Genomic DNA, 113,516 nt, shown 5'->3' on the forward strand with positions numbered 1-113,516 from the left:
GCTCCTCGTAGAAGCTTTGCGGCGCCGGGCCGTAGAGTGCCGCCGTGCCGTCGAGCCGGTCGACCTTGACGAAGACGGTGCCGGCCTCCGCCGCGCCGCGCCGGCGCAGCACGGCATAGGCCCCCCCCACGGCGCAGCGCCGGAGGTAGGCGGAGACCCAGATGTCGGTGCGCAGGCGCATGGCGTCGGGCGGAGGATGGGGCGGGTCGAATCGTCCGGGGGCGGAACGGCGGAAGTCCATTCTCTGCCCCGAGCCGGGCCCTTCGCCAATGGTCCTTCGGCACCTCGCCAGGCCCCGCCGGCGGCGCGCTCCCCGCCGCCCCCTCCCCGGCGGGCCGCGGGGCGGCACAAGGCGAGGGCCGCCCCTTCGTCGCGCCTTCTACTCGATCGGCATGCCCGCGGCGGCCGAGAGGGCCTTCACGACGCGCGGGCCGAGTTCGCCGGTGACCGGCAGGCCCTTGTCCTTCTCGAAGCGCTCGATGGCGGTGCGGGTGGCCGCGCCCATCAGGCCGTCGGGCTTGACGCCGTAGCCGAGCTTGGCAAGCGCGCGCTGCGCCGCGAGCACCGGGCGCTGGGCCTCGGCCCGCGGCTCGCCGGTGCGGATGAGGTCGCCGATGGCGTCGCGGGCAAGCGGGCGCGGCGCAGTTCCCTGAGCCGACGGCTGGGTGGCGCGGGCCATCGCGTCGGCGAGGGCGGCCTGTTCCGTCGGCTGCGGGGCGAGCTCCGCCGGGCGGCTCGGCGGCAGGGCGGGGGCCATCTCCGTCTGCCGCGGCGGCAGGCGCGCGTCGCGGCGCAGCTCGCCCCTGTCCGCGCCGAAGAGCGGGGCCGGATGCTGGCTGCGCTGCAGCACCACGGCATTCACGACGATCGCGGCCGCGAAGCCGAGGAAGACCAGGGCGCCGAAGCTGCGCCCCGGGCGGCGGACGAGGAGGCCGAGAAGCCGGCGCGCGAGCCCCGCCTTGCGCGCGCCGCGCTTCGCCCCCGCCCGGCCCGCCGTGCGCGTCGGCGGACGGTCGTAGAGGACGAAGTCGTTGTCGGATCGGGCGAGGGCTTCACGCACGTTTCTTCACCGCATCTCGTTCGGTCGGGGCCGCCTGGCGCCGGGCGAGCGGCACCTCCGCGGCGAGGCTCGTCGCCGCCGCGGGCGCGACACGGCAATCCTGCGGCAGCGCCACCGTCACCGTCGTGCCCTCGCCCGGCGTGCTCGCGATCGTCATCGTGCCGTGGTGCAGCCCGACGAGGCCCCGCACCACCGACAGGCCGAGCCCCGTGCCCTCCTGCGGCCACCCGCGCGGCCGCTCCGGGGCGGAGCGCACCTGGAAGAAGGGATCTCCGAGGCGCGGCAGGTCGCGCTCGCCGATGCCGATGCCCGTGTCGGCGACAACGAGGACGAAGCGGTCGCTCGTGCGCCGGACGCTGACCGTCACGCGGCCGCCGGCAGGCGTGAACTTCAGGGCGTTCGACAGGAGGTTGATGAGGATCTGCTTGAGCGCCCGGCGATCGGCGACGATCTCGCCGCGGTCGGCGGCGATGTCGCGCTGAAGCACGATGCCGGCCTCGTCGGCCTTGAGCTGCATGAGGTCGCAGCAGCCGCGGGCGAGCTCCGCCGTGTCGAAGGCCTCGGGCGCGAGGTCGACGTGGCCCGCTTCGATGCGCGAGAGGTCGAGCAGCGTGTTGACGACGTCGAGCAGGTGGCGGCCCGAGTCGCGGATGATGCCGGCGTATTCGCGCCGGCGCGCCTCGTCCGCCGGGGCGAGCGTGCCGCTCGCCAGCATCTCGGAGAAGCCGATGACGGCATTGAGCGGCGTGCGCAGCTCGTGGCTGACGGTGGCGAGGAAGCGGCCCTTCTGCTCGCTCGCCCGCTCGGCCTCGGCGCGGGCCGCCTCGCGCTCGGCCTCGTGGCTCCTGCGCTCGGTGATGTCGCGGATCACGGCGACGACGGCATGCGTGTCGGCGTCGGCGCCAGCGGGCGCCGGCCCTGCCGGCTCCGGCCGCTGCGCGCGCATCTCCACCCAGGCGACCTCGGTCGGCGCGCGCCCGCCCTCCCCCGCGACGCTGCGATGCAGGCGGAACTCGACCGTCACGGCGACGCCGCGGTGCGCCGCATCGGCGAGCGCCTTGAGATAGAGCGGCCGGTCGGCCACATGCACGCGGTCGAACAGGCCGCGGCCGTGCAGGCTGCGGGCCGGCACGCCGACGAGGCGTTCGGCGGCGGCGCTGGCGAAGACCACGGCGCCGCCGCGCTCGTGCCAGGTGACAAGGTCCCCGATGGTTTCGAGCACGGCCCGGTCGCGCGCCTCGCGCCGGGCGCGGTCGCCGAGCCGCTCGGACTCGCGCCGGCAGGCGGCGAGGCCGAGGGCGGCGGCATAGGCGACGGCGGTGACGAGGAATGCGGGCATGGCGGCGGCCGGTGCCCCGCCCCCGGAGGCGGCGAGCCAGCCGGCGGCATCGGCGGCGGCGACGCCGACGGCCGCCGCGGCGGCGATCAGGCTCGCGGCGACGACGGCCCGGCGCGAGCCGGAGAGAAGCGCCTCGAGCGGCACGGCGACGAGCCAGGCGATCGCGGGCGATTCGGCCCCGCCCGTGGCGCAGGCGACGGCCGCGACGATGAGCGCGAAGGCGGCGGACGACAGGGCGTGCGCGAGATCGAGCCGCCCGGTGCGCGACAGCAGGGCGACGGCGGCGATGGGCAGGGCAAGGGCGGCGAGCGCCACCGTCTGCGCGCCGGAGGGCACGCCCCAGAGGGCGAGATAGGGCGGCACGGCGGCGAGCGCCACGAAGCCCGCGACGAGGCGGGTCAGGATGAACTGCTCGTGGCGCGCGCATGCCTCGGCATCCGCCGCGGCCGCCGGATGGACCAGCGCCGCAAGCCGTGCCCGGATCATCGATGCCGACGGGGACAACGCCACACTCACCGTCGCGCGCTTGAAGGGCGCGCGCTCCTCCACTCTGCTGCCGGCACCATCGCAGCCCCCGCTTAAGCGAACGCTAAAGCTGCGCCGCAGCAGGCCCGCCGCCGCGGCCGGAAAGCCCTGAAAACGCCTGGGCCCGCGGCGCCCGAGCCGAAACTTCCGCATAACGTAAACAACCGCTCAACGACTGCTGGAATCACCGCCCCAGCAGAACGCACGCGCCCTCAACGCCCCCTTCCCCCGCGCGCCGCAATTCGATTCAAATTCTACGCATCGCCTTGAGACGATCTTCGCAGGCCCTGCCCCACAGTCGCGACGAGACGGCGGAGGGCCGGCAGCTCCCACGGGCTGCGGGGCCGCGCCCCAACCGGTACGGGGAGGTTCGAGCCATGGCCTACATCCTGCGGAGCGCCTTCTTCATCGGCGCGATCTACATGATGTCGCCGGTCGAGACCGTTCCTCCGCCCGCCACGGCAACGGGCGGCCTCAGCGGCGCGACCGCGGCCATGGCGCGCCCCCTGCCGGCGCTCGGCGGCGCCGGGGTCAAGGACGCCATGACGCTCGCGGGCGAGGCGGCGCGGGTGTGGTCGGACCTCGATCCGCAGACGCGCGAACGGCTGCTCGACCTCCTCGCCGAGCGCCGTCCGGCCGCGGGCCGCGCCACACCGTCGGCCGATACCCTCTCCGGTCGCGACCGGGCCGTTCCGTGGCGCGGCGAGGCCGCCCGCGGCACCCAGGGCTGAGACGAGGCGCGACAAGTCGCGGCAATCGCGCGGCCGGGGGGCCGATGCGCCGCTCGCACTCTCGCGGTCGGGCGAAAAACCCCATATAGAGAACGAAGCGGGCGCGACCTGAGGCGCCCGCCAGCCTGCGGGACGACAGACACGCAATGCAGCCGCCGCTCGACGAGATCCTCGAGAACTTCGAGTTCCTCGACGATTGGGACGATCGCTATCGCTACCTGATCGAGCTCGGCCGGACGCTCGAGCCGCTGCCGGATGCCGCGCGCACGGACGCCAACAAGGTGCGCGGCTGCGCGAGCCAGGTGTGGCTCGAGACGATGGTCGACGGGGCCGGTGCCCCCGCGCCGGTGCTCACCTTCCGCGGCGACAGCGACGCCCACATCGTGCGCGGCCTCGTCGCCCTCGTCTTCGCGATCTATTCCGGGCAGCCGGCCCGCCACATCCTCGACACCGACGCGCTCGACGTCTTCCGCCATCTCGGCCTGTCCGAGCACCTGACGCCGCAGCGCTCGAACGGCCTGCGCTCCATGGTCGAGCGCATCAAGGGCGACGCCCGCAGAGCGCTCGCGGCGGCGGCCTGAGGCCGTCCTTGGGGCGAACGCCTCCCATCCCGGACGCCGCATCGGCCGCCGTCCGCCCGGCGGCAGCGGGCCCGCGTGCGGGAAGCGCCTTGCGCGCCGCCTCTCCCCGATGAAGGCACGACCTCTCACCTCTCCGGCGGGGAGCGCCCGTGAACCGCGCGCGTTCCGGTCCGCCGACGGCCGGAAAATGCGAACGGGGCCCTGCGGCCCCGTCCATCGGGCCTGTCGCCGGCGCCGTCAGCGCGCCGCCTCGTCGTACATCTTCTCGACGTATTCCCAGTTGACGAGGTTGTCGACGAAGGCCTTGAGGTAGTCCGGCCGGCGGTTGCGGTAGTCGATGTAGTAGGAATGCTCCCACACGTCGACGCCGAGGATGGGCCTTGCCCCGTGCACCAGCGGGTTCTCGCCGTTCGGCGTCTTCATGATCTCGAGCTTGCCGTTCCTCAGCGCCAGCCAGGCCCAGCCCGAGCCGAACTGCGCCACCCCCGCCTGGATGAAGTCCGCCTTGAACTTCTCCACCGAGCCGAGATCCTCGATGATCTTCTTCTCGAGCTTGCCCGGCAGCTTGGCGCTGCCGCCGTTCGGCTTCATCCACTGCCAGAAGTGGATGTGGTTGTAGTGCTGGCCGGCATTGTTGAACAGCGCCGCGTTCTTGCCGAAGGAGCCCTTCACCACCTCCTCCAGCGTCTTGCCGGCGAACTCCGTGCCCTCGAGCAGCTTGTTGCCGTTGTCGACATAGGCCTTGTGGTGCTTGTCGTGGTGGTACTCCAGCGTCTCCTTCGACATGTACGGCTGCAGCGCGTCGTAGGCGTAGGGCAGGTCAGGCAGCGTGAAGGACATCGCGGACTCCTTGGCTTCGACCGTCAAGGTCGGGATCGATGAGCTCACCATCGTGCCGCCGGCAAGCGCAAGGCCGGTCAGCAACATATCGCGGCGTCTGAGGGTCATGGCAGACTCGCTCGCTGAGCGACAGGGTGTCGCCACACCGGCTTACTTATGACCGCCGCCGGGCGCGGGCAAGCGCCCGCAGGGGCGCCCGTGCCATTCTGTTGGCAGCGGTCAACGATGTCTTTACTGTGCCGGGTCAAGGCATTGCCGAATGTCCTTCAAGGGTGTTGCGTCGCATGGTGCTAGGGCTGTTCGTGGTCGCCGGTCTGTTCTTCGTCGGCGGCATAGCGGCGATCGTGTCGGGCTCCGACATCATCGTCCTGGAGCGCGGCTGGTCGATGGTGATCGCCGGCAGCGTGGCGGCGACGGGCGGTGCCCTGCTCGCGGGCCTCGGCCTCGTATTGCGGGAGCTGAAGCGGCTCGCCGCGGAACTCGCGGCCGCGCCCCGGGCGGCGCCGGCGCCCCTCGCCGGTGCGGCCCCCGCCCTCGCAGCGGCCGGTGCGGCCGCGGCACTCGCGGCGGCGGGCAGCGCCGCGCAGGACGCGCAGGAAGACCAGCATTCCCTCGACCTGCGCCCGCCGGAGCCGGCAGCCCCGGAGGCGGAGGAGCGTCGCCCCGAGCCGTCCCGGCCGGCGGAGGCCGAGCGGCGCGAGCCTGTGGTGGCCGCCTGGGGCGACCGGTTCCGCTTCGACGAGATCGCCAGGCCGGCCGGACCCGCGGCCGAAGCCCCGGCCGAGAACCCTGCCGGAGCGCGCGCCGAGGAGCCGGCGCCGGAGGCGCGCGTCTTCCGCCCGGAACCGCCGTCCTGGCTGCGCAAGGAGACCGCGGCGCCCGCCGCGGCGGAAAAGAAGCCGCTGTTCCCCTGGCTGAAGACCGGTGCCGAGGAGCCGGCGGAGGCGGCGCCGCGCCCGTCACCCGCCGAGCCCGACCTGCCGGACGTTCCCGACCTCGCCGAGCCCGGGGAGCGCAGGGCCGAGCGCATGCCGCCCGAGCTGCCCTATCGCGAGGCCTCCTACGCCGAGCCGTCCTGGCCTGAGCTGCTGCCGGAGGAGGCTGCGGAGGCGCCGCGGCCGGCGGCCGCGGCGGGGCGCGCGGATCTGGCGCGTGCGGCGGAGGCGGCGGTCGCCGGGGCGCTCGCGGCCGAGCGTCGGCCGGGCGAGACCGCAGACGCGGCCGAGGAGAAGGCTGCGCCAGTGACCGAGGCGGAGCGCGGCGGGGCGAAGACGGGCGAGGAGGCCATTCCGACCGTCGTCGGCACCTACAGCGCCGGTGGCAATCTCTACGTGATGTTCTCGGACGGCTCGATCGAGGCCGAGACGACGCGCGGCGTCTTCCGCTTCACTTCGCTCGACGAGCTGAAGTCCTACATCGCCAAGGGCGAGATCGGGAAGGGCGAGACCGGGAAGGGCGCGCCGGAGGACGGCCCGGCGGCCGGGCGGACGAAGTCCTGACCGCCGGGCGTCGGGCGCCCGCCGCCCGACGCTCCTCCCCTGCCCCGCCTTCCTCCGTCCGCCCCGGACGCCGCGCGAGGGACTGTCACCCCCAACCGAGGACAGCCAGCGGGGCGGGGCGGCGACGGCGAGACGGCCGCCGCAGGCGGCCTCAGCCGAGGAGAAGCTTCGGCAGCCAGGTGGCGAGTGACGGAAAGAGGGCGACGAGGCCGAGCGTGACGAGCTGCATCGCCACGAAGGGCATGACGCCGCGAAACATGTGGCCGTAGGTGAGGTCCGCCGGCGCGATCGAGCGCAGGTAGAAGATCGAGGGGGCCATCGGCGGCGTCGGATACGAGGTCTGGATGGCGACGATGAAGAGCACGGCGAACCACAGCGGGGCGATGCCCGCCGCCTCCACGATCGGCGCGCCGATGAGCACGATGGAGATCCAGTCGAGCACGAAGCCGGCCGCGAAGACGATGGCGATCGCGCATAGAAGGGCCAGAGCAGCGGCGCCCAGGGGCTCACCTCCTCGACCTGGCCCAAGACATAGGCCGCCGAGGTCTTCATGAGGGCCACGCGGGTCATGAGCGCGAGCAGCGGCGTGAACAGGACGAGGAGGGCGAAGCCGATGATGCGCGCCTGCGCCGCCTCCGGCAGGCGGGAGGAGAGGAAGTCGATGCGCACGTGCGCGTCATGCTTCAGGGCGTAGGCCGAGCCGGAGGGAACAGGCCGGAAGGCCCCCCGCGGCCATTCCGGCAATCGCGCCGAATGCCCGGCGCCCCCCGCCGTCATCCGGGGCGCCACGGGGGCAGGCGCCCCCCGCGGCGCGGCCGCGCATCTCAATCGCCGCCGAGCGTCCCGTCCAGCACGGCGAGGGCGAAGGCGTAGTTGAAGGCCACTTCCTTGATGCGGTCGAAGCGGCCGGCGGCGCCGCCGTGGCCGGCGTCCATGTTGGTCTTGAGCAGGATCGGCCCGCCGCCCGTCATGGTGGCGCGCAGCTTCGCCACCCATTTCGCCGGCTCCCAGTAGGTGACGCGCGGGTCGGAGAGGCCACCGAGCGCGAGGATCGCCGGATAGCGCTGCGCCGCCACCCGGTCGTAGGGCGAATAGGCGCGGATCGCGGCAAAGGCCGCCGGGTCCTCGATGGGATTGCCCCATTCGGGCCATTCCGGCGGGGTGAGCGGCAGGTCCCCGTCGAGCATGGTGTTGAGCACATCGACGAAGGGCACGTCGGCGATGATGGCGGCGAAGAGATGCGGCGCCATGTTGGCGACGGCGCCCATCAGCATGCCGCCGGCGCTGCCGCCATGGGCGACGATGCGGCCCTTCGCCGTGTAGCCCGCCGCGATCAGGTGCTCGGCGCAGGCGATGAAGTCGGTGAAGGTATTGGGCTTCTTCTCGCGCTTGCCGTCCTTGTACCAGCGCCAGCCCTTCTCCGTGCCGCCGCGCACGTGGGCGATGGCATAGACGAGGCCGCGGTCGACGAGAGACAGCCGGCCCGTGCTGAAGGAGGCCGGCATGGCGCTGCCGTAGGCGCCGTAGCCGTAGAGGAGGCAGGGCGCCGTGCCGTCGAGCGGCGTGCCGCGGCGGTAGACGAGCGAGATCGGCACGCGCTCGCCGTCCGGCGCCGTGGCGAAGAGGCGCTCCGTCACGTAGTCCGCCGGGTCGTGGCCGGAGGGCACCTCCTGGCGCTTCATGAGGCGTCGCTCGCGCGTCGCCATGTCGTAGTCGTAGGTCTCCGCCGGCGTCGTCATGGACGCGTAGGTGAAGCGCACGACGTCCGTGTCGAACTCGAAGGAGCTCTCCAGCGAGAGGGAATAGGCCTCCTCGGGGAAGGCGACCGCATGGTCCTCCCCGCTGCCGAGGTCGCGCACGACGAGGCGCGGGCGCGCGTCCTCGCGCTCCAGCCAGACAAGGTGGCGGGCGAAGGGAACGTGCGAGAGCACCATGATGCCGGGCCGCGCCGGCACGAGATCCCGCCAGGCCTGCCGGCCTGGCGCGGCGAGGGGCGCGGTGACGAGCTTGAAGTCCTCCGCCCCGTCGGCGTTGGTGCGGATGATCAGGTCCTCGCCCCGGTGCTCCACCTCGTAGCGCACTTCCCTTTCGCGCGGGGCGACGAGGCGCGGCCGCGCGGCGGCGTCGGCGAGGTCGAGGAGGTGGGCCTCCGAGGTCTCGTGGTCGCCGACGGAGATGACGCAGAAGGCCCCCGACTGCGTCCTGTCGATATCGACGAACCAGCCCGGGTCGGGCTCCTCGTAGATGAGCTCGTCGGCCTCCGCCGGTGTGCCGAGGCGGTGGCGGCAGACGCGGCTCGGCCGGTGGTTCTCGTCGAGGCGCACGTAGTAGAAGGCGCGCCCGTCACTGGTCCATACGGCCTCGCCGCCGGTGTCGGGCACGCGGTCGGGCAGGTCCTCGCCGGTCGAAAGGTCGCGCACGCGCATGAGATGGAATTCGGAGCCCGTCTCGTCGGCGCTCCAGGCGAGGAACCGGTGGTCGGGCGAGTGGGCGGCCCCGCCCAGCTCGAAGAAGGCTTTGCCCGCGCCCAGCGCGTCGCCGTCGAGCAGCACCGCCTCGGCCCCGCCCTCGCGCGGGCGGCGGCAGACGAGCGGGTGCTGCCCGCCCTCGCGGTAGCGCGTGTAGTAGGCGAAGGCGCCGTCGGGCGCCGGCACCGTCGCGTCGTCCTCCTTGATGCGGGCGCGCATCTCGGCGGCCAGGGTCTCCCTGAGTGCCTCGGTGCCGGCCATCAGCGCCGCCGCATGGGCGTTCTCCGCCTCGAGATGGGCGCGGATGTCGGCCGGCAGGGCGGCCGGGTCCTTCAGCACCTCGCGCCAGTTCTCGGCCTTCAGCCAGGCGAAGTCGTCGCTCAGCGCCTCGCCGTGCACGACGGTCGTCACCGGCCGGCGCAGGGCCGCCGGCGCCGCGGCGGTCGGGGGGATCGGGTGGCGGTCGGGCATCGTCCGGTCACGCATCGTCGGTCGTCGCATCCTCGTCGGGGATCAGGGTCAGCGCCGTGCCGTTCACGCAGTAGCGCAGGCCCGTCGGCTTCGGCCCGTCGGCAAAGACATGGCCGAGATGGGCGGCGCAGGCGGCGCAGCGGATCTCGGTGCGCTCCATGCCGCGCGAGTCGTCGGCGTGCTCGGTCACCGCCTCGGCGCTCACGGGCGCGAAGAAGCTCGGCCAGCCCGAGCCCGAATCATATTTCGTGCCGGAGCGGAAGAGGGGCGCCCCGCAGCCGACGCATCGGTAGAGGCCGGCGCGCTTCTCGTCGAGATGGGGGCCCGTGAACGGACGCTCCGTGCCGCCCTGGCGGGTGACGTAATACTGCTCGGGCGTCAGTACCGCCCGCCATTCCTCGTCGCTCCTGCGGATCCGCGGCCATTCATCCCCGCCCGCCATGCCTCGCTCTCCCGTCTCGCGGACCGTCTCCTGCCCTTCCGGGGGGTACCGGCCCGGGCTCGCAAGACGATCGTTTCCAATGACTTGGCGCATGACCTCGCGCCTCCCGCCGGCGGCGGGTGGCGCCCCGCCCCGCGGCCCCGCGCTCTCCGCGGGGCTCGCAGGAATATGGCGGCGGCGGCCCGGCAGGCAAGGAGCCCCCTGCCCACCCCCTCCCGCGACCGAAAGCCGGACGTGGCAAGAGATTACCGCCGGCGAGAAGAGAAAGGTTGTCGCAGGAGGATGATGATGAGCTCACAACAACGCGTGAGTTCATCGACAGAAATGAAATTCTTGTCTTGCGGAGCGCACAACTTTGGCTTACTTGCTGGGAGCGAACCGAGCGGCGATTCCGCCGTAGTCACAGATGCGTCGACCGCCGCCTGGCGGGGAGAGCGTGGAAAATCCGCCTCGGGATCCTTCAAGTGCATGGCTGGCATTCGTCTTGCGCGGAGCGAGGCGGAGAAGAGAGGGACAATAGTCGACATGAACGACACAGCTCAGGCTTCGAACTACATCGAGCTCGCCGCCGATATCGTGTCTGCCTATGTGAGCAACAACACGGTTTCCGCCAACGAGCTGCCCGGCCTGATCAACGAGGTGCATGCTGCCCTGGTACGCGTGGTGGCGGGGGCCGCCGAGGCGCCGGCCGAAGCGCCGAAGCCGGCGGTTCCGATCAAGAAGTCCGTCACGCCGGACTACATCGTCTGCCTCGAAGACGGCAAGAAGTTCAAGTCGCTCAAGCGTCACCTGCGTACGCAGTACAACATGACGCCCGAGCAATACCGAGAGAAGTGGGGCCTGGCGGCGGACTATCCGATGGTCGCGCCGAACTATGCCAAGGCCCGCTCGCAGCTGGCCAAGGAAATGGGCCTCGGCCAGCAGCGCCGCAAGCGCCGCTCCTCGCGCGGCTGAGAGCCGCGCGGGTGGCCGGCCCCGCGCCCGGCGGACGGTTCCCGTTCGCCGGAAAGGGTGATTGCGGCATCCCGGATCTCGCCTTGACCATCGCTTGCCGGCAGGGCCTCGCCTGAGGCGCCCGTGGTGATCACGCCGGACCAGCATTGAGGATCGCGAAGGCCGCCGCTTCGGCGGCCTTTTGCGTGCCGGGCCGGGATATCCGCCTCGACCGGTCGCCCCCGCTCCCGTCCCCCCGGCCCCGGGACCAGGCCGGCGCCGGCCGCGCGGCGCCGCAGCGGCGGTTCGCCGGGCAGGGGAAGCCGGCCAGGGACATGGCCCGGCGGTGGCGACGGACAACACGGAGGGCGGGGAGGCTCACCCCTTGCCGACACGGGCCGCCGGCGGCTCTGCCACGCCGCCGTTCCCGGGCGGTGTGATGGGGCCGCCCGTACAGGTCGGCAGCGCCCCGAGCGGTGCAAGACCTGGTGCCGATCGCAACAGGTGTCGGTCCAGGCGTCGATCACTCCGGAGTCGGGCGCCGCGCCTCACCAGGATTGCAACGCTCGATCGGGAAGTGGCACGGTCGCGCATCGCGGGCTTGCAATCGCCGAAATAGGATATTAATCCTAGCGCAGCCGGGCACCCATTGGCCCGGATCGCATTGTCTTATGGAACATAACATGAACAAACATAACGAGCGAGCCGGTCGGCCCGCAATCGTCCCGGGTTATCTCGCGACAGCGGCCGCAGCCGCCCTCGCTCCCTCCCCCGCCGCGCGCGGGGACGCGTCCCCCTGGGCGCCGGCGGTGGCCGGAGCGTGGCGGACGGCGGGCGCTCCCTGCCCTGCCTCTCCCCTCTCCGCTGGCGGGAGGTCGGTATGAGGCGCAGGACGGGACACGAAGCGGGACGGGGGCTGGACGCCAAAGCCGGGCGGCTCCTGCGCCACCTCGCCGAGGACGGCGCCTTCGCCCGCCTCGCGGCCGACGGGGGCGACCGGCTCGACCTCTTCCGCCGCCGCGGGAACATGACGCTCGGAGCCGGCACGGCCCCGAGCGCCGCCGCCGCGGCACTCGTCGCCGCCGACTGCGCCCGCTGGCGGCACGATGCCGCGGGGCGCCGCTTCCTTGCCATCACGGAGGCGGGGCGGGCGCGGCTCGCGCGCCGGGATGCGCCGGTGCCCGACCTCGGCTTCCTGGCGCAGCACAGGCCGCTCGCCACGCGCCGCGTCGAGGTCGACGGCGCGGCGGGCACCGTCAGGGTGGACGAGGCGGAGAGCCCCCTCGCCTGGCTGCGGCGGCGCAGGGGCCGCAACGGCGAAGCCCTCGTCGACGCGGCGGAGTTCGCCGCCGGCGAGCGCCTGCGGGCGGACCTGACGCTCGCCGGCATGCTGCCGCGTGTCACGGCCGACTGGAGCGCGACGGCCGGCGCCCGGCGCGGCGCGGGACCGGCCGAGGCGACCGACGCCGTCATCGCCGCGCGCCAGCGGGCGCGGCAGGCGCTCGAAGCCGTCGGCAGCGACCTCTCCGGCCTGCTCGTCGATGTCTGCGGCTTTCTCAAGGGGCTGGAGCGGGTGGAGCGCGAGCGCGGCTGGCCCGCGCGCTCGGGCAAGGTCGTGCTGCGCCTCGCCCTGGCGCGGCTCGCGCGCCATTACGGCCTTGCGCCGGAGACGCGCGGCCCCCTGCGCTCGTCCGGCATCAGGCTCTGGGCCTCGCCGGACGCGCGCCCGCGCATCGACGGCCGCTAGCGACGGAGCCGCGCGCCGCCACCGCCAGCCGACCAGCCCGCAACGTTCCGATCGATTGCGGTTGAGAATATGGAATATTTGTTCCATTGTGGAGCGGACCGACGAACTGCTCCGGGGATTGCACGCGATGCCGGCCAACGAAGCCGCCGACGGCGCGCCGCGCGACTTCGACTCGCTGAAGGCCCTGCTCATCGAGCGTCGGGCGGAGCTGCCGCGCCGGCTGGCGCAGGTGGCGGAGTTCGCCATCGCGCACCCGGACGAGGTCGCCTTCGGCACGGTGGCGAGCGTGGCGACGCAGGCGCAGGTGCAGCCCTCCACGCTGATCCGCTTCGCGCAGGCGGTGGGCTATGCCGGCTTCAGCGACCTGCAGGAGATCTTTCGCCTGCGCCTGCGCGAGCGCTGGCCCGACTATCGCGAGCGCCTCGCCGTGCTGCGCGCGAGCGAGGAAGGGGACGGCATCGCCGAGCTCTTCGAGCGCTTCACCGAATCGGCGGCCCTGTCGCTCATGAAGCTGCGCGAGAGCGTGCGCCCGGAGGATCTCGAGGCCGCCGCCACGCTGCTGGCGCAGGCCGACACGATCTATCTCGTGGGCCTGCGCCGCGCCTTCCCCGTCAGCGCCTATCTCGCCTATGCCATGGGCAAGCTCGGCCTGCGCTCGGTGCTGGTCGACCACGTGGCGGCGCTCGCCGGCGAGCAGCTCGCGGGGGCGCGTTCAGGGGATGCGCTGATCGCCATCAGCTTCACGCCCTACACGCCCGCGACGGTGGACCTCGCCAACGCCTGCGCCGGGCGCGGCATCCCGGTCGTGGCCATCACCGACAGCCCCTTCTCGCCCCTGTCGGCGGCGGCGAAGGTGCGCTTCGAGGTGGTGGAGGCCGACGTCGGCGGTTTCCGCTCGCTCGCCGCCACCTTCTGCCTCGCCATGACGCTCGCCGTCGCCGTGGGCGAGCGCCGCAAGGGCGAGTGAGCCCGACGCCCTGCCTGCCTCCACGCGTGGCAGCGCCGCTCGACCGGCACTTCCGCCGAAGGGGCGGGCGGGAGCCTGGCCCGGCATCCCGGCGCAGCCCTCAGTCCTCGGCGATGACAGGATGGGGGGCCTTCCGCCGGGGCCGCCCCGCTCCGACCGCCGAGGCCTCCACGCCCGGGCTGCCGCGCCGGAGCATTCTCGCCGCAATGGCCGGCAGTTCGGCGAAGAGCCCACGGCCCGCATCGGCGACAATGCCCCGGCCGCATTGGCCGAAGCCTTTTCCGGCCCATCGGAACCGGAGACCGGCCTATTCGATATTCATGCTCACGGGAGCGTACATATAGCCGCCCCAGACGGTGCAGCGTCCCCGGTCACAACTCTGCGGGTCGGTGATGATCTGTCCCGAATTGTCGCGGGTCGTGGTCATTGTTCTGCCCGGCTTGTGCCCCACGTCCCGTCGTCCTGCTTGCGGTACCAGTGATAATCCCATCCCGCGGCGCAATCGGGCGTGGCGACGAGGGTCACCAGCCACCGCGGTTGCTCGATGGCACCGCAACAGCCCGATTGCAGCTTCGCGCCATCCGCCATCGCACAGTCACGAACTGCCTTGATTGTATATGCAAGCGTCTATCCGGCATATTCGCCCGGCATATGAAGCGTGTTCGTTCTCATATTGCACGCATAATCGTGGAAATTATTTCGCTCTTGCCAAGCATCTAATTCCAGAATACGTGATTATACATACAAATTTCGACAAAACAACTTCCGACTGCAACAGCAATGGCATTCTCAGGCCAGGCGTCACGCACGCCGGTGGCAAGCATGTCGCCCGCCGCCATGGGCGAGCGCCGCGCCCTTGCCTCGACCGGAATCGTCTCGGGCCCCGGACAGCCGCTCACGCGGCTTCCGGGGTGACAGGAAGAGGTTCGCCAATCTCCGGGGCGGCCCGGCTTGCCAGCGAGGCAACGGGCCGTGACAGTGCGAGGCCATCGCCGGAGGGGGGCGCGCCATGTCCCGCTGTACTGGGTCTACATGCTTGCCAGCGGGCAGCACGGAACGCTCTACGTCGGCGTGACGAACGACCTCGCGCGGCGCGCGCAGGAGCATCGCGAAGGCACCGCCACAGGCTTCACGGCGCGCTACGGCGTCCATCGCCTCGTCTGGTACGAGGACTATCCGCGGATCGACGAGGCCATCGGACGGGAGAAGCAGCTCAAGAAGTGGCGACGGGACTGGAAGCTGCGCCTGATCGAGGAGTTCAATCCCGACCGGCTCGATCTTTACCCGACACTCAATCGCTGAAGCCCGCGGCGGCGACCGGAACCGTTTCTGGGCTCCCGCCAAGGCGGCCCCTTCAGGTCGCACAGCCGCTGCGGCGGCTTCCGGGGTGACGGGAAGAGGTTCGTGCGGGAACCCTCCACCGTCTCCCGGGCCGAGCGCAGCGAGGAGCCCGGGATCCAGAACCGATGCGGGTGATCGAGACGGCGCGACGACCGCTGCGCGCTTGCCTCGACCGGAATCGTCTCCGGGCCCCGGACAGCCGCTCGCGCGGCTTCCGGGGTAACAGGAAGAGGTTCGTGCGGGAACCCTCCACCGTCATCCCGGGGCACGCCGCAGGCGTGAGCCCGGGACCCAGAACCGATGCGCGTGAACCGGGAAGGCACTCAAGCCGCAAGCCGCACGGGCTTGCCGGTCCTGGCGGATTCGGTCGCGGCGTCGGCGAGGATCTGGGCCTTCAGGCCGTCCTCGCCGGTCGGGGCGAGGGGGCGGCCGTCGAGCACGCCGGCGACGAAGGCATCGAGCTCGGCGCGGTAGGCTTCCGCATAGCGCTCCAGGAAGAAGGGCAGCGCCGGGTCGGTGGCGTAGCCGCGCGCGTCGGCGAAGATCACGGTCGTGGCGTGGCGGTTGCCGGCGGCGAGCAGGCCCTTCTCGCCATGCACCTCGATGCGCTGGTCATAGCCGTAGGTGGCGCGGCGGGAGTTCGAGATCTGCGCGATCCGGCCCGTCGCCGTCTTGAGGAGGACGGCGGCGGTATCCACGTCGCCCGCCTCGCCGATCGCCGGATCGACGAGGCAGGAGCCCACCGCGTGCACCTCCACCGGCTCCTCGCCAAGGAGGAAGCGCGCCATGTCGAGATCGTGGATCATCATGTCGCGGAAAAGCCCCCCCGAGCGCGCCACATAGCTCGCCGGCGGCGGCGCGGGATCGCGCGAGAGGATGGTGACGAGCTCGACCTTGCCGATCTCGCCGTCGGCGATGCGCCGCTCGACCGCAGCGAAGCTCGGGTCGAAGCGGCGGTTGAAGCCGATCATCAGCTTGCCCTTCGCCCGTTCGACGACTGCAAGGCAGGCGCGGATGCGCGCGGCGTCGAGATCCACCGGCTTCTCGCAGAACACCGCCTTGCCGGCGCTCACCGCGCGCTCGATCAGGTCGGCGTGGGTGTCGGTCGGCGTCGAGACGATGACGGCGTCGATGTCGGCGGCGGCGAGAATCGCCTCGACAGTATCGACGCGCGCGCCGGTCGCGGCGGCGAGGCTTCCGGCCGCCTCGGCGCTCGCGTCCGCCACCGCCACGAGCCGGGCGCGCGCATGGGCCGCGACGTTGCCACCATGGATGCGGCCGATGCGGCCGGCGCCGAGAAGACCTATACGCACGAAATCCCTCCCTCGCTCGTCGTCTCATGCCCGCCGGCCCGTCCCGCAACAGGCGCGAAGGCCCGGGAGACCAGGCTCCTCCGGCGGAGCTGGCGCGGCCCGAGCCCGGACGGTGCGCGGCGCCGGGTTCCCCGCGCCCGTTCCGCCCGCCCGGAAGGCCGGACCTCCCTATCACGAAAAAGAATATTTGATCCATATTGACCTATCAACGGAATTATCATTTCATTCTCGGAACGGCCGGACGCAACCGGCGATGACCGGCTATCCCGCCCTCCGGGGCGATTGTGGCCGGGTTTCCGACAGGGGTGGAGCGCGCCATGCCAGCCAGTGCAGCCGACGTGAACGACCGGCTCGGCGACTTCGAGGGCAAGATCGCCGTCGTCACCGGGGGCACGCAGGGCCTCGGCGAGACCGTCGCCCGGCTCTTCGCGGCGCGCGGGGCCGAAGGGCTCGTCATCGTCGGGCGCAACGGCGAGCGCGGCCGCGCCGTCGCCTACGAGCTGACCGTCGGCGGCTGCCGCACCGAGTTCGTCGCGGCCGATCTCGCCGTCATGAGCGATGTCGCGGCCATCGTGCCGGCGGCGGAGCGGGCCTTCGGGCGGGTCGACGTGCTCGTCAATGCTGCCGCCATCACCGACCGCGGCACGATCTTCGACACCTCGCCCGCGCTCTTCGACCGCATGTTCGCGGTGAACGTGCGGGCGCCCTTCTTCCTCATGCAGGACGCGGCCAAGCTCATGCGCGCCAGGGGCATCGAGGGCACGATGGTCAATGTGCTCTCCATGTCCGCCCATGGCGGCCAGCCCTTCATCGCCGCCTATTGCGGCTCCAAGGGCGCGCTCGCCACGCTCACGCGCAACGCCGCCTTCAGCCTCATGCCCTGGCGCATCCGCGTGAACGGCCTCAACCCCGGCTGGATGGCGACGCCGGGCGAGGACCGCACCATGCGCACCTACCACGGCGCCGAGGACGGCTGGCTCGAGAAGGCCGCCGCCGAGCAGCCCTTCGGCCGCCTCATCGACCCGCAGGAGGCGGCGCGCGCGATCGCCTTTCTGGCAAGTGCCGAATCGGGGCTCATGACGGGCGCGATCGTCGATTTCGACCAGTCGGTGCTCGGCTGCTACGAGACGGCGCCGCATCCCTCGAAGCCGGAGTGAGGCGGCGATGGCGATGCCCCGCTCCCGCCCGGCCGCCCCCGGCACCATGCGCCGCGCCCGCGTCGCCGGGCCGCGCCTCGACCTTGCTTCCTTTCTCCTCCTCCTTGCCCCCTTCCCCCTCCCCGCTCGCGGGACGGGGTGCCGCCCGCCGGCCAAGCGCTTCCTCCTCGAGGCCGGCGATCCGCGGCGGGCGGGAGCCCTGACCTCCCAGGCTCCCGCCCGGCATCGCACCGGGCTTCATCGCGATGCCACCCTCGTCCCGCGGGGCGTCAGCGCCAACACGTCCGCGTAAACTCATGGAGAGGCCGATGAGCGCTCCCGATCTCGACGTCATCACCATCGGCCGGTCGTCCGTCGATCTCTACGGCCAGCAGGTCGGCGGCCGGCTGGAGGACGTGGCGAGCTTCGCCAAGTCGGTCGGCGGCTGCCCGACCAACATCGCCATCGGCGCCGCGCGGCTCGGCCTGAAGTCGGCTGTGATCACCGGCGTCGGCGACGAGCACATGGGCCGCTTCATCCGCGAGCAACTGGCGCGCGAGGGCGTCGAGACCGGCGGAGTGAAGACGGATCCGGCGCGGCTCACCGCCCTCGTCATCCTCGGCGTGCGCGACGACCGGCAGTTCCCGCTCATCTTCTACCGCGAGAACTGCGCCGACATGGGCCTGACGGAAGACGACATCGACGAGGCCTTCATCGCCCGCGCCGGGGCGATCGTCGTCACGGGCACGCATTTCTCGACGCCCACCGTCGACGCCATGAGCCGCAAGGCCATGCGCGCGGCCAGGAACGCCGGCCGCAAGATCGTCCTCGACGTGGACTACCGACCGAACCTCTGGGGCCTCGCCGGCCACGGCGCCGGCGAGGCGCGCTACGTGCGCTCCGACAGCGTCACCGCGCATCTGCAGACGATCCTGCCCGACTGCGACGTCATCGTCGGCACGGAGGAGGAGCTGCACATCGCCGGCGGCGCGCAGGACACGCTCGCGGCCCTCAGGGCGATCCGCGCCGTGAGCCCCGCGACCATCGTGTGCAAGCGCGGCCCCATGGGCTGCGTCGTCTTTCCCGGCGCCATCCCCGACGACATCGAGGCGGGCATCCGCGGCCCGGGCTTTCCCGTCGAGGTCTACAACGTGCTCGGCGCGGGCGATGCCTTCATGGCCGGGCTCCTGCGCGGCTACCTGCGCGACGAGCCGTGGGAGAGGGCCTGCACCTACGCCAATGCCTGCGGCGCCTTCGCCGTGTCGCGGCTCCTGTGCTCGCCGGAATATCCGACGTGGGAGGAGCTCGAGACCTTCCTCGCCCGCGGCAGCGCCACGAAGGCCCTTCGCCACGACGCGGCGCTCAACCACGTGCACTGGGCGACGACGCGCCGCCCGGGTCCTGCCAGCTTGCGCGCGCTCGCCATCGACCACCGTGCCCAGTTCGAGGCGCTGGCCGACCGGCTCGGCGTGCCGCACGACCGCATCGCCCCCTTCAAGCGCCTCGCCGTCAGGGCGGCCGCCCAGGTGGCGCAGGGGCGCGAGGGCTTCGGCATGCTCATCGACGGCACGCACGGGCGCGAGGCGCTGTTCGACGCCGCGGGCGAGCCCTTCTGGATCGGCCGCCCCGTGGAGCTGCCCGGCTCGCGGCCGCTCTTCTTCGAGACGCCGGACCTCGGCTCGCATCTCGTCGAATGGCCGGTGATCCACACGGTGAAGTGCCTGTGCTTCTACCATCCGGACGATCCGCCGGAGCTGAAGGAGCGTCAGGAGGCGACCCTGCTCGCCCTGCACGATGCCTGCCGGACGGTGGGGCGCGAGCTGCTCGTCGAGATCATCGCCGGCAAGAACGGCTCCCTCACCGACACGACGGTGGCCGAGATCGTCGCCCGCCTCTACGGCCTCGGCATCAGGCCCGACTGGTGGAAGCTCGAGCCGCAGGCGAGCGCCGCCGCCTGGGACAACATCGCCGCCGCGGTCCGCGCCGGCGACGCGCACTGCCGCGGCGTCGTGCTCCTCGGCCTCGAGGCGTCGGAGGAGGAGCTGATCGCGGCCTTCGCCGTCGCGGCCCGCAACCCGGTGGTCAAGGGCTTCGCCATCGGCCGCACCATCTTCGCCGAGGCGGCGGAAGGCTGGCTCGCCGGCCGCATGACGGATGCCGAGGCCATCAACGACATGGCGACCCGCTTCCGCCGCCTGACCGAGGCCTGGGACCTCGCGGCGGCGAGACGGGCGGCGTAAAACAAGCCTCTCCCAACGCAATTCGGGCTTGCCCGATTGGCGCAGGGATCGCGGCATCCGCGCAGTCCGGGTGCCGCGGGAGAGGGAAATCTCGGCAGCGGTTGAGGGAGCGATCCCATGTCCACCATCCGGCTCACCATGGCGCAGGCGCTCGTGCGCTACCTCGCCGCGCAGAAGACCGAATACAACGGCGGCACCGTGCCGCTGTTCGGCGGCGTCTGGGCCATCTTCGGCCACGGCAACGTCGCCGGCGTGGGCGAGGCCCTGTGGCAGGTCAGGGACGACCTGCCGACCTTCCGCGCCCACAACGAGCAGGCCATGGCCCATGCGGCCATCGCCTATGCCAAGGCGAGCCGGCGGCGACGCATGATGGCCTGCACCACCTCCGTCGGCCCAGGGGCGACGAACATGGTGACGGCGGCGGCGCTCGCCCACGTCAACCGCCTGCCCGTGCTCTTCCTGCCCGGCGACGTCTTCGCCAACCGGCGCCCCGATCCCGTGCTGCAGCAGATCGAGGACTTTGCCGACGCAACCGTGTCGGCGAACGACTGCTTCCGCCCCGTGTCGCGCTTCTTCGACCGCATCACGCGGCCCGAGCAGATCCTCTCCGCCCTGCCCCGCGCGCTCGCCGTGCTGACCGACCCGGCCGCCTGCGGGCCGGTGACGCTCGCCCTGTGCCAGGACGTGCAGGCGGAAGCCTTCGACTACCCCGAGAGCTTCTTTTCCGAGCGCCTCTGGCGGGTGCGCCGGCCCCTGCCGGACGAGGCGGAGCTGAAGGAGGCGGTGGCGCTGCTGGCGGCGGCGGAGCGGCCGCTCGTCATCGCCGGCGGCGGCGTGCACTATGCCGACGCCGCCGACACGCTCGCCAGGTTCGCCGAGGCGCACGGCATCCCCGTCTGCGAGACGCAGGCCGGCAAGAGCGCCCTGCCGCACGACCATCCGCTCAACATGGGCGCCGTCGGCGTCACCGGCACGAGCGCGGCGAACGCGCTCGCCGAGCGGGCCGACGTGATCCTCGCCGTCGGCACCCGCCTGCAGGACTTCACCACCGGCTCCTGGGCCCTCTTCCGCAACCCCGCCCGGCGCATCATCGGCCTCAACGTGCAGCCCTTCGACGCGACGAAGCACCAGGCGCTGCCCCTCGTCGCCGACGCGCAGGTCGGGCTTTCGGTGATGTCGCTCGGGCTCGGCCGCAAGCGCGCGCCGGAAGCCTGGACGGCGCTTGCGGCCAGGGAGAAGGAACGCTGGCTCGCCGCGGCGGAAGCGGCGACCGAGCCCACCAATGTCGTGCTGCCGTCGGACGCGGAGGTCATCGGCGCCGTGCAGCGGGCGGGCGAGCCGCAGGACATCGTGGTCTGCGCCGCCGGCGGCCTGCCGGGCGAGCTGCACAAGCTGTGGAACGCCTCCGAGCCCGGCGGCTACCACCTCGAATACGGCTATTCCTGCATGGGCTACGAGATCGCCGGCGGGCTGGGCGTGAAGATGGCCCGGCCGGACCGGGAGGTCGTCGTCATGGTGGGCGACGGCTCCTATCTCATGATGAACTCGGAGATCGCCACCTCGGTGATGCTGGGCCTGAAGCTCACCATCGTGGTGCTCGACAACCGCGGCTACGGCTGCATCAACCGCCTGCAGCGGGCGACGGGCGGCGAGAGCTTCAACAACCTGCTCGAACATACCCGGCACGTGATCCTGCCGGACATCGACTTCCGCGCCCATGCGGCGAGCCTGGGAGCGCATGCGGAGAAGGTGACGAGCCTCGCCGAGCTCGAATCGGCCGTGCGCCGGGCGCGCTCGGCGGAGCGCACGAGCGTCATCGTCATCGACACCGACCCCATGCCGACGACCGAGGCCGGCGGCTTCTGGTGGGACGTGGCGGTGCCGGAGGTCTCCCCGCGGCAGGAGGTGCGCGCCGCCCGCGCAGCCTACGAAACGGCGCTCGCGGCGCAGCGGCTGGGGGATTGAGCGCGGCGGCATTCTCCCTCTCCCCGCATGGGGGAGAGGCGAAGACGGGACGAAGCAGAGGCTGAGGAGACACATATGGCCGTTCGCATCGGGGCGAACCCCATCGGCTGGTCGAACGACGACATGCGCGAGCTCGGCGGCGCGACGCCGCTCGAAACCTGCCTGAAGGAGGCGAAGGAGGCGGGCTTCGAGGGCATGGAGCTCGGCCACAAGTTCCCGCGCGAGCCCGAGGCGCTGAAGGCGGCGCTCGCCCCCTTCGGCCTCGACCTCGTGTCCGGCTGGTATTCGGCCGAGCTCCTGCGGCGCGCGCCCGAGGAGGAGATGGCGGCGCTGCGCCCGCATCTCGACCTGCTCAAGGCCATGGGCTGCAAGGTGCTCGTCTTCGCCGAGACGTCGAACGCCATCCACGGCGACCGCTCGAAGCCGCTCGCCGCGCGGCCGACGCTCGCCGCCGGCGACTGGGCCGAGTTCGGCCGGCGCGTGACCGCAGTGGGCGACGCCGTGCTCGCCGAGGGCCTGCGCCTCGTCTACCATCACCACATGGGCACGGTGGTCGAGACGGAGGCGGACATCGACGCCTTCATGGCGGCGACGGGGCCCTCGGTGCATCTCCTCCTCGACACCGGCCACGCCACCTTCGCCGGCGCGGACCCGGCGGTGCTCGCACGCCGCTACCGCACGCGCATCAGTCACTTCCACGCCAAGGACGTGCGCAAGGAGGTGATGGAGCGGGCAAGGCGCGAGCGCCTGTCCTTCCTCGATGCGGTGATCGCCGGCGTCTACACGGTGCCGGGCGACGGCTGCGTCGATTATGCCGCGGTGCTCGGGGAGCTGCCGGGCTATTCCGGCTGGGCCGTGGTGGAGGCGGAGCAGGACCCGGAGAAGGCGCATCCGCTCACCTACGCCAGGATGGGCTATGCCAATCTGCGGCGCTATCTCGCGGAGGCGGGGCTTCTGTGAGCGGCCAGGGCAGGACGACGGTGAGAGGAACGGGAGGCCGGCCATGTCGACACCCCTGAACAGGTCGACACCCCTGAACAAGTCGACACTCCTGAGGAAGCCCGCTGGCAGCCACGGGCGCGTGCAGCACGTGACGCCGGAGAACGCCGGCTGGACCTATGTCGGCTTCGATGTGCACAAGCTCGCCGCGGGCGAGACGGTCTCCGGCGAGACGGGCGGACGCGAGGTCTGCCTCGTGCTCGTCGCCGGCAGGGCAACGGTCGAGGCCGGGGGGCAGGACTTCGGCACGATCGGCGAGCGCATGTCGCCCTTCGCCGGCAAGCCCTGGTCGGTCTACGTGCCGGCCGGGCGGGCCTGGCGGGTGACAGCTGCGACCGATCTCGAGCTCGCCGTCTGCTCGGCGCCGGGCGGCGGCGCCTTCGAGCCGCGCCTCATCGCGCCCGGGGACGTGAAGGCCGAGACGCGCGGCAAGGGCACCAACATCCGTCACGTCGCCAATATCCTGCCCGAGGGGGAGCCGGCCCACAGCCTGCTCGTGGTCGAGGTGGTGACGCCCCCCGGCCACTGGTCGAGCTATCCGCCGCACAAGCACGACCGCGACGCGCTGCCGGAGGAATCGCTGCTGGAGGAGACCTACTACCACCGCCTCGATCCGGCGCAGGGCTATGCCCTGCAGCGCGTCTACACGGACGACCGCTCGCTCGACGAGACCATGGCGGTGGAGGACGGCGACGTGACCCTGGTGCCGCGCGGCTATCACCCGGTGGGCGCGCCGCACGGCTACACGCTCTACTACCTCAACGTCATGGCCGGCCCGCGGCGCACGTGGAAATTCCACAACGACCCGGCGCACGCCTGGATCCTGGAACAGGCGTGAGAAGAATCGCCCGTCGGTGGGCGGCCGTCTTCGCGCGGCTCACCAGCGCGGCGGCCCGTAGGGCGATCCGTCGGGCGGGAAGCCCAGCCGGCCGCCCGGGCGGCTGTTGCCGAGCCCGACACCGACGCCGATACCCGGATCGCCGCCGTTGCCGTCCCCCTGCACTCCCCCGCCGCGCGGGCGCCGGCTGAGGTCCATGTAGACATTGATGTCGGGGTTGATGCCGCCGGCCGAGCCCGGCAGGTCCGGGCACATGGTCTGCGGCACGGCGTAGACGGGCTTGTTGCCCGGCTTCTTGCGCTCGATCACCTGGCCGTAGGAGGTGACGTCGTCGCAGCCGTCGCCCGGATCGGTGCCGACCTGGGCGAAAGCCGGCACGGGGCCGGCGAGCGCGAGGACGAGCGCAGCCATTCCGGCGGGTTTCGGCAGGCGAGCGAGAGGCATCGGCGGCTCCATTGGCGGCGCGACGAGCATCGAACCCAGGCGAGCCTGGGTTCGACGCGGGCGCTTGCGGTAATCTGACCCCGCTCGCGCGGCGGGGCGAGCACTTTCGCCCGCCACGGCAAACGAAATGCGACCACGCCGCCGGCGGCGGCTCTCAGGCCGGTCCGATCGTGAGCGCGATCTCGCCCACGCCGGCAACGCCGGCGGTCACCCGGTCGCCGGGCTGAAGCGTGCCGACGCCGGCCGGCGTGCCGGTGAAGACGAGATCGCCCGGCTTCAGCTCCATGGAGCGGGAGATGGCGGCGATGACGTCGGCCACCGGCCAGATGAGCTCGGACAGGTCGCCGTCCTGCCGCACCGCGCCGTTGACGGCGAGCCAGATGCGCCCCGCGGCCGGGTGGCCGACCGCCGCAACCGGCCGGACGGGGCCGCAGGGGGCGGAGGCGTCGAAGCCCTTCGACCAGTCCCACGGGCGGCTCATCCTCTTCGCCTCCTCCTGCAGGTCGCGGCGGGTCAGGTCGATGCCCACCGCATAGCCGAAGACGAGATCGAGCGCCTTCTCCGCCGGCACGTCGCGCCCGCCGCGATGAAGGGCCGCGACGAGCTCGACCTCGTGATGCAGGTCGCGCGTCCCGGGCGGATAGGGCAGCGTGCCCTCGGCGGGGACGACGGCATCCGCCGGCTTCATGAAGAAGAAGGGCGGCTCGCGCGTCGGGTCCTTGCCCATCTCGCGGGCATGGGCGGCGTAGTTGCGGCCGACGCAGAAGACGCGGCGCACGGGAAAGCGCCGCGCCTCCCCCGCGACCGCGACGGAGGGCAGCGCGGGCGGGGCGAAGACATAGTCGGTCATGGGGGGCAATCCGGTAGGGGGCAATCCGCGCCAGGCGGGATCAGGCGCCCTTGGTGCCCTCTCTCGCGCCCGGACGCAAGCCGCCGGGGTTGAAGCGGCCGACAAGGCGGTGACGGTCCCCCGGATAGGTGAGGCGCACCCAGGTGATCGCCTCCCCCGCCTGCCAGGTGCGGCGCTCGACCACGAGGCAGGCTCCGCCGCGGGCCATGTCGAGGCGGGCCGCGGTCTGCGCGTTCGCCGACACGGCGCGGATCGCGTGTTCGGCATCCGTCCAGGCGATGCGATCGAGGAGCCAGGTGCCGGGCGGGGCCGCGGCGAAGGGCTCGGCCTTCGCCGCCGGCACGGTGGCGAGGTTGATCAGGCGCTCCTCCACGACGAAGGGCCGCTCGGCGGCGAAGTGCCGGACGGTGAGCGCCAGCACCTGCGTATCGGGGGCGACGCCGAGATGCTCGGCGTCCTCCGGCCCGGCGCGCCGCGCCTCGCGCGCCAGGATCTCGAAGCGGTAGGCCTTTCCCGTGCCGAGGATCTCCGCCTTGATGTCGTGGATCTCGAGCACGGTTTCCTGCGACTTCGGCGAGGCGACGAAGGAGCCGGAACGGCGCCTGCGCAGGATGAGGCCGGCATTGGCGAGGGCGGACAGCGCCTTGTTCACCGTCATGCGCGAGCAGCCGTAGAGCTCCACGAGCTCGTGCTCGGAGGGCACGCGGTGCCCCGGCGGCCAGGCGCCGGACATGATGCGCGCCTCGAGCTCGCGCTGGATCTCGACGTAGCGGGGCAGGATGTCGTCCGTCGTCGTCAATGCGATTGCTCCCTGCCGGCCGTCGCCTCTCGCCGGCTCACGCGGAGGCCAGCCGCTCGACCGTGCGTGCATAGCGCGCCGCGATCGAATCGCGGAAGCGGTGGCGCCCCCGCGTCACCACCTCCTCGCCGCCGACCAGGACGCGATCGACGACGCCGCGGCCGGCGACGAAGATGTAGGAATCGAGCCAGCGGTCGCCGTCCACCGACGCGAGGTCGACATGGGCGTGGTCGAGCACGACGAGGTCGGCCCGGTGGCCTGCGGCGAGCGCGCCGATGCGCCGGCCGAGCGCCTGCGCGCCGCCGGCGCAGGCCGTCTCGTAGAGCCGGCGGCCGGTCGATTCGCCCTCGCGCCCGGCGAGCACGTTGCGGGCGCGGTGCTTCAGGCGCTGGCTGTATTCGAGCTGCTTCAGTTCGCCCGGGGCGACGATCTCGATGTTGGAATCGGAGCCCACGCCGTAGCGGCCGCCGGCGGCGACGAAGGCGACGCCCTCGAAGATGCCGTCGCCGAGGCTCGCCTCCGTCAGCGGGCAGAGGCCGGCGACGGCCCCGCTCGCCGCGAGGCCGCGCGTCTCCTCCTGGGTCATGTGCGTGGCATGGATGAGGCACCAGCGGCGGTCGACCCCGGCATTGGCGAGCAGCCATTCGACCGGCCGCCTGCCCGACCAGCCGACGCAGTCCTCCACCTCCTTCACCTGCTCGGCGGCGTGGATGTGGACGGGGCCCTGGGGGACCGCCGCGACGACCGCGCCGAGCGTCTCGGGCGTCACCGCCCGCAAGGAATGCGGGGCGATGCCGACGACGGCATCCGGCAGATGCGCCACGGCCTTGCGCGCCCCCTCGACGAGCGCGAGGAAGCGGTCGGGATCATTGAGGAACCGGCGCTGGCCCTGGCTCGGCGCCGCACCGCCGAGGCCGCCGTAGGCATAGAAGGACGGCAGCAGGGTGAGGCCGATGCCCGTCTCGCCCGCCGCCGCGGCGATGCGGGCCGACAATTCGGCGAGATCGGCATAGGGCGTGCCGTCGCGATCGTGATGCAGGTAGTGGAACTCGGCGACGGCGGTGAAGCCGCCCTCCAGCATCTCGACGAAGGCCTGGGCGGCGATGGCCTCGACATCCTCGGGCGTGAGGGCGCCGAGGAAGCGGTACATGACCTGCCGCCACGTCCAGAAGCTGTCCCCCGCCGGGCCGCGCGTCTCGGCAAGTCCCGCCATGCCGCGCTGGAAGGTGTGGCTGTGCAGGTTCGGCAGGCCGGGCAGCGCGATGCCGGGAATGCGCTCCCGCCCCTCGCGGGAGGCGCCCGGCGCGACGGCGCGGATGACGCCCGCCTCCACGTCGAGCCCCACGTCCTGCGCCCAACCGCTCGCCAGAAGGGCATGATCGAAGAAGAGTTTGCGCATCCGTTCCCTCGGTTCCTCGCCTTGCGGGGCGTCGTCCTGTCGCGGCCGGGTGGCGCCGGCCGACCGCTTCGCCGGCGGAGTCCGTTTTCTCCCGGCTCCCACGGCGGAGTGGCGGGTGTACCGGCCCCCGCGATTTTGTCTAGACAATATCGTCGCGAGGCGATTATGTATAGACAATAAGAAAGGGACACGCACCGGAGCAAGGGGCATGCGCTTCGACACACTCTGGCTCAACGCGCGGCTCGCCACGCTCGCCGAAGGGGCTGCGGGCCTCGGTGTCGTCGAGGGCGGCGCCATCGGCGCGCGCGACGGGCGCATCGCCTTCGTCGGCGCGATGGGCGACCTGCCGGCCGGCGCCACGGCGCAGGAGCGGATCGATTGCGCGGGGCGCTGGATCACGCCCGGCCTCGTCGACTGCCACACCCATCTCGTCTTCGGCGGCGACCGGGCGCAGGAGTTCGAGCTGCGGCTCGCGGGCGCGAGCTACGAGGAGATCGCGCGCGCCGGCGGGGGCATCGTCTCGACGGTGAAGGCGACGCGCGCGGCGAGCGAGGACGCCCTCGTCGCAAGCGCACTCAGGCGCCTCGACCATCTCCTCGCCGAGGGCGTCACCACGGTCGAGGTGAAATCGGGCTACGGCCTCGATCTCGAAAGCGAGGCGCGTATGCTGCGCGCCGCCCGCCGCCTGGCCGCCGAGCGGCGGGTGTCGGTCGCGACCACCTTTCTCGGCGCCCACGCCCTGCCGCCGGAGGCGAAGGGCGACAAGGACGCCTATATCGAGAGCGTCTGCAACGAGATGCTGCCGGCGATCGCGGCGGAGGGCCTCGCCGACGCGGTCGACGCCTTCTGCGAGGGCATCGCCTTCTCGCCGGACGAGACGGCGCGCGTCTTCGCCGCCGCGGCAAAGCTGGGACTGCCCGTGAAGCTGCATGCCGACCAGCTTTCGAACCTCGGCGGCGCCGCGCTCGCGGCGCGGCACGGGGCGCTGTCGGCCGACCATCTCGAATATACGGACGAGGCGGGCGCCGCCGCCCTGGCAAAGGCCGGCACGGTGGCCGTGCTGCTCCCCGGCGCCTTCTACATGCTGCGCGAGACGCAGGTGCCGCCGGTCGCCGCCTTCCGCGCGCAAGGCACGCGCATGGCGATCGCCACCGACTGCAACCCCGGCACCTCGCCGATGACCTCCCTCCTCCTCGCCATGAACATGGCAGCGACGCTCTTCCGCCTGACGGTGGAGGAATGTCTCGCCGGCGTCACCCGCGAGGCGGCGCGCGCCCTCGGGCGCCTCGGCGAGACGGGCACGCTCGAAACCGGCAAGTGGTGCGACCTCGCCGTCTGGGACATCGAGCGCCCGGCCGAGCTCGTCTACCGCATCGGCTTCAATCCCCTCAACGCACGCGTGTGGAGGGGACGATGACGACCTCTCCCCGGTCCCCGCCATCCCGGGGCCTCGCGCGACGGGGAACCCGCCCCTCCGGGCCGGCCGGCGGCTTCGCCGCTTCCGGGATGACAGGGAGGGGGGCCGCGACGCCGACGCCGCGCCAGTTCAAGAGCTGCGAAGATCCCAGAGCTGCATGAGCCCCGCATGACCGAAGCAACCGTCACCCTCCATCCCGGCTCCGTCCCGCTCGCCGCGTGGCGCGCCGTCCATTTCGGCGCCGGCGCCCATCTCGACACGGCCTGCCGCCCGGCGGTCGAGGCCGGCGCCCGCACCATCGAGGCCATCATCGCCAGGGGCGATCCCGTCTACGGCGTCAACACCGGCTTCGGGAAACTGGCGAGCGTGCGCATCGGTGACGAGGACCTCGCCACGCTGCAGCGCAACATCGTGCTCTCGCACGCCGCCGGCGTCGGCGAGCCGCTGCCCGTGCCCGTGGCGCGCCTCGTCATGGCGCTCAAGCTCGCGAGCCTCGCCCAGGGCGCCTCCGGCGTGCGCTGGGAGACCGTCGAGCATCTCGACGCATGTCTCGCCCGCGGCCTCGTGCCCGTCATCCCGGGTCAGGGCTCCGTCGGCGCCTCGGGCGACCTCGCCCCCCTCGCCCACATGACGGCCGCCCTCATGGGCGTCGGCGAGTTCTTCGTCGAGGGGGCGCGCGTGCCGGCCGACAAGGCACTCGCCAGGGCAGGGCTTCACCCCCTCACCCTCGGCCCCAAGGAGGGGCTCGCGCTCCTCAACGGCACGCAGACATCGACGGCGCTGGCGCTCGCCGGCCTCTTCGAGGCCGAGCGCGTCTTCGCCTCGGCCCTCGTCACCGGGGCACTCGCGACGGACGCGGCGCGCGGCTCGGACGGGCCCTTCGACCGGCGCATCCAGGCGCTGCGCCGCCATCGCGGCCAGATCGAGGTGGCGGATGCCCTGCGCGAGCTGATGGCGGGCTCCGCCATCCGCGAATCGCACCGCGTGGGCGACCCGCGCGTGCAGGACCCCTATTGCCTGCGCTGCCAGCCGCAGGTGATGGGCGCCTGCCTCGACCTCCTGCGCCAGGCGGCCGGCACGCTCGCCACGGAAGCGAACGGCGTGTCGGACAACCCGCTCGTCTTCTCCGACGCGGGCGAGGTCATCTCCGGCGGCAATTTCCACGCCGAGCCCGTCGCCTTCGCCGCCGACATGATCGCCATGGCGCTGTGCGAGATCGGCTCGCTCGCCGAGCGGCGCATCGCCATGCTCGTCGACCCGGCCCTGTCCGGGCTGCCCGCCTTCCTGACGCCGAAGCCCGGGCTCAACTCCGGCTTCATGATCCCGCAGGTGACGGCGGCCGCCCTCGTCTCCGAGAACAAGCAGCGCGCCTATCCCGCGAGCGTCGATTCGATCCCGACCTCGGCCAACCAGGAGGACCACGTGTCCATGGCGGCGCACGGGGCGCGCCGGCTCCTGCCCATGGCCGGCAACGCGGCGAATGTCATCGGCATCGAATTGCTCGCCGCCGCCCAGGGCTGCGACTTCCACGCCCCCCTGCGCTCGAGCGCCCGTCTCGAGCGCGTGCGCGCCCTCTTGCGCGGGCGCGTGCCACAGCTCGACGACGACCGGCATTTCGCCCCGGACATGGAGAAGGCCACCGCCCTCGTCACCTCCGGCGCGCTCGCCGAGGCCGCCGGCCGGGACGTGCTGCCGGCCGTGGCGGAGGAGGCGGCGGTGGCAGGAGCATGAGCATGAGCATGAACACCACCGCCCTCCCCTCCTGGCTCACGGTGACACGCGGCGTGGCGCCGCTCGTCGTCAGCCTGCCGCACACGGGCACCGACATCCCGGCCGAGTACGAAGGCCGCCTCGTCTCCCCCTGGCTTGCCCGCAAGGACGCCGACTGGTGGATCGAGACGCTCTACGACTTCGCCGCCGGGCTCGGGGCGACCGTGGTGCGCACGGCGATCTCGCGCACGGTGATCGACGTCAACCGCGATCCCTCCGGCCAGTCGCTCTATCCGGGCCAGGCGACGACGGAACTCTGCCCGACGACGACCTTCGACGGCGAGCCGCTGTACAAGGCCGGCGAGGCACCCGATGCGCAGGAGATCGCGGCGCGGCGCGAGCGATTCTTCGATCCCTACCACGCGGCGCTCGCGGGCGAGGTGGCGCGGCTGCGGCAGGACCACGGCAAGGTCGTGCTCTACGACTGCCACTCGATCCGCTCGGTCATCCCCCGGCTCTTCGACGGCACGCTGCCGAACTTCAACATCGGCACGAATTCCGGCGCGAGCTGCGACCCGACGCTGACGGAGATGGTGACGGCCGTCTGTGCCGACACCCGGTTCAGCCACGTGATCAACGGCCGCTTCAAGGGCGGCTGGATCACGCGCCACAACGGGCGCCCGGCCGAGGGCGTCCATGCGATCCAGATGGAGCTCGCCTGCCGCGGCTACATGCACGAGCCCATGGGCCCGGTGAGCGAGGGCGACTGGCCGGCGCCCTACGACGAGGCCTATGCCGCCCCCATGCGCGCGGCCCTCACACGCATTCTCGAAGCCTGCATCGGCTTCGCCACCACCAAGGCCTGATCCGAGGACCAACGCCCATGACCGCTCCAACGACCACCCTCACGACCTCCCTTGCGGCCCCCCGCCCCGCGGCCACCCGCATCGACAACGCCCGCGTCATCCGCGCCGCGCACGGCACCGAGCTCTCCGCCAAGAGCTGGCTGACGGAGGCGCCGCTGCGCATGCTCATGAACAACCTCGACCCCGACGTCGCCGAGCGGCCGGGCGAGCTCGTCGTCTACGGCGGCATCGGCCGCGCCGCGCGCGACTGGGAGAGCTTCGACCGTATCGTGGCGGCGCTGAGAAAGCTCGAGGCGGACGAGACACTGCTCGTGCAGTCGGGCAAGCCGGTCGGCGTGTTCCGCACGCATCCGGACGCGCCGCGCGTGCTCATCGCCAATTCCAACCTCGTGCCGCACTGGGCGACCTGGGACCACTTCAACGAGCTCGATCGCAAGGGCCTCATGATGTACGGCCAGATGACGGCCGGCTCCTGGATCTACATCGGCTCCCAGGGCATCGTGCAGGGCACCTACGAGACCTTCGTGGAGGTCGGGCGACGGCACTACGGCGGCGACCTCTCGGGCAAGTGGATCCTCACCGCCGGCCTCGGCGGCATGGGCGGTGCCCAGCCGCTCGCCGCCACCATGGCGGGCGCCTCCTGCCTCGCCGTCGAGTGCCAGCCGAGCCGCATCGAGTTCCGCCTGCGCACGGGCTATGTCGACGTCCAGGCCAAGGACCTCGACGAGGCGCTCGCCATCCTCGCCAGGGCCTCGGCCGAGAAGAAGGCGATCTCCGTGGCGCTCCTCGGCAATGCGGCCGAGGTCCTGCCGGAGCTCGTGCGCCGCGGCGTGCGCCCCGACGTCGTCACCGACCAGACCTCCGCGCACGACCCCGTCAACGGCTACCTGCCCAGGGGCTGGACGCTCGCCGAATGGGAGGCGAAGCGCGAGAGCGATCCGAAGGCCGTCGAGAAGGCCGCCCGCCGCTCCATGGCTGAGCATGTGCGCGCCATGCTCGACTTCCACAGGATGGGCGTGCCCACCCTCGACTACGGCAACAACATCCGCCAGATGGCGCTGGAGGAAGGGGTCAGCGATGCCTTCGCCTTCCCGGGCTTCGTGCCGGCCTACATCCGGCCGCTGTTCTGCCGCGGCATCGGGCCCTTCCGCTGGGCGGCACTGTCGGGCGACCCGGAGGACATCTACAGGACCGACGCCAAGGTGAAGGAGCTCCTGCCCGACAACAGGCACCTGCACAACTGGCTCGACATGGCTGAGAAGCGCATCAAGTTCCAGGGCCTGCCGGCGCGCATCTGCTGGGTCGGCCTCGGCGACCGCCATCGCCTCGGCCTCGCATTCAACGAGATGGTGGCGAAGGGCGAACTGAAGGCGCCCATCGTCATCGGCCGCGACCATCTCGACTCGGGCTCCGTCGCCTCGCCCAACCGCGAGACGGAGGCGATGAAGGACGGCTCGGACGCCGTGTCCGACTGGCCGCTCCTCAACGCGCTCCTCAATTGCGCCTCGGGCGCCACCTGGGTGTCGCTGCACCACGGCGGCGGCGTGGGCATGGGCTTCTCGCAGCATTCGGGCATGGTCATCGTCTGCGACGGCACGCCCGAGGCCGCCCGGCGCATCGAGCGCGTGCTGTGGAACGACCCGGCGACGGGCGTCATGCGCCATGCCGACGCGGGCTACGACATCGCCGTCGACTGCGCGCGCCAGCACGGCCTCAACCTGCCGAGCCTCGGCTGATACCGGACGCGAGGGAGGCGTCCTTCCCTGCGAGGCGGCCGCGTCGAGATCGCAGCCTGCGCGGTCGGCATCGCGGAAGCCGCGCTCGCCGCGGCGCTCGACTGGGTCAAGCAGCGCAAGGTGGGCGGTGCGCCGATCGCCGAGTTCCAGGGCCTGCAATGGATGCTCGCCGACATGTCGACCGACATCGAGGCCGCACGGCCTTCTCGGCCACGCCGCCGCCCGCAAGCGCGAGGCAGGGGAGCGCTACTCGCGCGAATCCTCGATGGCGAAGCTCTTCGCCTCGGAGATGGTCGGCCGGGTCACGGACAAGGCGATCCAGATCCACGGCGGCTACGGTTACACCTGCGACCTGCCGCTCGAACGCTATGCCCGCGATGCGCGCATCTTCCGCATCTACGAGGGCTCGTCGGAAATTCAGCGCAACATCATCGCGCGCCATCTTCTGGGGTGAAGGCCATGCGTATCATCCGCTCCGCCGACTACCGCCGCATGCCGTGGAAGAACGGCGGCGGCGAGACCGTGGAGATCGCAGTGTCGCCGCCCGGCGCTACGCTCGACGCCTTCGACTGGCGCATCAGCATGGCGAAGGTCGCGGCCTCGGGGCCGTTCTCGCTCTTTCCGGGCATCGACCGCACGCTCGCGGTGCTGGACGGCGCGGGAATCGTGCTCGCCATCGACGGACAGCGCGATGTGCGGCTCGACCGCGCCTCCGCCCCGCATGCCTTCCCGGCCGACGTCGCCTGCGAGGGGCGGCTCGTCGACGGCGGCATCGAGGACCTCAACGTCATGAGCCGGCGCGGCGCCCTGCGCCACCGCCTCCGGCGCCTGACGCTCGCGGAGCCGACGGCGCTTGCGCGCGAGGGTGACACGCTCGCCGTCGTCACGCGCGGCGCGGGCCTGCAGATCCGCGCCGACGGGGCGCAGGCCGCGCTCGCCGCCGGCGACACGCTGGTCCTCGACGGGGCGGCGGACGCCGCCGTGGAGATCACGCCCGAAGGGCCGGCGGAGGTCTATGCCATCGACCTGTGGCGCCTGTGAGGAGCCCGCAGATGCGCCGCCGCCCCTTCGTGGCGGCGCACCATGGCGCGGCTGGAGCATTCTCCGCCGAAGTGGGCGCCGGTTCGGCGAGGAACCGGAAGGTCCGCGCCGGCGAAAATGCTCTATTCTCAAAAAGATGGAGCACTTCCCGATTCGATTGAATCGGGAAGTGCTCTACCGCCGGCTCTTCAGCGCCAGGCCGAAGGCGATGAAGGCCCAGCCCTGGAAGACGAGGTCGATCGCGAGCAGCAGGCCGAGGATCCACAGGCTGTTCACTGGCCAGCCGACGGCCACGACGATGCCCGTGAGCAGGGTGAGCACGCCCGCCGCCACGATCCACCCCCACCCCTGTTCCGGCCTGGCCTGGAAGCCGACCCAGATGCGCAGCACGCCGGCGACGATGAGCGTCACGGCGAAGACCAGCGTCACGACGGCGGAGGCAAGCACCGGATAGGAGAAGAAGATGAAGCCGGCGATCGCATAGAGAAGCCCGCTCAGAAGCCAGTAGGCGAAGCGGCTCCATGTCTTGACCTTGAAGGCGTGGACGGTCTGGATGAGGCCGCCGACGAGCATCATGGCACCGATGTAGTAGATCGACGCCACCGTCGCGAGGAAGAGATTGGCGAAGGCGATGCCGCCGAAGACGAGAAGGCCCGCGCCGAGCGCCACGAACCATCCCCATCTGGAGCGCACCTCGGTCATCGCCGCGCCGGGGCTGTGCGGTGCTTGCGTCACGTCAGTCATGGCGGTCCTCGCTTTCGCTGCGCACAGACCGAAGCCGAAAAGAAGAAGAACTCAAAAATAGATCAAGTCCGGCCCCAGCCTTGGGTCGACGATAGACGAGGCCTCGCCCCGAGGAAAGAAATACCACCCGCGGATGCCGGTCGGCGGCCCGCCGTCATGCAGAAGTAATCTTCACCGCCGACGAGGTTCCTTTGCGGCGGCGGCCGGGTGCGACGGTCGAGGGGCGAATGCTCCCGCCGCACGGCGCGGGTCGAGCCGCCGCGAGCGAGAGGGCAATCATGCACAGGTCAGCCGGTACAGCGATGCGCCTCGCGCCGCAGCCCTGCCCGCGGCTGGCGCGGCTCGTCGGGGATTTCGCGGCCGATCATGATCTTCCGGCGGCCGCGGCGGCGGTCGTCAGCCCGGGCGGCATCGAGGCGGCAGCCGCCGTCGGGGTGCGCCGTCTCGGCGGGCAGGCGCCGGTGTCGCTCGCCGACCGCTGGCACCTCGGCTCCATCGGCAAGTCGGTCACGGCCCTCATGCTCGCCCGCCTCGTCGACCGCGGCACCCTCGACTGGACGACAACGGTCGGCGCGGCGCTGCCCGGCCTCGTCGCCGAAACGAGGAGCAGCTTCGCCGGCGTGACGCTGGAACAGCTCCTCACCCACCGCTCCGGCATGCGGGCCAATCCGGGTTTTGCCACGCTCATGTCCATGCTGTGGTGGCCTGACAGCACCGATCCCGGGCGCCTGCGCATGGTGCGGCAAGGGCTGTCGAGCAAGCCCCGCACCCGCCCGGGCACGCATTTCGACTATTCGAACCTCGGCTATGTGGTGGCCGGCGCGATGGCCGAGGCGGTCACGGGCGAGAGCTGGGAAACGCTCGTCCTCACCGAGGTCCTCGGGCCGCTCGGCCTGAGGGAAACGGGCTTCGGCCCGCCGGGCCTCGACGCCCCGGCGAACCAGCCCTGGGGCCATCGCCGGACGATCCTCGGCCGCCTTCGCGGCCGGCGCTTCAGGCCCGTCGCGCCGTCAGGCCGCTTCGCCGACAATCCGCCCGCGCTCGGGCCCGCCGGTGTCCTGCACATGTCGCTCGGCGACTTCGCCCGCTACGCCGGCGTGCACCTTGCCGCGCTCTCCGGCCGCAGCACCTTCCTGAGACCGGCCACCGCTGCCCGGCTCTACACCCCGCCGGCGACCGAGGAGAACCTCATCGGCGAGGGACACGACTATGCCTGCGGCTGGGTCGTGAGCACGCCCGATACCGGCTTCGGCTGCACCAGCAGCCGCTGGCACGACGGCAGCAACACGCTCTGGTACGCGGCACTCACGCTCGTCCCCGAGCAGGGGCGCGCCTTCGTCTTCGCGGCGAACGCCTTCGACCCCGCCGCGATCGGCGACGCCTTCGCGATGCACGAACGGCTCGGCCGGCTCTTCCGCCGCTGGGCGGGGGCACTGCCACCCACGGCGCGGCCCGAACCGGACAGGCCGTGAGCCCCCGGGGTGCGCGACCCGCGGCCGGTCAGTGCTCGGTCGCGGCGAGGACGGCCTCGGCCCGGATCTCCTCGGTGAGGCGGGCCTTCAGTTCGGAGAACTCCGGGCTCGTCTTCACCGTGTAGTGGCGCGGATGCGGCAGGTTCACGCGGATATCCGCCTTCACACGGCCGGGCCGCGCCGACATGACGACGACGCGCGAGGCGAGGAAGATCGCCTCCTCGATGTCGTGAGTGACGAAGAGCACGGTCTTCTGCTCGCGCTCCCAGATGCCGAGGAGGAGTTCCTGCATCAGCGAGCGCGTCTGGTTGTCAAGGGCGCCGAAGGGCTCGTCGAGCAGCAGGATCTCCGGGTCGTTGGCAAGCGCCCGGGCGATGGCCGTGCGCTGCTGCATGCCGCCCGACAGCTGCTTCGGCCAGTGGTTCTCGAAGCCGCGCAGCCCGACCTTGTCGATATAGGCCGAGACGATCGCCCTGCGCTCGGCCTCGCCCATGCCCTTCTCCTTCAGGCCGAACTCGATGTTCTGCGCCACCGTCAGCCAGGGAAAGAGCGTGTAGGACTGGAAGACCATGCCCCGGTCGGGACCGGGCCCCCGTACCTCGCGCCCGTCGAGGAGCACGCGGCCGGCGCTCGGCCGGTCGAGCCCGGCGACGATGCGCAGGAGCGTCGACTTTCCGCAGCCCGAGGGGCCGAGGATGGTGATGAAGTCGTTGCCGCCGACCGCAAGGCTCGTCGGCTCGAGCGCGCGGATCGGATGCCCGCCGTGCACCGAGGGGAAGACGCGCGAGACGTTCTCGACGAGAAGCTTCGGGGAGGTCATGCGCGCCTCGCCATCGCCGGTCACCGGTTCGTCGGCGCGAGCCGCCTCGCTCCTGCGGGCGGCTGCGACCGCGCCGGCCGCCGCATTGTCGCCGATCAGCCCGTCCATGCGAACCTCCACTTTACTCCTGGCCGGTTCGCCCGCGCGAACCTCGGTCCTGCCCTCGGCCGGTTCGCTCACGCGAACCTCCAGGGGAAGAGCCTGCGGTTGCCCGCCTTGAACAGGAAGTCCGAGACGAGGCCGATGAGGCCGATGACGATGATGCCGAAGATGATCTGCCCGGTGGCCAGCAGCGCCTGGCTGTCGATGATCATGTGGCCGATGCCCGAGGACGAGCCGATGAGCTCGGCGACGATGACGTAGGTCCAGGCCCAGCCGAGCACGAGGCGCAGGATCTCGGCGATCTCGGGGGCATTGGCGGGGATGAGCACGCGCCGCACGACGCTCGTGTCGCCGCAGCCGAGCGTATAGGACGCCTCGACGAGGTCCCGGCGGGTGCCGCCGACGGCGACCGCCACCATGAGGACGATCTGGAACACCGAGCCGATGAAGATGACGAGGAGCTTCTGCGTCTCGCCGATGCCCGCCCACAGGATGAGGAGCGGGATGAAGGCCGAGGCGGGCAGATAGCGCGCGAAGGAGACGAAGGGCTCGAGGAAGGCCTCGATCGGCTTGTAGGCCCCCATGAGGATGCCGAGCGGCACGGCGACGAGCGCGGCGAGCACGAAGCCGCCGACGACGCGCCAGATGGTCACGCCGATGTCGAGGATGAAGCCCTGGTCGACAAGCAGGCTCCAGCCGTCCCGCGCCATGGTGAGGGGATCGGCGAGGAAGGTCCGGGACACGAAGCCGCCGAGCGTGGCGAAGGCCCAGGCCGCGACGAAGACGATGAAGAAGGCGATGCCGAGCGCGAGGCGCGGGCCCTGGCCGATGGGTTCGAGAGGACGGAACATGTCTGACCGATGCTGCAACTGTGTGCCGGGCCTTGCCGGGCGCCGCGGGGCTGCGGAGACCCGACGTCCATGGCTTCCCCGTTGCCCGTCCGGGCGTTTCCGGACGGGCGGCAGGTGCCGGCTGAGCCGGGTGCCGCGCCGGCGACAGGCTCGGGACGGCTGCGAAGCGAGCTTCTCGCCTCAGTTGATGAAGCGGGTATCGACGAGCGTCTTGATATCCGGCTTCTGCTTGATGATGCCAACTTCCTGCAGGAGGTCGCCGGCCTCGTTCGAGAACTTCTCGAATTCCTCGGCGAAGAACTTCCTGTTCGCCTCACGATCCTGCCAGCGCAGGTACTTGGCCGAGGCGCCGAACTGGTCGCCCGTCTGCTTCACGTCCGCGCCCATGATCTCGAAGGACTTCTTCTCGTCCTTCTTGATGAGGTCGAGCGCCTCGAAATAGCTGTCGGCGAGCGCCTTGGCGGCCTTCGGATTGTCCTCAAGGAACTTCGGCGTGCAGCCCACGGTGTCCATGACCATGGGATAGTCGAGCGTCGTGGCGATGATCTTGCCGGCCTCGGGCTTGTCGCGCACGCTCGACAGATAGGGCTCATAGGTCATGGCCGCGTCGTTCTGGCCGGCGATGAAGGCCTGGGCGGCGGGGCCGGGCTCCAGGTTCACGACCTTCACGTCCCGCAGGGTGAGGCCGTTCTTCTTGAGGATCCAGGCGAGGCCGAAGAAGGGCGCGGTGCCGGGCGCGGAGGCCGCGATCTGCTTGCCCTTGAGGTCGGCGATGGACTTGATGTCGTTGCGCACCACGAGGCCGTCGGCGCCGTAGGACTTGTCCATCTGGAAGATCTGCTTCGTGGCGATGCCGTTGGCGTTCCAGATGACCCAGGTCTCGACCGTGGTCGCCGCGCATTGGATGTCGCCCGAGGCGATGGCGAGATGCCGGCTCGCCTGCGGGATCTTCTTGATGGTGACGTCGAGGCCGTTCTTCTTGAAGATGCCGGCCTCCCTGGCGAGGGTGAGCGGGGCGAAGCCCGTCCAGCCGCTGATGCCGATGGCCACCTTCGTTTCCTGCGCCGCCGCCGCGCCCGCGAACCCGAGCGCCGCCGCCATGGCGAGGACGACCGCCGATCCCGCTTTCATGAATGTCTCCCTTGTCCGTTCGGACCCCTCTTATGCATGAATGCCAGCACGGCGTCTCGCGGCTGTCAATTGTCTAGACATAAATAATGCCGCCGATTCCCGCACAATGGGAATCCAGGATCCGTCCTGGCCGTGAAGACCCATCTAACATGCGTATCCGACTGCCCTTTTCCCGTTCTCATGAAGCACCGGACGAGGTGCCCTTCGGGTGCCTTGGCCGCATGTCCGGGCAGAGCGCCTCCACTTTCGGCAGCCGCCCTGGTCCCGACAGGCCGCGTCGCGAATTCCGCCGGCCGGACTGCGCGGGGTGCGGCACGGCCAGGCGGCGACCATCGCCGCCGCGGCAGGGGCACCCTGGAGCATTGTCCGCTGAAGTGGACGGCGGTTTGGCGGGGAACCGGAGGTCCGCGCCAGCGAAAATGCTTCATTCTCAAAATGATGGACGCACGTCCCGATTCAATTGAATCGGGACGTGCTCCGGGAGGTGAAGCGCCCGGCTCAGTACTTCGGCCGGTTGTGCGGCGGCACGCGGATGAGGACGCCCTGCATCGAGGTGTTGGGGGCGACGACCTTCGCCCACGCGGCCGAGCCGGCTGACCAGCCCGTCGTCATGTCGAAGGCGACGCTGTGCGCATCGGCATCGGCGAAGTCGACGTAGAGGCCCTGCGCGAGCGAGGTCGCCATGTAGGTGCCCGGGTCGTAGACGGAGGTGGCGAACATGACGAAGACGGCGCGCAGGGGCGCCACCGGCACGCTCATGGCATAGAGGTCGAAGGCGCAGTAGGGAACCTGGTTGCCGGAATCGAGCGGCGCGGCGAGCCCGCAGGTATAGCGCTGCTCCGCGGTGCTGTCGAAGAGGATCGTGTCCGGCGGCCCGCCGTTCGCGACGCTGATCGTGCCGATCGTGTCGACCGTCAGGACCTGCGACACGACCACCGGGCTCCCGGTGGAACTGCCGATGCGGACGGTGCCGTTAACCGTGATCGGGTCCGTCGAATCGTAGCCGTACACCTGATCGCCGACGGTGACCGTCGTGGTCGCGGTGTAGCGCGCGAACCGCTGCCAGACGAGCGGCGCGCCGCTGCGATTCGAGCTTTCCACCGAGCGGAAGGCATAGAGCGAGAAGCCTCCGGAGCTCAGGGCCGAGAGGGTGGCGGGCGACAGCGAAATGGTGAGCGTCATGGCGGCCATCGTCACCCTGCCCCCGCGACCTCGGCGGGACGCGGCAGACGCGACCGCACCGGCATCATCGCTCCATCGATCGTTGCCGCGACGCGGCGCCGGCGGGCGCCCTCCCCCGAGGGTGCCCGCCGGACCGGGGCTCTACCAGACGCAGTAGAGCGAGTTGGGCAGGCCGTTCTGGACGGTCACCTGCTGGCCGCGGATGTTGTTGATCGTGTATTCCTCGTTGGGCACTATCGGCACCGTCACCTGGGGGGCGGCACCGATCTGATAGAGCACGTTCCCGTTCACGTTGTGGCGGTTGTCGAGCTCCAGCGTGTCCTCGAGCTGACCGGCGGCAAAGACGTAGGTCGCCCCCGCATTGATGCGAACTTCGGCCATGGTCGTACCTCGCATTCCCGAATGATCCGTGGAGGGATCAGTTGGTGATGAGCAGCGGGACAATGCTTTCCTGGGCCTGAACGGGCTTGCCCCAGGAGGCATTGCCCCAGTCCCAGCCGTTGTTGACGTCGAAATACACCGACCTCTGCCGCGAGGACGTGAGGTCGATGAGCACGCCGGAGGAGTAGGCCTTGTAGATGACCGTGCCGGTATTCACCGTGTTCGAGGCGAACATCAGAAGGACCCTCTCGATCGGCGCGATGACGTCGAGCATGTTGCCGAACAGCGGGATGGCGCACATCGGATTGGCCTTGCCGTTCGACTTCTGCGAGATGCCGCAGGTCCACTGCGGGTTGGCCTGGTTGTTGATCGAAATGGCCCCGTCCGTACCGTCGCGCACGACGGTGACGTTGCCGTTCTTGTCGACGTTCATCGTCTGATTGAGATCGATGTCGGCCGCGCTGCTGGCCGAGATGCGGCCATTGGCGATGATCTCGTCGGTGGAGACATAGGCCTGATAGAGCTCTTCCCAGGCCACCTGCGTGGTGCCGAGAAAACTCGTCGACTGGAACCAGACGAGCGGCGCGCCGCCGGCCGACGCCGTCTTGACCGCCTTGAAGCCGTACAGCGCGAAGCCGTTGTTCTTCAGCTGCTCGATCGTCTTCTTGTTCATGGTAATGTCAATTTCATACGTCGCCATGTCTTAAACTCCAAGTATCTTGACCAACATCATTGACCAACAAGCAAAATAATATAGCTCAATGATGTTGATCGAATGATGCGGATATCAGATCTTGACGATGCACAATAGCAATCGCCGCACTCCGCAATCCAACGATATACAGCAGCTACCGGTTGACAATTCGATCTGTTTGCGCAGCGCGCAAATCGGCGTGAAACCGTTGCGCCCGGCACAATCGATTCAGTCCCTCGCCGTCGGTCGGTAGCTGCTGGCCGCCTCGACGAGCCGCTCCAGGGCGGTCACCAGGCGGGCGAGATCCTCGTCGGGCAGGCTGATCAGGAAGGAATCGACCGGTCCCCGTTCCGGCTCGCGTTCCTTGTCCTTGTGCGCATCGATCGAGCCACGCCCCATCAGGAGCCAGTCAAGCGATATGTCGAGCGCAGCACAGAGTTGTATTGCATTATGGACCGAGATCGCATCGCTCTTCTTCCACCGGCTCATTGCACTTTCGTTGACGCCAATCTCCGCAGCGAGTGCATAGAGCTTACTGATGCGCCTCTTGAGCAGGGCATGCTGCAGGCGCTTTCCCCAATCATGCATGAAGGAACTCCACGCAAAGAACGCGACATCGCCGTCCGGTCGGGCGAACGCGCACCCTCCCCCGGCTCGACCATCCGGTGGGCCACGGCGCACGACCGCAACGGATGATCGCGGCGCGAGGCGCGCGCTCCTCGCCTTGACTTTCACGGCAACTCGGCCCACATGCCGGCAGCCGCAGGTTGCGGTGGCGGCGCTCCGGCCGCGTGAACGCCTCCCTTCAGCGAAGACCTCGCACCGGGACGAGCGTCCTGCCGGCGCCCTCGAGAATTCTCACGGAACTGCCCGGATCACGCGGGGCGTCCATTCACCCCCGCGACACGCGCGATGCGGCGATCCCGCTCGTGCGGCCGTCGCGCATCGCGAAAGATCTTGAACTTGACCCAGTTCACCGACCTCGGCCTCGCCGCTCCGATCCTCAAGGCGCTTGCGGGCGAGGGCTACGAGAGGCCGACGCCGATCCAGGCCGCGGCCATTCCCCATGTCATGGCCGGGCGCGACCTGCTCGGCATCGCCCAGACGGGCACCGGCAAGACAGCCGCCTTCGCCCTGCCCATGCTGCACCGGCTCGCCGCCGCCAAGCGCCCTGCGCCGCGCAACGCCAGCCGCGCCCTGATCCTCAGCCCGACGCGCGAACTCGCGAGCCAGATCGGCGAGAGCTTCCGCACCTACGGGCGGCATCTCGGCTTCCGCGTCGCCGTGGTCTTCGGCGGCGTCGGCCACCGGCCGCAGGAGGAGGCGCTCGCCCGCGGCGTCGACATCCTCGTCGCCACGCCGGGGCGCCTGATCGACCATCTCGACAGCCGGGTGCTCACCCTCGACCGGACGGAGATCTTCGTTCTCGACGAAGCCGACCAGATGCTCGACATGGGCTTCATCCATTCCATCCGGAAGATCGTGCCGCGCCTGCCGAAGGCGCGGCAGAGCCTCTTCTTCTCCGCCACCATGCCGAAGGAGATCGGCGCGCTCGCCGGCGAGCTCCTCACCGATCCGGCCGAGGTTGCGGTGACGCCGGTGGCGACGACCGCCGAGCGCGTCGACCAGCGCGTCATCTTCGTCGAGACGGCGCGCAAGCGCGAGCTGCTGGCCGAGATCTTCGGCTCGGAGGCGATGGGCCGCACCCTCGTCTTCACGCGCACCAAGCATGGCGCCGACCGGGTGGTGCGCCATCTCGGGGCCGAGGGCATCGCCGCCAACGCCATCCACGGCAACAAGAGCCAGAGCCAGCGCGAGCGCGCGCTCGCGGCCTTCCGCTCCGGCGAGACACCGATCCTCGTCGCCACCGACATCGCCGCCCGCGGCATCGACGTGGAAGGGGTGACGCATGTCATCAACTTCGACCTGCCGAACATCCCCGAATCCTACGTGCACCGCATCGGCCGCACGGCCCGCGCCGGCGCCGAGGGCACCGCCATCTCCTTCTGCGACGCGGAGGAGCGCGCCTATCTGCGCGACATCGAGAAGCTGACGCGCCAGAAGATCCCCGCGACCGACCGGCGCACGGCCGAGACCATCGCGGGCGGCGAGCCGGCGCCCGCCCCCCAGGCGCAGCAGAGGCGCGGCCGCGGCCGTCCCGGCGAGGGCCGCAGGCCCGAGGCCGGGGAAGGCGGACGGCCTCAGCGCGTGCCGGCGGCACAGCAGGCGAAGCCTGCCGGCCGCGCGGAGCGGCCAGGCGGCGGCGATCTCGCCTCCGTCGGCTTCCTGCGGCCGGCGCGCCCCCAGGGCCAGCCCCAGGCACAGCCGAGGCCCCAAGCCCAGCCGAGGCACCAAGCCCAGCCGAGGCCCCAGGCCCAGCCGAAGCCCGAAGGTGCCCGGCCGCGGCGGCGCCGGCGGCGCGGCCCCGCACGCGAGGCCTGACAGGCCGGGGCGCGCTTCCCCCGCGCCCCAAACGCGCCACCATCGTCGCGGACCATGACGCCGCGGCATCGGAAGGGCCGGACGAGGCTGACGTGACGAAGGACGGGGCGCAGGCGATTGCGGGCATGGCGCGTGCACCCAGCCGGGGCGAGCTGATCGCCGACGGCATCGTGCACGGGGTCGGGCTCGTGGCGGCGCTCGTCGGGGCCGGCGTGCTCGTCACGGTCGCGGCCATGCGCGGCGCCTACGACCTCCTGCCGGCGGTGTCGATCTACGTCGCCGGGCTCGTCGCCATGCTCGGCTGCTCCTGCGCCTACAACATGACGCCGCCCTCGCGCCTCAAGGCGCTGCTCAGGCGCTTCGACCACGCCGGCATCTTCCTCATGATCGCCGGCACCTACACGCCCTTCACCACACGCCTGCTCGCCGGCGCCTGGTCGGTGGGGCTCACGAGCGCGGTCTGGACGCTCGCCATCCTCGGCGTCCTCTCCAAGCTCGTGCTGCCGCTGCGCTTCGATCGGCTGACGGTCGTGGCCTATCTCCTCCTCGGCTGGATCGTCGTCGTCGCCATCGATCCGATCCTCGCGGCGGCGAGCACCACGACGCTCGTGCTGCTCGCGGTCGGCGGGCTTCTCTACACGGTCGGCATCGTCTTCCACCTGTGGCAGCGCCTGCCCTTCCAGACGGCGATCTGGCACGGCTTCGTCGTGGCGGCGGCGGCCGTGCACTATGCGGCCGTGTTCCTCGTCGTCCAGATCGCAGACTGAAGCCTCCCGCCGCTCACCCGCCCTGTTGCCCCACCCGCACCACAGGGCCGCCCGCCGCGACGGCATCCGCCGGGTCGTGCGTCACCATGAGGGCCGGCAGGCGGCGGGCGCGCACCTCCTCGAAGACGAAGCGGCGGAAGCGCTCGCGCAGCTCGACGTCGAGCTTCGAGAAGGGCTCGTCGAGGAGCAGCGCCTCCGGCTCGGAGAGGATGACGCGCATGAGCGAGACGCGCGCCCGCTGCCCGCCCGAGAGCGTCGCCGGATCGCGCCCGCCGAAGCCGGCGAGATCCGCCTCGGCCAGCGCCGCCTCGACGCGGGCCCGGCGCTCGGCCCTGCCGCGCACGGAGGCCGGCAGGGCGAAGGCGAGGTTGCCGGCGACCGAGAGGTGCGGAAAGAGGAGATCGTCCTGGAAGAGGATGCCGACCCGGCGGCGCTCGGGGGGCAGGCCGTCGAGCCGCCGGCCGGCGAGCGTCACCGTGCCCGTGGCCTCGAACTCCCCGGGCAGCGTGCCGCAGAGATAGGCGAGCAGTGCCGACTTGCCGGCGCCCGACGGCCCCATGACGGTCACCACCTCGCCCGGCGGCACGGCGAGCGAGAGGTCCATGAGGAGCTTGCCGGCGAGCGCGAGGCGCACCCGGTCGAGGACGAGGGCTCCCGCACCTGCCGCAGGCTCACGCATCGCGCAGGCCCCTCCGGTGGCGGAAGACGAGGAGCGGAACCCCGATCGCCGCGGCGAAGGCGAGGAACGGCAGGAGCGCCTGCAGGAGCGCATGGACCCCGATGATGCGCCGGTCGCCGCCGGAAGCGAGCGCGACCGCCTCGGTCGTGATCGTCGGGAAGCGCCCTGCCCCGACGACGAGGGTCGGCAGATAGAGGTCGATGCTGACGGAAAAGCCGATGGCCGCCGCCGTCAGGACGGGACGCATGAGCATGGGCAGGCGCACCTTGACGAGCGCCGCGAGCGGGCTCGCCCCGAGGCACAGGGCCGTCGTGCGGTAGCGCTCGTCGTAGGCGCGCCAGGGGTCGGCGAGGGAGAGGAAGACGTAAGGCAGCACGAAGACGAGATGGGCGAGGACGACGGCCGCCCAGCCGCCATCGAGCCCGAGCGGCAGGAAGACGACCTCGAGCCCGGTGAGGAAGGCGACCTGCGGCACGATGAGCGGCAGGTAGAGGAGCCCCGTCACGCGCCTGCCGGGCGTCCGCCCGGTGCGCACCTCGTTCTCGAGGCAGCCGAGGACGAGGGCGAGCGCGAGCCCCGTCGCGATCGCGGCGATGGAGGCGCTCACACCGAGGACGGCCGCGGCGCTCATCGTGCCCTCGATCCAGCGCGCCGACGTCAGCGCGGCGGGCAGCAGCTGCGGGAAACGCCAGCTCTCGGCGAAGGACCAGAGCACGAGGCTCGCGAGCGCCAGGCCGAGGGTCAGCGCTATGACACCCGCCGCCCCCCAGGCGAGGAGCCGCCCCGCCCCTTCCCAGGTCGTGCGGGCGCCGCGCGCGCCCGCCGTCCGGGCGCGGTCCCTCACCACAGCCTCGCCGCCGAGCCAGAGGGCGATGGCGACGGCGACGACAAGGACCTGGAGCACCGCCCCGGCGCTCGCCTTGAAGCGCGTGGCGAGGTCCGGGTCGCTCGCCCAGCGCAGCACGGCGACCGCGAGCGGCGGCGGGCTGGTGGGACCGAGGACGAGGGCGACGTCGACGACCGAGGTGCCATAGGCGAGCACGGCGACGACCGGCAGGCGGATCTGCGGGTAGACGCGCGGCCAGACCGTCCTGATCCAGCCGGTGACGCGTCCGTAGCCGAGGGTGCGCGCCACGGTGAGGGTGCGCGCCGCATCCGCCTGCGGCAGGGCGGCGAGCGTCATGAGGAAGAGGAAGGCCGTCTCCTTCAGCGCAAGGCCGGCGATGAGGGAGAAGCCCCACGGATCGTTGACGGTGAGCAGGTCCGGCGGGCGCGTGTAGCCCGTCGCCCAGGGCGACAGCAGGCGCAGGACGAGGCCCGAGGGCGCCAGGACGAAGGCAAGCCCGATGGCGAGCGCCACGTGCGGCGCAGCGAGGAGCGGCGCGATGAGGCGCCGCAGCACGGCGAAGGCGCGCGTGCCCTGGAAGACCGCCGTCACGACGATCACGACGGCGAGCGACAGCGCCGTGGTCGCGAGGCCGACCCAGAGGCTGATGAGGGTGGAGCGCGTCAGGCCCGGCGTTGCCGCGAGTTCCCGCCAGGCGTCGAGCGAGCCGCCCGAGCGGCCGAGCACCGGCCAGTGGCCGAAGGCGGGCAGGAGGACGCCGGCGAGCCCCGCCGCCACCGGCAGAAGCAGCACCGCGAGCGTCAGGACCGGCGCGAGACGGAAGGGCATGGGCGGCTCACCCCGCGCCGTAGCGGCGCTTCCACTCCCCGGTGATGCGCGTCATCCAGCTCGGATGCGGCTCCGGCAGGTGGCGGCCGAGCTTCTCGGGCGGCAGCGTGGCGATGCCGAGGTCGAGCGCCTCGAAGCGCCGGCGGTCCTCGGCGGGGAGCCTGGCGAGGTCGAGCACGGTGAAGGCGCCCCACACCTTCGGGTCCTGCTTGCGCGCCTGGGCTTCCGGCGAGAGAAGGAAATCGGCCACCACCATCGCCCCCTCCTTGTGCGCGGCGTTGAAGGGGATGGCGACGAAACTGGCGTTGCCGATGGTGCCGCCGTCGAAGACGAAGCTGCGCACGGTCTCGGGCAGCTCCTTGCTGGCGATGGCGGCGCTCGCCGCCGCCGGATCGAAGGCGAAGGCGATCTCGGTCTCGCCGTCGGCGAAGAGGCGGCGCAGCTCCGCCTGGTTCTTCGGAAAGGCGCGGCCGGCCCGCCAGAGGGCGGGCTTCAGGGCGTCGAGATAGGCCCAGAGCGGCGCCGTGACCGTCACGAAGGCGGCCTCGTCGACGGGCTTCTGCAGGATGGCGGGATCGGCAACGACCTCGACGAGGACCTGTTTCAGGAAGGTGGCGCCGAGATAGTCGGACGGGTCGGGATAGGCGAAGCGGCCGGGGTTCGCTGTGGCCCAGGCGAGGAGCGCCCGCGCCGAGGCGGGCGGGCCCGGCAGGCGCGCCCGGTCGTGGAAGAAGACGATCTGCGCCATGCTCCACGGCGCCTCGAGCCCTTCGGTCGGCACGGTGAAGTCGTTCAGGACCGAGGGCTTGCCGGCGACGTCGACGAAGCGGAAGTTCGGCAGGTCCTCGGCCCAGGGGCCGAAGAGCAGGCCGTTCGCCTTCATGGCGGCGAAATTCGGCCCGTTGATCCAGATGAGATCCACCGCCCCGCCCTCGGTGCGCCCGGCCGTCTTCTCGGCGAGGACGCGGGTCACCGCCTCGGCCGTGTCAGCGATCTTGACATGTTCGACCTTCACGCCGAAGCGCCGCGCCGTCTCGGTGCCGACCCAGGCGATGTAGTCGTTGATGTGTCGCTCGCCGGCCCAGGCGTACCAGTAGACGGTCTGGCCGCGCGCCCTTTCGGTGACGGCGGCCCAGTTCTTCGGGTCGGGCGGCGCCGATTGCGCCAGGGCCGGGCCGGCGAGGATCAGGCCGGCCGAGACGAGGGCGAGGGCGAGACGGCGCAACATGGGGGTCGGCTCCGGGCGGCGATAGTCGCACGCACTCTCCGCGCCGGCGCGGGAAAATCAATTGCCCCCCGGCGATTGCGCACACACGACGGCGTCAGCGGGGCGTGAAGCGGCCGACGCCGACGATGCTCCTCACTCCAGCCGCACGGCGACGCTGTCGGTCGCGCCCCGGGCGTCGACGACCGACACGCGCGCGAAGCCCGCGCCGTCGGGCAGCCAGGACGACTGGCGGCGGATCTCGCGCTCGGCCACCGGCGCGCCGTTGACGAACCAGGTGAGCGGCGGCACGCCGCCCGTCGCCTTGAGGGCGAGCGGCGCCGCCCCCTCACCCGCCCGGCCGAGGCCGAGGTCGACGCGCGCGCCGTCCGGCGGGAAGGCGATCCTCAAGGGTGCGCTCGCGGTCGCGGCGATCGTCTTCGGAGCGTCCTTGCGCAGGTGGCGCAGCGGCGGCGGCAGGGTGGCCGAGGTGGCGAAGAGGACGTTGGGCGGCGCCGGGATCGCCTCTGGCTCCTCGCCGAGCCGTGCGAAGGCCTCGAACAGCATGGGCGCGGCCACGCTGCGCGCCACGAGGCCCGGCACCGCCGCCCCGTCCGGGCGCCCGAGCCAGACGGCGACGGTGGTGCGCCGGTCGAAGCCCGCGGCCCAGGCGTCGCGGTAGCCGTAGGAGGTGCCCGTCTTGAAGGCGATGCGGCCCGGCAGGGCGTTCACCGGCGCGGGCGCGCCCTTCAGGATGTCGGCGACGTACCAGGCCGCGACCGGGTCGGCAATGCGCGCCCGGGCTGCGGGCCGCGCACCGGTCTCCCCCTGCCGGCGCACGAGATCCGGCACCCCGCCGCCGCGCGCGAGCCCGGCATAGAGCCTGGCGAGATCGGTGAGCCGGATGCCGAGGCCGCCGAGGCCGACGGCGAGGCCGGGCGCCCCCTCCCGCGGCAGGACGATGTCGGCGCCGGCGCCGCGCAGGCGGGCGAGGAGCCGCGGCGGGCCGACCTCGGCGAGCAGCGCGACCGCCGGCACGTTGAGCGACAGTTGCAGGGCGCGCCGGGCCGTCACCGTGCCCTGATAGGCAAGGTCGAAGTTCTCCGGCGCATAGAGGCCGTAGCGCGACGGGCGGTCGTCGAGGACGGTTTCGGGATGGGCAAGGCCGTTCTCGAAGGCGAGCGCATAGATGAAGGGCTTCAGCGCCGAGCCCGGCGAGCGCACGGCCTCCGTCGCATCGACGCTCCCCGCCCGGTCGGCGGCGAAATAGTCGGCGGCGCCGACGTGGGCACGCACCGCCCCCGTCGCATTGTCGACGACGAGGACGGCGGCCGAGATGCCCGGCCCGGCCCGCTCGGCGCTTTCGCGCGCCAGCGCCTCGAGGCTCGCCTGCAGGCGCGCCTCGACGGTCAGGCGGTGCACGCGCTCGGCGGGGGCTTGCCTCACCGCCGCTTCCGCCGCATGGGCGGCGAGCGCCGGGAAGGGCCGGCGCTCGCGCGGCACGGCCTCGGCGCGTGCCGCCGCCGCCTCGGCGGGGGTGATCAGCCCGCGCGCCAGGGCCCGGTCGAGCACGCGGTCGCGGGCGCGGCGGGCGGCCTCGGGCGAGCGGTCCGGTCGGCGCAGCTCCGGCGCCTGCGGCAGGGCGACGAGGAGCGCCGCCTCGCCGAGGGACAGGCGCTTCGGCTCCTTGCCGAAATAGGCGAGGCTCGCGGCGCGCAGGCCCTCGAGATTGCCGCCGTAGGGGGCGAGGCCGAGATAGAGCGTCAGGATCTCGTCCTTGGAGAAGCGCCGCTCGAGCTCGCGCGCCCGCGCCATCTGCCTGAGCTTTGCAGCGAGGGACCGCTCCTCGCGCGGCTCGAGCAGCCGCGCCACCTGCATGGTCAGCGTCGAGCCGCCGGAGACGACGCGGCCGTTCGCGGCGATCTGCGCCGCGGCGCGCGCGAGCGCGAGGCCGTCGACGCCGCCGTGGCGGCGGAACCGCGCATCCTCATAGGCGACAAGCAGGTCGAGGAAGCGGGGGTCGACCTCGCGCACCGTCACGGGCAGGCGCCAGCGCCCGTCCGCCATGGTGAAGGCGCGCAGCAGGCGGCCGTCGCGGTCGAGCACCACGGTCGAGCGCTCGCGCGCGGCGGCCAGGTCGAGCGGCCCGAGGCCGTCCGCGTAGAGCCGGAAGGCGGCGATCCCGGCCCCGGCGGCGAGCAGCGCGAGGCCAGCCGCAGCAGCAGCGCGACGCGCCGCGACGGACGGCCGGGCGCCATTCCCGGAGGCTCTCCGCAACAGGGAGGGCAAGCCGCGCAGGCCTTGCCCGCGCTCGCCGCCCGCGTGGCCGGACTGATCCCTGCGAGCGCGCTCCGCAGCCGTCATTCCCGGACTCGTCCCGGGGACCTCGATCGGCAGGGTGCCACGGTCCCCCGATCGGGATGGCCGGGACTGGCCCGGCCATGACAGGCGGAACATGCGGGCGATGCGTCTCAACCGGGCGATTGCGAACCGGCGCATCGGAACCCCCTCCCGGCGGCGCGCCTCAAGGCTTCGCCGCCGTGATCTCCACGGTGCCGAAAGCCGTGCGGCCGAAGCGCTCGGGCCGGTACATGTCCTCGGCGACGGCCGGGGGATGCACATAGCGCCCCGGGCTCACCGCGCGCACGACATAGGCCACGGTGAAGAAGGCCGGCTGGCCCCTGTCGCGGTCGAAGGCCGCGACGAAACGGTCGTCCCGGTATTCGGCGTGCACCGGCTCGACGTCGCGCTTCAGCCAGGACAGGCCGGAGAGCGCCGTGCCGTCGACGAGGTTCGGGTTGTCGATCTCGAAGCCCGCCGGCAGATGGTCGACGAGGAGGAGGCGGGCGTATTTCGCCTCCGCCTCCGCCACCTTCAGCGTGACGACGAGGCGCTCGTTCTGCCTGACCTGGCGCAGGTCGGCCGGCGTGCCGTCGAGCCGGTAGTAGCCGCGCTCGACCGCATAGCCCTGCTGGGCGGCGGGCTCGGGCGTCGCCGGATAGCCCGAGACGCCGACGACGAGCTGCGCCGCCTGCGGGCTCGCATTGCCGATGACGACCGGCCGGCCGTCGAGGGCGGCGCCGCGGAAGCTGCGGTAGAGCGCGCCCTTGTGCGGCGCCCCGTCGACGTCGAGCGACAGGGCTTCGGCGTCCTTGGCCACGGCGCTTGCGGCGAGCACCATCCAGGCGTTCTCCTGCGTGCTCGTCCAGCGCGCAGCGCTGCGCGCCTCCTCGACGACGAGGCTCGCGCGCTGGACGAAGTCGCGCCCGCCGCCCGTCTCGGCGAGGAGCGCCAGCATGCCGGCGCCGTCGCGCAGGCGCGAGCCGTAGTCGGGCCGCGACAGGCCGTCGTCCTTTTCCCCGCGCAGGCGATCGAGGGCGGCGGCGAAGGCCGTCTGCGCCCGGGCGCGGTCGCCCAGCATGGCGAGCGCGGCGGCGATCTGGGCGCGGGCGAGCGGGCTCACGAAGCCCTGCATCTTCGTGTCGGCGAGATAGCGCAGGTCGCCCATCACCGGGCGGCCGTTGCGCGCCAGCACGTAGATGGCATAGGCGAGGCCCTGCCCCTGCCTCTCGTCGAAGTCGGTCGTGTTGGCGACGTGGTTGCGCAGGCGGTCGAGCGCGAGGTCGAAGGGCTTCTGCGGCACCGTGAAGCCGCGCTCGCGCGCCCGCGTCAGGAAGTCGGAGACGAAGGCGTCGAGCCAGACGTCGTCGCCGCCCACCGACCACAGGCCGAAGGCGCCGGTCGAATCCTGGCGCGCCAGCACGCGCTCGATCGCGTCGCGGATGCGCTGGTCGACCGCCGTGTCCGCCGGCAGGGCCTGGGTGGCGGCGAGCTGGTTGACATAGAGGAGCGGCAGGGCGCGGCTGACGATCTGCTCCGAGCAGCCGTAGGGGTAGCGGTCGAGCGCCTGCAGGAGACCCGGCACGTCGAGCGCCGCGAGCGGCGAGACCGACACCGAGACGACGCCCGTGCCGGGCAGGAGGTCGGCGACGAGATCGCCCGACAGCGTGACGCTGCCCTGCGCCGGCAGCGGCCGCACGGTGCGGCGCACCAGCGCCGGCGTGCCGGGCTGCACGCGCAGGGTGAAGGTCTGGCCGGCATCGACGCCGGGGCCGGTGACGCGCAGGTCGAAGATCGCCGTGCCGACGCCCGCCGCCGTCACCGGAATGGTGAGCGCGGTCTTCGCGCCGGCGGCGAGGCGCAGGACGCGACGGGCGGCGTCGGCGGGCAGCGTCACCGGCCCGCGCACGTCGAGGTCGACCGTATAGTCGCCCGCCGCGCCCTCCACATTGTCGAGCGCGATGTGGAAGCGCGACTGGTCGCCCACCGCGAGGAAGCGCGGCAGGGTCCCCGTGAGCACCACGGGATCGCGCACGACGACGTCGGCGGTGGCATGGCCCACCCTGCCCTTCGCCCAGGCTACGGCCATGACGCGCAGCGTGCCGTTGAAGGCGGGGATGTCGAACTCGACGAGGGCGGTGCCGTCCGGCCCGACCTTGACCACGCCCGAATAGCGGGCCACGGGCTCCTGCGTCGGCGGGGCGCCTTCGAGCTGGGGCGCGGCCATGTCGCCGCCGGAGCGGATGGCCCCGCGCGTGCCCTGCATGCCGTCGATGAGATAGCCGTAGAGGTCGCGGATCTCGGCGCCGAGCCGGCGCTGGCCGAAGAAATGCTCGCCGGGCCGCGGCGGCTCGTAGCGCGTCAGGTTGAGGATGCCGACGTCGACGGCGGCGACCGTGACGCGCGCCTCCTCGCCCGCCGCGAGCCCCGCCACCTTGACGGGCAGGCGCAAGGTGCCGCGCGGCCGCATGGAGGCGGGCGCGCCGAGGTTGACGGCGAGGGCGCGCGCCTCCCGGTCGACGGCGAACCAGGCGAGGCCCAGCGCCCGGCCCGGCATCCGCTGCGCCGCCTTGTCGAGCGGCCGGTGCGCGAAGGCGAGCGCATAGGCACCCGGCCCCCACTCGGCCTTCACCGGCAGCTTCAGGGTGAGCCCGTCGGGCGTCACGTCGACGACGCGCTCGTCATGGACCCTGTCGCCGACGATCATCACGGTGGCCTTGCCCTTGAAGCGGGCGCCGAGCTTCAGCGTCATCTCCTCGCCGGCGCGATAGCCGGCCCTGTCGAGGGTGACGTCGAGGCGATCCGGCGTGTCGGCCGTCTGCTCGCCGGAATAGCCCACCTCGAAGGCGAGGCTCGTCGGCGTCGCGTCCGGCTCGCCCGTCGCCACCTCCAGACGGTAGGAGCCCCACTGCACCGGCGCGGCGATGCGCGCCGGGGCGTCGGCGGCAACGTCGAGCCGCCCGTCGGCGACGCGGCGCGTCGCCTTGACGGGCTCGTAGGACCAGCGCCCGTCCTGGCTGAACCACTGGTAGCGCCGCTCGACGCGGTAGAGATTCCATTGCACGGGCCTGGCCAGCCGGCGACCGTCCGCCGCGGCGACGACCACGTCGAAGGTCGCGGTTGCGCCCTCGGAGAGCTCGCCGAAGAGCTTCCTCACGCCGAGCACGATGCCCTTGGGCAGGATGGGCAGCGTCAGCGTGCGCTCGACGGCCCGGCCGCCCGGCTCGCCCACGCGCAGCACGACCTTTGCCTCGACCGGGCGCGGCGCCGAGACTTCCGGCACGGGGGCCTGCACCATGGCGCGGCCGGCGGCGTCGGTCGTCGCGCTCTCCTCGATCTCGGCGGTGACGTTCTCGAACTCCTCGTCACCGAGGCCGACGGCATAGCCCTCGAGCCCCGGAACGGCGGCACCCGCGGCCGGCTGCACGACGACCTCGCCCGTCACGTCGAGGGCTGCGCCAGGCGCGCCGTAGAGGTAGCGCGCGGCGACGTCGATCTCCGCCGGCTCGCCGGATTTCAGCGCCTTCTGCCGCGCCGCGAGCGTCACCTCCAGGCGCTCGGGCACGTAGTCCTCCACGAGGAAGGTCGTCTCCCCGACCGGCGCGCCCCTGGGATCGGCATAGGCGAGCACGCGCCAGGTGCCGCGCATGGCGCCCGGGAGGAGCGGCAGCGACCAGGCGCGCCCGCCGAGCCCCTGGTCCTCGACGAGCTGGCGCCTGTATTCGACGCCGTCCGGCCGGCGGGCGACGAGGGTGAGCGGCAGGCTTGCGCCGACGTTGCCCCTGCCGTCGCGCAGCAGGGCGGTGACGAAGACGGTCTCGCCCGAGCGGTAGACGCCGCGCTCGCTGAAGACGAAGGCGTCGAGCGGGCCCGGCGCCGTGCGCCCCTTCACGCCGCGGTCCGTCAGGTCGAAGGCCGGCTGGCCGAGGTCGAGGAAGCCGTAGTCGCCGCCCTTGCTGGTGGCGACGACGAGGCCGGGGGCGAGGCCCCCCGTGCCGCGCGCGAGGCCTGCGTCGAAGCGCGCGCGGCCGGCCCGGTCCGTCGCCTTCGTCGCCAGCACCTCGTTGTTGCGGGCGACGAGCTTCAGTTCCACGTCGGCGAGCGGCTCGGCCGTGGCGAGGGAACGCACCACGACGTCGACGCCGCCCTCGCCGGAGGAGAGCGCCGTCAGGCCGAGGTCGGAGACGACGAACCACTGCGTGGCGCGCAGCGAATAGTCCTCCTCCGGCGCAGGACCGCCGGCGGGGCGCGCCGTCATGATGTAGACGCCGGGCTCGAGCCTGTTGCCCACCGCCTCCAGCACAGGGAAGGCGGTGACCACGTCCCTGTTCAGGTCCGCCCTGGTGTCGAGCGTGCCGGTCCAGACCTTGAAGCCCTTCTCGGAGGCGATGCTCTCGGTGCTGTAGCGGCCGAGCTGGGCAAGGAACTCCTCGGAGCGGACGGTCGGCAGGAGGCTGCGGTCGCCGATGCGGAAGATCTCCACCTCGACCTGGCTCGTGTTGACCGAGACGACGGGAATGCCCTCCTGCCCGGTGCGCGGCAGGACGTAGTTGCGGCCGGTGAAGCGCACCTGGGGGGCGCGGTCGCGCACGTAGATGTCGTAGTCGGCGGACTTGAGCAGCGCCTCGCCGACGGCCGAGGGCAGGCCCTGGCGCAGCACGACGGCGTAGCGCTCGCCATGCTTCAGGCCGTCGATGCAGAGCTGGCTGTCTTCGGCCGAGACGGCGGCGTTGGCCGAGCCCGCCACGGCGACGAAGGGCGCGAAATCGACCTTGCCGCGGGCGAGCGGATCGGAAAACTGGAAGCAGGCGCGCGGCGAGGCCGCGTCCGAATCCACCTTGTAGTCGACGATGCGGAAGCCGTGCTTCTCGCGCAGGTCCTCGTAGGTCGCACGCACGGAGGCATTGTCGGCGAGTGCGAGGCTCGCGCGGTAGGCGTCGAGGGCCGGGCGCCAGATCTCGCGCAGCGCATAGACCTCGCCGAGGAGGGCGAGCGCCGCGGCCTCCTCGCCGCGGTTCGCCGCGCGCTGATAGGCGGTGTAGGCGGCGGCCGTCGCCCGCTCGCGCAGGCGCCAGCGCTCGCCGTAGTCCTTCGGCTCGATCGCCGCCGCCGCCCGGGCATAGCCGAGCCAGGCGGCTGCGTCCTTCGGCTCGGCGAGGACGGCGGCGGTGAAGGAGGCGAGCGCCGCGCGCGCATTGCCGCGCGCCATGAGGCCCGCCGCCTCGCGCTTCAGCTGCTCGACCGTGCGCCCGGGCGCGGCAGCGGCCCCTTCGCTCCTGAGCTGGCCTTCGAGGCGCAGGGCATCGCTCGCCAGATCGTCGCGCACGAAGCTCTTCTGGGCGAAGGCGCTGCCCGCCGCGGCTGCGAGGAAGGACAAGCCGAGAGCGAGCGAGATGAGGAGCTTGCGCGTCATTCGAGTTCCCCGATCCTTGCCGGCGGCCGCGGGCGCCAAATCCGGGGCGCCGAAGCTGGGGTGGGGAGTGTACATCACCGGCCCCGACCGCTGCGTGACGCCTCGCACCGACCCTAGTGCGCGGACGTGCTTACCGCAACGACGGTGCCCGCGGAGCGAGGGTGGACGCCTGCGAGAGGAGGAGGGGGAGAGCCGTCCGCGCGGGAACCACCCCCGGTCATCCCGGGGCCGAGCGCAGCGAGGAGCCCGGGCTCCAGAACCGATGCGCGTGAACCAGAAGGCGCGGCGGCCGCCGCGTCCTTGCCGCAACCGGAATCGGTTCTGGGCCCCGTACAGCCGCTGCTGCGGCTTCCGGGGTGACGGTCAGAGGCTCGCGCGGTGGCATGGACGACTCGACCGCGCCCGCGGCTTTTGCGAGAGTGCGTGCGTTGCGGAATACCGACGGAGAAGGCGTCATGATGGCAGGCACGGGGTCGCGCGTCGCCCGGATGGCGCTCTGCGCAGCGCTTCTCGGCGCGCTCGCCGTCCCCGTCGCCGCCTCGGCACAGACGCCCGCACCCGATCCGCAGCTGCAGGCGGCGAAGGCGGCCTTCGAGGCCCTGCCGGAGGCCGACCGGCGCGCCATCCAGGAGGCGCTGGTCTGGACCGGGGACTACAACGGCGCGGTGGACGGCGGCTTCGGCAGGCGCACCTTCGAGGCGATCCTTTCCTTCGAGACGCGCGCCCGGCTGTCGCCGGACGGCCTCCTCGACGCGAAGGAGCGTGGCGCGCTCGACGCCGCGGCGAAGAAGGCCAGGCAGGACTTGAACTTCACCCGCATCACCGAGGAGCGGAGCGGCCTGTCCATCGGCGTGCCGCAGCGCGTCCTCGACAAGCGCACGCCGACGAAGACGGGCACGCGCTTTTCGTCCGCGGACGGGGCCGTCACGCTCGAGGCCGGCGCCTGGGGTGACGGCGCGAGCGATCTCGCCGCCCTGTTCGAGACCCTGAAGACGGAGAGCCCGACGCGGCGCGTGACCTACAAGGCGCTGCGGCCGGACTGGCTCGTCGTCACGGGCGAGGATCGCGGCCGGCGCTTCTACACGCGCATCGCCCGGGCGCCGGAAGGCGCCGGCGCGGGTCTGCGGGGTTTCACCTTCTCCTACCCGCCGGAGCGCGCCCCGGCCCTCGACCGCATCGTCATCGCGGTCGCCAACAGCTTCGAGCCCTTCCCGGCACGACCCGCCGGCCCGGCGGCGCCGGGCAAGGCCACGGCTGCGGCCGGCACGGCGGCGACGCCCGCCGCCCCGCCGCGCCCCGCCGCCGAAGCGCCGCCCCTCGCGGCCACCGGCCTGTCCGTCGGCGGCGGCCGCGTGCTGACCTCGGCCGTGGTCGAGACCTGCCCCGCCCCGCTCGTCGCCGGGCAGAAAGCCCGTCTCCTGCGCAGCGACAAGGACAGCGGCCTTGCGCTCCTCGACGCCGGCAGCGCCCCCGCCGGCCCGCCCCCGCGCCTGCGCTCCGCCGCACCGGCCGCGGGCGAGGCGGCCGTCGTCGTCGCCCATTCCCCGGCCGTGCGCGGCGCTTCGGTCAGTCCCGCGGCCATCGCCGCCGGCGGCGGCCGCACTCCGGGCCTCGCGGCGCCGCTCCAGGCGGGAGCGGCGGGCGCACCCGTCTTCGACAGGAGCGGGGCGCTCGTGGGCATCGTCCTTCCCCCGCCGAGCCCGCCGCGCCTCGTCGCCGGCGTCGCCGTCGAAACGCGCTATCCCATGGCCGATGCGGCAGCGATCGCGCGCCTCCTCGGCGATCCGCCGCTGGCGGCAGCGCCGGCCTCTTCCGCCGCGCCGCTGAGCGCCGGCGCCATCGCGGCCGAAGCCGGCCGTTCGGTCGTCGCCGTCAGCTGCGGCCGTTGACGGCCCGGCGGGCCGCCTGCAGGCAGACGGGCCTCAATGGGGGGGACGTTCCGGCGGGCCCGGATCGCGACGCGGAATCATGCCGTCGTTGCGGACCTTCGGCCGCTTTTCGAGGGACAGCAGCGTGTCGACGAGGCGGCGCATGTCCTCGCTCGCCTCGGCGTCGGCCGCGAGCTGGGCCCGCATCTTCAGCCACAGCCCCGCCGCCGACCAGCGCTCGAACTGGCGGTAGACCGAGTTCCACAGACCATAGCGCGGCGGCAGCTCGCGCCAGTTGCGCCGGGTGGTCGCGACCCAGAGCATCGCCTCGAGGTCGCGGCGGCGGTCGACGGCCGGACGGCCCCGCCGGCCGGCCGGCCCCGTGAGGTGGGGCTCGAAGTTGCGCCAGACCTCGTCCGTCAGCCCGAAGCCGACACCCGCCCGGTCAGCCAGTCGGCGCCCGAACGGCACCTCCCGGGCCTTGTTGAGGCTCGCCCCGGTGTCCTCCAGCCGATGTTCCCGCCCAGCCCGATCGGCCATGTGACGCTCCCTCGGCGAAGATGCGGCCGAATGGCCCCAGGACAACGATACCACTCTCAGGCCGCAACATGCGGTATCATCACACCGGATGGCTCCACGCGCAACGTTCGCCCGCAACGCACGGCCTGGCGCCTCACTCCGGCGGCGGCGCGGCGGCGGCCGCGAGTTCCTTCAGATAGGCGACGAGATGCTGCCCGCCCGCCGCGACCGTGCCGGTGTTGCGGATGACGAGATCGGGCGCGACGTCTCCCCCCACCGCATCCGCCCGGCCGAGACGGCCGGCGATGGTCTCGGCACTCTCGCGCCCGCGGGCGGCGAGGCGGGCCGCGATGACCTCGGGGGGCGCCGTCACCAGCACGACGCCGACGCGGCCGAAGTGCTCGCGCGCGGCGGCAATGCGCGTGCGCGACAGGTTGCACACGGCGACGCGGCCGCCGCGCACCTCGTCGATGAGCGTGCGCGGCAGGGCATAGCCGAGCCCGTGGGCGCGCCAGTGCAGGGCGAAGGCCCCCCTGCTCACGCCGGCGGCGAAGGCTTCCTCGCTCAGGCTCTCGTGATCCTCCCAGGGCGAACGGGCACGCGTGACGAGGCGCCTGGGGAAGAGGAAGGCGGGATCTCCGGCAAGCTCGGCCCGGGCGGCGGCGATGACCGTGTCCTTGCCCGCGCCGCTCGGCCCGACGACGCAGACGAGCCAGCCCGCGGCGCCATCCCCCGCCCGCGGCCCGGAGGCGTGAGCAAGGCCGCTCATGCGACCCGGCGCCCCTCGCGCCAGACGGAGCGCACAATGGGCGTGCCGGCGGTGAGGTGGACGCGCACGAGGTCGGCCCTGAGCCCCGCGCCGAGCGCGCCGCGGTCGTGAAGGCCCGTCGCCCGCGCCGGATTGAGCGTGACGGTCGCGACCGCCTGCGGCAGGGTGATCGCGGGCAGGCGGCGCGGCAGGTCGAAGGCCGCGAGCAGCAGGCTCGCCGGCACGTAGTCCGACGAGAGGATGTCGAGCACGCCCTCGCGCGCCAGCGCCTCGGCCGCCACATTGCCGGAGTGCGAGCCACCGCGCACCACGTTGGGCCCGCCCATCATCACCCTGATGCCCGCCCGGTGCGAGGCGTGCGCCGCTTCCGCCGTGGTCGGAAATTCGGCGATGGCGACACCGTCGGACACCGCCTCCGCGACATGCTCCGGCGTGGCGTCGTCATGGCTCGCGAGCACGATGCCGCGCTCGCCGGCCAGCGCGACGAGGCGGCGGCGATGGGCGACCGCGTTCCTGGCGTGCAGCGACAGGCGCCGCTCGATCAGCGCGTCGAGCTCCGCCGCATCGTTGCCCCGGCCGCCGTAGAACCCCTTCCAGATCTCGATGTCCCGGAACTGGCGCTGGCCGGGCGTGTGGTCCATGAGCGAGATGAGATGCGCCGCATAGCGCGCCACATAAGCCTCGGCCTGCTCGATCACGTCGCTCGCCGAGATCTCGCAGCGCAGGTGCGTGCGGTGCTCGGCGCGCAGGTGGCCAGCCGTGGCCGCCGTCTCGATGGCATCGGCGAGGACCCACAGATCGCTGTTCAGCGACTTGTTGTCGAAGTCGGAGCCGAGCCGCAGGGAATCGAAGACGGTGGTGATGCCGGCCGCGACGATCTGCGCGTCATAGGCCATCACCGCGCTCAGGGGATGCCAGCGCACCTTGGGGCGCGGGCAGAAATGGCTTTCGAGGTGGTCGGTGTGCAGTTCGACGAGGCCGGGCAGCACCGTGTCGCCGCCGATGTCGATGCCGCGCTCGGGGGCACGGCCCTCGCCGAGGTCGGCGATGCGACCGGCGGCGACCGCGATCCAGCCGCGCTCCACCACCCGGTCCGGCAGGACGAGGGTGGCATTTTCGAGAAGGAAACTGTCGGTCGTATCGGTCATGTCAATGGTCCATCCGGCCTTCTTCAGGCGGCCCTGGCTCCGGCAAAGCGGGTGACGTCGACGATGCGGTCGGCCACCGCGTCGCGGACGTCCTCGTCATGGAAGATGCCGAGCACGGCGACGCCTTGCGCCTTCTTCTCGGCGACGAGATCGACGACGACGGCGCGGTTGCGCGCGTCGAGGGAGGCGGTCGGCTCGTCGAGAAGAAGCACCGGCCGCTCGGCGGCGAGGCCGCGGGCGATGTTGACGCGCTGCTGCTCGCCGCCGGAAAAGGTCGCCGGCGGCAGGCTCCACAGGCGCTCCGGCACGTTGAGGAGGGCGAGCAGGCGCTCGGCCCGCCGGCGGGCCTCCTCCGCGGCGACGCCCGTCTCGCGCGCCGCCTCCGTGACGATGTCGAGCGCAGGGACGCGCGGGATGACGCGCAGGAACTGGCTCACGTAGCCCATGACGTCGCGGCGCAGGCGCAGGATGCGGCGCGGCTCGGCCCGCGCCACGTCGACGGTCTCGGCGCCGTCGCGCAGGAGGATGCGCCCGCCGTCGCAGCGGTAGTTGCCGTAGACCATCTTCAGGATCGAGGACTTGCCGGCGCCCGAGGGCCCGCCGAGCACGACGCATTCGCCGGGCAGGACGGAAAAGCTCACGCCGGAGACGACGGGAAGCCGCAGGCCGCCGCGCAGGTGCAGCGTGAAGGTCCTGGAGACGGTCTCCAGGGTCAGGAGGGGCGAAGCGGTCGTCATGCGGCGAGCACCGAGGACACGAGGAGCTGGGTATAGGCCTCGCGGGGATCGTCGAGCACCTGGTCGGTGAGGCCCGTCTCGATCACCCGGCCCTGCCGCATGACCATGATGCGGTGCGACAGGAGGCGGGCGACGGCGAGGTCGTGCGTCACGATGACGACGGCGAGGCCGAGTTCCGCGACGAGGCCGCGGATCAGGTCGAGGAGGCGCGCCTGTACCGAGACGTCGAGGCCGGACGTCGGCTCGTCCATGAAGACGAGGCGCGGACGGGTGACGAGGTTGCGCGCGATCTGCAGGCGCTGGCGCATGCCGCCGGAAAAGCTCTGCGGCGTGTCGTCGATGCGCGCCGCCTCGATCTCGACGCGGCCGAGCCAGTCGAGCGCCGTGGCGCGGATGCGGCCGTAGTGGCGATCGCCCACCGCCATCAGGCGTTCGCCCACGTTGGCCCCGGCCGAGACGCCCATGCGCAGGCCCTCGCGCGCGTCCTGGCGCACGAAGCCCCAGTCCGTGCGCAGGAGGAAGCGGCGCTCGGCCTCGGTGAGGGCGTTGAGGTCGCGCACGGAGCCGTCGCGCATGCGGTAGCGCACCGCGCCGCGGCTCGGCGCGAGCTCCGTCGACAGGAGGCTGAGGAGCGTCGACTTGCCGGAGCCCGATTCCCCGACGACGGCGAGCACCTCGCCCTCGTGGAGGTCGAAGCTCACGTCGGCGCAGCCGAGGCGCGGCCCGTAGAACTTCGTCAGGCTCTCGGCGGACAGCAGCGGTGCGTCCGGCATGGCCCGGACGCGGTTCGTCTCACGCATCGCCCGCCTCCCCGGCGATCGCCGCCGGCGCCTCGCCCAGGAGGTGGCCCCGGTGGCCGTCGGCCCGGCGCTCCTCGCAGAAATCCGTGTCGGAGCAGACGAACATGCGCCCGCCGCGGTCGTCGAGCACCACCTCGTCGAGATAGACGCCGGTGGCGGCGCAGAGCGCGCAGGGCTCCCGGAAGCTCTGCACGGTGAAGGGATGGTCCTCGAAATCGAGGCTTCTCACCCGCGTGCAGGGCGGCACGGCGTAGATGCGCTTCTCGCGGCCGGCGCCGAAGAGCTGCAGGGCCTCGCACATGTCCATCTTGGGATTGTCGAACTTGGGGATGGGGGAAGGGTCCATGACGTAGCGCCCGGCGACCTCGGCCGGATAGGCGTAGGTCGTGGCGATGTGGCCGTGGCGGGCGATGTCCTCGTAAAGCTTGACGTGCATGAGCCCGTAGTCGGCGAGGGCGTGCAGCCTGCGCGTCTCGGTCTCGCGCGGCTCGAGGAAGCGCAGGGGCTCGGGGATCGGCACCTGGTAGACGAGGATCTGGTGCTCGCCGAGCTTCGCCTCCGGGATGCGGTGGCGCGTCTGGATGACGGTTGCCTCGCGCGTCTTCGTCGTGGTGGCGACGCCGGCGGTCCTTGCGAAGAACTTGCGGATGGAGACGGCGTTCGTCGTGTCGTCCGAGCCCTGGTCGATGACCTTGAGCACGTCGTCGGGGCCGATGATCGAGGCGGTAACCTGCACGCCGCCGGTGCCCCAGCCGTAGGGCATCGGCATCTCGCGCGAGGCGAAGGGCACCTGATAGCCCGGAACGGCGATCGCCTTGAGGATCGCGCGGCGGATCATGCGCTTCGTCTGCTCGTCGAGATAGGCGAAGCTGTAGCCGGTGGCGGCGCTCATTCCGCGGCCTCCCGCATGCCGACCGCCTCGCTCCCGCGCGCCGCGTGCTCCGCGCGCATCCGCCGCACGAGCTCGAGCTCGGCCTGGAAATCGACGTAGTGCGGCAGCTTCAGATGCTCGACGAAGCCGGTCGCCTGCACGTTGTCGGCGTGAGCGAGGACGAATTCCTCGTCCTGGGCCGGCGCCACCACCTCCTCGCCGAATTCGCGGGCGCGCAGGGCCCGGTCGACGAGGGCCATGGACATGGCCTTGCGCTCGCTCTGGCCGAAGACGAGGCCGTAGCCGCGCGTGAACTGCGGCGGCACCTGCGCCGAGCCCTTGAACTGGTTGACCATCTGGCACTCCGTGACGGCGACACGGCCGAGCGGCACGGCAAAGCCGAGTTCCTCCGGCACGAATTCGACCGCGACCTCGCCGAAGCGCACCTCGCCGACGAAGGGATGCGTGCGGCCGTAGCCGCGCTGCGTCGAATAGGCGAGCGCGAGCAGGAAGCCCTCGTCGCCGCGGGCGAGCGCCTGCAGGCGCAGGTCGCGATCGGCCGGGAAATCGAGGGGTTCGCGCGTCAGGTCGCCGATGGGCGCGCCTTCCTCCCCCGGTGCCTCGCGCTCGATGAGGGCCTCGCCGTCGAGAAGGTCGGTGACCCGCGGCATGGGCTCGTCCGGCGTGGCCGGTGCTTCGGCCGGGGCCGGCGGCTCGGCGCCCGCGGCGAGCCGGAAATCGATCAGGCGGTGGGTGTAGTCGAAGGTCGGTCCGAGCACCTGCCCGCCCGGCAGGTCCCTGAAGGTGGCGGAGACGCGCCGCTCGACGCCCATGCGCGTCGTGTCGACAGGCAGCGAATGGCCGAAGCGCGGCAGCGTCGTGCGGAAGGCACGCACGAGGAAGGCCGCCTCGACGAGATCGCCGCGCGCCTGCTTGACGGCAAGCGCGGCGAGGTCGCGGTCGTAGAGCGAGCCTTCCGCCATGACGCGGTCGACGCCGAGGGTGAGCTGGGCGGCGATCTGCGCCGGCGCCACCTCGGGCAGGTCGGCCGGCCCGCGGCGGGCATGGGCAAGGAGCCGGTGGGCGTTGTCGATGGCCTTCTCGCCACCCTTGACGGCAACGTACATGCTCAGGGCTCCCCGACGGGCGTGAGCGAGCGCGGCAGGCCGGCGATGCGGCCGGGCGCGACGAGGACGAGATCGACCCCGCGCGGGAAGAGCGCGCGGTTGCGGGCAAGGCGCTGGGCGAGATCGGCCGGCACGGGCGCGGCGTCGAGGGCCGCGCGTTGCCTGATGCCCGGCCCCTCGAAGGCGAGCCCCCTCCCCTGCGCGAGCCGTTCCACCGCCGCCACCACGGTCGTGGAGCGGTCGGGATAGTCCTGCGTGCCCTGGGCGAAGGCGTCGAAGGGCGGCAGCGCGGCCGCGTCGGCGACGAGGGCGAAGGCGGCCCCGGCCGGGTCGGTCACGATGGGCGCGCCCGTATGGAAGCGCAGGAAATCGGCGACCGCGGACACCGAGGCGAGCGGCCCGTCGAGCCACAGGGGGGCCTCGTGATCGGCGAGCGCCAGCGCCACCGCCGCGAGTTCCGGCGTCAAGGGCGCGGGCGGGCCGAGCGCCACGGCCAGCGGCTGCGGCAGCGCCGGGCGGGCGAGCGCGGTCATGACGGCACGGAAGACCGCCTGGGAGTCGCGCACCGGATCGGCGAAGCCGGCGGCGAGCGGGGCGCGTGCGAGGGCATTGCCCGCCATCAGCTCTCTCCCCGGACCATGGTGAAGAAGTCGACACGCGTCGCGGCCGTCCGGCGCGCCCTTGTCCCGGCCTCCGCCGCGAGGCGGGCGCGGATGGGCGCGAGTGCCGCCTCGACCGCGGTGCGGCGGGCGGGCGCCTGCCAGAGGGCGTCGAGGATGGCGGCAAGGCGCGCCCTGCCCGCGTCGCGGCCGAGGTGATAGGCAAAGCCCGCCTCGCCCGTGGCGAGCCGCACCGCGGCGCGCGTCACCGTCGCCTCGCCGAGGTTGAAGGGCCGCCCGTCGCCGCCCATGCGGCCGCGCAGCATGACGAGGCCCGTCTCGGGCGCGCGCAGGTCCTCCGCGGCGGGCAGGGGCGCGAGCTGTTCGAGCGCCTGCGCGAGCTCCGCACAGGTCGCCTCGCTGCAGGCCGCCATGGCCGCCTGCCGGGCCGCGTGTCCGTCGTCCTGCGTCTGTCGGGGCAAGGCCGTCATCGTCCTTCTCTCGCCGGCGCGGCGGTACGCCACGCTTTCCTCATGATTCATCTATTGGTATAGACAACTGTATGAGGAAATCCAGTGACGGTTCGATGACGATGGCGATGCCGGTGGACAGCAGTGCCCTAATCGAGGAGGACGACGGCCGCGTGACGGCGCTGCCGCTCGCGCGCGGCCAGGGGGTCGCCGCCTGGCGGCAGATTGCCGACGAGATCGAGGCGGACATCGCCGCCGGGCGTCTCGCGCCGGGAGCGCAGCTGCCGACGGAGGCGAAGCTCGCGGCCCGCTTCGCGGTGAACCGCCACACGGTGCGCCGGGCGATCGCGGTGCTCGCGGCAAAGGGCCTGCTGCGCGCCACGCAGGGGCGCGGCACCTTCGTGGAGGCAAAGCCCCTCGCCTACCCCATCGGCCGGCGCACGCGCTTCACCGAGATCGTGACGCGCGAAGGGCACGAGGCGGGCGGCGAGCTCATCTCGGCGGTGGAGACGGCGGCAGACGAGCATGTGGCGTCGATCCTGCGGATCGCCGTGGGCGCCCCCGTGCTCGAGACGGAGATGCGCCGCTTCGTCGACGGCACGCCCGTCTCCTTCGGCACGTCCTTCTTCCCCCTGCCGCGCTTTGCCGGGATGGCGGCCGCGCTGCGCGACACGGGCTCGATCACGCGCGCGCTCGCCGCCTGCGGCGTGCCGGACTACATGCGCGCCGAAACCCGCATCAGCGCCAGGCTCGCGACGGTGGAGGATGCCGCCCGGCTCGATCTCTCGCCCGGGCGCATCCTGCTCGTGGTCGACGGCGTCAATGTCGATGCCGCAGGCGTGCCGATCCAGGCGACGCGCGCCTTCTTCGCCGCCGATCGCGTCGAGCTGCGCGTGGCGGGCTGAGGCCCGGACGAGGCCGCTTCAGCGCGCCCGCGCGGCGCCGACGCAGTTCACGACCTCACGCGGCACGCCGTAGTCGCGCACCAGATCCTCGTTGCGATGGAGGCCGCAGGCGTCACGCTGCACCATCAGGAACCAGAGGGCGCGCCCGGCGGCGTCGACCAGGGCCTCGCGGCGGGCGCGCTCCTGCGCGGTATGAAGGCCCTGCTCGGGATGGGCAAGATCGAAGGCGGCGAGCGCCGCGAGGCTGGCGACGAGCCCGTCGGCGAGGCGCCCGAGCGCCACCGCCTTCTCGTGCATCAGCTCGATGTCGAGCGGATTGACCCCGCTGGTGGGGGACTGGCGCAGGTTCTGGGGCGGGCGAAGGGTCATGGCGATCGGCTCGCGGAGGGGTCCCGCCGGTCGTGCTAGCCGGACTGCGATGCCGGAGGATGCGAGGCGGCTCCCGCCTGCCATTCTACACCCGCACGCCGGCCGATCACCCTTGTTGTTCCGGGCCGCACCCGGAGGCTGCCCGGGGACCGGGGGATGCATGCGCCCAATCATGCGCCGAATGAAGGAGAACGCCGATCCTTCCCGCCTGAAATGGCTCGCCGGTCATGGCCGGGCCTGTCCCGGCCGTCCCGCCCTAGGCCGGCGGCTCGGCCCGGCCGATCATGAGGAAGCGCAGGCGCGCGGAGACGAAGTCGATGACCGCGACCGTGACGAGGATCATCAGCACGAGAAAGGCGACCTGCTGCCACTCGAAGGTGCGGATCTGCTCGTAGAGATGCAGGCCGATGCCGCCGGCGCCGACGACGCCGATGATGGTGGCCGAGCGGGTGTTCGATTCGAGATAGTAGAGGATCTGGCTCGCCATCACCGGCAGAACCTGCGGCAGGAGCCCGAAACGCACGCCGTGCAGCGGGGAGCCGCCGGCGGAGGCGACGCCCTCGACCGGCTTCCTGTCGGCGGCCTCGATCGCCTCCGAGAACAGCTTGCCGAAGGCGCCGAAGTCCGCCGTCGCCATGGCGAGGATACCGGCGAAAGGCCCGAGGCCCACGACATTGATCCAGACGAGCGCCCAGATCAGGACGTCGACGCCGCGGAAGACGTCCAGCCCGCGGCGGATGCCGAAATGGAAGAGGCGGCCCGGCACGACGTTCTTCGCGGCGAGGAAGCCGACGGGCAGGGCGACGAGCGCCGCCGTGAGCGTGCCGAGGAAGGCGATGGCGAGCGTCTCGGCGAGCGCATGGAGATAGACGACGAAGCGCGCCAGGCTGCCGGGCGTCGGCGGCAGCATGAGGCCGACGAAGGTGGCGAGCTGTGCCAGCCCCGAGCCGAGGCGGGCGAGCGAGAAGTCGAAGCGGAGGCCCCCGAAGAGCATCAGCCCGACGAGGCCCGCGAGGATGACGAGCGTGAGGGCGCGGCCGCGGTGATCGGCGGCGAAGACGCGCGGGTGGCGGGTGATGAGGCCGGCGCGGTCGGCGAGCGCGGCCTCGCGAAGGGATCGTGTCATCGCTCGCCGCTCCAGCCGATGAGGCGGTGGCGCAGGACCTCGGTGGCGAGGTCGATGGCCGAGACCGTCAGAATGATCATGACGAGGATGGCGCTCACGTCGGTGTAGTAGAACTTGCGGACCGCCTCGAGGAGGTCCTGGCCGATGCCGCCGGCGCCGACGAAGCCCATGACGGCGGCGCTGCGCACGTTGATCTCGAAGCGCAGGAGCGCGCAGGAGGCGAAGTTCGGCAGGACCTGCGGCACGACGGCGAAGCGCACCGTCCCGACCCAGGTCGCGCCCGTGGCGCTGACCCCCTCGACGGGCTTCATGTCGATGTTCTCCACCACCTCGGCGAAGAGCTTGCCGAGCGCGCCGAGCGTGTGGACGGCGACGGCGAGGACGCCGGGCATCGGCCCGAGGCCGAAGGCGACGACGAAGACGAGGGCGAAGACGATCTCCGGCACCGTGCGGCAGAACTCGAGGAAGCGCCGCGTCGCGAAGAGCACGGCGCGCGAGCGCACGAGATTGGCCGAAGCGAGGAAGGCAAGGCAGAAGGCGCCGGCGGCGCCCGCGAGCGTGCCCATATAGGCGATGAGCAGCGTGTCGAGGAGCTGGCGCCCCCACGACTTCCAGCCCCAGAACCACTCGGCGAGGTCTGCGCCGAGATTCGCCCAGGTCAGCGGTGGCACGAGGTCGCGGATGTAGTGCGTGAAGCGCGGCAGGTTGGCCGCGAACCTGGCCGGGTCCACCTCCCCCACCCGCGCGGCGGCGAGCACGAGAACGGCGAGAACGGCGAGGAACAGGAGCGTCTGCCGGCGCCTGGCCGCGACGGCGGCACGGTAGGCGGCGGCGAGCCGGGCGAGCTCGGCGTCCGGCAGGCGGGTGAGGGCTGGCGCCACGGGGAGGTTCCGGGATTGTCGTCCGTCAGCGGCCGGGCCGGGCTCGCGGCCCGCTTCGTCGCGATCCCCGGGGATGCCCGGGGATGCCGACGGGTGCGGCCTCGGGCCGCAACCGGCCCGCCGTCCGCCTTCGCCCCGATGCCGTCGGCGGGGCGTTACGACGCCTTCTTCCTGCGCAGGTCGTCGACGAACTTGTTGAGCTCGATGATCGGCTGATAGGCCTTGTGGTCGACGCGCTCGAAGGGGTCGTTCTTGCCGTCGGAGAGCTTGTCGAAGGCCGCCTTGTCCTTCTTCGCGGCGTCGACGAAGGCCCCGGCGATCCTCGCCTTCAGGTCGGCCGGCAGGTCGGAGAGATAGGCATAGGGCGAGTTCACGATCATGTCCGACTTGAAGATGATGCGGAAATCGTCCTTCTTCACCATGCCCTTGTTGGCCATGCGCGCGAGGTTCGAGTCATCCTCGGCGTTCCACCAGTTGGCGGCGGCGTCGACCGTGCCCTGGCCGAGCGCGATGACCGCGTTCTCGTGGCTGCCCGTGTAGACCACCTTGCCGAAGAAGGTCTCGGGGTCGATCTTCATCTTGTCGAGGGCGAAGCGCGGCACGTTGTTGCCCGAGGTCGAGTTCGGGTCGACGAGGCCGAGGTTCTTGCCCTTCAGGTCCTCGATCTTCTGGTAGGGGCTGTCCTTCTTCACGTAGAAGACGGAGTAGTAGCCCTTCACCCCGCCCTTGCCGACCTCGATGACGAAGGGCTCGATCCGGGCGCCGGTCGTGACGGCGCGGGCGTAGGACGAGGGGCCGTGGAAGGCGATGTGGATGTTGCCTGCCTTCTGGCCCTCGATCACCGCCGCATAGTCATTGGCGATGCGCAGCTTCACCGGCACGCCGATCTCGCGCGACAGATAGTCCACGAAGGGACCGTAGCGGTCGGTGACACCGGAGGCGTTTTCCGCCGGGACGATGGCGAAGGTGAGCTCGGGATATTTCGCCTTCCAGTCCTGAGCCTCGGCCGCGCCGGCGAGCGCGAGGCCCGCGAGCGCAGCGCCGATGAGCGTGCGGCGGTTCAGCATGGGTTTTCTCCTGTTCCTTCGTTGCGGGCGCAGCTCCCGTGCGCCCCTCGCCCGCTCGCGCGGGTCGTGGCTGGATCCCTAGGCGGCCAGCCCCGCCGCGGCGGCGGGGAAGCGGACGGCCGCGGGCGGCGGCGCATCGAGCACCTCCGCCGCCTCGAGGCCATAGAGTTCACGCACGGCGGCGTCGGTGAGATCGGCCGGCGTTCCGTCGAAGACGACGCGCCCGGCCGCCATGCCGACGAGGCGGTCGCAGCAGCCGCGCGCCAGGTCGAGGGAATGCAGGTTGCACAGGACGGTGATGCCGTAGTGCCGGTTGATGCGCCGCAGCGCGTCCATGACGACCCTCGTGTTGCGCGGATCGAGCGAGGCGATGGGCTCGTCGGCGAGGATGATGTCCGGCTCCTGCACGAGCGCCCGGGCGATGGCGACGCGCTGCTGCTGGCCGCCGGAGAGCCTGTCGGCGCGCTCGGCGGCGAGGCCGGCGATGTCGAACTGCTCGAGCGCGGCAAGGGCGATCGCCTTGTCCTCGGCACTCCACAGCCGCACGAGCGCGCGCGAGGCGGGCACGGCGTTGAGCCGCCCCATGAGCACGTTGGTCAGGACGTCGAGGCGGCCGACGAGGTTGAACTGCTGGAAGATCATGGCGCAGCGGGCGCGCCAGTCGCGCAGCGCGCGGCCCGTCAGGGCGGTGACGTCCCGGTCGCCGAAGCGGATGACGCCCTCGCTCGGCTCGACGAGCCGGTTGACCATGCGCAGAAGCGTCGACTTGCCGGCCCCCGAGCGGCCGATGACGCCGACGAAGCTGCCCGGCGCGACGGCGAGGTCGACGCCGCTGACCGCGGCCTTGGCGCCAAATCGTCGGGTCACGCCCTCGAGAACCAGCATGCGGAACTCCTCTCAAGTCACCGCGGTGCTAGCTCCCTTGTGCGAAGCTCTTGTGACAATGACCGGTTTTGTGGGTTTTTGCGCCTCGCAAGACCTTGGGCAATGCGTGGATAACGTCACGGAACCGTCACGACGACGCGCCTTGCCTCCGCCTCGGGCCGCATGCCCGAGGCCATCGGGTGCGCGTCGCGCCGGACACCGCGTGTCCCGCGCGAGCCTGCTGTCCATCCGTGACGGCGGGTGGTTCCCGCGCGAGCCTTCTCCAGGTTCTCCCGGAGGCCGGGTCAGCGGCTGTCCGGCGCGAAGGGGCCGCCCTGGCGGCCGTTCCGGGAGCGATCCCGGTTCTCGCGCGGGCCCGGCGGGCGCCGGTCGCAGGGCCGCTCAGGCGGGGCGCGTGTAGAGATCCTTGTAGGTGTCACGCAGGACGTTCTTCTGCACCTTGCCCATGGTGTTGCGCGGCAGTTCGGGCACGACGATGACCTTCTTCGGCTGCTTGAACCTGGCGAGCCGGCCTTCGAGCGCCCTGACGATGGCGGCGGCGTCGACGGTCGCGCCCTTGGCCGGCACGACGACCGCGGTCACCCCCTCGCCGAAATCGGGATGGGCGACGCCGATCACCGCGCTCTCCTCGACGCCGGGCAGCGCGTCGATCTCGCTCTCCACCTCCTTGGGATAGACGTTGTAGCCGCCGGTGATGATGAGGTCCTTGCCGCGGCCGACGATGTGCACGTAGCCGCGCTCGTCGATCCTGCCGAGGTCGCCGGTGATGAAGAAGCCGTCGGGGCGGAACTCGGCCCTGGTCTTCTCCGGGTTGCGCCAGTAGCCCTTGAAGACGTTGGGACCCTTGACCTCGATCATGCCGATCTCGCCCTGCGGGAGCGCCGCCCCCGTCTCGGGGTCGACGACGCGCAGGCTCACGCCCGGCAGGGGGAAGCCCACGGTGCCCGCCACCCGCTCCCCGTCGTAGGGGTTCGAGGTGTTCATGTTGGTTTCCGTCATGCCGTAGCGTTCCAGGATGGCGTGGCCGGTGCGCGCCCGCCACTCCCGGTGCGTGTCGGCCAGCAACGGCGCCGAGCCGGAGACGAAGAGGCGCATGTGTCTCGTCGTCTCGGGCGTGAGGCCCGGATGCTGCAGCAGGCGCACGTAGAAGGTCGGCACGCCCATCATGGCGGTCGCCCGCGGCATGAGGCGCATGATCTCGTCGGCGTCGAAGCGCGGCAGGAAGATCATTCCGGCGCCGGCGGCGAGCACCACGTTGGTGGCCACGAAGAGGCCGTGCGTGTGGAAGATCGGCAGGGCGTGCAGGAGCACGTCGTCGCGCGTGAAGCGCCAGCAGTCGGTGAGCGTCAGCGCGTTCGACAGGAGATTGTCGTGGCTGAGCATGGCGCCCTTCGAGCGCCCGGTGGTGCCCGAGGTGTAGAGAATGGCGGCGAGGTCGTCGGGGCCGCGCGCGACATCCGCGAAGCGCGCTGGCTGCGTGGCGGCGAGCGCGGTCAGGCTGCCCCGGCCGGCGGCGTCGAGCGTGTCGACCCTGGCGCCGTAGCGGGCCGCGACCGCCTCGATGCCCTCGCGCCTGGCGGGATCGCAGACGACGAGGGCGGGCTCTGCGTCACCGATGAAATAGTCGAGCTCGGCGAGCGTATAGGCCGTGTTGAGCGGCAGGAAGACGGCGCCGGCGCGGGTGCAGGCGAGATAGAGCATGACGGCTTCCGGGCTCTTCTCCACCTGCACCGCGACGCGATCCCCCGGCGCCACGCCGCGGGCGGCGAGCGCGTTGGCGAGCCGGGCCGTGCCGTCGACGAGATCGCCGTAGGTGATGACGCTGCCGTCGGCCTTCTCGATGAAGGTCCTGCCCGGCTCGGGCATGCGCGCGCTGAGGGCGGAGAACAGGTAGGACGCCATGGCTTCCTTCGATCTGGTGTGGTTCAGTCTGTCGGGATGAGCGTGACGGCGCGCGAGGGCGCGTTGTTCTTCAAGAGCTTGCGCACGGCCGAGGAGGCGATGACCTCGCCGGCGGCGGCGAAGGCCTCGTGGTTCTTCTCGATGTCCTCGAGGGCGTAGAGGTAGTTGACCATGAGGCCGTGGGCCTGTTCGAGGCCCTTCGGCGAGGTATCGCCGAGGAAGTCGAGGCGCTCGAGGCGGGCGCCGTTGCCGAGGTGGAAGCGCGCCACGGGATCGACCGGGCGCCCCTTCGGCGTCTTGGCCTTGAGGAAATACCAGGCCGCGGCGGCCATCAGCACCTTGCGCAGGCGCTCGGCCTTCTCGGCATCCTCGTGCCAGCCGGGCTCGTCGAGGAGCCGCAGCGTCGCCTTCGCGTCGGCGTCCAGCGCGTCAGAGGCCTCCGCCTGGCGCTCGCGCTTCAGCCAGGCGGCGAAGCCGGGCACGGGCGAGAGGGTGACGAAGGTCTTGAGATTGGGCAATTCGCGCTTCAGGTCCTCGACCACCTGCTTGATGAGGAAATTGCCGAAGGAGACGCCGGCGAGGCCCTTCTGCGTGTTGGAGATGGAATAGAAGACGGCGGTCGTCGCCTCGCGCGCCGCGATCGGCGTGCGCTTCCTGGCCAGCAGCGGCGCGATGGCGCCGGGGATCTCGCCCGTCAGCGCCACTTCCACGAAGATCAGCGGCTCGTCCACGAGTTGCGGGTGGAAGAAGGCGAAGCAGCGGCGGTCCGGCGGCTCCAGCCGGCCGCGCAGGTCGTCCCAGTCGCGGATCTCGTGCACCGCCTCGTAGCGGATGATCTTTTCGAGGATGTTGGCGGGCGTCGTCCAGTCTATGGGCTTCAGCACGAGAAACCCCCGGTTGAACCACGACGAGAAGAGGTGGACGAAATCCTCGTCCACGATCCGCAGATCGGGCCGCGCGGACAGATGCGCAAGGAGCTCCTCGCGCATGCGCACCAGGGCCGCCGTACCCCCGGGCGCGAGGTTGAGGCGGCGCATCAGCTCCTGCCGGCGCGCCTCGGCGGCGGTGTGGAGGGCGTGCAGGTTGGCCTCGCTCGGCTCCTTGCGATAGGCCTCGATGGCCTTCTCGACCAGGGAACGGTCGGCGCCGAAGCGCTCCGCCAGCGCCGTGAGGAAGGACAGCCGCCCCGCAAGCGGAGCGGCGGCGTAGCTGTCGAGCACGGCGCGCGCCAGCGCCACGCCCGAGGCCTCGCCGCGCCCCGACAGGAGATGCTCGCCGAGCTCCACCACGTTGCCCCGCGCCACCACGTCCCGCGGCAGGCCGAGGATCGCCCGGCCGCGGTCGGTGAGGGTCTGCAGGAGGTCGTTGAAGAAGGACGTCGGCATCGGCTCTCTCCTCGGGCGCGAGCCCGCAACTGCCCCTCCCCTACCGACCCTTGCCCATGACGAGGTCGGGCAGGGAGGTGGCGATCTCCGGGAAGATACAGATAAGCACGACGGCGAGCGCCATCAGGATGACGAAGGGCACCGTGCCCCAGATGACCTCCCTGAGGGGGATGTCCGGCGCGATGTTCTTGATGACGAAGATGTTGAGCCCGAGGGGCGGATGGATGAGCCCCATCTCCATGACGATGGTCATGACCACGCCGAACCAGACGAGGTCGAAGCCCGCCGCCTTCAGCGGCGGCAGGACGATCGGCGCCGTCATGAGGATGATCGACACCGGCGGCAGGAAGAAGCCGAGCACCACGACGAGCAGCAGGATCGCCGCCAGCAGGAGCCACTTCGACAGGTGCAGCGACACGATCCACTGCGCCGCCGCCTGGCTGATGTGCAGATAGCTCATCACGTAGGAATAGAGGAGCGACATGCCGATGATCATCATCAGCATCGTCGCCTCGCGCAGTGTCGAGGTGAGGATCGGCCCAAGGTCGCGCGGGGTCCACACGCCGTAGATGGCGGCGATGAGCACGAGCGCGAGAACGCCGCCGAGGCCCGCCGTCTCCGACGGCGTCGCATAGCCGCCGTAGAGCGCGATCATGACGCCCGTGAGCAGCACGACGAAGGGCAGCACGCGCGGCAGCACGGCGAGCTTGTCGGCGAGGCTGTAGCGCTCCTGGCGCAGGATCTCGGAGCCGGCGCCGCCCGCCTCGTAGGCCTGTCTGGCGAGCGCGTACTCCCGGCGGAAGCGCAGCATGGCATAGCCGGCGAAGAGGGCGACGAGCAGCAGGCCCGGGCCGATGCCGGCGAGGAACAGGCGCCCGAGCGACTGCTCCGCCGCCACCGCGTAGAGGATCATGGTGATCGACGGCGGCAGGAGGATGCCGAGCGTGCCGCCGGCGGCGATGATGCCCGCCGCGAAGCCGCCGGAATAGCCGCGCTTGCGCATCTCCGGGATGCCGGCCGAGCCGATGGCCGAGCAGGTGGCGGGCGAGGAGCCGGCCATGGCGGCGAAGAGCGCGCAGGCGAAGACATTGGCAATGCCGAGGCCGCCGGGAATGCGGTGCATCCAGGCGTGCAGCGCCGAATAGAGGTCCTGGCCGGCGCGCGACTTGCCGATGGCCGCGCCCTTCAGGATGAAGAGCGGGATCGACAGGAGCGTGATGGAAGCCATCTCCTCGTAGACGTTCTGCGTCACCGTATCGAGCGACGCCGACGGCATGAAGAAGACCATGAAGAGGACGGCGACGGCACCGAGCGCGAAGGCGATCGGCATGCCGGAGAACATGACGGCGAGCGTCGTCCCGCCGTACATGAGACCGATGGCGAGCGTGCTCATGGCCGGCGCTCCGCGGAAAGGAAGGCGAGGATCTGCAGGAGGATCTGCAGCGAGAGCAGCGTCATGCCCGCGGCCATCACCGAGTAGGGGATCCACAGGGGCGGCGCCCAGGTGGAGGAGGAGACCTGCCCGTCCACCCAGGCCTCGTGCCACAGCGTCCACGACTTCCAGGCGAAGAAGGCGCAGAAGATGAAGCTCGCCAGATCGACGGCGAGCAGACGCAGGCGGTTGGCGCGCGGCGACAGGAAGCCCGTCAGGGCCTCGATGCCGACGTGCCCACGCCGCTCCTGCACATGCGCCGAGGACAGGAAGGTCGCGCCGACGAGGAGGAACACCGACGCCTCGTCCTGCCAGTAGGTCGGAGCCTTGAACAGATAGCGGACGAGGACGCTGTAGCTCAGGATGACGCTCGCCACGACGAGCGCGACCGAGGACGACAGGACGACGAGGCGGTTGAGGACGGCGAGCGACCGGGCGAGCGCCGCGACGAGCGGATGGCCCGTCGCGACCGGCTCGACGCCCCCCGCGGCCTCGGCGAGTTCGAAGCCGTGGCTCATGCCTGGACATCCCCGGCAAGCTTGATGAACTTGGCGCAGTGGGGCGTCTTGTCGCCGTAGTCCTTCCACGCGGTGACGCGGGCGATGGCCCGCCATTTCTCGACGGTGGCGTCGTCGAGATCGTGGATCCTGGCGCCGGCATTCTCGTACACCTTGGCGACGGTCACGTCGTCGGCCATGGCCGCCGCGACGCCGAAAGCCTCCATCTCGGCGCCCACGGCGAGGAGCGTGTCCTGCTGATCCTTGGGCAGCTTGTCGAACACCGCCTTCGACACGAGGAGCGGCTCGAGCATGTACCAGTAGGCCTTGCCGCGCCCGGTCGTGAGATGCTTCGCCAGTTCCTCCAGGCGGAAGGAGATGAGGCTCGTCGAGGAGGTGATGCCGGCGTCGCAGGCGCCCGTCTGCATGGCGGCGTAGAGCTCGTTCGACGGCAGCGACAGGACGGCCGCGCCCGCCGCCTGCAGCACGAGATCCATCTCGCGCGAGCCGCCGCGCACCTTCATGCCGCGCGCGTCCTCCGGGGCGACGAGCGGCTTCTCGCGGCTCGCCACGCCGCCCGCCTGCCACAACCAGGTGAGGATCATGACGCCCTTGGAGGCGAGGAAGTCGCCGAATTCCCTGCCGATGGGCGCCGTCTTCCAGGCCATGCCCTGCCTGTAGCTCGAGACGAGGCCCGGCATGAGGCCGATGTTGCACTCCGGCACCTCGCCGCCGGCGTAGGAGATCGGGTAGAGCGACATGTCGAGGGCGCCCTTGCGCAGGGCCGCGAACTGGGCGTTCGTCTTCATCAGCGACGAGCCCGGATAGACCTCGGCCTTGAGCGCCCCGCCGGTGCGCTTCTCCACCTCCGCCGCGAATTTCCGGCACAGGCGATCGCGGAAATCCCCCTCGTCCAGCGAGCCGCCGGGAAACTGGTGGGAGATCTTGAGCGTGGTCGCCGCCGCGGCGCTGCCGCCGAAGCGCAGGACGGCCGGGGCCGCGAGGGCGCCGGCGAGGACGTGCCGCCGAGTAAGTGCCATGGTGTTTCCTCCGATTGCCGTGCGCGGGCACGGCCGGCCTCTGGGGACCGTTGCGCCTATCGAAGGCCGAACTTGTATGGAGTGTCAATAGAGTTGTATACAATCACATCGGGATTGTAGACGACGCGCATGAGCACCAGGACAGCGAAGCGCCGGCACGACCTGCGCGAGACGCTCGAGAACGAGATCGCCACGGGCGCGCTGAAGGCGGGCGAGCGCCTCGACGAGATGTCGCTCGCCAAGCGCTTCGGCGTGTCGCGCACGCCCATCCGCGAGGCCCTGCTGCAGCTCGCCTCGACCGGGCTCGTCGAGATCCGGCCGCACCGCGGCGCCGTCGTCGCCGCGGTGGGACCGTCGCGGCTCATGGAGATGTTCGAGGTCATGGCCGAGATCGAGGCCATGTGCGGGCGCCTCGCCGCCCGTCGCCTCACGGCCGCCGATCTCGCCACCCTGCGCACGGCCCAGGAAGAGTGCCGGGCGGCCGCCGGGAACGGCGACGAGGGCGCCTACTACCTCGCCAACGAGCGTTTCCACCACGCCATCTACCGGGCGAGCCGCAACGGCTTCCTCGCCGAGCAGGCGGCAGCGCTGCACCGGCGGCTGAAGCCCTACCGGCGCCTGCAGCTCAAGGTGCGCAACAGGATGATGGCCTCCCTCGCCGAGCACGAGGCGATTCTCGCCGCGCTCGCGGACGGCGACGGCGAGCGGGCGGCCGGGGAACTGCGCGCGCATATCGTCGTGCAGGGCGAGCGTTTCGCCGACCTGCTCGCCTCCCTCGCCGACACCCTCGCCCCGCACGGGAACTGACGGCCCCGCCCCTCCCGTCCTGTCCCGGGTCGCCCGCGCGGCCGGTCGCCCGTGCGGGAAGCAAGCACCCCGCCCGTCTACGTCAATACCACCGCACAACCCCATCTCGCGACGGCTGCAATTTTCGCGAGAAGATTCATCTTTCGTTACGTCCTTGCCCGTAAAACTTTACACAAGGCGTCCGCCTCGGAGCCTCCGGAGGCCATGTCCCGCCATGCCGCGTAGCGCCCTTGTCCCGACATTGCTGTGTTTGGCGACGATCCCGGCCGCTGCCGGCGAATTGTCGATCGTCGGCACGGGCGACGGCATCGAACTTCTTCGCGCGATCGGAGCCGCCTACAGTGCCGCCCATCCGCAGACGACGATCGTCGTTCCGCCCAGCATCGGCTCGGGCGGGGCGATCGTGGCGGTTGGGTCAGACAAGGAGGTCCTCGGCCGCGTGGCGCGCCCGCTCACGGCCTCGGAGAAGGCGCAGGGGCTCGTCGCGACGGCCCTCGTGCGCCTGCCGTCGGCCTTCTTCGTGCACCCCTCGGCGCGGGTCGACGCGCTCACGGCCGCGCAGATCGCGGACATCTACGGCGGCGGCCGCATCACCAACTGGAAGGACGTCGGCGGCGCCGACCTCAAGATCCGGGTCGTGCGCCGCGAGGACGCGGACAGCACGCTGATGGCGCTTCGCGCCGCCATGCCGGGCTGGAAGGACCTGCGGATCACCGACAGGTCGAAGACCGCGCTCACGACGCAGGACGCGATCGACACGGTCAGGCAGGTCGAGGGCGCCATCGGCTTCGCTCCCTACACGCGGCAGCTCGAGCAGGGAACGGTGGTGCTGAAGGTCGACGGCCGCTTCCCGACCGACGCCGATTTCCCGAGCGCGGTGACGGTCTCCTTCATTCACAAGGAAGACACCGTCACGCCGGAGGCGCGCGACTTCCTGGCCTTCGCCCGTTCGGCGGCGGCCCGCGCGCTCATCTCCACCCTGGGAGGCGTCCCGGCGACACAGTGAGGCCCGCGTGAAGCCGCTCCGATCCTTCAGCGCCAAGCTCATCGCGGTGACCCTCGCCACCGCCGCGATCGCCTTTGCGACACTCACAGGCCTGACGGCCCTGCGCCTCGACCAGGGCCTGAGGCAGCAGGCGGCCGAACTCGGCCGCCTGTCCGAGGCGAAGCTCGCCGAGCGGCTCGACGGCGAGGCGAAGCTGGCGCGGGCGCGCCTGCAGACCATCTTCGACAACGTCGCCCGCCGCCTCAACGCCATCACGCGGCAGGCGGACGTGGCCCGGGCGGTGTCCTCGGGCAATGTCGTGGCCATCAGCGAGCTGCTCGGCCGCGTGATCGACAATGCCGATCTCGACGGCATCCTCGTCGTCGACACGCAGATGCACCCCCTCGGCGCGCACGACATCGGGATCGACCTGCTGGCGGCGAACGAGGCCCTGCGCACGAGCCGCCTCGCCAGCGAGATCATGCCGCTCCTGCGGGAGAATGACCGCCGCAAGCCCCGGATCCTGCAGAAGCTCGTGATGCTCGACCCGACGCTCGCCACGGCGGTGGGCGGGCGCGCCGCGAACGTCGCGACGGCCATCGTCGTCGAGCCGCTGTTCGACGATTTCGGCGAGGTCTTCGCCGCTTTCGTCGCCCATCGCACCCTGAAGCCGGTCGAGCAGGCGCTGAGCGACTTTTCCATGATGACGAGCCTCGGCGTCGTCGTGCTCGCCGGCAACCGGCCCGTGTCCTGGGCCGGTGTCGGCGGGCCGGACACGCGCCTGATGCCCGCGGCCGACTCGCCGCTCGCCCACTCCGCCGACGGCCGCTTCGTCGCGCGCTGCATCGCCTTCGCGCTCGACCTGCGCGTGTGCACGCTCGCGCCGGTGTCGGAGGTGAACGGCCTGCGCGACGAGATGGTGCGCATCGGCGCGGCGCAGGGGCGCTCCCTGATGGCCTGGCTCGGCGGCCTCGCGGTCCTGTCGCTGGCGCTCTTTGCCCTCATCGCCCTCGTCGCCTCGCGGCAGATCACCCGGCCGCTGCGGCAGATCACCGGGGCCGTGGGCGCGCTCGCGCAGGGCGACTGGCGGAGCAAGGTCGAGGGCGCAGGGCGCCGCGACGAGATCGGTGACATCGCGCGCGCCGTGCTCGTGCTGCAACGCTCGCTCGAGGAGCGCGACCGCCTGCGCACGGACGTCGCCATCGCCGAGACGGTGAAGCTGCGGCGCGAGACGCTGGAGACGGCGATCCAGCATTTCGACCGGACCATGCGCACGGTGCTCGCGAGCGTCGGCGAGAGTGTCGAGAGCTTGGACGCCACGGCGCATGAGCTTGCCGACGTGTCGGTGGCGGCGGAGCGGGAGGCGGCCGAGGCCGTCGAAGCCTCCGAGACCACCGTCGCGAGCGTCGCCGTCGTGCGCGACGCCACCGAGCGCTTCAGCACGTCGATCGCCGAGATCGCCGGCAAGGTGAAGGAGACGACCGAGGTCATTCTCGGCGGCAACGCCGTGGCCCGCGAGGCCACGCGCAAGGTCGACGGCCTCACCGGAGCGGCCAAGGAGATCGGCGCCGTCATCCGGCTCATCGACGAGATCGCGTCGCAGACGAACCTGCTCGCCCTCAACGCCACCATCGAGGCGGCGCGGGCCGGGGAATCCGGCAAGGGCTTCGCGGTCGTCGCCAACGAGGTCAAGGCCCTCGCCGGCCAGACGGCCAAGGCCACGGAGGAGATCGCCACGAAGGTCGCGGCCATCCAGGGCGCGACGGGCGAGGCGGTCGCCGCCATCGAGGTGATCGCCCGCACGCTCGCCGACGTGCTCGCCCATACGAGCGCCATATCCACCGCCGTCGAGCGTCAGAACCTCGCCACCCACGAGATCTCGGGCAGCGTCGCCACCGCCTCGCGCGGCACGATGAGCCTTTCGGCGAGCGTGGAACGGCTCAAGACGACGATCGGCGGCGCCCGTGGCGCCTCGGTGCAGGTGGTCGCGACCGCGACCCAGATGGCCGAGGAGGCACGGCGGCTCGACGAGACCGTCAAGTCCTTTCTCGACGAGGTGGGAGCGTAAGGGCCGGGCCCCGCGCGCCCCGCATCCCTCACGCCCGACCGCCCTCCGCACGCCCGTCCCGGCGGGGCCGCCGGCGCGGCGGTGAACCGGAGCTCCGCGCCGGCGAGAATGCGCTGTTTCCAGGAAACGCTCTAGAGCACTTCCCGATTCAACTGAACCGGGAGGCGCATCTATCTTTTTGAGAATAGAGCATTTTCTTCGCCGAACCGGCGACCACCTCGGCGGAAAATGCTCTAGCGGCGGCCGGAGGAGCGCGGGCCGAAGAGCGTCGTCTGCAAGGGGCGGCGCGGCGCGGCGACGGCCGGCTGGCCGGCGCCCCGCTCCCCGGCGGCAGCCTCGGCGGGACGCGGGTCGAGGCGCGCGGGGCGCGGCGACAGGGGCGCTCCGGCCTCGGCGGAAGACCCGGGCGCGCGCAGGAGCCGCGCCACCCGGCCGACCAGCGAGACGCGCTGCGTGCCTGGCAGGAAGGGATCGGCGAAGCAGAAGGCGCCGGCGGCGAGCGCCTTGCGCTTGACCGCCTCCACGAGCCCCGGCGCGCCGGCCACGTAGACCATGTCCTGCGGCCCGAGGGAGGGCAGGTAGTTGGTCGGCCGCCCGAGCCGCACGTCGCCCGCGGCGTCGGCCTCGCTCGTCATGATGATCTCGCGCACGCCGTGCTCGCGCAGCCAGTCGAGCGAGCGGCGCATGTAGAGACCGGACAGGTCCCGCGCCCCGACGACGACGACGATGTCGCGGCCGGGCTGCGTGAGGCAGGCCTCGCGCGCCACGGCCCAGATGGGCGCCCAGCCGGTTCCGCCGGCGACGAGGACGAGCAGGCCGTCGCCCCGGCGGAAGAAGGCATGGCCGAAGGGGCCCCTCACCTGCACCTTGTGTCCGACGCCGATCGCCCCGCCGAGGGCCGAGGAGACGGCGCCGTCGGCCAGCACCCGCACGTGCAGCACGAGTTCGCGCGGATCGAGGCCGCCGTCGGCGCGTGGCGCCGGGCTGTAGTCGCGGGCCGGAAAGCCCGCGAAGGCGACACTCGCATATTGCCCGGGCAGATAGGTCAGGGGCTCGCGCAGGCGAAGGGCGACCTCCACCACCTCCGGCGACAGGCGCCTGAGGGAGGCCACCTGGCCGGCGCGCTTCACGACCGCCGGCACCTCGTCGAAGGCGATGGCGGCATCGCCGGCGAGCGTGGCGAGGCAGGCGAGCACCGTGTCCCCCTCCCCGGTGCCCTGGTCGTCGACGGAACCGGCGACCACGCGCACGCGGCAGGTCTCGCACTGCCCCGAGCAGCAGTCGTGCGGCACGAGGATCCGGCCGCCCAGGGCGGCATCCACCAGCGTCTCGCCGATGCCGGCCCGGATCGTGTGGCCGTTGATGGTGAGGGTGCACTTGGCGCTCATCGGGGCACCTGCGCGATGCGGACAGGGACGGGCGGCGAAGGCGGGATGCCCGGGCCGGGCGGGATCAGCGGAGTTCGAGCCGCACGGGGCGCATGTGGCGCGTGTGGCGGGTCTGTGTGTGGTCGAAGACGGCGACCCACATGTAGAGCGGCTCGCCGGGGAGGAAGTCGACGTCGTACCTGCTGCCCGTCGCCAGCCTGCGCGTGGCCTCGAGCGTCCACCAGCCGTCCTTCCATCTGGCGCTGCCGCGCACGTCGGCGCGGTCACCGGAATATTCGCCCATGATGAGCACACCCGGGATGACGGTGCCGACGGGGATCGCCGCGTCGACCTCCGGTGAATAGGGCACGCTCTCGGCCTCCGTCATCCACCAGCGCGCCCCCTCCCCGTCGCTCGAATTGGGGTCGAGATCGAATGTCCCGAGGGCCTGCCGCGTCGCCGCGAGGTCCTTCGGCAGGCGCTGCACGCCGACGGGGCCGCGGTAGCCGCCCGGCGGCTCGGTCCGGTAGTTGTAGGCATAGAAGGCGCGGCCGGGGTCGCCCGTGTAGCCGCCCTGGTAGCGGGCCGTGCGGTCCCAGTCCTTCGGCGTCGGCTCGAGCGGCGGGCCGATGAACTGGTCGTCGACATGGCCGAGGAGACCGCCGCGCGAGGCCTTCCACTGCCACATGTCGATGATGCTGCCGTCGGTCGTGTAGTGCAGCCCGCGATCGTTGAGCGCCGGCGGCCTGTCGGCGAGGGGCCGCGGCCCCAGATGCGTCCCTCCGCCGCCCCCGAAGGCGTTGGAGCGGGAGAAGATCACGGAGAACTTGTCCTCATAGAAGTCGATGACGTCGGCGCGGTCGGCCCGGCCGTCCACCATGTGCCAGCCGTCGGCCTTCTTGACGAGCGGCAGGCGGCGCAGGGACCGCGTCGGGTCCTGCCAGCGGAAGGCGAAATGGATCGCCTGCCCGTCGTGCACCGCCCGCACCTCGACCGTCGACTCGCCACGGCCGCCGAGCCCCGTGCCCTGCTGGGTGAGGATCGACACCGCCCGGGACGCCTTCCACGCCGGATCGTCGAGCACGCCGTCGAGCACGGGCGCCTGCCCGACCCGGATGATGGGCAGCAGGTCGCGCGTCGACCAGTCGAGCCCGGCGAGCGCCGCCGCCACGCCCGCGCCCACGAGGCCCGCGACAAGGAGAGGCCGCGGCCGCACCGCCGCCGTCACGACGAGGGCGCTCGGCCGGAAGAGGCGCAGCAGCTGGCCCCAGCCGCCGTAGCCGTAGTGCGCCAGGACATGCACGAGGATGTAGACGAGGGTGGCGAGCGCCGCGACCGTGTGCACGGGCACGATCCAGCCGCCGTGGCCGAGGTAGAGGGCGACGCCGCTTGCCGTCAGCACGATCACAAGGCCGTAGAGGGTCCAGTGCAGGGCGACGTTGACCGCGCCCCAGCGCAGGCGGTTCGCCGCCGGGAGCTGGAAGACGCGCAGCTTCTTGAGCGCCACCCGGCGTTCGAGGCCGCTGCGCCGGAGGTAGACGACATAGGCACCGGCGGCGAAGAAGAGCGTAAGCCCCGCAACGACATGGACCGTCCAGACCTCGCCCTGCGGCAGGACCGGCGAAAGGGCCCTGGAGATCACCGCCTCCGGCGCGTCCGCCGCGATGCGCAGCCCGGTGACGAGGCTCGCCACCATCGCCACCGCCGTCAGCCAGTGCAGGAGGATGGTGCCGACGTCGCTGCGCGGCGGCCCCGACCGCGGGCTCCGCCCCACGGTCCACCCGGCCGACCCGGCCGCAGGTCGCCTGCTGCCCGGTGCGAAACCCACAGACTCGCCGGACAGGCCGTCCCTCGCGTGACCGATGTCCGCCATGACCCTACAGTCCCCCCGCGCCGCAGTGCGCACGTGATCGCCGATGGAGGATACCCAGGTTCGTGGGTATTTGATCCAGATTGGAATCAAATTGTTTGGGAATGCTTAACGTTAAGCATGCGTTAAAAGAAGGGGGCCGTCCCGGGCGCCTGCCCGGCACGGGGCAGCGATCGGAAAGCAAGATCCGGGCCTCCGCCCGCCCGCGGCCCGCATCGCGGCGGCCGGCGCCGCGAAACGGACGACAAATCACACAATCAACAGATATTTATCCTGTATTGCCAACATGGACGCGTATTTTTCGCAGATCATGTCCATATCTTGTGCAAGTCGATCCGGCATCGACGATATGCAGACGCGACAAAATGCTGCCCTCGGCAAGGCCATTAACCCTTTGATTCTCCGTTCGAGTGAGTATCCTCGCGCCGTCAGATCAGTCGCACGACCGATCTGGCAAGGGAGGATCAGAAGAGGAGGTCTGCAATGGCCAAGCAAGAGACCTCGATCGAGTCAGCCCATCGCGTCAAATTGCCCGAGATGGACTGGGAGGACCTCACCGAACCTGGCGCCTATGTCGAAATCGGCACCGGTGACCTCTATCGGTTCCCCAAGGAGGCCCTGATCCAGGGCGGCTCCCCGTTGGTCACCAAGGAGAGCCATGGCGCGTCCAGGCTCGTCCAGGTCAGCAAGGATCCCTATGTGACGACGATGAAGGCGCGGCTCCTGTGCGCGCAGCACAATATCGAGCCGAACTTCTGATTCCGCTTCCCGCCGCGTTCGAGATGATCCGGCCACCCAGGAAGCGTGAGCGAACGCCCCGTTCCCGGGGCGTTCGTGTTGGCGCAACCGGCAGCGGCGGGAGGCCGCGTCAGCCTTCGCCGGTGTCCGGCGTGAGGCCCGCCGCCCGGATGCCGGCAACGGCCGCCGTCTCGTCATTGTCCGAGGTGTCGCCCGACACGCCGACGGCGCCGACGAGCTCGCCGGTCGCCTCGCGCACGAGCACGCCACCGGGCACGGGCACGAGCGAGCCGCCGACCGCCTGGGTTGCGGCGGCGATGAAATGCGGGCGCTCCACCGCCATGCGGGCGATGGCGCGGCTGCCGAGCCCCAGCGCCAGCGCGCCGTTCGCCTTGCCGAGCGCGATCTCGCCGCGTTTGAGGCTCGTCCCGTCCTGGGCGGCGAAGGCCTTCAGCGCGCCGCGCGCATCGACGAGCGCGACCGCGAGCGGCTTGAAGCCCTTCTCGGCGGCCGCGGCAAGGGCGGCCGACAGGATGGTCTGGGCGGCGTCGAGTGTCAGCGCGGTCATGGAGGCTCCCCGGAAGCACGCGAAGGTCGCCCAAGGCTGCCGCATCACGGCCGGCGCGTTAAGCCCCGGCGGCGGAAAGACACCTCATCCGAAACGATCGGGCCTCAAGGCGGCGGCGACGGCGGCGAGATCCCCTGCGACGGGATCGCCGAGGAGGACGGCGGCCGCCGCGCGGAGAGCGCCGGCGGCCCGCGGGCGTGCCTCGGAAGGGACGCAACGCGGGCCTACTCGGCGATGACGGGCTCGGTCGCGCCGGGCGAGGCCGGCACGTGGCGGGTGAGGGCGGCGCGATGGAAGACGGGGTTCTGCTCCGGCTCCAGGCAGAAGAAGAGTTCGCCGCGCGCCGGCACCATGACGATCGTCGCCGTGGTGCCGGTGATGATGCCGGGCCACTCCTCCTGCGGCAGGGTCAGCACGCTGTCGGGCGCACCCCAGCGATCGAGCAGCGCGCTCATGACGTCAGTGGCGCGAAGGGTGCCGTGGCGGTCGCGCAGGAGGCGCGCGAGCCGCGCCTCGCGGCTCAGGGAATCGGGGTAGAGGGCGACGCCCTTGTCGAAGAGCCTGGCGAGCGCCCCGGGGCTGCGGAAATGATTGGCATGGGTGAGCAGGCCATCGGCCGGCGGCAGCCAGAAGACCTCCCGCGGCGTCGTCTCGAGGTCGATCGCCTCGCCGGCGGCGTGGGAGAGGAGCACGTTGTTGGCGCAGCCGCGCGGCGAATGGTAGACGGCGCGCAGGGCCTCGGCGAAGCTCGCCGCCGCGAGGATCTTGCGGCGGATGAGCGACATGGGCAGGCCCCGCTCGGGCAGCGGCACGTCGCTCTGCAGCGAATTGCCGGTGACGGCGATGCCGGCGGAATTCAGCCCGCAGCGCGCGAGCCCGCCCGCCTCGACGAAGGTGAGGAGCTCGTGCTCCCCCTCGCGCAGGCGCAGGAGCACGACCGTCTCGCGCGCCTCGATCATCCAGTCCCAGTTCTGGGCGTGGATGACGCGGCGGTCGGCGCTCGCCTCCGGCAGGACGACGACGCCCGTGCAACCGTCCTCGGCTCCCGCGCGCTGCGCCGCCCTTCCGGGCCCAGGCTCCGCGACGTCGGCCACCTTGCGCCCCATGCGGTGCAGGATCTCGGAGCGGGCATTGATGATGACCACGCCTTCCAGGGGTACGCCGGCGCCTTCGGCGATGCCGCGCATCTCCTCGGCGAGCAGGGGCTCCGTTGCCGCGATCTCGCCGAAACAGGGCCCCGCCGCGGCGAGGGCGTCGGTCCAGGCGACGCCGCGGCTGTGCATGCCGCGGCGGTAGAGCTCCACGCCGCGCGCCACGCGCTCGGCCGCCGCCTTGCCGTAGGCGTAGCCGCGTTCGGCGGGGCCGCCGGTGACATCGATGAGAGGAATCGGCAGGGTCATGCGTCCACCGTCTCGCGCATCTCGTTCGCCTCGTCGAAACGCCATTTCAGGCGCACGCCCCCGTCCCCGGCCGTCTCCAGGGCCGGAATGGCCGAGAGGAGCCGCCGCGTGTAGGCGTCACGCGGGGCATCGAAGATCGCGTCGCGCGTGCCCTCCTCCACGATCCGGCCGTCGCGCATGACGATCACGCGGTCGGCCACCTGCTCGACGACGCCCAGGTCGTGGCTGATGAACAGGCAGGAGAAGCCGTGGCGCTGCTGCAGCTCGGCGAAGAGGTCGAGCACCTGCGCGCGCACGGTGACGTCGAGGGCCGACACCGGCTCGTCGGCGATGACGAAGCTCGGCCGGCGCGCGACGGCGCGGGCGATGGCGATGCGCTGGCGCTGGCCGCCGGAGAGCTCGTGCGGATAGCGGTCGGCGAAACCCTCGCCGAGGCCGACCTCGGCGAGCACCTCGGCCACGCGCGCCTGCCGCGCCGCGGCATCCATGCCGGGCGCGTGGCGCAGCGCCTCGCCGACGAGCGCGCCAACGGTCATGCGCGGGTCGAGCGAGGAATAGGGGTCCTGGAAGACCATCTGGCAGTTGAGCCGGTAGTCCCAGAAGCCCGCCTCGCCCTTCGCGATCGGCCTGCCGTCGAACAGGATTTCGCCGCCGGAGGGCTTCAGGAGACCGGCGATGGCGCGGCCGAGCGTGGTCTTGCCCGAGCCCGAGCCGCCGACGACAGCGACCACCTCGCGCGGCCGCACGGCGAGGCTGACGCCGTGGAGGGCGCGCTTCGGCGCCTCCTTGCGGAAGAAGCCCTGGCGGCCGCCGTAGTCGACGACGAGGTCGCGCACGGCGACGATCGGCGTCTCGGCCGGCGGCAGGCGGCGCGCCGGCAGACGGCGCGGCATGGCGGCGAGGAGCTTCCTCGTATAGGGATGCCGCGGCCGGCGGAGCAGCTCCTCCGTGCGCCCCTGCTCCACGATGTCGCCCTTCGCCATGACGATGACGCGGTCGGTGAAGCGCGCCACCATCGCCAGGTCGTGGCTGATCATCAGCACGGCCGTGCCGTTGGCGCGCGTGAGCTCGACCATGAGCTCGAGCACGTCGCGCTGCACCACGGCGTCGAGCGCCGTCGTCGGCTCGTCGGCGATCAGCAGCGCCGGCTGCAGCAGCATCACCGAGGCGAGCATGATACGCTGGCGCATGCCGCCGGAGAACTGGTGCGGATAGGCGGCGAGCGCCCCTTCCGGGTCGCGGATGCCGACGCGCGCCAGCATGTCGAGGACGAGGCGGCGGCGCTCGCCCGCATCGAGCGCGCGGTGCAGCACGAGGCCTTCCTCGAGCTGGCGGCCGATGGTCATCGAGGGATTGAGCGAGGTCATCGGCTCCTGGAAGACCATGCCGACGCGCGCGCCGCGCATGGCGCGCAGCTCCTGCGGCGCCATGGCCGTGACCTCGCGGCCGTCGAAGCGGATGGAGCCGGAGGTGCGCCGGATCGCCGAGGGTTCGAGGCCCATGACCGCGCGCGCCGCGAGCGTCTTGCCGGAGCCGGATTCGCCGACGATGCCGACGATCTCGCCGGCGGCGACGGACAGGCTCACGCCCTTGACGACGCACAGCCCCGTATGCGCCACGGCGAGGGTCAGGTTCTCGACTTCGAGGAGGGTCTGGCGGGCTAGCATCACACACCCCTCATGCGCGGGTCGAGCTTGTCGCGGACGGCATCGCCGAGGAGATTGATGCCAAGGAGCGTCAGCGAGATGCACAGGCCGGGGAAGATGCCGAGCCAGGCCGCCTGGGCGATGAACGGGCGGCTGCCGGCGAGCATGTTGCCCCAGGTCGGCGCCGGCGGCGGCACGCCGAGGCCGAGGAAGGAAAGCGCGCTCTCGGCGAGCAGCACCCAGCCGAACATGGAGGTGGCGAGCACCGTGAGCGGTGCGACGCAGTTCGGCAGCACGTGCCGCGCCATCGTGTAGAGCTCGGAATTGCCCATGACGCGCGAGGCCTCGATGAACTCCTTCTCGCGCAGCGACAGCACGGTGCCACGCACGATGCGCGCCACGGACGGCGTATAGGCGAGGCCAAGCGCGACGATGATGCCGTACTTGTTGGCGCCGACGACGGCGAGCAGGCCGAGGGCGAGCAGGATGCCGGGGAAGGCGAGCAGCGCGTCGTTGAAGGCCATGACGATGCGGTCCACCCAGCCCCGGACATAGCCCGTGAAGATGCCGAGCGCCGTGCCGGCCGTGATGGCGAAGCCGACGGTGAGCAGGCTGATCCAGACGCTCGTCGCCGCGCCCGCCATCAGGCGGCTCAGCACGTCGCGGCCGAACTCGTCGGTGCCGAGGAGATGCGCCGCGCCGGGTGCGCCGAGCTTCGCCCTGAAGTCGAGCGCCAGCGGATCGTGGGGCGTCCACAGGGCGCCGAGCGCGGCGGCCACGGCAAGGCCGCCGATGAGCGCGCCGCCGATGAGTGCATTGGGAGCCGGGAGCTTCATTCCGCCGTCACCCTCGGATCGAAGACGGGATAGAACAGATCGACGATCAGGTTCACGACGACGTAGGTGAAGGCCACGAAGAGCAGGCAGCCCTGGATCACCGGGTAGTCGCGCGCGAAGATCGAATCGACAAGGAGCCGGCCGAGGCCGGGGATGGTGAACACCGTCTCGACGACCGCGATGCCGCCGAGGAGATTGCCGAGCACGAGGCCGATCAGCGTCCACGTCGGGCCGAAGGCGTTCTTGAAGGCGTGCCGCCACAGGACGGCCGCCTCGGGCAGGCCCTTGGCGCGGGCATGGGTGATGTAGTCGAGACGCAGCACCTCGAGCGTCGAGGCGCGCGCCATGCGCATGACGACGCCGATCTCGTGCAGGAACAGCGTCATCACCGGCATGACCAGATAGAGGAGGCCGCGCGTCGCATCCTCGGCGATCGAGACATAGCCGACGACAGGCAGCCATTCGAGCTCAAGGCCGAAGAAGAGCAGCAGCAGCAGCCCGAGCCAGAAGGTCGGCACCGAGAGGAGCAGCGTCGCGGCGCCGACGAGGGCGATGTCGGCAAGGCTGTTCTGCCGCCAGGCGGCGACCATGCCGGCCGGCACGGCGACGAGGCTCGCGAAGAGCACGGCGACCAGCACGATCTGCGCGCTCACCCAGAAGCGGCCGACGATGAGCGGCAGCACCGGCTGGCCGGAGGTGATCGACAGGCCGAGGTCGCCGGCGAGTACGTTGCCGAACCAGATGGCGAACTGCACCGGCAGGCTGTGGTCGAGCCCGAGCCGCCGGCGCAGGTCCGCGAGGCTCGCGGGATCGGCGAGATCACCGAGCATCAGGGCCGCCGGGTCGCCGGGGATGAGCCGGATCAGCACGAAGACCGATACCGCGACGATGAAGAGCGTCGGCAGGGCCATCGCGATCCGGGTGAGGGCAAATCGTAGCATTGCGGAACTCCCGCCCAACCTGCGCGCCGGCCTCAATCGCCGACGGAGACTTCCCAGAGCCGGGGCTTCGAGGCGACCCACGGCGCATAGCCGCGGACGCGCCTGGCCACCGCCGTCGTGTCCACGGCATTGTAGAGGAAGACGAGCGGTGCATCGGCGAGCATCAGGCGGTGCAGCTCGCCGAAGATCGCGCGGCGCTCCGCCTCGTCGGCGACGAGCGAGGCCTTCTCGATCAGCTCCTGGGCCTTCGGATTGTCCCAGACCTTGCTCGGGAACCTGTCCTTCGGGCCAAAGAACTGGTTGTAGCTCTGGGCGGGGTCGAGACGCGCCGAATAGGTGAAGGACATCATCTGGAAGTTGCCCTTCGTGTAGCGGTCGAGCTGGGTCGCCCATTCCAGCACTTCGATCTCGGCCCTGATGCCGGCGGCCTGCAGCATCGCCTGCGCCACGACCGCGGCGGGATAGCTCGGCACGCTCGAGCGCTTGTTGGCGATGAGCCTGATCGTCTCGCCCCTGTAGCCGGCCTCGGCGAGCAGCGCCCTCGCCCGGGCGGGGTCGTGGGTGTAGCCCCGCCGGTGCGCCTCGTCATGATAGGCGGAGGTGACGTAGACCGCCGAGCCGTTCGGCCGGCCGAGCCCGTTCGAGACGTGGCCGACGAGCTGCGGCAGGTCGAGGGCGGCGGCGATCGCCTGGCGCAGCTTGACGTTGCCGAGGAGCGGGTCGCGCGTCTGGAAGAGGAAGGCGTGTTTCGTCGCGGTCGGCGCTGTCTTCACCTCGATGGCCCTGCTCTTCGACAGCTCGGGAATGTCGTCGTCGGGGATGTCGGCGATGTCGAGCGCGCCGGAGAGAAGGCCCGCCTTGACCGTGGCGGCGTCCGCGATCGTGACGAACTTCACCTCCTGCACCAGCGGCCGCTTGGCCCCGACATAGCCGTCACGCCGCTCGCCCGGCGGCGAGACATAGGCGTCGAAGCGCCGGAGGGTGACATATTCGCCCCGCCGCCACTCGCCGAGCCTGAAGGGGCCGGTGCCCACCGGCCGGTCCCAGCTGCCGTCCGGTCTCACCGAGTCCCTGTGCAGCACGGCGGTCATGGCGCAGTCCGTGCGCGCCAGGGTGTCGAGGAAGAGGGCGCTCGGCTTCTCGAGCGTCATGGAGAACGTGTAGGGGTCCGGCGCGGCGACCCCCGTGACCCTGAGGCCCTGCCGGCCGTCGAATTCGGGCCGGCAGCGCCAGTCGGTCTTCGGATCCATGTAGCGGTTCCAGCTCCACAGCACGTCGGCGGAGGTCATCTCCGCGCCGTTATGGAAGGTCACGCCCCGGCGCAGCTTGAAGGTGTAGGTGAGCCCGTCGGCCGCGGTCGACACGGATTCGGCGAGCAGCGGCGCGACCGTGCCGTTCTCGCGGTAGCCAACGAGCCCCTCCACCACGTGCAGGATGACCGCATCCGTGTTGTCGTCGCGGTTGACGCCCGGATTGGTGGAGCGGATGTCGGCATTGAGCGCCACCGTCACGGTCTCGGCCGCGGCCGCGGCCGGGACAGCCGTGCACAGGACAGCCGCGCACAGCGAGAAGGCCAGTCGTTTCATCGGTATCCCCTCCGGTTCATTCCCCTCCGCGCCCGGCGGTTCTTGTCTGTCGTGGCGGGTCCTTCCCATTGCCCGGCAGTCCTAGGCCTGCCGCGCCGCCGCCCGCCGCTCGCGCAGGACGGCGGCGAAGAAGTCCTTCACCGGGGCGAGGCAGCGCTGTCCGTCGTGCGCCGTGTTGGGCACGAGGTCGAAACGCACCGGGATGCCCGCCGCCTCGAAGGAGCGGCGCAGGCTCGCGAGCCGCTCCGGCCGCGTCCGGCCGGCGTCGTTGGCGCCCTCCATCCAGTGGCGTCCGCCCGGCTGGTGCGTGATCTCCCAGGTTTCGAGATCGGCCGCACCGACCACCATCTGCACCGGCACCTGCCGCATGGCCGCAAGGTCGAGGTCGCGGCCGAAGAGCGCGCCGATGTTGCGCACGCCCACCCACCAGTCGCGCTCGGGGTCGAGCAGCGTCACCGAGCCCGGCGCCCCGACGGAGGCCGCCCACAGCCGCTCGGGATGCAGGATGAGGAAGCGGTGGGTGAAGTGCCCGCCGCCGGAATAGCCGAAGAGGGCGAAGCGCTCGAAGGCGCAGCCGTACCTCTCGCCGACCTCCTCCACCATGGCGAGGAGCACGCGGTCGTAGCGGATGTCGCCCTCCTGCATGTACTTGTAGCCGTTGCGGTTCCCGTCCCCGAGCACGCCGACGGGGAAGAGCGGCGCAAGCACGATGCAGTTGTTCCAGCGGCCGAACTCGGCCATGGCGTCGCGGTAGGCCGTGAAGGTGCGCCCCGTGCCGTGCATCGCCACGACGAGCTCCGGCGCCTCCCCGCCCCTGCCGACGGCGGGCGGCACGTAAAGGCAATAGGAAAAGCGCGGGTCGCGCCGGCAGGCGAAGACGGTCGTGCGTTCGAGATCGTAGAGGGCGCGCGCCCGGGCCTCACCGTCGACGGCCCCACCCGCCGGCGCTGCGTCCGCCTGCTCCTGCCCCAAGGTCGCGACAACCGGACGGTTCATGATCACCCTCGCTATTGGCGATAAAATTGGCGCCAATTATGTTGCATGGACAGGCCGGCCCCGCAAGCGCTAGAGCATCTTCCGCCGAAATGGACGCCGGCCTGGCGGGGAACCGAAGGTCCGCACCAGAGAAAATGCTCTGTTCTCAAAGAGATGGATGCGCTTCCCGATTCAATTGAATCGGCGGGCGCTCCAGCGATACCGGCCTGGGAGGCCCGATGAGCACAGCCCGACGCAAGACCAGGCGCGCCCTCGCCGACGAGATCGCCGAAGCCATCCGCCTCGGCGCCTTCCGCCCCGGCGAGTGGCTGCGCCAGATCGACCTCGAGGAGAAGTTCCGCGCCACGCGCTTCGACGTGCGCACGGCGCTCAACGAGCTCGTCGTGCGCAAGGCCATCGAGCACGTGCCGAACCGCGGCCACCGCGTCGCCGAGATCGATGTGGAGACGCTCAAGGCCCTGCGCGAGGTGCGCGTGCTCATCGAGACGGCGGCGGTGCCGGCCATCGTCGCGCGGATCGACGCGGCGACGCTCGCCCGCCTCGACGATCTGGCGCGGGCCTTCGGCGCGGCGGTCGAGACGGGCACGCGCGCCGAGCAGAGCCGGATCAACAGCGACTTCCATCACCTCATGTACCGCCTGAGCGGCAACCCCGTTCTGGAGGAGCTGATCTGGAACCTGCGCGACCGCGCGCGCGGCTCCACCCTCACCTTCTGGCCCTCGCACGAGGCCCTGCGGCGCAGTGACCGGGACCATCACGCCATGGTCGCGGCGCTCGCGGCGCGCGATGCGGAGGAGCTCGCCCGCCTCGTCGCCGCCCATATCCTCAAGGACGATCCCTGAGGCCGGCGGACCGGGGCCCGGCGAGGCGCCGCCCCGGCGCCGGCGCGGCCGTCAGTCGGCGAGCCGCACCTCCCACAGCCGCGGCTTGGCGGCGATGCCGGAGACATAGCCCTCGAGGCGCCTGGAGAAGGCCGCGGCGGTGACCGTGTTGTAGAGCATGATCATCGGCGCATCGGCGATGAAGTGCCTGTGCAGTTCATCGAAGATCTTCTGCCGCTCGGCCCTGTCGGAGATGACCATGGCCTTCTCGATGAGCGCCTGGGCATAGGTATTGTCCCACACCTTGCGCGGCTGCTTGTCCTTGGGGCCCGAGACGGATTCGAAGCTCAGCGCCGGATCGAGCCGCCCCGAATAGGGGAAGGCCATCATCTGGTAGTTGCCCTTCTGGTAGCGGTCGAGCTGCGTCGCCCACTCCAGGACCTCGATCGTCACGTTGAGGCCGACGGCCTGCAGCATGGCCTGCGCCACCACGGCCGAGTCGAAGCTCGACGGGTAGCGCTTGTTGGCGAGCATGACGATGGGCTCGCCCTTGTAGCCGGCCTCGGCCACGAGCTTCTTCGCCCTGGCGGGATCGAAGCTGTAACCCTTGGCCTGCACGGGCGTGTAGTAGGCCGAGGGCGTCGGCACGACGGAATTGTTGGGCTTGCCGAGCCCGTCCGTCACCGCCGCCACGATCTGCGGCGTGTCGATGGCAGCGGCGATCGCCTGGCGCAGCTTGACGTTGGAGAGGAGCGGGTCGCGCGTCTGCATGAGCAGGGTAACGAGGCCCGTGGTGATGGACACGTCGACATTGACCTTCGGGCTCGCCTTCACCTCGGCCACGTCCGAGTTGCCCAGGTCCGGGATGAGGTCGATGTCGCCGCGCAGGAGCGCCGCCTTGGCGGTGGAGGAATCCGGGATGACGACGAAGCGCACCTCCTCGACGAGGGGCGCCTTGCCACCCGTATAGCCGTCGCGCGGGCCGCCGCGGTTGGCGTAGGCATCGAAGCGCGTCACACGCACATATTCGCCGCGCCTCCATTCGGCGAACCGGTAGGGGCCGGTGCCGATCGGTTCCTTGAAGCTGCCGTCGGCATTGAGGGAATCCCTGTGGAGGATGCCCGTCATGGCGCAGTCCGTGCGGGCGAGCGTGTCGAGGAAGAGCGCGCTCGGCTTGTTGATGGTCATGACGACCGTGTGCTCGTCCGGCGCGGTGACCGACAGCACCTTGAGGCCGTTGCGGCCGTCGACCTCCGGCAGGCAGCGCCAGTCGGTCCTGGGGTCCGTGTAGCGCTGCCAGTTCCACAGGACGTCGGCCGCCGTGAGCTCGGCGCCGTTGTGGAACCTCACGCCCTTGCGCAACTTGAAGGTGTAGGTGAGCCCGTCGGCCGAGACGTCGACGCTCCCGGCGAGGAGCGGCTTGACCAGCGCGTCCTCGCCGTAGGCCACGAGGCCCTCGACGACGTGCAGCATCACCGCATCCGTGTTGTCGTCGCGGTTGACGCCCGGATTGATCGAGCGGATGTCGGCCTTCAGCGCCACCTTCACCGTGGAGGCGGCCTCGGCCGGGGCGCCCGCCACGAGGGCTGCGCCGGTCAGCAAGGCGGCCGCCGCCCAGGTCCTGCGTCTGGTCATCACTTTCCCCTCCGGAGTGCGAAGCTGTTCTTGCTCTTGTCCGTCAGACGTTTCCGCTGCCCCGGCCGCCCTATTCGGCGGCGGCGAGCAGCACCGGCTCGTCGGTCAGGCTGTAGCGGGTGAAGGCGCGGCAGAGCGCCGGCAGGGGCGCCACCTCCATCACCCCCCAGGCCGGCTGCATGACGACCATCGCCACCGTCGCCGAGAGATTGCCGCTCGCGTTGAGGCGCGGCGGCCGGCAGACGGCGTGGGGCGAGAGGAAATCGTCGAAGAAGGCGCGCTTGAGGTCCTCGACGGTGAGCTTGCGGCCCGCCTCGTCGAGCAGCTTCTTCACGCGCCAGTCGCGATAGAAGCTCTCCGGCACGCTCGGGATGCCCGTGTCCCTGAGCTTGGCGAGCGCCACGGGGCTCACCCAGTGGTTGGCGTGCACGATGAGCCCGTCCTCGGGATAGAGCGGGAAGGCTTCGTCGGGCGCGCATTCGAAGTCGATGGCGAAGCCCTTCGCCGTCGAGACCATCATGTTGTTGGAGCAGGATTTCGGCGTCGTGGCGATGGCCCGCATGGCGAAGCCGAGATGCTCCTGCTCCAGCACCTTGCGGCGGATGACGGCGAGCGGCACGCCGGTGCGGCGGTAGTCGCGCTCGGACTCCAGATAGTTGGCGGTGATCGCGACACCCGCCGCGTTCATGCCGCAACGGCCGAGGCCGCCGGCCTCGACGAAGGTCATGAAGTCCGGCCCGTCGTCGCGGCGCACGCGCAGCACCACGGCGGTCTCGGCGCATTCGGCCTTCCAGTCCCAGTTCTGGCCGTGGATGAGCTCGCCCGTGGCGCTGCGCTCGGGCAGGATGACGGCGCCGGTGCAGCCGTCGTCGAGCTCGTCCTCCTCGGGCCTGTTCTTCTCGAGCCGCGCCCTGGCGATGACCTCGGTGCGGGCGTTGATCATGACGACGTCCTCGAAGGCGACGCCGGCGCCCTCGGCGATGCCGCGCATCTCCTCGACGTAATGGGCGCCGAAGGCCTCGATCTCCCGGGCGAACTCGCCGATGAGGCGCGACTTCTCGGCCGCGTCATAGCCGAGATTCTGAAGCTGGCCGCCGTAGAGCTCCACGCTGCGCTTGACCCGCTCCGGCACGGCTGCACCGTATTGCCGCCCGCGCTCGAAGGGCGAGCCGGAGACCGAGACGAAGGGGAACGGAGCCGGGGTCATGATGCACTGAACCTCGCGTGTGTTTTTTGTTTCGTCAAAAAACACATTCACAGGCCTTCCCTGCCCTGTCAACTGCCTTATGTGTGAGTGACGGACCGCAGCCGGACGAAGGAACGCATGACCGTGTCGGGCATCAGCAACCTGCAGGCCGAGATCGCGCGCCAGATCGTGGCGCTGAGCGCGGAGGAGCAATGGGCGCCGGGCGAGCGTGTGTCGGACGTCGCGCTGGCGAAGAAGCTCGGCGTCTCGCGCTCGCCCGTGCGCGCGGCCCTCGCCCTGCTCGCCGGGCGCGGCCTCCTCGCCCACGAGCCGGGGCGCGGCTTCGTCCTCGCCCGCCTGCCATCCGGCGAGGACGAGATGAACGGGGTCGCGCCGCCCTCGGAGATCGAGGATCTCTACATGCGGGTGATGGCGGACCGGGCCGGCGGCGCGCTCGCCGACGAGGTGTCGGAGGCGGAGCTCGCGGAGCGCTACGGCGCGACGCGCGGGGCGGTGCGCAAGGTGCTCATGCGCTTCGCCGCCGAGGGGCTGGCGCGGCGCCTGCGCGGCCACGGCTGGGCCTTCACCGAAAGCCTCGACACCGACGAGGCGGTGGCGGAGAGCTACCAGTTCCGCCTCGTCGTGGAATGCGGCGCCCTGCGGCAGCCGGGCTTTCGCGTCGATCCCGAGCAGCTCGCCAACGTCCGCGCCCAGCAGGAGGCGGTGCTGCGGGCCCCTCCCGCCAGCATCCGTCGCGACCACTGGTTCCGCGTCAACGCCCTCTTCCACGAGACGCTGGTGGGCTGGTCGCGCAACCGCTTTCTCGTGCAGGCGGTGCGCCAGCAGAACAACCTGCGGCGCATGACCGAATATGCCGACTTCGACAAGCTGAGCGCGGCCCGCATCCACGACGCCTGCGCCGAGCACATCGCCATCCTCGACGCGCTCGCCGACGGCGACGTCGATTTCGCCGAGGCGCTCCTCCGGCGCCATATCGAGCGGGCGAGCCGCGACCTCGCGGGCGAGGACTGAGCGGCCCCTCCCGCGTCGGCGCGGGGCGCACCCGGCCTCCCACCGTCACCCCGGAAGCCGCGGCAGCGGCTGTCCGGGGCCCAGAACCGACAACGGTGCGAGCAAGCGCGCGGCGCCCGCAGCGCCTTCTGGTTCACGCGCATCGGTTCCGGGTCGCGGGCTCCGGCTGCGCCGGCCCCGGGATGACCGGGGAGGGTTCCCGCGCGAGCCTCCCACTGTCACGCGGTTGGCGTGTCCCGCGCGAACCTCTCCGGGTCGGCGCCCGGCTCGCGCTCATCCGGCTTGTCGGCCGTCGGCCTCCGCCCCGGGGCCTCACGAACTCCTGACAGACCGCGGACGGCGAGGGTGTATGATCGCGCGGGCTGTCCAGACGGGATGAGAGCCATGACGAAGCGACTGATCCACCTCCTCGCCGCCGCCGGGTTCGGGCTTGCGCTTGCGGCCGGTGGCGCCCAGGCCGCCGACACCATCCGCGTCGGATCGAAGATCGACACCGAGGGCGCCCTCCTCGGCAACATGATCGTCCTTCTCCTGCAGAAGGCGGGTTTCACCGTCGAGAGCAAGGTGCAGCTCGGGCCGACCAAGATCGTGCGCCAGGCGATTCTCGCCGGCGAGCTCGACGTCTATCCGGAATATACCGGCAACGCCGCCTTCTTCTTCAGCATGGAGGACGACCCGGCCTTCAAGAACGCCAGGACGGCCTACGAGAAGGCGAAGACGCTCGACATGGAGAGGAACAAGCTCGTCTGGCTCAAGCCGGCCCCCGCCAACAACACCTGGGCCATCGCCCTGCGCAAGGACGTCGCCAGCCAGAACAGGCTCAGGACGCTCGACGACTTCGGCAAGTGGGTGGCCGGCGGCGGGAAGGTCAAGCTCGCGGGCTCGGCCGAGTTCGTCGAGAGCGCGGCCGCCCTGCCCGCCTTCCAGAAGGCCTACGGCTTCAAGCTCACGAGCGACCAGCTCCTCGTGCTCTCGGGCGGCGACACCGCGGCCACCATCAAGGCGGCGGCGGAAGGCACCTCGGGCGTCAACGCCGCCATGGCCTACGGCACGGACGGGGCGCTCGCCGCTGTCGGCCTCGTCGTCATGGAGGATACGAAGGGCGCCCAGGTGGTCTACGAGCCGGCGCCGCTGGTGCGTGCCGCCGTCATCGAGAAGAACCCGGCGATCAGGGACCTGCTCGAACCGGTGTTCGCCTCCCTGACGCTCGAGACCCTGCAGGGCCTCAACGCCAGGATCCAGGTCGAGGGCCAGGATGCGAGGGCGGTGGCGCGCGACTACCTGCAGGCGAAGGGCTTCCTGAACTGAGAGGAGACGGCATCGTTCTCGTGTTCGTGACGAACTCCCGCGGGCCCAGCCCGGCGCGCACCGGCCGTGCTGCGCGCGCCAGGTGGTCAGCCATGTGGTCAGCCATGTGGTCAGCCGCGTGGTCCGCCGCGTGGTTCCCCATGTGTTCCCGGTGCCGGCAATGCCGGCGGATGGCCCGGCCATGATCCGCAACCGCGTGCTCGCCACACTCGTCGCGCTCGGCGTCGTCGGGGCGCTCGCCTTCGGCTTCGTCGGTTTCGCGCCGAACCGTCTCCTGTCGGGGCGGCCCGTCGCCCTGTGGGACGCCGTCTCGGCGCCGGTCCTGTGGGTCGTCGCGGCGGCGTGGCTCGCGCTCGCCGCCGCCTCCCTCGCGCCGCCGGGCCGCGGCCGCGACCGGCTCGCGCTCGTCGTGGGCCTGGGGCTCGTCCTCGCCCTCCTCGCGGGCGCCGGAGAGGCGGCGACCCGCCTCGCCGCGACGGCGCCGTCCCCCTCGGCGCGTACCTCGCTCGGCGCGGGTTTCTGGCTCATGCTCTTCGCCGCGGCACTCGCCGCCGTCGACGCCCTGCAGCGGCTCGCGGCGGGCATGGCGCTGCGCGCCCTCGCGATCCTGCTCGTCGGCGCGGGGGCCCTGGCGCTGGCGGCCTCCGGCCAGCTCTCGGAGCTGTCGCTCGCCAAGGAATATGCCAATCGCCGCGAGGTGTTCCTGGCCGAGCTCCTGCGCCACGTCGCGCTGGTGGCGGGCGCCGTGCTCGTCGCGGTCGCCGTCGGCGTGCCGCTCGGACTTGCGGCGCAGCGCCGGCCGCGCACGGGCGGCATCGTCTTCGGCGCCCTCAACCTGTTGCAGACGATCCCGTCCATCGCGCTCTTCGGTCTCCTGATCGGGCCGCTCTCCTGGCTCGCGGCGGCGGTGCCGGCGCTGCAGGACCTCGGCGTGCGCGGCATCGGCGCGACGCCCGCGCTCGTCGCGCTCGTGCTCTATTCGCTGCTGCCCGTGGCGCGGAACACGCAGGCGGGACTTGCCAGCGTCAGCCCCGCCGTCGTCGAGGCGGCGCGCGGCATGGGGCTGACGCCCGGCCAGATCCTCCTCGGCGTCGAAGTGCCCATCGCCCTGCCGGTGCTCATCTCCGGCCTGCGCATCGTCACCGTGCAGGCCATCGGGCTCGCCGTCGTCGCCGCGCTGATCGGCGCGGGCGGGCTCGGCACCTTCGTCTTCCAGGGGCTCGGCCAGAATGCCGTCGACCTCGTGCTCCTCGGGGCGCTGGCGACGATCCTGCTCGCGCTCGCCGCCGATCTCGGCTTCCAGTTCCTGCTCGGCCTCACCCGGAGGAGCGCATGATCGAGCTCACCCGCGTCACGAAGCGCTACGGCGACAAGGCGGTCGTCGACGATCTGTCGCTCACCGTCGCGCGCGGCGCCTTCTTCGTGCTCGTCGGCCCATCGGGCTCCGGCAAGTCGACGACGCTCAAGATGATCAACCGGCTCGTCGGCATCGATGCGGGCGCGATCGCCGTCGACGGCCGCAACGTCCGCGACATGCCGGCCGAGGCGCTGCGCCGGGGCATGGGCTACGTCATCCAGTCGATCGGCCTCTTCCCGCACTGGACGGTGGCCGACAACATCGCCACCGTCCCGCGCCTGCTGCGCTGGCCCGAGGCGCGCGTGCGCGCCCGCGTCGCGGAGCTCATCGCCCTTCTGCAGCTCGATGCGGCGGAGGTCGCCCGCAAATATCCGCACGAGCTCTCCGGCGGACAGCAGCAGCGCATCGGGGTGGCGCGCGCGCTCGCCGCCGATCCGGGCATCGTGCTGATGGACGAGCCCTTCGGCGCGCTCGATCCCATCACCCGCGACGCGCTGCAGGGCGAGATCGCGCGCATCCACGCGGCGACGGAGAAGACCATCGTCTTCGTGACACATGACATGGACGAGGCGCTCAGGCTCGGCACCGAGATCGCCATCCTCGACCAGGGGCGGCTCGTGCAGTGCGGCAGCCCGGCGGACATCCTGCGCAGCCCGGCCAACGACTTCGTCAGGACCTTCGTCGGCGGCGCCGATTTCGGCCTCCGGCTCCTCGGCGTCACGCGCGTGCGTGACCGCCTGCGGCCGAACGGGGCGCTCGCCGGCCCGCCCGTCTCGCCCGACGCCTCGCTCAAGGAGGCCCTGTCGCTCATGATCGCGAGCCGCCGCGACGCCCTGCCCGTGCGCGACGGGGCGGGCCGGTCGCTCGGCGCCGTGCATCTCGCCGATCTCGCCCGGGCCTGAGCCATGCCGGCAGGGACGACCGACCGCATCCTGCCCACCGCCCCTGCCGAAGGGCAGCGGCGGGCGGCCGTGCTCGCGAGCCCGCTCGTCTGGCTCGCGCTCGCGCTCGTCGCGCTCGTGCTCTTCATGCCGGCGACGGAGCCGCTGTTCCGCGCTCTCTTCCCCGAGCTCGCGCGGCCGGTCTACACGCGCGCGAGCTTCCTTGCACTCGCCGTCTCGCACATCGGGCTCGTGGCAGCATCGAGCCTTGCGGCGGTTGTCGCCGGCCTCGCCGCGGGCCTGTTCGTCACCCGCCGGGCCGGGCGCGAGTTCCTGCCCATCGTGCAGGCGATCGCCGCCATCGGCCAGACCTTCCCGCCGGTCGCCGTGCTCGCGATCTCGGTGCCGCTCATCGGCTACGGCGCGGCGCCGACCCTCGTGGCGCTGACGCTCTATGGCGTGCTGCCGATCCTCGGCAACACCATCGCCGGGCTCGAGACCGTATCGCCCGCGGCACGGGAGGCCGCGCGCGGCATGGGCTTCCCGCCCCTGCGCCGCCTCCTCGAAGTGGAGCTGCCGCTCGCGGCGCCCGTCATCATGGCGGGCATCCGCACCTCGGTGATCATCAACATCGGCACGGCAACCGTCGGCTCGACCGTGGGGGCCCTGTCGCTCGGCTCGCCCATCATCGAGGGGCTGTCCGGCAACAACACCGCCTATGTCGTGCAGGGCGCCGTCGTGGTCGGGCTCCTTGCCATCGTCACCGACCTCCTCTTCGAGCGGCTCGAACGCCGCCTGACGCCCGGGCGGCGATAGCCGTCAGCGCCGCAGGGCGAGGAAGCTCCACGTCACGTCGGCGCGTCCCCGGGCGTCGGTTTGCCCGCGCCCGAGCTCGACCCCCAGGCCGAGGTCGGCGGCGAGCCTGCGGATCTCGGCCAGGGCGACGTCGAACATGCAGCGCTCCGTGCCGGCGCCGATGTCGAGCACGTCGACGGGCGGGCGCGGCAGGAGATGCTCGAACGGGCGATGCAGGCCGGCGAAGGCGATGCTCTCGTGCTGCATCGCCAGCCGGTCGGCTTCCTCGGCGTAGCCCTCCGTGCCCCGCCCGCGGCCATCCTTGTGCATCGCCTGCCCCGCGTTCGGCCCCACGATGCCGGATCCCTCGTCCCGCCCCTCCCGCGCGGGAGGGGCGGGACCGGGAAACGGCCCCGATCAACCGTGCCGGATGGCCACGGTCTTCAGGACCGAGAAGCCGTAGAGGGCCTCGAAGCCCTTCTCGCGCCCGTGGCCCGAGCGCTTGACGCCGCCGAAGGGCAGTTCCACGCCGCCGCCGGCGCCGTAGTTGTTGACGAAGACCTGGCCGGTGCGGATGGCGCGCGCCATGCGCAGCTGCCGCCCGCCGTCGCGCGTCCACAGGCCGGCGACGAGGCCGAAATCCGTGCCGTTGGCGATGGCGACCGCCTCGTCCTCGCCGTCGAAGGGGATGACGACCTGCACGGGGCCGAAGATCTCCTCCTGCGCGAGCTTGTGGTCGTTGGACAGACCGGCGACGAGCGTCGGCCGGACGTAGAAGCCGCCTGCCGGCGCATCGGCCACGATGGCGCCCTCGGCCGCGATCGGCAGGCCCTCGGCCCTGGCGATGCCGATGTAGCGCTCGACGATCTCCTTCTGGCGCGCCGAGACGACGGGGCCGACGTCGAGATCGGCGATGGCCGGGCCGATCTTCAGGGCGCGGTAGCGCTCCGCCATGCGGGCGACGACCGTGTCGTAGACCGCGCGCTCGACGAGGATGCGCGAGGCGGCCGAGCAGGTCTGGCCGGCGTTCTGGATGCCGGCATTGACAAGGAAGGGGAGCGCTGCATCGAGGTCGGCGTCGGCGAAGACGATCTGGGGCGACTTGCCGCCGAGCTCGAGCGTCACCGGCACGGCGTTCCTCGCCGCCGCGGTCTGCACGAGAACCCCGGTGCCGACCGAGCCGGTGAAGGACATATGCTCGATGCCGCGATGGGCGGAGAGCGCCGCCCCCGCCTCATCGCCGAGCCCCGGCACGACATTGAGCGCGCCCTTCGGCAATCCGGCCTCGTCGGCGATGCGGGCGAAGGCGAGCGCGGTGAGGCAGGCCTCCTCCGCCGGCTTCAGCACGCAGGCATTGCCCATGGCGAGCGCCGCGCCGACGGAGCGGCCGATGATCTGCATCGGATAGTTCCACGGCACGATATGACCGGTGACGCCGTGCGGCTCGCGCAGGGTGAGGACCGTGTAGCCCTCCTGATAGGGAATGGTCTCGCCGTGCAGCTTGTCGGCCGCGCCGCCGTAGAACTCGAGATAGCGGGCGAGCGCCACCGCATCGGCCTTTGCCTGCGTCAGCGGCTTGCCCACGTCGAGCGCCTCGAGGCGGGCGAGCTCGTCCGCCGCCTCGAGCACGCGGTTGCCCATGCGGGTGAGGATGCGGCCGCGCTCGGTCGCCGAGAGCCGCGCCCATGCGCCGTTGCGGGCCTCGTGCGCGGCGGCGACCGCATCGTCGATGTCGGCCGCGCCGCCGCGGGCGATGCGGGCGAGCGCGGAACCGTCGGACGGGTTGACGAGCAGGAGGCTCTCGCCGCCGTGCGGCCGCCGCCATTCGCCGGCGATGAAGACGCGATCGGTCGCGAAGGGGATGGTCATGGGGCGTTCTCCATGGGCGTTCTCCTTGGGGCGTTCTCCTTGGGGCGTTCTCCTGGCGTATCCCGGCGCTTCCGGGCCGTCGCCGGGATGTCGGCGCGCATCGGCGGGCTCGCCGCCCTTCACACCTGTCTGGCCGCGCCGTCAGGCGGAGGGGACCGCGGCGTCCGCGCTTCTGCCGTTCGCCGCCGGCATGGCTCGCGTCCGCCGCTCGGCGAGCGCGCGGGCGAGATCCGGCGAGGCGGCGACAAGCGTGCGCGTGTAGTCGTGCTGCGGCGCATCGAGCACGGCCGCCGTCGGCCCCTGTTCCACGATGATGCCGGCGCGCATGACGAGCACGCGGTCCGTGATGGCGCGGACCACCGCGAGGTCATGCGAGATGAAGAGATAGGCCAGGGCATGGCGCGCCTGCAGCTCGGCAAGCAGGTCGAGCACCTGGGCGCGGATCGACACGTCGAGGGCCGACACCGGCTCGTCGAGCACGATGAGCGCCGGGCGCGTGATCAGCGCCCTGGCGATGGCGAGGCGCTGGCGCTGGCCGCCGGAGAACTCGTGCGGATACTTCTCCGCGTCCTCCGGCCTCAGGCCGACGTCGCTGAGCACGCGGGCGATGCGCCGGTCGCGCTCGGCCGCGTCGATCTCCCCCCTGAGAAGATGCAGGGGCTCGGCCACCAGCCGCCCGGCCTTGTGGCGCGGGTCGAAGGAGCCGTAAGGGTCCTGGAAGACCACCTGGACGTCGCGGCGGAGCCTCGCGATGCCGGCGGCGTCAAGGGACGACACGTCGCGCCCGCGGAAGAGGATGCGCCCGCCCTGCGGCGCCTCGAGCGCAAGCAGCGTGCGCGCCAGCGTCGACTTGCCGCAGCCGGATTCGCCCACGAGGCCGACACTCTCGCCCGGCGCGACGCTCAGCGTCACGGCGTCCACCGCCCGGTGGCAGCCGGCGGGCCTGAACCAGCCCGCGCGCCGTCCCCGGTACTCGCGCACGACCCCATCGGCGACGAGGATGGGGCCGCCCTCCCGCGCGGCGGGCGCGGTCCCGGGCACCGTCCCGGGCGCGACCCGCGGCCGCCGCTGCGGCACGTGCGTCGAGGCTTCGAGCAGCGCGCGCGAGTAGGGATGCGTCATGCCGCCGAAGAAGGCGGCCGTCTCGCCCTCCTCCACCACCTCGCCGCGGCGCATGACGGCGACGCGGTCGGCGGTTTCCGCCACGACCGCGAGGTCGTGGGTGATGAGGAGCAGGCTCGCGCCGTCCTCGGCCACGAGGGCGCGCATCAGCGTCAGGATCTGCGCCTGGGTGGTGACGTCGAGGGCGGTCGTCGGTTCGTCGGCGATGAGGAGTTTCGGCTTGAGCGCCACCGCCATGGCGATGACGACGCGCTGGCGCTGCCCGCCCGAAAGCTCGTGCGGATAGCGGTCGGGCGCGTAGCGCGCGGGCGGCAGGCCGACGCGCTCCAGCACCTGGCTCGCCCAGGCGTCGCATTCGGCACGGGGCGCGCCGAGATGCAGACGGAAGACCTCGGACACCTGCGCGCCCACGGTCTTCAGCGGGTTCAACGCCGTCATCGGCTCCTGGAAGACCATGCTGATGTCGCGCCCGCGCAGCGCGCACATGGCGCGCTCGTCGCGGCCGATGAGCTCCTCCCCGTCGAGGCGGATCGAGCCTCGCGCCGACGCCCCGCGCGGCAGGAGCTGCATGGTGGCGAGCGCCGTCATCGACTTGCCCGAGCCCGACTCGCCGACCAGCCCGAGCGTCTCGCCGGCGGCGATCGACAGCGACACGCCCCTGAGGACGGGCACGCCGTAGATGTTCAGATCGAGGTTTCGGATGTCGAGCAGCGCCATGCGCCGGCCTTCCCTTCAGCGTTCCCGGGCGAGCCGCGGGTCGAGGAGATCGCGCAGGCCGTCGCCGAGCAGGTTGAGGCCGAGCACGGTGAGCACGATCGCCGTGCCGGGGATGAGGGCGAGCCGCGGCGCGAGCGCCATGAGCGTCTGCGCCTCGTTGAGCATGCGCCCCCAGCTCGGCTGCGGCGGCTGCACGCCGAGGCCGACATAGGACAGCGCCGCCTCCGCCAGGATGCCGAGGGAGAGCTGCACCGTCGCCTGGACGATGAGGAGGTTGAGCATGTTGGGCAGGATGTGCTCGAGCGTGATGAGCGCCCCGCCCTTGCCCGCGACGCGCGCGGCCATGACGAATTCGCGCGTCCACAGGGGCAGCGCCGCGCCATAGGCGAGCCGGGCGAAGACCGGCACGTTGAAGATGCCGATGGCGACCATGGCATTGACGGCGCCGGGGCCGAAGACGTCGCGCAGCATGATGGCGATGATGAGCGCCGGAAAGGCGAAGACGAAATCGTTCGCCCGCATCACCGCCTCGCCCAGAACGCCGCGCCGCGCCGCGGCGAGGAGGCCGAGCGGCACGCCGAGGCCGACGCCGATGCCGACCGCGACGAAGGAGACGGCCATGGAGGTGACGGCACCGCGCATGATCATGGAGAGCACGTCGCGGCCGAACTGGTCCGTGCCGAACCAGTGCTCCGTCGAAGGCGGGCGGAGCTTGCGGGCGATCTCGATCGCGCCCGCCTCGTGCGGCGTCCAGACGAAGGAGAGGAGCGCCATGGCCGCGACGACGAGCGCGATTGCACCGCCGAGGAGGAAGCTCGGGTGGGCGAGCGCCCGGGCGACGAAGGGGCGCGGCACGCGCGGTGCGATATCCGCGGGATGCGTCATACCCGCCTCCTCAGGCGCGGATCGACCGCCGCATAGCCGACCTCGACCAGGAAATTGACGACGACGACGCTCGCGACGAGGAGCATGACGACGCTCTTCACGACGATGAGGTCGCGCTGGGTGATGGCCTGGAAGACGAGGCGGCCGAGCCCCGGCAGGAAGAAGACGTTCTCGATGATGATCGTGCCGGCGAGCAGGAAGGAGAACTGCAGGCCCATGATGGTGAGCACGGGGATGAGGGCGTTGCGCAGGGCGTGGCGGCGCACCGTCTGCGCGCGCGTCAGCCCCTTGGCCCGGGCGGTGCGCACATAGTCCTCGCCCAGCGTGTCGAGAAGCGAGGAGCGCATGACGCGGGCAAGGATCGAGGCCTGCGGCAGGGCGAGCGCCACCGCCGGCAGGACGAGCGCCTTGAGCGCAGGCCACGCCCCCGCCTTCCAGCCGGGAAAGCCGCCCGCCGGCAGCCAGCGCAGGGTGATGGCGAAGACGAGCACGAGCAGCATGGCGAACCAGAAGTTCGGCACGGCGATGCCGACCTGCGTCGCCGTCATCACGCCGACGTCGGTGGCGCTGTTGCGCTTGGCCGCCGCGAGCGCGCCGACTGGAATGGCGATGAGCGTGGTGAGCGTGAGCGCGATGAGGGCGAGCGGCAGGCTCACCCACATGCGCTCGGCGACGAGCTGCGTCACCGGCACCGAATAGGTGTAGCTCAGCCCCATGTCGCCCTGCAGGAGGCCGCCCGCCCAGGCGAGGTAGCGCTCGGGCGCCGGCCGGTCGAGGCCGTATTGCGCCCTGAGCGCCGCGAGCGTGTCCGGCCGCGCATTGGTGCCGAGCATGACCTCGGCGGGATCGCCGGGCAGGATCTCCATCACCGTGAAGACGATCGCGGAGGCGATGGCGAGCGTCACGGCGAGGGAGAGAAGGCGGCGGCCGACGTAGGCGAGCATGAGGGCCATCGTCCTAGAGGCTGCCGCCGGCCGGGCGCGGCCGATCCGGCGGCACGGGGCGCCCGGCGCCATCGCCGGTCATGGCCGGGCTCGTCCCGACCATGCCGGGCAGCAGGGCCTGGCGATCCCGCGATCGGGATGACGACGGAGCCCGGACCGGAAGCTTCGACGCCTCGCCCATCATCGCGCGCTCCCGCTCACTCGCCCCACCGCACTTCGGTGAGGTCGTTCACCGGGATCGGCGCGTTCTCCCACAGGCCCTTCAGCTCGGCGTTCCAGATGCCGATCTTGGGCAGGAGGAAGAGGAAGACGTTGACGGCGTCATCGGCGATCTTCTCCTGCGCCTTCTTCAGGAGCTCGATGCGCTTTCCTTCGTCGCTGGTGGCGGCGAGCTCGTCGTAGAGCGCCTTGTATTCCGGGTTCTTGTAGTCGAAGTAGTAGGACTCGCGTGCATAGATGTCGAGGTCCAGCGGCTCGACGTGGCTGATGACGGTCAGGTCGTAGTTCCTGTTCTTGAACACTTCCGACAGCCACTGCGCCCATTCCATGGGCACGAGCTCGGCCTCGATGCCCACCTTCCTCAGCTGCGCGGCGATGATCTCGCCGCCGCGGCGGGCGTAGTCCGGCGGCGGCAGGACGAGGCGCAGCCTGGTGCCCGCCGCGACGCCCGCTTCCTTGAGCAGCGCCTGCGCCGCCTTCGGATCGTGGGGATAGCGGCCGGTGAGGTCGACGTAACCCTTGTCCTGCGGCGCGAAATGCGAGCCGATGGGCGCGCCGTAGCCGTACATGGCGCCGTCGATCACGGCCTTGCGGTCCACCGCCTGCGAGAGGGCGCGGCGCACCCTGATGTCGGTGAACGGCGCCCGGCCGTTGTTCATGGCGAGGATGGTCTTGCCCTCGGTGTTGCCGACGACGACCTTGAAGCGCGGGTCGGCCTTGAACTGGTCGACGTTCTCGGGCGCCGGGTAGATCGGGAAGGCATCGACGTCGCCCGCCATCAGCGCCGCGAAGGCGGCCGTCGGATCGCCGATGATCTTGAAGGTCGCCTTGTCGAGGGCCGCGGGCCTGCCCCAGTAGTTCGGGTTCCTGGCGAGCTCGATGCGATCGCCCTTCGCCCAGGTGGCGAGCGTGAAGGGGCCGGTGCCGACGGGCTTCGTCCTGTTGTCGGCGGCGCTCTCGGGGGCGACGATGACGGCCGCCGCCCAGCCCATGTCGAAGAGGAAGCGGCCCGTCGGCTGCTTCAGCGCAACCTTCACCGTCGCGGGATCGACGACCTCCACCGCCTCGATGGGTGCGAACAGGCCCTTCTGCGGGTTGACGCTGTCGGCGGCGCGGGCGCGGTCGAGGGTGAACTTGACGTCGCTCGCGTCGAAATCCGTGCCGTCGTGGAACTTCACGCCCTTGCGCAGGAAGAAGGTATAGGTCCTGCCGTCGGGCGAGACCTCCCAGCGCTCGGCGAGCGCGGGCTTCACCGCGCCGTTGCGGTCAATGCGCGTCAGGCCCTCGAAGACATTGGCATAGACCACCTCGCCGATGGCGGCGGCGGCGCCCGCCGTCGGGTCGAGATGCGGCGGCTCGAGCCGCACGCCGAGGGTCACGTCCTTGCGCGGCGCGGCACTGGCCACTCCCGCGGCGAAGCCGGCGATGCCGGCGACGAGCGCCAGCGACAGAACCCTCGCGATCCGGTGAGCCATCGACCCCACTCCCTTGTCCTGTCCGAGCCTGCCTTCCCGGGCCCGTCCCGGCGCGCCCGGCATCCTTCCCTTGATCCTTCAGTGCCGCGCCCGCGTCACAGCCCGAGCAGCCCGTGCAGCGCCCGCGCCATCACCTTGGCGGAATCGACCATGTCGTCGATGCCGACATATTCGTCCGGCTGGTGGGCGAGGTCGAGGATGCCGGGGCCGTAGGCGATGCAGTTCTTGAGCTTGCCGATGCGGTCGACGTGCTTCTGGTCGTAGGTGCCCGGCGAGACGACGTAGGTCGGCTCGCGCCGCATGACCTCGCGGATGCCCTCGGCCACGGCCTGCACCACGGGCGCGTCCCGCTCGGTCATCGTCGGCAGGACCTCGAACAGGTCCTCGATCTCGTAGCGGAAGTCCTTGCGCGTCTCGGCGAGACGGTCGAGCACGCCGCGCACCTCCGCCTTCACCCCGTCGAGCGATTCCTCCATGAGGAAGCGGCGGTCGATGACCATGCGCGCCGAGTCCGGCACGCAGGGCGCGGGCAGGCCGTCGAAATCCTCCCCCTGGCCGCCGTGGATGGAATTGATGTTGAGCGTCGAGCTGCGCGCCCCCGGCGGGATCACGGGCATGGCCGTCCGGCGCGCGGCGAGCGCGGGGATGAGCTCGCATTCGAAGGCATTGAGCACGGCGCCCATGTGACGCACGGCGCAGTCGCCGAGGAAGGGCATGGAGCCGTGGGCGATCCGCCCCCTGGTCTCGATCTTCGCCCACCACACGCCGCGATGGCCGAGGCAGATGCAGTCCTTGTTCAGGGGCTCGGGGATGATGACGTGGTCGACGCGCGGCTTCGAGAAGAACCCCTGTCTGGCGAGATAGGCGACGCCGCCGTAGCCGCCCGACTCCTCGTCCGCCGTGCCGGAGATCTCGATGGCGCCGGGGAAGTCCGGGAAGCGCTCGATGAAGGCCTCCACGGCGATGACCGAGGCGGCGAGGCCGCCCTTCATGTCGCAGGCCCCGCGACCGTAGACCTTGCCGTCGCGGATGACGCCGCCGAAGGGGTCGACCGTCCAGCCCGCGCCCGCCTCGACCACGTCGATGTGGGAGTTGAAATGCACGCACGGGCCGGGCCGCGCCCCCTCGCGCCGCGCCACCACGTTCCAGCGCGGGTACCTGTCGCTGTCGCCCGGCGTGCCCTCGGCGCGCACGTAGCTGAGTTCGAATCCCCGCTTCCCGAGGCGCTCGCCGAGAAATTCGGCGCAGTCGCGATAGTTCTCGCCCGGGGGATTGACGGTCGGGATGCGGATCAGGTCGGCCGCGAGTTCGGCCACCTCGTCGCGCTTGCCCGCGACGGCCTCCATCAGGCCGTCCATGGCGGCTTCCCCGCCCCCTGCGACCGCGGCATCCCTCTTCATCGCGCCCACACCCTCTCCTGTCGGAGGCGGGCTGCGCGCCCTCCGGCGCGCAGCCGCCCCATCATCCGCCTTCCTCCGGGGGCCGTCACGGCGCGGCCTTCCCCTCGGCCCCGCCGTCCCCGTCGGCGGCGGAAATCCGCGCGTCGAGGCTGAGCCGCGTCCGGCGGATATGCGCCCGCGCCAGTTCCTCGGCGCGCGCCGCATCGCCCGCGCGCATCGCCGCCAGGATCTCCTCGTGCTCCGCCACCGCGCGAACGGCCCGCTCCACCGAGAGGGCGAGCGCCGGCGTGAAGACCTGCGCCGTCATGCGCACCAGCGGCACCTGCGGCGTCAGGAATTCGTTGTGGGCAGCCTCCATGATGCCGACGTGGAACTCGACATTCGTGCGCGTGTAGGCGATGGGGTCCCACGGCTCGAGCGCGGCGCGCTGGGCCTCGATGACGGCGGCGAGCCTGTCGAGCGCGGCCGCGTCGCGCCGCCCGGCCGCGAGGCGCGCGGCGACCCCGTCGATCGCCTCGCGCACGTCGTAGGCATCCTTCAGGCGGCGCAGGTCGGCCGAGGCGACCCGGACGCCGCGACGCGGCTCGTTGCGGATGAGGCCGTCGCGCTCCAGCACGCGGAAGGCCTCGCGCAGCGGCGTGCGGCTGATGCCGAAGTCGGCCGCGATCTGCTCCTGGCGCAGGACCTCGCCCGGGCGCAGCGCGCCGGAATAGATGCGCTCGCGCAGCACCTTGACGACCTCGTCGACGAGCCGGATCGGGCTCCGCCACTCATGGGCGCCTGGGTCGCTCGTCGACATGAACGCAGATCGCATCCTGAATCCTGGATACAAAAATTACGAGCGCGCGTGACGGATTGTCAATGTCGTTGCGCCGGTGGCGCCGGCCACTCCCGCGTCAAGCGCCGGCGTGGTCACAAGACGGCGACCGGGCCGCGCGGCAGCGGCATGGGCCCATGCGCCAGCGTCATCGGGCTGCAACGAATCCTTTGCAAATCATGGCGCAGAGGGAGCGCGCGCCGCCCGTACCGCAGGTTGCGGGCCGATCAGGAAGACAGACGTGATTCGACTCCGCTGGCGGCCGATGTAGGGTCTTGCAGGCGCGAGCGGGGAGTTGCGCCATGAGTGCGGTGTGGTTGGTTTGCCTCGCCCTGGCGGCGGCGGTGTTGGCCACGGTCTACGGGCTCATTCCCTTGCCGCTGGAACAGGTCGCCGGCGTCGTGACGGCGGTGGTGGCCTTCCTTCTGATCTGCGGCTTCGAAGCCAGGACGACTTCGTGATCGCAAGGCCCGGGAACGATGGCGCGGCCGCCCCGGCGAAAACGCTCCGGGGCGGCCGCGCTTCTTGTCAGGGGGTCACCGCGTAGCAGGCGACGTCCCGCCCCTTCTTGGGCTCGAGCTCGGGCCGCTGCACGCGGCAGATGTCCATCGCCAGCGGGCAGCGCGGGTTGAAGGTGCAGCCCCGCGGCGGGTTGAACGGCGACGGCAGCTCGCCGTGCAGGATGATGCGCTCCTTGCGCCGCTCCGGATCGGCCACCGGCGTCGCCGAGATGAGGGCGCGCGTATAGGGATGCTGCGGTGCCGTGAAGATGGTGGCGCTCGGCCCGCGCTCCACGACGCGCCCGAGATACATCACCATGACGTCGTCGGCGATGTGCTTCACCACCGACAGGTCGTGCGAGACGAAGACATAGGCGAGGTCGAAGTTCCGCTGCAGCTCGGCGAGCAGGTTGAGCACCTGCGCGCGCACCGAGAGGTCGAGGGCGGAGACCGGCTCGTCGAGCACCAGCACCTTCGGCCGCAGCATCAGCGCCCTGGCGATGGCGATGCGCTGGCGCTGCCCGCCGGAGAACATGTGCGGGTAGCGCCCGTAGTGCTCCGGCCTGAGCCCCACCCGCTTCAGCATCTCGGCCGCCTGCGCGCGCCGCTCGGCGGCCGGCAGGTCGGTGTTGACGAGCAGGGGCTCCTCCAGGGCGCCGCCGATGGTCTGGCGCGGGTTGAGCGAGCCGTAGGGGTTCTGGAAGACCATCTGCACGTCGCGGCGCAGGCGCTTCAGCGTCGCCGCATCGGCGCCCACCACCTCGGTGCCGGCGATCGCCAGCGAGCCCGCGGTCGGCTGCTCGATCATGGTGAGCATGCGCGCCAGCGTGGACTTGCCGCAGCCGGACTCGCCGACGACGGCGAGCGTCTGCCGCGGCTTCAGCGTCAGGCTGATGCCGTCGACCGCCTTGACGAGGCCGACCTTGCCGAAGAGGCCGCGCCGCACCTTGTAGTGCTGCACGAGATCGCGCGCTTCGAGTACGTAGCCCGTCATGCGGCGGCTCCCGGCACGACCGGCACGCCGCCGACGAGCGGCGTGTGGCAGAGGGCCTCGCTCAGCTCGGAGCCGGCCGGCGGCGGGGCCTTGGCGTGGCAGAGGGCGAAGGCATGGGCGCAGCGGGGCGCGAAGAGGCAGCCTTGCGGCCGGTCGTACTGCCCCGGCACGACGCCGGGGATCGAGGGCAGCACCTTCGTCGTCGCGCGCTCCGGCAGGGCCGCGAGCAGCGCCGCCGAATAGGGATGGTGAGGATCGCGGAAGAGCTCGCGCGTGGTCGCCTTCTCCACCTGCTGGCCGGCATACTGCACGATGACGCGCTGCGCCGTCTCGGCCACCACGCCCATGTCATGCGTGATGAGCACCAGCGCCATACCACGCTCCTGCTGCAGCTTGACGAGCAGGTCGAGGATCTGGGCCTGGATCGTCACGTCGAGCGCCGTCGTCGGCTCGTCGGCGATGAGGAGCTTCGGGTTGCAGGCGATGGCCATGGCGATCATGACGCGCTGGCTCATGCCGCCCGACATCTGATGCGGGAACGCCGAAAGGCGCCGCTCGGCGTCGGGGATGCCGACCGCCCCGAGGAGCTCGATCGTCCGCGCCCGGCGCTCGGCCCGGCCGAGGCCGAGATGCGTCTTCAGCACCTCGCCGATCTGGAAGCCGACGGTGAAGCAGGGATTGAGCGAGCTCATCGGCTCCTGAAAGATCATGGCGATCTCCCTGCCGACGATGCGGCGGCGCTCGCGCGCCGGCAGCCGCATGAGGTCGCGTCCGGCAAAGCGCAGCACGTCCGCCGTGACATGCGCGGTGCGCGGCAGGAGCCCCATGACGGCGAGCATGGCGACCGACTTGCCCGAGCCCGACTCGCCGACGATGGAGACGATCTCGCCCGGATCGATGTCGAGCGACACGCCGTCGACGGCGCGGAAGGCGCCCCCGCGCGTCTCGAACTCGACGCAGAGATTGCGGATTTCGAGGAGCGACAAGGCTCAGCTCCGTTTCAGGCGCGGATCGAGCGCGTCGCGCAGGCCGTCGCCGAAGAGATTGATCGACACCACGGTGACGAGGATGGCAAGACCCGGCCAGGTCACGACCCAGGGCGCGCGCTGCAGGAACTCGCGCGCGGCGGCGAGCATCGTGCCCCATTCCGGCGTCGGCGGCTGGGCGCCGAGACCCAGGAAGCCGAGCGCCGCCGCCTCCAGGATCGCGTCGGAGACGCCCAGCGTCGCCTGCACGATGATGGGCGCGACGCAGTTCGGCAGCACGGTGACGAACATCAGCCGCCAGCGCCCGACGCCGACCGTCTTCGCCGCCGTGACGTAGTCCTTCGCCTTCTCCGAGAGTGCGGCCGCACGCACGATGCGCACGTAGCGCGGCAGGTAGACGATCGTCACCGCGATGATCGTGTTCGTCAGGCTCGGCCCGATGATGGCCACGATGACGATGGCGAGCACGAGGCTCGGCACCGACATGATGAGGTCCATGAGCCGCTCGATCATCACGTCCACGAGGCCGCCGACGAAGGCCGCGGCGAAGCCGAGCGAGATGCCGAGAACGAGGGCCACGGCGACGACCGAGATGCCGATGAAGAGCGAGTAGCGCGCCCCGTAGATGAGGCGCGAGAGGATGTCGCGCCCGACCTCGTCGGTGCCGAGCGGGAAGGCCCAGGAGCCGCCCTCGACCCAGGCCGGGGGCTGCAGCACATGGGCGCGGAACTGCTCGGCCGGCGCGTGCGGCGCGACGACGTCGGCGAAGATGGC

At 71.6% G+C, this 113,516-nt stretch carries 100 protein-coding genes and 1 pseudogene (2 of these 101 cut by a window edge); 35 read left to right on the forward strand and 66 right to left on the reverse strand.

The window, feature by feature from the left end:
* The 3 genes from QNA08_RS12465 to QNA08_RS12475 all read right to left on the reverse strand — a co-directional run.
* Positions 1–181, reverse strand: partial view of a DUF1491 family protein gene (locus QNA08_RS12465; RefSeq protein ID WP_283741206.1) — the 5' portion only. The gene continues 164 nt to the left of window position 1, outside the view; only the first 181 of its 345 coding nucleotides appear in the window; it begins with the start codon at positions 179–181; its stop codon lies off the left edge, out of view.
* A 198-nt stretch (positions 182–379) separates the two neighbouring features.
* Complete coding sequence (locus tag QNA08_RS12470) at positions 380–1,060, reverse strand: peptidoglycan-binding domain-containing protein (protein ID WP_283741042.1); 681 nt, start codon at positions 1,058–1,060, stop codon at positions 380–382.
* Positions 1,053–2,903, reverse strand: coding sequence for a PAS domain-containing sensor histidine kinase (locus tag QNA08_RS12475; RefSeq protein WP_283741043.1), 1,851 nt, complete (start codon positions 2,901–2,903; stop codon positions 1,053–1,055). The genes QNA08_RS12470 and QNA08_RS12475 overlap by 8 nt, the downstream gene beginning before the upstream one ends.
* Positions 2,904–3,301: 398 nt before the next feature.
* Here QNA08_RS12475 and QNA08_RS12480 point away from each other — a divergent pair, with 398 nt between their 5' ends.
* Together QNA08_RS12480 and QNA08_RS12485 are read left to right on the forward strand one after the other, a co-directional pair.
* A complete protein-coding gene (locus tag QNA08_RS12480; RefSeq protein ID WP_283741044.1) occupies positions 3,302–3,655 on the forward strand; it encodes a hypothetical protein in 354 nt (117 codons plus the stop codon).
* Between the two features lie 146 nt (positions 3,656–3,801).
* Positions 3,802–4,236: a SufE family protein gene (locus tag QNA08_RS12485; protein ID WP_283741045.1), complete on the forward strand. Its 435-nt coding sequence runs from the start codon at positions 3,802–3,804 to the stop codon at positions 4,234–4,236.
* Positions 4,237–4,473: 237 nt separating this feature from the next.
* On the opposite strand, the gene QNA08_RS12490 is transcribed toward QNA08_RS12485, so the two are convergent.
* Positions 4,474–5,076, reverse strand: coding sequence for a superoxide dismutase (locus tag QNA08_RS12490; protein ID WP_283741207.1), 603 nt, complete (start codon positions 5,074–5,076; stop codon positions 4,474–4,476).
* A gap of 284 nt (positions 5,077–5,360) precedes the next feature.
* On the opposite strand from QNA08_RS12490, the gene QNA08_RS12495 reads away from it, so the two are divergent.
* Positions 5,361–6,575: a hypothetical protein gene (locus tag QNA08_RS12495; protein ID WP_283741046.1), complete on the forward strand. Its 1,215-nt coding sequence runs from the start codon at positions 5,361–5,363 to the stop codon at positions 6,573–6,575.
* Positions 6,576–6,726: 151 nt separating this feature from the next.
* On the opposite strand, the gene QNA08_RS12500 is transcribed toward QNA08_RS12495, so the two are convergent.
* The 3 genes from QNA08_RS12500 to msrB form a co-directional block, all read right to left on the reverse strand.
* Positions 6,727–7,077, reverse strand: coding sequence for a TRAP transporter large permease subunit (locus QNA08_RS12500; RefSeq protein ID WP_340322113.1), 351 nt, complete (start codon positions 7,075–7,077; stop codon positions 6,727–6,729).
* Between the two features lie 322 nt (positions 7,078–7,399).
* Positions 7,400–9,529 carry a S9 family peptidase gene (locus tag QNA08_RS12505; RefSeq protein ID WP_283741047.1) on the reverse strand — a complete coding sequence of 710 codons (2,130 nt, stop codon included), beginning with the start codon at positions 9,527–9,529 and terminating at the stop codon, positions 7,400–7,402.
* Entirely contained in the window at positions 9,522–9,956 is a 435-nt protein-coding gene (msrB, locus tag QNA08_RS12510; RefSeq protein WP_283741048.1) for a peptide-methionine (R)-S-oxide reductase MsrB, read from the reverse strand. Before msrB ends, QNA08_RS12505 begins: the two co-directional genes overlap by 8 nt.
* Positions 9,957–10,481: 525 nt before the next feature.
* On the opposite strand from msrB, the gene QNA08_RS12515 reads away from it, so the two are divergent.
* The 4 genes from QNA08_RS12515 (at position 10,482) to QNA08_RS12530 (ending at position 14,905) form a co-directional block, all read left to right on the forward strand.
* Positions 10,482–10,910: a Ros/MucR family transcriptional regulator gene (locus QNA08_RS12515; RefSeq protein WP_283741049.1), complete on the forward strand. Its 429-nt coding sequence runs from the start codon at positions 10,482–10,484 to the stop codon at positions 10,908–10,910.
* Positions 10,911–11,769: 859 nt separating this feature from the next.
* On the forward strand, positions 11,770–12,636 hold the full coding sequence (locus tag QNA08_RS12520; protein WP_283741050.1) for a DUF6456 domain-containing protein: 867 nt from the start codon (positions 11,770–11,772) through the stop codon (positions 12,634–12,636).
* A 127-nt stretch (positions 12,637–12,763) separates the two neighbouring features.
* A complete protein-coding gene (locus tag QNA08_RS12525; RefSeq protein ID WP_283741051.1) occupies positions 12,764–13,603 on the forward strand; it encodes a MurR/RpiR family transcriptional regulator in 840 nt (279 codons plus the stop codon).
* A gap of 1,032 nt (positions 13,604–14,635) precedes the next feature.
* Positions 14,636–14,905: a GIY-YIG nuclease family protein gene (locus QNA08_RS12530; RefSeq protein WP_283741209.1), complete on the forward strand. Its 270-nt coding sequence runs from the start codon at positions 14,636–14,638 to the stop codon at positions 14,903–14,905.
* A 362-nt stretch (positions 14,906–15,267) separates the two neighbouring features.
* Here QNA08_RS12530 and iolG read toward each other — a convergent pair whose 3' ends face one another.
* Positions 15,268–16,257, reverse strand: a complete 990-nt coding sequence (gene iolG, locus QNA08_RS12535; protein WP_283741052.1) for an inositol 2-dehydrogenase — start codon at positions 16,255–16,257, stop codon at positions 15,268–15,270.
* A 317-nt stretch (positions 16,258–16,574) separates the two neighbouring features.
* Here iolG and QNA08_RS12540 point away from each other — a divergent pair, with 317 nt between their 5' ends.
* The 5 genes from QNA08_RS12540 to iolB all read left to right on the forward strand — a co-directional run bounded on the left by QNA08_RS12540 (position 16,575) and on the right by iolB (position 23,435).
* The gene (locus QNA08_RS12540) at positions 16,575–17,414 is read left to right on the forward strand and encodes an SDR family oxidoreductase (RefSeq protein ID WP_283741053.1); all 840 of its coding nucleotides are present in this window, start codon (positions 16,575–16,577) and stop codon (positions 17,412–17,414) included.
* Between the two features lie 308 nt (positions 17,415–17,722).
* Positions 17,723–19,633 carry a bifunctional 5-dehydro-2-deoxygluconokinase/5-dehydro-2-deoxyphosphogluconate aldolase gene (locus tag QNA08_RS12545; protein WP_283741054.1) on the forward strand — a complete coding sequence of 637 codons (1,911 nt, stop codon included), beginning with the start codon at positions 17,723–17,725 and terminating at the stop codon, positions 19,631–19,633.
* Between the two features lie 117 nt (positions 19,634–19,750).
* Complete coding sequence (iolD, locus tag QNA08_RS12550; RefSeq protein WP_283741055.1) at positions 19,751–21,598, forward strand: 3D-(3,5/4)-trihydroxycyclohexane-1,2-dione acylhydrolase (decyclizing); 1,848 nt, start codon at positions 19,751–19,753, stop codon at positions 21,596–21,598.
* 75 nt (positions 21,599–21,673) lie between these two features.
* On the forward strand, positions 21,674–22,558 hold the full coding sequence (gene iolE, locus QNA08_RS12555; protein ID WP_283741056.1) for a myo-inosose-2 dehydratase: 885 nt from the start codon (positions 21,674–21,676) through the stop codon (positions 22,556–22,558).
* A gap of 43 nt (positions 22,559–22,601) precedes the next feature.
* Complete coding sequence (iolB, locus tag QNA08_RS12560) at positions 22,602–23,435, forward strand: 5-deoxy-glucuronate isomerase (RefSeq protein WP_283741057.1); 834 nt, start codon at positions 22,602–22,604, stop codon at positions 23,433–23,435.
* A gap of 39 nt (positions 23,436–23,474) precedes the next feature.
* Here the strand turns inward: iolB and QNA08_RS12565 are convergent, their stop codons facing one another.
* From QNA08_RS12565 to QNA08_RS12580, 4 genes are all read right to left on the reverse strand, one after another.
* Positions 23,475–23,879 carry a hypothetical protein gene (locus tag QNA08_RS12565; protein WP_283741058.1) on the reverse strand — a complete coding sequence of 135 codons (405 nt, stop codon included), beginning with the start codon at positions 23,877–23,879 and terminating at the stop codon, positions 23,475–23,477.
* 154 nt (positions 23,880–24,033) lie between these two features.
* Positions 24,034–24,729, reverse strand: coding sequence for a fumarylacetoacetate hydrolase family protein (locus QNA08_RS12570; RefSeq protein WP_283741059.1), 696 nt, complete (start codon positions 24,727–24,729; stop codon positions 24,034–24,036).
* A gap of 40 nt (positions 24,730–24,769) precedes the next feature.
* Positions 24,770–25,534, reverse strand: coding sequence for a histidine utilization repressor (gene hutC, locus QNA08_RS12575; RefSeq protein ID WP_422679916.1), 765 nt, complete (start codon positions 25,532–25,534; stop codon positions 24,770–24,772).
* A 31-nt stretch (positions 25,535–25,565) separates the two neighbouring features.
* A complete protein-coding gene (locus QNA08_RS12580) occupies positions 25,566–26,927 on the reverse strand; it encodes a formimidoylglutamate deiminase (protein ID WP_283741061.1) in 1,362 nt (453 codons plus the stop codon).
* Between the two features lie 208 nt (positions 26,928–27,135).
* Between QNA08_RS12580 and hutI the strand changes: the two genes are divergently transcribed.
* The 7 genes and pseudogenes from hutI to QNA08_RS12615 all read left to right on the forward strand — a co-directional run bounded on the left by hutI (position 27,136) and on the right by QNA08_RS12615 (position 33,697).
* Positions 27,136–28,344, forward strand: coding sequence for an imidazolonepropionase (gene hutI, locus QNA08_RS12585; protein ID WP_283741062.1), 1,209 nt, complete (start codon positions 27,136–27,138; stop codon positions 28,342–28,344).
* Between the two features lie 168 nt (positions 28,345–28,512).
* Positions 28,513–30,075, forward strand: coding sequence for a histidine ammonia-lyase (hutH, locus tag QNA08_RS12590; protein WP_283741063.1), 1,563 nt, complete (start codon positions 28,513–28,515; stop codon positions 30,073–30,075).
* Positions 30,076–30,077: 2 nt separating this feature from the next.
* Positions 30,078–30,920 carry an N-formylglutamate deformylase gene (gene hutG / locus QNA08_RS12595; RefSeq protein ID WP_283741064.1) on the forward strand — a complete coding sequence of 281 codons (843 nt, stop codon included), beginning with the start codon at positions 30,078–30,080 and terminating at the stop codon, positions 30,918–30,920.
* Between the two features lie 17 nt (positions 30,921–30,937).
* A complete protein-coding gene (gene hutU / locus QNA08_RS12600; protein WP_283741065.1) occupies positions 30,938–32,656 on the forward strand; it encodes a urocanate hydratase in 1,719 nt (572 codons plus the stop codon).
* Positions 32,657–32,725: 69 nt separating this feature from the next.
* Positions 32,726–32,797: pseudogene (locus QNA08_RS12605) on the forward strand (hypothetical protein); the annotation flags it as partial.
* The gene (locus QNA08_RS12610) at positions 32,784–33,110 is read left to right on the forward strand and encodes an acyl-CoA dehydrogenase family protein (RefSeq protein WP_283741066.1); all 327 of its coding nucleotides are present in this window, start codon (positions 32,784–32,786) and stop codon (positions 33,108–33,110) included. The pseudogene QNA08_RS12605 and the gene QNA08_RS12610, both read left to right, overlap by 14 nt.
* 5 nt (positions 33,111–33,115) lie before the next feature.
* Entirely contained in the window at positions 33,116–33,697 is a 582-nt protein-coding gene (locus QNA08_RS12615; protein ID WP_283741067.1) for a HutD/Ves family protein, read from the forward strand.
* A gap of 174 nt (positions 33,698–33,871) precedes the next feature.
* On the opposite strand, the gene QNA08_RS12620 is transcribed toward QNA08_RS12615, so the two are convergent.
* Positions 33,872–34,441 (reverse strand): HdeD family acid-resistance protein, encoded by a 570-nt coding sequence (locus QNA08_RS12620; protein WP_283741068.1) that lies wholly within the window; start codon positions 34,439–34,441, stop codon positions 33,872–33,874.
* Positions 34,442–34,719: 278 nt separating this feature from the next.
* Between QNA08_RS12620 and QNA08_RS12625 the strand changes: the two genes are divergently transcribed.
* The gene (locus QNA08_RS12625; RefSeq protein ID WP_283741069.1) at positions 34,720–35,913 is read left to right on the forward strand and encodes a serine hydrolase domain-containing protein; all 1,194 of its coding nucleotides are present in this window, start codon (positions 34,720–34,722) and stop codon (positions 35,911–35,913) included.
* 28 nt (positions 35,914–35,941) lie between these two features.
* Here QNA08_RS12625 and QNA08_RS12630 read toward each other — a convergent pair whose 3' ends face one another.
* From QNA08_RS12630 to QNA08_RS12660, 7 genes are all read right to left on the reverse strand, one after another.
* Complete coding sequence (locus tag QNA08_RS12630) at positions 35,942–36,733, reverse strand: ABC transporter ATP-binding protein (RefSeq protein ID WP_283741210.1); 792 nt, start codon at positions 36,731–36,733, stop codon at positions 35,942–35,944.
* A gap of 176 nt (positions 36,734–36,909) precedes the next feature.
* A complete protein-coding gene (locus tag QNA08_RS12635) occupies positions 36,910–37,686 on the reverse strand; it encodes an ABC transporter permease (protein ID WP_283741070.1) in 777 nt (258 codons plus the stop codon).
* Between the two features lie 180 nt (positions 37,687–37,866).
* Positions 37,867–38,817, reverse strand: a complete 951-nt coding sequence (locus QNA08_RS12640) for an ABC transporter substrate-binding protein (RefSeq protein ID WP_283741071.1) — start codon at positions 38,815–38,817, stop codon at positions 37,867–37,869.
* Between the two features lie 498 nt (positions 38,818–39,315).
* Positions 39,316–39,999, reverse strand: a complete 684-nt coding sequence (locus QNA08_RS12645; RefSeq protein ID WP_283741072.1) for a hypothetical protein — start codon at positions 39,997–39,999, stop codon at positions 39,316–39,318.
* Positions 40,000–40,140: 141 nt separating this feature from the next.
* Entirely contained in the window at positions 40,141–40,380 is a 240-nt protein-coding gene (locus QNA08_RS12650) for a hypothetical protein (protein ID WP_283741073.1), read from the reverse strand.
* Positions 40,381–40,417: 37 nt separating this feature from the next.
* Entirely contained in the window at positions 40,418–41,080 is a 663-nt protein-coding gene (locus QNA08_RS12655) for a hypothetical protein (RefSeq protein ID WP_283741074.1), read from the reverse strand.
* A gap of 222 nt (positions 41,081–41,302) precedes the next feature.
* Positions 41,303–41,662 carry a helix-turn-helix domain-containing protein gene (locus QNA08_RS12660; protein ID WP_283741075.1) on the reverse strand — a complete coding sequence of 120 codons (360 nt, stop codon included), beginning with the start codon at positions 41,660–41,662 and terminating at the stop codon, positions 41,303–41,305.
* Positions 41,663–42,037: 375 nt separating this feature from the next.
* Here QNA08_RS12660 and QNA08_RS12665 point away from each other — a divergent pair, with 375 nt between their 5' ends.
* Both QNA08_RS12665 and trhA read left to right on the forward strand, forming a co-directional pair.
* Positions 42,038–43,516 carry a DEAD/DEAH box helicase gene (locus tag QNA08_RS12665; RefSeq protein ID WP_283741076.1) on the forward strand — a complete coding sequence of 493 codons (1,479 nt, stop codon included), beginning with the start codon at positions 42,038–42,040 and terminating at the stop codon, positions 43,514–43,516.
* A 92-nt stretch (positions 43,517–43,608) separates the two neighbouring features.
* The gene (trhA, locus tag QNA08_RS12670) at positions 43,609–44,283 is read left to right on the forward strand and encodes a PAQR family membrane homeostasis protein TrhA (RefSeq protein ID WP_340322080.1); all 675 of its coding nucleotides are present in this window, start codon (positions 43,609–43,611) and stop codon (positions 44,281–44,283) included.
* A gap of 13 nt (positions 44,284–44,296) precedes the next feature.
* On the opposite strand, the gene QNA08_RS12675 is transcribed toward trhA, so the two are convergent.
* From QNA08_RS12675 to QNA08_RS12695, 5 genes are all read right to left on the reverse strand, one after another.
* Positions 44,297–44,962, reverse strand: coding sequence for an ATP-binding cassette domain-containing protein (locus QNA08_RS12675; protein WP_283741077.1), 666 nt, complete (start codon positions 44,960–44,962; stop codon positions 44,297–44,299).
* On the reverse strand, positions 44,955–46,637 hold the full coding sequence (locus QNA08_RS12680; protein ID WP_283741078.1) for an ABC transporter permease: 1,683 nt from the start codon (positions 46,635–46,637) through the stop codon (positions 44,955–44,957). The genes QNA08_RS12675 and QNA08_RS12680 overlap by 8 nt, the downstream gene beginning before the upstream one ends.
* A 7-nt stretch (positions 46,638–46,644) precedes the next feature.
* On the reverse strand, positions 46,645–47,865 hold the full coding sequence (locus QNA08_RS12685) for an ABC transporter substrate-binding protein (protein WP_283741079.1): 1,221 nt from the start codon (positions 47,863–47,865) through the stop codon (positions 46,645–46,647).
* Between the two features lie 132 nt (positions 47,866–47,997).
* Positions 47,998–50,205, reverse strand: coding sequence for a penicillin-binding protein 1C (pbpC, locus tag QNA08_RS12690; RefSeq protein ID WP_283741080.1), 2,208 nt, complete (start codon positions 50,203–50,205; stop codon positions 47,998–48,000).
* 160 nt (positions 50,206–50,365) lie between these two features.
* Positions 50,366–55,594: an alpha-2-macroglobulin family protein gene (locus tag QNA08_RS12695; RefSeq protein WP_283741081.1), complete on the reverse strand. Its 5,229-nt coding sequence runs from the start codon at positions 55,592–55,594 to the stop codon at positions 50,366–50,368.
* A gap of 455 nt (positions 55,595–56,049) precedes the next feature.
* Here QNA08_RS12695 and QNA08_RS12700 point away from each other — a divergent pair, with 455 nt between their 5' ends.
* The gene (locus QNA08_RS12700) at positions 56,050–57,483 is read left to right on the forward strand and encodes a peptidoglycan-binding protein (protein WP_283741082.1); all 1,434 of its coding nucleotides are present in this window, start codon (positions 56,050–56,052) and stop codon (positions 57,481–57,483) included.
* Positions 57,484–57,516: 33 nt separating this feature from the next.
* Here QNA08_RS12700 and QNA08_RS12705 read toward each other — a convergent pair whose 3' ends face one another.
* From QNA08_RS12705 to phnG, 9 genes are all read right to left on the reverse strand, one after another.
* On the reverse strand, positions 57,517–58,002 hold the full coding sequence (locus tag QNA08_RS12705) for a transposase (RefSeq protein ID WP_283741083.1): 486 nt from the start codon (positions 58,000–58,002) through the stop codon (positions 57,517–57,519).
* Between the two features lie 133 nt (positions 58,003–58,135).
* Complete coding sequence (gene phnN / locus QNA08_RS12710; RefSeq protein WP_283741084.1) at positions 58,136–58,750, reverse strand: phosphonate metabolism protein/1,5-bisphosphokinase (PRPP-forming) PhnN; 615 nt, start codon at positions 58,748–58,750, stop codon at positions 58,136–58,138.
* Positions 58,747–59,898: an alpha-D-ribose 1-methylphosphonate 5-triphosphate diphosphatase gene (locus QNA08_RS12715; RefSeq protein ID WP_283741085.1), complete on the reverse strand. Its 1,152-nt coding sequence runs from the start codon at positions 59,896–59,898 to the stop codon at positions 58,747–58,749. Before QNA08_RS12715 ends, phnN begins: the two co-directional genes overlap by 4 nt.
* Before the next feature lie 23 nt (positions 59,899–59,921).
* Positions 59,922–60,635, reverse strand: a complete 714-nt coding sequence (phnL, locus tag QNA08_RS12720; protein WP_283741086.1) for a phosphonate C-P lyase system protein PhnL — start codon at positions 60,633–60,635, stop codon at positions 59,922–59,924.
* Positions 60,632–61,408: a phosphonate C-P lyase system protein PhnK gene (gene phnK / locus QNA08_RS12725; protein ID WP_283741212.1), complete on the reverse strand. Its 777-nt coding sequence runs from the start codon at positions 61,406–61,408 to the stop codon at positions 60,632–60,634. Before phnK ends, phnL begins: the two co-directional genes overlap by 4 nt.
* A 19-nt stretch (positions 61,409–61,427) precedes the next feature.
* Entirely contained in the window at positions 61,428–62,327 is a 900-nt protein-coding gene (locus QNA08_RS12730; protein WP_283741087.1) for an alpha-D-ribose 1-methylphosphonate 5-phosphate C-P-lyase PhnJ, read from the reverse strand.
* Positions 62,324–63,433 (reverse strand): carbon-phosphorus lyase complex subunit, encoded by a 1,110-nt coding sequence (locus QNA08_RS12735; RefSeq protein ID WP_283741088.1) that lies wholly within the window; start codon positions 63,431–63,433, stop codon positions 62,324–62,326. The genes QNA08_RS12730 and QNA08_RS12735 overlap by 4 nt, the downstream gene beginning before the upstream one ends.
* 2 nt (positions 63,434–63,435) lie before the next feature.
* Positions 63,436–64,053: a phosphonate C-P lyase system protein PhnH gene (phnH, locus tag QNA08_RS12740; RefSeq protein ID WP_283741089.1), complete on the reverse strand. Its 618-nt coding sequence runs from the start codon at positions 64,051–64,053 to the stop codon at positions 63,436–63,438.
* Positions 64,053–64,523 carry a phosphonate C-P lyase system protein PhnG gene (gene phnG / locus QNA08_RS12745; RefSeq protein ID WP_283741090.1) on the reverse strand — a complete coding sequence of 157 codons (471 nt, stop codon included), beginning with the start codon at positions 64,521–64,523 and terminating at the stop codon, positions 64,053–64,055. Before phnG ends, phnH begins: the two co-directional genes overlap by 1 nt.
* Positions 64,524–64,618: 95 nt before the next feature.
* On the opposite strand from phnG, the gene phnF reads away from it, so the two are divergent.
* Positions 64,619–65,407 carry a phosphonate metabolism transcriptional regulator PhnF gene (gene phnF, locus QNA08_RS12750; RefSeq protein WP_422679913.1) on the forward strand — a complete coding sequence of 263 codons (789 nt, stop codon included), beginning with the start codon at positions 64,619–64,621 and terminating at the stop codon, positions 65,405–65,407.
* Between the two features lie 18 nt (positions 65,408–65,425).
* Here the strand turns inward: phnF and QNA08_RS12755 are convergent, their stop codons facing one another.
* From QNA08_RS12755 to dctP, 10 genes are all read right to left on the reverse strand, one after another.
* Positions 65,426–65,776 (reverse strand): DUF6665 family protein, encoded by a 351-nt coding sequence (locus tag QNA08_RS12755; RefSeq protein ID WP_283741091.1) that lies wholly within the window; start codon positions 65,774–65,776, stop codon positions 65,426–65,428.
* A gap of 256 nt (positions 65,777–66,032) precedes the next feature.
* Positions 66,033–66,902, reverse strand: a complete 870-nt coding sequence (gene phnE / locus QNA08_RS12760; protein ID WP_283741092.1) for a phosphonate ABC transporter, permease protein PhnE — start codon at positions 66,900–66,902, stop codon at positions 66,033–66,035.
* Positions 66,899–67,783: a phosphonate ABC transporter, permease protein PhnE gene (gene phnE, locus QNA08_RS12765; protein ID WP_283741093.1), complete on the reverse strand. Its 885-nt coding sequence runs from the start codon at positions 67,781–67,783 to the stop codon at positions 66,899–66,901. The genes phnE (QNA08_RS12760) and phnE (QNA08_RS12765) overlap by 4 nt, the downstream gene beginning before the upstream one ends.
* 155 nt (positions 67,784–67,938) lie before the next feature.
* The gene (gene phnD / locus QNA08_RS12770; RefSeq protein ID WP_283741094.1) at positions 67,939–68,850 is read right to left on the reverse strand and encodes a phosphonate ABC transporter substrate-binding protein; all 912 of its coding nucleotides are present in this window, start codon (positions 68,848–68,850) and stop codon (positions 67,939–67,941) included.
* A 78-nt stretch (positions 68,851–68,928) separates the two neighbouring features.
* Positions 68,929–69,735, reverse strand: coding sequence for a phosphonate ABC transporter ATP-binding protein (phnC, locus tag QNA08_RS12775; RefSeq protein WP_283741095.1), 807 nt, complete (start codon positions 69,733–69,735; stop codon positions 68,929–68,931).
* A 381-nt stretch (positions 69,736–70,116) separates the two neighbouring features.
* On the reverse strand, positions 70,117–71,637 hold the full coding sequence (locus QNA08_RS12780) for a malonate--CoA ligase (RefSeq protein ID WP_283741096.1): 1,521 nt from the start codon (positions 71,635–71,637) through the stop codon (positions 70,117–70,119).
* 23 nt (positions 71,638–71,660) lie between these two features.
* Positions 71,661–73,022, reverse strand: coding sequence for a malonyl-CoA decarboxylase (locus QNA08_RS12785; RefSeq protein ID WP_283741097.1), 1,362 nt, complete (start codon positions 73,020–73,022; stop codon positions 71,661–71,663).
* Positions 73,023–73,062: 40 nt separating this feature from the next.
* Complete coding sequence (locus tag QNA08_RS12790; RefSeq protein ID WP_283741098.1) at positions 73,063–74,415, reverse strand: TRAP transporter large permease; 1,353 nt, start codon at positions 74,413–74,415, stop codon at positions 73,063–73,065.
* Entirely contained in the window at positions 74,412–74,972 is a 561-nt protein-coding gene (locus tag QNA08_RS12795) for a TRAP transporter small permease (protein ID WP_283741099.1), read from the reverse strand. The genes QNA08_RS12790 and QNA08_RS12795 overlap by 4 nt, the downstream gene beginning before the upstream one ends.
* Positions 74,969–75,991, reverse strand: coding sequence for a TRAP transporter substrate-binding protein DctP (gene dctP, locus QNA08_RS12800; protein WP_283741100.1), 1,023 nt, complete (start codon positions 75,989–75,991; stop codon positions 74,969–74,971). The genes QNA08_RS12795 and dctP overlap by 4 nt, the downstream gene beginning before the upstream one ends.
* A gap of 129 nt (positions 75,992–76,120) precedes the next feature.
* Here dctP and QNA08_RS12805 point away from each other — a divergent pair, with 129 nt between their 5' ends.
* From QNA08_RS12805 to QNA08_RS12815, 3 genes are all read left to right on the forward strand, one after another.
* Positions 76,121–76,798 carry a GntR family transcriptional regulator gene (locus QNA08_RS12805; protein ID WP_283741101.1) on the forward strand — a complete coding sequence of 226 codons (678 nt, stop codon included), beginning with the start codon at positions 76,121–76,123 and terminating at the stop codon, positions 76,796–76,798.
* A 250-nt stretch (positions 76,799–77,048) separates the two neighbouring features.
* On the forward strand, positions 77,049–77,804 hold the full coding sequence (locus QNA08_RS12810; RefSeq protein WP_340322089.1) for a PstS family phosphate ABC transporter substrate-binding protein: 756 nt from the start codon (positions 77,049–77,051) through the stop codon (positions 77,802–77,804).
* 7 nt (positions 77,805–77,811) lie between these two features.
* Complete coding sequence (locus tag QNA08_RS12815; RefSeq protein WP_283741103.1) at positions 77,812–79,851, forward strand: methyl-accepting chemotaxis protein; 2,040 nt, start codon at positions 77,812–77,814, stop codon at positions 79,849–79,851.
* A gap of 233 nt (positions 79,852–80,084) precedes the next feature.
* On the opposite strand, the gene QNA08_RS12820 is transcribed toward QNA08_RS12815, so the two are convergent.
* The gene (locus tag QNA08_RS12820) at positions 80,085–81,239 is read right to left on the reverse strand and encodes a 2Fe-2S iron-sulfur cluster-binding protein (RefSeq protein ID WP_283741104.1); all 1,155 of its coding nucleotides are present in this window, start codon (positions 81,237–81,239) and stop codon (positions 80,085–80,087) included.
* 64 nt (positions 81,240–81,303) lie between these two features.
* Positions 81,304–82,992 (reverse strand): ethylbenzene dehydrogenase-related protein, encoded by a 1,689-nt coding sequence (locus QNA08_RS12825; RefSeq protein ID WP_283741105.1) that lies wholly within the window; start codon positions 82,990–82,992, stop codon positions 81,304–81,306.
* A 579-nt stretch (positions 82,993–83,571) separates the two neighbouring features.
* On the opposite strand from QNA08_RS12825, the gene QNA08_RS12830 reads away from it, so the two are divergent.
* A complete protein-coding gene (locus QNA08_RS12830) occupies positions 83,572–83,847 on the forward strand; it encodes a hypothetical protein (protein WP_283741106.1) in 276 nt (91 codons plus the stop codon).
* Between the two features lie 109 nt (positions 83,848–83,956).
* Here the strand turns inward: QNA08_RS12830 and QNA08_RS12835 are convergent, their stop codons facing one another.
* The 7 genes from QNA08_RS12835 to QNA08_RS12865 form a co-directional block, all read right to left on the reverse strand.
* Positions 83,957–84,394, reverse strand: a complete 438-nt coding sequence (locus QNA08_RS12835) for a GlcG/HbpS family heme-binding protein (protein WP_283741107.1) — start codon at positions 84,392–84,394, stop codon at positions 83,957–83,959.
* Between the two features lie 224 nt (positions 84,395–84,618).
* Positions 84,619–85,794, reverse strand: coding sequence for a C45 family autoproteolytic acyltransferase/hydrolase (locus QNA08_RS12840; protein ID WP_283741108.1), 1,176 nt, complete (start codon positions 85,792–85,794; stop codon positions 84,619–84,621).
* A complete protein-coding gene (locus tag QNA08_RS12845; protein WP_283741109.1) occupies positions 85,791–87,461 on the reverse strand; it encodes an ABC transporter ATP-binding protein in 1,671 nt (556 codons plus the stop codon). Before QNA08_RS12845 ends, QNA08_RS12840 begins: the two co-directional genes overlap by 4 nt.
* Positions 87,461–88,276, reverse strand: coding sequence for an ABC transporter permease (locus QNA08_RS12850; RefSeq protein ID WP_283741110.1), 816 nt, complete (start codon positions 88,274–88,276; stop codon positions 87,461–87,463). Before QNA08_RS12850 ends, QNA08_RS12845 begins: the two co-directional genes overlap by 1 nt.
* Positions 88,273–89,217 (reverse strand): ABC transporter permease, encoded by a 945-nt coding sequence (locus tag QNA08_RS12855; RefSeq protein ID WP_283741111.1) that lies wholly within the window; start codon positions 89,215–89,217, stop codon positions 88,273–88,275. Before QNA08_RS12855 ends, QNA08_RS12850 begins: the two co-directional genes overlap by 4 nt.
* 32 nt (positions 89,218–89,249) lie before the next feature.
* Positions 89,250–90,803 carry an ABC transporter substrate-binding protein gene (locus QNA08_RS12860; RefSeq protein ID WP_283741112.1) on the reverse strand — a complete coding sequence of 518 codons (1,554 nt, stop codon included), beginning with the start codon at positions 90,801–90,803 and terminating at the stop codon, positions 89,250–89,252.
* Between the two features lie 81 nt (positions 90,804–90,884).
* The gene (locus QNA08_RS12865; RefSeq protein ID WP_283741113.1) at positions 90,885–91,799 is read right to left on the reverse strand and encodes an alpha/beta hydrolase family protein; all 915 of its coding nucleotides are present in this window, start codon (positions 91,797–91,799) and stop codon (positions 90,885–90,887) included.
* A 218-nt stretch (positions 91,800–92,017) separates the two neighbouring features.
* Between QNA08_RS12865 and QNA08_RS12870 the strand changes: the two genes are divergently transcribed.
* Positions 92,018–92,641, forward strand: coding sequence for a GntR family transcriptional regulator (locus QNA08_RS12870; protein WP_283741114.1), 624 nt, complete (start codon positions 92,018–92,020; stop codon positions 92,639–92,641).
* A gap of 51 nt (positions 92,642–92,692) precedes the next feature.
* Here QNA08_RS12870 and QNA08_RS12875 read toward each other — a convergent pair whose 3' ends face one another.
* Together QNA08_RS12875 and QNA08_RS12880 are read right to left on the reverse strand one after the other, a co-directional pair.
* Positions 92,693–94,255, reverse strand: a complete 1,563-nt coding sequence (locus QNA08_RS12875) for an ABC transporter substrate-binding protein (RefSeq protein WP_283741115.1) — start codon at positions 94,253–94,255, stop codon at positions 92,693–92,695.
* A 70-nt stretch (positions 94,256–94,325) separates the two neighbouring features.
* Positions 94,326–95,462 (reverse strand): C45 family autoproteolytic acyltransferase/hydrolase, encoded by a 1,137-nt coding sequence (locus QNA08_RS12880; RefSeq protein ID WP_283741116.1) that lies wholly within the window; start codon positions 95,460–95,462, stop codon positions 94,326–94,328.
* A gap of 117 nt (positions 95,463–95,579) precedes the next feature.
* On the opposite strand from QNA08_RS12880, the gene QNA08_RS12885 reads away from it, so the two are divergent.
* The 5 genes from QNA08_RS12885 (at position 95,580) to QNA08_RS12905 (ending at position 100,835) form a co-directional block, all read left to right on the forward strand.
* Positions 95,580–96,473, forward strand: coding sequence for a GntR family transcriptional regulator (locus QNA08_RS12885; protein ID WP_283741117.1), 894 nt, complete (start codon positions 95,580–95,582; stop codon positions 96,471–96,473).
* Positions 96,474–96,857: 384 nt separating this feature from the next.
* A complete protein-coding gene (gene osmF, locus QNA08_RS12890; RefSeq protein WP_283741118.1) occupies positions 96,858–97,781 on the forward strand; it encodes a glycine betaine ABC transporter substrate-binding protein OsmF in 924 nt (307 codons plus the stop codon).
* Positions 97,782–97,962: 181 nt separating this feature from the next.
* On the forward strand, positions 97,963–99,117 hold the full coding sequence (locus QNA08_RS12895; RefSeq protein ID WP_283741119.1) for an ABC transporter permease: 1,155 nt from the start codon (positions 97,963–97,965) through the stop codon (positions 99,115–99,117).
* Complete coding sequence (locus tag QNA08_RS12900; RefSeq protein ID WP_283741120.1) at positions 99,114–100,040, forward strand: ABC transporter ATP-binding protein; 927 nt, start codon at positions 99,114–99,116, stop codon at positions 100,038–100,040. The genes QNA08_RS12895 and QNA08_RS12900 overlap by 4 nt, the downstream gene beginning before the upstream one ends.
* Before the next feature lie 3 nt (positions 100,041–100,043).
* Positions 100,044–100,835, forward strand: a complete 792-nt coding sequence (locus QNA08_RS12905; protein WP_283741121.1) for an ABC transporter permease — start codon at positions 100,044–100,046, stop codon at positions 100,833–100,835.
* Positions 100,836–100,838: 3 nt separating this feature from the next.
* On the opposite strand, the gene QNA08_RS12910 is transcribed toward QNA08_RS12905, so the two are convergent.
* From QNA08_RS12910 to QNA08_RS12945, 8 genes are all read right to left on the reverse strand, one after another.
* Positions 100,839–101,168, reverse strand: coding sequence for a hypothetical protein (locus tag QNA08_RS12910; protein WP_283741122.1), 330 nt, complete (start codon positions 101,166–101,168; stop codon positions 100,839–100,841).
* 63 nt (positions 101,169–101,231) lie between these two features.
* Complete coding sequence (locus QNA08_RS12915) at positions 101,232–102,683, reverse strand: aldehyde dehydrogenase family protein (protein WP_283741123.1); 1,452 nt, start codon at positions 102,681–102,683, stop codon at positions 101,232–101,234.
* Positions 102,684–102,824: 141 nt separating this feature from the next.
* On the reverse strand, positions 102,825–104,522 hold the full coding sequence (locus QNA08_RS12920) for an ABC transporter ATP-binding protein (protein ID WP_283741124.1): 1,698 nt from the start codon (positions 104,520–104,522) through the stop codon (positions 102,825–102,827).
* Between the two features lie 15 nt (positions 104,523–104,537).
* Positions 104,538–105,407, reverse strand: a complete 870-nt coding sequence (locus tag QNA08_RS12925; protein WP_283741125.1) for an ABC transporter permease — start codon at positions 105,405–105,407, stop codon at positions 104,538–104,540.
* Positions 105,404–106,351 (reverse strand): ABC transporter permease, encoded by a 948-nt coding sequence (locus tag QNA08_RS12930; RefSeq protein WP_283741126.1) that lies wholly within the window; start codon positions 106,349–106,351, stop codon positions 105,404–105,406. Before QNA08_RS12930 ends, QNA08_RS12925 begins: the two co-directional genes overlap by 4 nt.
* A 197-nt stretch (positions 106,352–106,548) precedes the next feature.
* Entirely contained in the window at positions 106,549–108,045 is a 1,497-nt protein-coding gene (locus QNA08_RS12935; protein ID WP_283741127.1) for an ABC transporter substrate-binding protein, read from the reverse strand.
* A gap of 95 nt (positions 108,046–108,140) precedes the next feature.
* The gene (locus tag QNA08_RS12940) at positions 108,141–109,403 is read right to left on the reverse strand and encodes an acetylornithine deacetylase/succinyl-diaminopimelate desuccinylase family protein (protein WP_422679917.1); all 1,263 of its coding nucleotides are present in this window, start codon (positions 109,401–109,403) and stop codon (positions 108,141–108,143) included.
* Positions 109,404–109,530: 127 nt separating this feature from the next.
* Positions 109,531–110,244, reverse strand: coding sequence for a GntR family transcriptional regulator (locus tag QNA08_RS12945; RefSeq protein WP_283741129.1), 714 nt, complete (start codon positions 110,242–110,244; stop codon positions 109,531–109,533).
* Between the two features lie 320 nt (positions 110,245–110,564).
* On the opposite strand from QNA08_RS12945, the gene QNA08_RS12950 reads away from it, so the two are divergent.
* A complete protein-coding gene (locus QNA08_RS12950) occupies positions 110,565–110,723 on the forward strand; it encodes a hypothetical protein (RefSeq protein ID WP_283741130.1) in 159 nt (52 codons plus the stop codon).
* Between the two features lie 67 nt (positions 110,724–110,790).
* Here the strand turns inward: QNA08_RS12950 and QNA08_RS12955 are convergent, their stop codons facing one another.
* The 3 genes in view from QNA08_RS12955 to QNA08_RS12965 are tightly spaced (at most 3 nt apart) and all read right to left on the reverse strand, a layout consistent with a single transcriptional unit that may run on beyond the window.
* Positions 110,791–111,756 (reverse strand): dipeptide ABC transporter ATP-binding protein, encoded by a 966-nt coding sequence (locus tag QNA08_RS12955; protein ID WP_283741131.1) that lies wholly within the window; start codon positions 111,754–111,756, stop codon positions 110,791–110,793.
* Positions 111,753–112,742, reverse strand: a complete 990-nt coding sequence (locus QNA08_RS12960) for an ABC transporter ATP-binding protein (protein ID WP_283741132.1) — start codon at positions 112,740–112,742, stop codon at positions 111,753–111,755. Before QNA08_RS12960 ends, QNA08_RS12955 begins: the two co-directional genes overlap by 4 nt.
* Positions 112,743–112,745: 3 nt before the next feature.
* Positions 112,746–113,516, reverse strand: the 3' portion of a protein-coding gene (locus QNA08_RS12965) for an ABC transporter permease subunit (protein ID WP_283741133.1). Its footprint extends 132 nt past the window's final position; 771 of the gene's 903 nt are visible here — the last part of the coding sequence; its start codon lies beyond the right edge, outside the window; its stop codon occupies positions 112,746–112,748.

Origin of the sequence: Chelatococcus albus (genome assembly GCF_030067675.1) — a bacterium.
Classification (GTDB): Bacteria; Pseudomonadota; Alphaproteobacteria; order Rhizobiales; family Beijerinckiaceae; genus Chelatococcus_A; species Chelatococcus_A albus.

Coding starts and splice junctions, on each gene's coding strand:
- QNA08_RS12530 (WP_283741209.1), top strand. CDS start 14,636: ATGCTTGCCAGCGGGCAGCACGGAACGCTCTACGTCGGCGTGACGAAC.
- QNA08_RS12940 (WP_422679917.1), bottom strand. CDS start 109,403: ATGGACGGCCTGATGGAGGCCGTCGCGGGCAAGCGCGACGAGGTGGCC.
- QNA08_RS12830 (WP_283741106.1), top strand. CDS start 83,572: ATGGCCAAGCAAGAGACCTCGATCGAGTCAGCCCATCGCGTCAAATTG.
- QNA08_RS12930 (WP_283741126.1), bottom strand. CDS start 106,351: ATGCTCGCCTACGTCGGCCGCCGCCTTCTCTCCCTCGCCGTGACGCTC.
- QNA08_RS12870 (WP_283741114.1), top strand. CDS start 92,018: ATGAGCACAGCCCGACGCAAGACCAGGCGCGCCCTCGCCGACGAGATC.
- QNA08_RS12900 (WP_283741120.1), top strand. CDS start 99,114: ATGATCGAGCTCACCCGCGTCACGAAGCGCTACGGCGACAAGGCGGTC.
- osmF (WP_283741118.1), top strand. CDS start 96,858: ATGACGAAGCGACTGATCCACCTCCTCGCCGCCGCCGGGTTCGGGCTT.
- QNA08_RS12905 (WP_283741121.1), top strand. CDS start 100,044: ATGCCGGCAGGGACGACCGACCGCATCCTGCCCACCGCCCCTGCCGAA.
- QNA08_RS12785 (WP_283741097.1), bottom strand. CDS start 73,022: ATGCCGACGTCCTTCTTCAACGACCTCCTGCAGACCCTCACCGACCGC.
- QNA08_RS12660 (WP_283741075.1), bottom strand. CDS start 41,662: ATGCATGATTGGGGAAAGCGCCTGCAGCATGCCCTGCTCAAGAGGCGC.
- phnH (WP_283741089.1), bottom strand. CDS start 64,053: ATGGCGGGCAATGCCCTCGCACGCGCCCCGCTCGCCGCCGGCTTCGCC.
- hutH (WP_283741063.1), top strand. CDS start 28,513: ATGACCGAAGCAACCGTCACCCTCCATCCCGGCTCCGTCCCGCTCGCC.
- QNA08_RS12645 (WP_283741072.1), bottom strand. CDS start 39,999: ATGACGCTCACCATTTCGCTGTCGCCCGCCACCCTCTCGGCCCTGAGC.
- QNA08_RS12650 (WP_283741073.1), bottom strand. CDS start 40,380: ATGGCCGAAGTTCGCATCAATGCGGGGGCGACCTACGTCTTTGCCGCC.
- iolE (WP_283741056.1), top strand. CDS start 21,674: ATGGCCGTTCGCATCGGGGCGAACCCCATCGGCTGGTCGAACGACGAC.
- QNA08_RS12570 (WP_283741059.1), bottom strand. CDS start 24,729: ATGACCGACTATGTCTTCGCCCCGCCCGCGCTGCCCTCCGTCGCGGTC.
- QNA08_RS12885 (WP_283741117.1), top strand. CDS start 95,580: ATGACCGTGTCGGGCATCAGCAACCTGCAGGCCGAGATCGCGCGCCAG.
- QNA08_RS12625 (WP_283741069.1), top strand. CDS start 34,720: ATGCACAGGTCAGCCGGTACAGCGATGCGCCTCGCGCCGCAGCCCTGC.
- QNA08_RS12795 (WP_283741099.1), bottom strand. CDS start 74,972: ATGAGCCACGGCTTCGAACTCGCCGAGGCCGCGGGGGGCGTCGAGCCG.
- QNA08_RS12735 (WP_283741088.1), bottom strand. CDS start 63,433: ATGTACGTTGCCGTCAAGGGTGGCGAGAAGGCCATCGACAACGCCCAC.
- dctP (WP_283741100.1), bottom strand. CDS start 75,991: ATGGCACTTACTCGGCGGCACGTCCTCGCCGGCGCCCTCGCGGCCCCG.
- QNA08_RS12485 (WP_283741045.1), top strand. CDS start 3,802: ATGCAGCCGCCGCTCGACGAGATCCTCGAGAACTTCGAGTTCCTCGAC.
- hutI (WP_283741062.1), top strand. CDS start 27,136: ATGCGCTTCGACACACTCTGGCTCAACGCGCGGCTCGCCACGCTCGCC.
- QNA08_RS12545 (WP_283741054.1), top strand. CDS start 17,723: ATGAGCGCTCCCGATCTCGACGTCATCACCATCGGCCGGTCGTCCGTC.
- QNA08_RS12495 (WP_283741046.1), top strand. CDS start 5,361: ATGGTGCTAGGGCTGTTCGTGGTCGCCGGTCTGTTCTTCGTCGGCGGC.
- QNA08_RS12615 (WP_283741067.1), top strand. CDS start 33,116: ATGCGTATCATCCGCTCCGCCGACTACCGCCGCATGCCGTGGAAGAAC.
- QNA08_RS12915 (WP_283741123.1), bottom strand. CDS start 102,683: ATGACCATCCCCTTCGCGACCGATCGCGTCTTCATCGCCGGCGAATGG.
- QNA08_RS12685 (WP_283741079.1), bottom strand. CDS start 47,865: ATGTTGCGCCGTCTCGCCCTCGCCCTCGTCTCGGCCGGCCTGATCCTC.
- QNA08_RS12730 (WP_283741087.1), bottom strand. CDS start 62,327: ATGAGCGCCGCCACCGGCTACAGCTTCGCCTATCTCGACGAGCAGACG.
- iolB (WP_283741057.1), top strand. CDS start 22,602: ATGTCGACACCCCTGAACAGGTCGACACCCCTGAACAAGTCGACACTC.
- QNA08_RS12875 (WP_283741115.1), bottom strand. CDS start 94,255: ATGACCAGACGCAGGACCTGGGCGGCGGCCGCCTTGCTGACCGGCGCA.
- QNA08_RS12630 (WP_283741210.1), bottom strand. CDS start 36,733: ATGACCTCCCCGAAGCTTCTCGTCGAGAACGTCTCGCGCGTCTTCCCC.
- QNA08_RS12945 (WP_283741129.1), bottom strand. CDS start 110,244: ATGTCGACGAGCGACCCAGGCGCCCATGAGTGGCGGAGCCCGATCCGG.
- QNA08_RS12520 (WP_283741050.1), top strand. CDS start 11,770: ATGAGGCGCAGGACGGGACACGAAGCGGGACGGGGGCTGGACGCCAAA.
- phnL (WP_283741086.1), bottom strand. CDS start 60,635: ATGACGACCGCTTCGCCCCTCCTGACCCTGGAGACCGTCTCCAGGACC.
- phnN (WP_283741084.1), bottom strand. CDS start 58,750: ATGAGCGGCCTTGCTCACGCCTCCGGGCCGCGGGCGGGGGATGGCGCC.
- QNA08_RS12515 (WP_283741049.1), top strand. CDS start 10,482: ATGAACGACACAGCTCAGGCTTCGAACTACATCGAGCTCGCCGCCGAT.
- QNA08_RS12540 (WP_283741053.1), top strand. CDS start 16,575: ATGCCAGCCAGTGCAGCCGACGTGAACGACCGGCTCGGCGACTTCGAG.
- QNA08_RS12935 (WP_283741127.1), bottom strand. CDS start 108,045: ATGGCTCACCGGATCGCGAGGGTTCTGTCGCTGGCGCTCGTCGCCGGC.
- QNA08_RS12755 (WP_283741091.1), bottom strand. CDS start 65,776: ATGACCCTTCGCCCGCCCCAGAACCTGCGCCAGTCCCCCACCAGCGGG.
- QNA08_RS12680 (WP_283741078.1), bottom strand. CDS start 46,637: ATGCCCTTCCGTCTCGCGCCGGTCCTGACGCTCGCGGTGCTGCTTCTG.
- phnF (WP_422679913.1), top strand. CDS start 64,619: ATGACGATGGCGATGCCGGTGGACAGCAGTGCCCTAATCGAGGAGGAC.
- QNA08_RS12855 (WP_283741111.1), bottom strand. CDS start 89,217: ATGCTACGATTTGCCCTCACCCGGATCGCGATGGCCCTGCCGACGCTC.
- QNA08_RS12820 (WP_283741104.1), bottom strand. CDS start 81,239: ATGAGCGCCAAGTGCACCCTCACCATCAACGGCCACACGATCCGGGCC.
- QNA08_RS12695 (WP_283741081.1), bottom strand. CDS start 55,594: ATGACGCGCAAGCTCCTCATCTCGCTCGCTCTCGGCTTGTCCTTCCTC.
- phnC (WP_283741095.1), bottom strand. CDS start 69,735: ATGCTGGTTCTCGAGGGCGTGACCCGACGATTTGGCGCCAAGGCCGCG.
- QNA08_RS12480 (WP_283741044.1), top strand. CDS start 3,302: ATGGCCTACATCCTGCGGAGCGCCTTCTTCATCGGCGCGATCTACATG.
- hutG (WP_283741064.1), top strand. CDS start 30,078: ATGAGCATGAACACCACCGCCCTCCCCTCCTGGCTCACGGTGACACGC.
- QNA08_RS12835 (WP_283741107.1), bottom strand. CDS start 84,394: ATGACCGCGCTGACACTCGACGCCGCCCAGACCATCCTGTCGGCCGCC.
- QNA08_RS12950 (WP_283741130.1), top strand. CDS start 110,565: ATGAGTGCGGTGTGGTTGGTTTGCCTCGCCCTGGCGGCGGCGGTGTTG.
- QNA08_RS12705 (WP_283741083.1), bottom strand. CDS start 58,002: ATGGCCGATCGGGCTGGGCGGGAACATCGGCTGGAGGACACCGGGGCG.
- pbpC (WP_283741080.1), bottom strand. CDS start 50,205: ATGACGGCTGCGGAGCGCGCTCGCAGGGATCAGTCCGGCCACGCGGGC.
- QNA08_RS12920 (WP_283741124.1), bottom strand. CDS start 104,522: ATGGCGCTGCTCGACATCCGAAACCTCGATCTGAACATCTACGGCGTG.
- phnK (WP_283741212.1), bottom strand. CDS start 61,408: ATGCCGGACGCACCGCTGCTGTCCGCCGAGAGCCTGACGAAGTTCTAC.
- QNA08_RS12675 (WP_283741077.1), bottom strand. CDS start 44,962: ATGCGTGAGCCTGCGGCAGGTGCGGGAGCCCTCGTCCTCGACCGGGTG.
- QNA08_RS12780 (WP_283741096.1), bottom strand. CDS start 71,637: ATGGCGTCCTACCTGTTCTCCGCCCTCAGCGCGCGCATGCCCGAGCCG.
- QNA08_RS12655 (WP_283741074.1), bottom strand. CDS start 41,080: ATGGCGACGTATGAAATTGACATTACCATGAACAAGAAGACGATCGAG.
- QNA08_RS12895 (WP_283741119.1), top strand. CDS start 97,963: ATGATCCGCAACCGCGTGCTCGCCACACTCGTCGCGCTCGGCGTCGTC.
- QNA08_RS12490 (WP_283741207.1), bottom strand. CDS start 5,076: ATGTCCTTCACGCTGCCTGACCTGCCCTACGCCTACGACGCGCTGCAG.
- hutU (WP_283741065.1), top strand. CDS start 30,938: ATGACCGCTCCAACGACCACCCTCACGACCTCCCTTGCGGCCCCCCGC.
- QNA08_RS12580 (WP_283741061.1), bottom strand. CDS start 26,927: ATGCGCAAACTCTTCTTCGATCATGCCCTTCTGGCGAGCGGTTGGGCG.
- QNA08_RS12925 (WP_283741125.1), bottom strand. CDS start 105,407: ATGACGCATCCCGCGGATATCGCACCGCGCGTGCCGCGCCCCTTCGTC.
- phnG (WP_283741090.1), bottom strand. CDS start 64,523: ATGACGGCCTTGCCCCGACAGACGCAGGACGACGGACACGCGGCCCGG.
- msrB (WP_283741048.1), bottom strand. CDS start 9,956: ATGGCGGGCGGGGATGAATGGCCGCGGATCCGCAGGAGCGACGAGGAA.
- QNA08_RS12620 (WP_283741068.1), bottom strand. CDS start 34,441: ATGACTGACGTGACGCAAGCACCGCACAGCCCCGGCGCGGCGATGACC.
- QNA08_RS12865 (WP_283741113.1), bottom strand. CDS start 91,799: ATGAACCGTCCGGTTGTCGCGACCTTGGGGCAGGAGCAGGCGGACGCA.
- QNA08_RS12880 (WP_283741116.1), bottom strand. CDS start 95,462: ATGACCCCGGCTCCGTTCCCCTTCGTCTCGGTCTCCGGCTCGCCCTTC.
- QNA08_RS12840 (WP_283741108.1), bottom strand. CDS start 85,794: ATGACCCTGCCGATTCCTCTCATCGATGTCACCGGCGGCCCCGCCGAA.
- QNA08_RS12845 (WP_283741109.1), bottom strand. CDS start 87,461: ATGCTAGCCCGCCAGACCCTCCTCGAAGTCGAGAACCTGACCCTCGCC.
- QNA08_RS12640 (WP_283741071.1), bottom strand. CDS start 38,817: ATGAAAGCGGGATCGGCGGTCGTCCTCGCCATGGCGGCGGCGCTCGGG.
- QNA08_RS12565 (WP_283741058.1), bottom strand. CDS start 23,879: ATGCCTCTCGCTCGCCTGCCGAAACCCGCCGGAATGGCTGCGCTCGTC.
- QNA08_RS12700 (WP_283741082.1), top strand. CDS start 56,050: ATGATGGCAGGCACGGGGTCGCGCGTCGCCCGGATGGCGCTCTGCGCA.
- QNA08_RS12805 (WP_283741101.1), top strand. CDS start 76,121: ATGAGCACCAGGACAGCGAAGCGCCGGCACGACCTGCGCGAGACGCTC.
- phnD (WP_283741094.1), bottom strand. CDS start 68,850: ATGCTGAACCGCCGCACGCTCATCGGCGCTGCGCTCGCGGGCCTCGCG.
- iolD (WP_283741055.1), top strand. CDS start 19,751: ATGTCCACCATCCGGCTCACCATGGCGCAGGCGCTCGTGCGCTACCTC.
- QNA08_RS12860 (WP_283741112.1), bottom strand. CDS start 90,803: ATGAAACGACTGGCCTTCTCGCTGTGCGCGGCTGTCCTGTGCACGGCT.
- phnE (WP_283741092.1), bottom strand. CDS start 66,902: ATGACACGATCCCTTCGCGAGGCCGCGCTCGCCGACCGCGCCGGCCTC.
- QNA08_RS12850 (WP_283741110.1), bottom strand. CDS start 88,276: ATGAAGCTCCCGGCTCCCAATGCACTCATCGGCGGCGCGCTCATCGGC.
- QNA08_RS12955 (WP_283741131.1), bottom strand. CDS start 111,756: ATGACGGGCTACGTACTCGAAGCGCGCGATCTCGTGCAGCACTACAAG.
- QNA08_RS12715 (WP_283741085.1), bottom strand. CDS start 59,898: ATGACCGATACGACCGACAGTTTCCTTCTCGAAAATGCCACCCTCGTC.
- QNA08_RS12525 (WP_283741051.1), top strand. CDS start 12,764: ATGCCGGCCAACGAAGCCGCCGACGGCGCGCCGCGCGACTTCGACTCG.
- QNA08_RS12790 (WP_283741098.1), bottom strand. CDS start 74,415: ATGAGCACGCTCGCCATCGGTCTCATGTACGGCGGGACGACGCTCGCC.
- QNA08_RS12635 (WP_283741070.1), bottom strand. CDS start 37,686: ATGTTCCGTCCTCTCGAACCCATCGGCCAGGGCCCGCGCCTCGCGCTC.
- QNA08_RS12505 (WP_283741047.1), bottom strand. CDS start 9,529: ATGCGTGACCGGACGATGCCCGACCGCCACCCGATCCCCCCGACCGCC.